This window comes from Kutzneria buriramensis (genome assembly GCF_003387475.1).
Taxonomy (GTDB): domain Bacteria; phylum Actinomycetota; class Actinomycetes; order Mycobacteriales; family Pseudonocardiaceae; genus Kutzneria; species Kutzneria buriramensis.
On the sequence record NZ_QUNO01000006.1, the window covers coordinates 1 to 115,343 of the forward strand.

At 70.3% G+C, this 115,343-nt stretch carries 89 protein-coding genes and 2 pseudogenes (1 of these 91 running past the window's edge); 44 read left to right on the forward strand and 47 right to left on the reverse strand.

The window, feature by feature from the left end; genetic code table 11:
• Positions 1-109 precede the first annotated feature (109 nt).
• Together BCF44_RS18175 and ispH are read right to left on the reverse strand one after the other, a co-directional pair.
• Positions 110-1,915 carry a 1-deoxy-D-xylulose-5-phosphate synthase gene (locus tag BCF44_RS18175; protein WP_116175536.1) on the reverse strand — a complete coding sequence of 602 codons (1,806 nt, stop codon included), beginning with the start codon at positions 1,913-1,915 and terminating at the stop codon, positions 110-112.
• Positions 1,912-2,931, reverse strand: coding sequence for a 4-hydroxy-3-methylbut-2-enyl diphosphate reductase (gene ispH, locus BCF44_RS18180; RefSeq protein WP_116175537.1), 1,020 nt, complete (start codon positions 2,929-2,931; stop codon positions 1,912-1,914). Before ispH ends, BCF44_RS18175 begins: the two co-directional genes overlap by 4 nt.
• A gap of 289 nt (positions 2,932-3,220) precedes the next feature.
• Between ispH and BCF44_RS18185 the strand changes: the two genes are divergently transcribed.
• Genes BCF44_RS18185 through BCF44_RS18195 form a run of 3 tightly spaced genes read left to right on the forward strand, consistent with a single transcriptional unit; the run spans position 3,221 to position 5,166 of the window.
• Positions 3,221-4,333, forward strand: a complete 1,113-nt coding sequence (locus BCF44_RS18185) for a PTS transporter subunit EIIC (RefSeq protein ID WP_116175538.1) — start codon at positions 3,221-3,223, stop codon at positions 4,331-4,333.
• A complete protein-coding gene (locus BCF44_RS18190) occupies positions 4,320-4,628 on the forward strand; it encodes a PTS lactose transporter subunit IIB (protein WP_116175539.1) in 309 nt (102 codons plus the stop codon). The genes BCF44_RS18185 and BCF44_RS18190 overlap by 14 nt, the downstream gene beginning before the upstream one ends.
• On the forward strand, positions 4,618-5,166 hold the full coding sequence (locus tag BCF44_RS18195; protein ID WP_211353082.1) for a PTS mannitol transporter subunit IIA: 549 nt from the start codon (positions 4,618-4,620) through the stop codon (positions 5,164-5,166). The genes BCF44_RS18190 and BCF44_RS18195 overlap by 11 nt, the downstream gene beginning before the upstream one ends.
• Here BCF44_RS18195 and BCF44_RS18200 read toward each other — a convergent pair.
• Entirely contained in the window at positions 5,057-7,783 is a 2,727-nt protein-coding gene (locus tag BCF44_RS18200) for an AAA family ATPase (RefSeq protein ID WP_116175540.1), read from the reverse strand. The genes BCF44_RS18195 and BCF44_RS18200 overlap by 110 nt on opposite strands.
• Positions 7,784-7,966: 183 nt before the next feature.
• Between BCF44_RS18200 and BCF44_RS18205 the strand changes: the two genes are divergently transcribed.
• Positions 7,967-10,672 (forward strand): AAA family ATPase, encoded by a 2,706-nt coding sequence (locus BCF44_RS18205; protein ID WP_116175541.1) that lies wholly within the window; start codon positions 7,967-7,969, stop codon positions 10,670-10,672.
• Here the strand turns inward: BCF44_RS18205 and BCF44_RS18210 are convergent.
• Positions 10,658-11,080: a winged helix-turn-helix transcriptional regulator gene (locus tag BCF44_RS18210; RefSeq protein WP_116175542.1), complete on the reverse strand. Its 423-nt coding sequence runs from the start codon at positions 11,078-11,080 to the stop codon at positions 10,658-10,660. The two genes, BCF44_RS18205 and BCF44_RS18210, sit on opposite strands and share 15 nt — an antisense overlap.
• 100 nt (positions 11,081-11,180) lie before the next feature.
• On the opposite strand from BCF44_RS18210, the gene BCF44_RS18215 reads away from it, so the two are divergent.
• Positions 11,181-12,008: an NAD(P)H-binding protein gene (locus BCF44_RS18215; protein WP_116175543.1), complete on the forward strand. Its 828-nt coding sequence runs from the start codon at positions 11,181-11,183 to the stop codon at positions 12,006-12,008.
• Between the two features lie 3 nt (positions 12,009-12,011).
• Here the strand turns inward: BCF44_RS18215 and BCF44_RS18220 are convergent, their stop codons facing one another.
• Complete coding sequence (locus tag BCF44_RS18220) at positions 12,012-13,991, reverse strand: glycoside hydrolase family 30 protein (RefSeq protein WP_116175544.1); 1,980 nt, start codon at positions 13,989-13,991, stop codon at positions 12,012-12,014.
• Positions 13,992-14,404: 413 nt separating this feature from the next.
• Here BCF44_RS18220 and BCF44_RS18225 point away from each other — a divergent pair, with 413 nt between their 5' ends.
• From BCF44_RS18225 to BCF44_RS18235, 3 genes are all read left to right on the forward strand, one after another.
• Positions 14,405-15,751 (forward strand): carotenoid oxygenase family protein, encoded by a 1,347-nt coding sequence (locus BCF44_RS18225; protein WP_116175545.1) that lies wholly within the window; start codon positions 14,405-14,407, stop codon positions 15,749-15,751.
• Positions 15,752-16,110: 359 nt separating this feature from the next.
• Positions 16,111-17,154 carry a sigma-70 family RNA polymerase sigma factor gene (locus BCF44_RS18230; RefSeq protein WP_116175546.1) on the forward strand — a complete coding sequence of 348 codons (1,044 nt, stop codon included), beginning with the start codon at positions 16,111-16,113 and terminating at the stop codon, positions 17,152-17,154.
• 103 nt (positions 17,155-17,257) lie between these two features.
• Positions 17,258-17,827 (forward strand): dihydrofolate reductase family protein, encoded by a 570-nt coding sequence (locus BCF44_RS18235; protein WP_116175547.1) that lies wholly within the window; start codon positions 17,258-17,260, stop codon positions 17,825-17,827.
• 158 nt (positions 17,828-17,985) lie between these two features.
• On the opposite strand, the gene BCF44_RS18240 is transcribed toward BCF44_RS18235, so the two are convergent.
• From BCF44_RS18240 to BCF44_RS18250, 3 genes are all read right to left on the reverse strand, one after another.
• The gene (locus tag BCF44_RS18240) at positions 17,986-19,008 is read right to left on the reverse strand and encodes a 3-oxoacyl-ACP synthase III family protein (protein WP_116175548.1); all 1,023 of its coding nucleotides are present in this window, start codon (positions 19,006-19,008) and stop codon (positions 17,986-17,988) included.
• Positions 19,005-20,870 (reverse strand): ThiF family adenylyltransferase, encoded by a 1,866-nt coding sequence (locus tag BCF44_RS18245; RefSeq protein WP_246015238.1) that lies wholly within the window; start codon positions 20,868-20,870, stop codon positions 19,005-19,007. The genes BCF44_RS18240 and BCF44_RS18245 overlap by 4 nt, the downstream gene beginning before the upstream one ends.
• Before the next feature lie 538 nt (positions 20,871-21,408).
• Positions 21,409-22,740, reverse strand: a complete 1,332-nt coding sequence (locus BCF44_RS18250; protein WP_116175981.1) for an alkaline phosphatase family protein — start codon at positions 22,738-22,740, stop codon at positions 21,409-21,411.
• Positions 22,741-22,921: 181 nt separating this feature from the next.
• Between BCF44_RS18250 and BCF44_RS59170 the strand changes: the two genes are divergently transcribed.
• Together BCF44_RS59170 and BCF44_RS59175 are read left to right on the forward strand one after the other, a co-directional pair.
• Positions 22,922-23,020: a DUF6002 family protein gene (locus BCF44_RS59170; RefSeq protein WP_379800864.1), complete on the forward strand. Its 99-nt coding sequence runs from the start codon at positions 22,922-22,924 to the stop codon at positions 23,018-23,020.
• Positions 23,017-23,343, forward strand: coding sequence for a DUF6002 family protein (locus tag BCF44_RS59175; protein ID WP_379800754.1), 327 nt, complete (start codon positions 23,017-23,019; stop codon positions 23,341-23,343). Before BCF44_RS59170 ends, BCF44_RS59175 begins: the two co-directional genes overlap by 4 nt.
• On the opposite strand, the gene BCF44_RS18255 is transcribed toward BCF44_RS59175, so the two are convergent.
• The 3 genes from BCF44_RS18255 to BCF44_RS18265 all read right to left on the reverse strand — a co-directional run bounded on the left by BCF44_RS18255 (position 23,250) and on the right by BCF44_RS18265 (position 24,537).
• Positions 23,250-23,642 (reverse strand): hypothetical protein, encoded by a 393-nt coding sequence (locus BCF44_RS18255; protein WP_116175549.1) that lies wholly within the window; start codon positions 23,640-23,642, stop codon positions 23,250-23,252. The genes BCF44_RS59175 and BCF44_RS18255 overlap by 94 nt on opposite strands.
• Positions 23,636-23,860 carry a hypothetical protein gene (locus tag BCF44_RS18260; protein WP_116175550.1) on the reverse strand — a complete coding sequence of 75 codons (225 nt, stop codon included), beginning with the start codon at positions 23,858-23,860 and terminating at the stop codon, positions 23,636-23,638. Before BCF44_RS18260 ends, BCF44_RS18255 begins: the two co-directional genes overlap by 7 nt.
• Before the next feature lie 167 nt (positions 23,861-24,027).
• The gene (locus BCF44_RS18265; RefSeq protein WP_116175551.1) at positions 24,028-24,537 is read right to left on the reverse strand and encodes an RICIN domain-containing protein; all 510 of its coding nucleotides are present in this window, start codon (positions 24,535-24,537) and stop codon (positions 24,028-24,030) included.
• Positions 24,538-24,713: 176 nt separating this feature from the next.
• On the opposite strand from BCF44_RS18265, the gene BCF44_RS18270 reads away from it, so the two are divergent.
• The 4 genes from BCF44_RS18270 to BCF44_RS18285 all read left to right on the forward strand — a co-directional run bounded on the left by BCF44_RS18270 (position 24,714) and on the right by BCF44_RS18285 (position 31,412).
• A complete protein-coding gene (locus tag BCF44_RS18270) occupies positions 24,714-27,383 on the forward strand; it encodes an ATP-binding protein (RefSeq protein ID WP_116175552.1) in 2,670 nt (889 codons plus the stop codon).
• 1,184 nt (positions 27,384-28,567) lie between these two features.
• Positions 28,568-29,119 carry a hypothetical protein gene (locus tag BCF44_RS18275; RefSeq protein WP_116175553.1) on the forward strand — a complete coding sequence of 184 codons (552 nt, stop codon included), beginning with the start codon at positions 28,568-28,570 and terminating at the stop codon, positions 29,117-29,119.
• 461 nt (positions 29,120-29,580) lie between these two features.
• A complete protein-coding gene (locus BCF44_RS55515) occupies positions 29,581-30,117 on the forward strand; it encodes an AfsR/SARP family transcriptional regulator (RefSeq protein ID WP_170217595.1) in 537 nt (178 codons plus the stop codon).
• A gap of 59 nt (positions 30,118-30,176) precedes the next feature.
• Positions 30,177-31,412, forward strand: a complete 1,236-nt coding sequence (locus BCF44_RS18285; RefSeq protein ID WP_170217596.1) for an MFS transporter — start codon at positions 30,177-30,179, stop codon at positions 31,410-31,412.
• Positions 31,413-31,459: 47 nt separating this feature from the next.
• On the opposite strand, the gene BCF44_RS18290 is transcribed toward BCF44_RS18285, so the two are convergent.
• A complete protein-coding gene (locus tag BCF44_RS18290) occupies positions 31,460-32,359 on the reverse strand; it encodes a helix-turn-helix transcriptional regulator (protein ID WP_116175556.1) in 900 nt (299 codons plus the stop codon).
• 3 nt (positions 32,360-32,362) lie between these two features.
• On the reverse strand, positions 32,363-32,521 hold the full coding sequence (locus BCF44_RS55520) for a hypothetical protein (RefSeq protein WP_170217597.1): 159 nt from the start codon (positions 32,519-32,521) through the stop codon (positions 32,363-32,365).
• 1,228 nt (positions 32,522-33,749) lie between these two features.
• Between BCF44_RS55520 and BCF44_RS18295 the strand changes: the two genes are divergently transcribed.
• From BCF44_RS18295 to BCF44_RS18340, 10 genes are all read left to right on the forward strand, one after another.
• Positions 33,750-34,529, forward strand: coding sequence for a class I SAM-dependent methyltransferase (locus BCF44_RS18295; protein WP_116175557.1), 780 nt, complete (start codon positions 33,750-33,752; stop codon positions 34,527-34,529).
• Positions 34,530-34,554: 25 nt separating this feature from the next.
• A complete protein-coding gene (locus BCF44_RS18300) occupies positions 34,555-35,250 on the forward strand; it encodes a 7-carboxy-7-deazaguanine synthase QueE (RefSeq protein WP_246015240.1) in 696 nt (231 codons plus the stop codon).
• A gap of 38 nt (positions 35,251-35,288) precedes the next feature.
• Positions 35,289-35,651 (forward strand): 6-pyruvoyl trahydropterin synthase family protein, encoded by a 363-nt coding sequence (locus tag BCF44_RS18305; protein WP_116175982.1) that lies wholly within the window; start codon positions 35,289-35,291, stop codon positions 35,649-35,651.
• A 38-nt stretch (positions 35,652-35,689) separates the two neighbouring features.
• Positions 35,690-36,280 carry a GTP cyclohydrolase I gene (gene folE / locus BCF44_RS18310; protein WP_116175559.1) on the forward strand — a complete coding sequence of 197 codons (591 nt, stop codon included), beginning with the start codon at positions 35,690-35,692 and terminating at the stop codon, positions 36,278-36,280.
• Positions 36,281-36,331: 51 nt separating this feature from the next.
• Positions 36,332-37,312, forward strand: a complete 981-nt coding sequence (locus BCF44_RS18315; RefSeq protein WP_116175560.1) for an aspartyl/asparaginyl beta-hydroxylase domain-containing protein — start codon at positions 36,332-36,334, stop codon at positions 37,310-37,312.
• Positions 37,313-37,361: 49 nt separating this feature from the next.
• Complete coding sequence (gene queC / locus BCF44_RS18320; RefSeq protein WP_116175561.1) at positions 37,362-38,051, forward strand: 7-cyano-7-deazaguanine synthase QueC; 690 nt, start codon at positions 37,362-37,364, stop codon at positions 38,049-38,051.
• The gene (locus tag BCF44_RS18325) at positions 38,048-39,070 is read left to right on the forward strand and encodes an isopenicillin N synthase family dioxygenase (protein ID WP_116175562.1); all 1,023 of its coding nucleotides are present in this window, start codon (positions 38,048-38,050) and stop codon (positions 39,068-39,070) included. The genes queC and BCF44_RS18325 overlap by 4 nt, the downstream gene beginning before the upstream one ends.
• 20 nt (positions 39,071-39,090) lie before the next feature.
• Entirely contained in the window at positions 39,091-40,914 is a 1,824-nt protein-coding gene (locus BCF44_RS18330; protein ID WP_116175563.1) for an AfsR/SARP family transcriptional regulator, read from the forward strand.
• A gap of 68 nt (positions 40,915-40,982) precedes the next feature.
• Positions 40,983-42,251, forward strand: a complete 1,269-nt coding sequence (locus BCF44_RS18335; protein ID WP_116175564.1) for an ATP-grasp domain-containing protein — start codon at positions 40,983-40,985, stop codon at positions 42,249-42,251.
• Positions 42,252-42,292: 41 nt separating this feature from the next.
• Entirely contained in the window at positions 42,293-43,033 is a 741-nt protein-coding gene (locus tag BCF44_RS18340; protein ID WP_116175565.1) for a 2OG-Fe dioxygenase family protein, read from the forward strand.
• Between the two features lie 73 nt (positions 43,034-43,106).
• Here BCF44_RS18340 and BCF44_RS18345 read toward each other — a convergent pair whose 3' ends face one another.
• Positions 43,107-44,255 carry a GNAT family N-acetyltransferase gene (locus BCF44_RS18345; protein ID WP_116175983.1) on the reverse strand — a complete coding sequence of 383 codons (1,149 nt, stop codon included), beginning with the start codon at positions 44,253-44,255 and terminating at the stop codon, positions 43,107-43,109.
• Positions 44,256-44,419: 164 nt separating this feature from the next.
• On the opposite strand from BCF44_RS18345, the gene BCF44_RS18350 reads away from it, so the two are divergent.
• Both BCF44_RS18350 and BCF44_RS18355 read left to right on the forward strand, forming a co-directional pair.
• Positions 44,420-45,808 (forward strand): hypothetical protein, encoded by a 1,389-nt coding sequence (locus tag BCF44_RS18350; protein WP_116175566.1) that lies wholly within the window; start codon positions 44,420-44,422, stop codon positions 45,806-45,808.
• Positions 45,809-45,820: 12 nt separating this feature from the next.
• Positions 45,821-47,083, forward strand: coding sequence for an MFS transporter (locus BCF44_RS18355; protein WP_170217598.1), 1,263 nt, complete (start codon positions 45,821-45,823; stop codon positions 47,081-47,083).
• A 5-nt stretch (positions 47,084-47,088) separates the two neighbouring features.
• On the opposite strand, the gene BCF44_RS18360 is transcribed toward BCF44_RS18355, so the two are convergent.
• The 15 genes from BCF44_RS18360 to BCF44_RS18435 form a co-directional block, all read right to left on the reverse strand.
• Positions 47,089-48,336 carry a serine hydrolase domain-containing protein gene (locus BCF44_RS18360; protein WP_379800763.1) on the reverse strand — a complete coding sequence of 416 codons (1,248 nt, stop codon included), beginning with the start codon at positions 48,334-48,336 and terminating at the stop codon, positions 47,089-47,091.
• Complete coding sequence (locus BCF44_RS18365) at positions 48,333-53,207, reverse strand: non-ribosomal peptide synthetase (RefSeq protein WP_116175567.1); 4,875 nt, start codon at positions 53,205-53,207, stop codon at positions 48,333-48,335. The genes BCF44_RS18360 and BCF44_RS18365 overlap by 4 nt, the downstream gene beginning before the upstream one ends.
• A 12-nt stretch (positions 53,208-53,219) precedes the next feature.
• The gene (locus BCF44_RS18370; protein ID WP_116175568.1) at positions 53,220-53,957 is read right to left on the reverse strand and encodes a thioesterase II family protein; all 738 of its coding nucleotides are present in this window, start codon (positions 53,955-53,957) and stop codon (positions 53,220-53,222) included.
• Positions 53,954-54,151: an MbtH family protein gene (locus tag BCF44_RS18375; protein ID WP_116175569.1), complete on the reverse strand. Its 198-nt coding sequence runs from the start codon at positions 54,149-54,151 to the stop codon at positions 53,954-53,956. The genes BCF44_RS18370 and BCF44_RS18375 overlap by 4 nt, the downstream gene beginning before the upstream one ends.
• Positions 54,148-55,167, reverse strand: coding sequence for a 2,3-diaminopropionate biosynthesis protein SbnB (gene sbnB / locus BCF44_RS18380; RefSeq protein WP_116175570.1), 1,020 nt, complete (start codon positions 55,165-55,167; stop codon positions 54,148-54,150). The genes BCF44_RS18375 and sbnB overlap by 4 nt, the downstream gene beginning before the upstream one ends.
• Positions 55,168-55,180: 13 nt before the next feature.
• Positions 55,181-56,134 carry a 2,3-diaminopropionate biosynthesis protein SbnA gene (sbnA, locus tag BCF44_RS18385; RefSeq protein WP_116175571.1) on the reverse strand — a complete coding sequence of 318 codons (954 nt, stop codon included), beginning with the start codon at positions 56,132-56,134 and terminating at the stop codon, positions 55,181-55,183.
• A 97-nt stretch (positions 56,135-56,231) separates the two neighbouring features.
• Positions 56,232-57,707 carry a condensation domain-containing protein gene (locus BCF44_RS18390; protein WP_116175572.1) on the reverse strand — a complete coding sequence of 492 codons (1,476 nt, stop codon included), beginning with the start codon at positions 57,705-57,707 and terminating at the stop codon, positions 56,232-56,234.
• Positions 57,704-65,260 carry a non-ribosomal peptide synthetase gene (locus tag BCF44_RS18395; protein ID WP_116175573.1) on the reverse strand — a complete coding sequence of 2,519 codons (7,557 nt, stop codon included), beginning with the start codon at positions 65,258-65,260 and terminating at the stop codon, positions 57,704-57,706. The genes BCF44_RS18390 and BCF44_RS18395 overlap by 4 nt, the downstream gene beginning before the upstream one ends.
• The gene (locus tag BCF44_RS18400; protein WP_211353084.1) at positions 65,196-66,437 is read right to left on the reverse strand and encodes an MFS transporter; all 1,242 of its coding nucleotides are present in this window, start codon (positions 66,435-66,437) and stop codon (positions 65,196-65,198) included. Before BCF44_RS18400 ends, BCF44_RS18395 begins: the two co-directional genes overlap by 65 nt.
• 340 nt (positions 66,438-66,777) lie before the next feature.
• Positions 66,778-66,951, reverse strand: coding sequence for a hypothetical protein (locus tag BCF44_RS58960; protein WP_211353085.1), 174 nt, complete (start codon positions 66,949-66,951; stop codon positions 66,778-66,780).
• Positions 66,952-67,383: 432 nt separating this feature from the next.
• Entirely contained in the window at positions 67,384-68,679 is a 1,296-nt protein-coding gene (locus tag BCF44_RS18415; protein ID WP_116175575.1) for an alpha-L-fucosidase, read from the reverse strand.
• Positions 68,676-69,500 carry a carbohydrate ABC transporter permease gene (locus BCF44_RS18420; RefSeq protein ID WP_116175576.1) on the reverse strand — a complete coding sequence of 275 codons (825 nt, stop codon included), beginning with the start codon at positions 69,498-69,500 and terminating at the stop codon, positions 68,676-68,678. The genes BCF44_RS18415 and BCF44_RS18420 overlap by 4 nt, the downstream gene beginning before the upstream one ends.
• Positions 69,497-70,471, reverse strand: a complete 975-nt coding sequence (locus BCF44_RS18425) for a carbohydrate ABC transporter permease (protein ID WP_211353086.1) — start codon at positions 70,469-70,471, stop codon at positions 69,497-69,499. Before BCF44_RS18425 ends, BCF44_RS18420 begins: the two co-directional genes overlap by 4 nt.
• A 1-nt stretch (position 70,472) precedes the next feature.
• Positions 70,473-71,750, reverse strand: coding sequence for an extracellular solute-binding protein (locus tag BCF44_RS18430; protein WP_116175577.1), 1,278 nt, complete (start codon positions 71,748-71,750; stop codon positions 70,473-70,475).
• Between the two features lie 10 nt (positions 71,751-71,760).
• The gene (locus tag BCF44_RS18435; RefSeq protein ID WP_147328531.1) at positions 71,761-72,732 is read right to left on the reverse strand and encodes a PfkB family carbohydrate kinase; all 972 of its coding nucleotides are present in this window, start codon (positions 72,730-72,732) and stop codon (positions 71,761-71,763) included.
• Positions 72,733-72,839: 107 nt separating this feature from the next.
• Here BCF44_RS18435 and BCF44_RS18440 point away from each other — a divergent pair, with 107 nt between their 5' ends.
• Positions 72,840-73,592 (forward strand): DeoR/GlpR family DNA-binding transcription regulator, encoded by a 753-nt coding sequence (locus BCF44_RS18440; RefSeq protein ID WP_116175579.1) that lies wholly within the window; start codon positions 72,840-72,842, stop codon positions 73,590-73,592.
• Between the two features lie 154 nt (positions 73,593-73,746).
• Here BCF44_RS18440 and BCF44_RS57580 read toward each other — a convergent pair.
• Both BCF44_RS57580 and BCF44_RS56645 read right to left on the reverse strand, forming a co-directional pair.
• A pseudogene (locus BCF44_RS57580) lies at positions 73,747-74,682 on the reverse strand (RNA-guided endonuclease InsQ/TnpB family protein); the annotation flags it as partial.
• 3 nt (positions 74,683-74,685) lie between these two features.
• Complete coding sequence (locus BCF44_RS56645) at positions 74,686-74,820, reverse strand: helix-turn-helix domain-containing protein (RefSeq protein ID WP_211353087.1); 135 nt, start codon at positions 74,818-74,820, stop codon at positions 74,686-74,688.
• 158 nt (positions 74,821-74,978) lie between these two features.
• Between BCF44_RS56645 and BCF44_RS18450 the strand changes: the two genes are divergently transcribed.
• The 3 genes from BCF44_RS18450 to BCF44_RS58965 are packed head-to-tail and all read left to right on the forward strand — an operon-like array spanning position 74,979 to position 79,677.
• A complete protein-coding gene (locus tag BCF44_RS18450; RefSeq protein ID WP_170217599.1) occupies positions 74,979-76,334 on the forward strand; it encodes a 6-phospho-beta-glucosidase in 1,356 nt (451 codons plus the stop codon).
• Positions 76,327-79,425 (forward strand): alpha-mannosidase, encoded by a 3,099-nt coding sequence (locus BCF44_RS18455; protein WP_116175580.1) that lies wholly within the window; start codon positions 76,327-76,329, stop codon positions 79,423-79,425. Before BCF44_RS18450 ends, BCF44_RS18455 begins: the two co-directional genes overlap by 8 nt.
• 45 nt (positions 79,426-79,470) lie before the next feature.
• A complete protein-coding gene (locus BCF44_RS58965) occupies positions 79,471-79,677 on the forward strand; it encodes a hypothetical protein (protein ID WP_116175581.1) in 207 nt (68 codons plus the stop codon).
• Positions 79,678-79,842: 165 nt separating this feature from the next.
• On the opposite strand, the gene BCF44_RS18465 is transcribed toward BCF44_RS58965, so the two are convergent.
• The 5 genes and pseudogenes from BCF44_RS18465 to BCF44_RS18485 form a co-directional block, all read right to left on the reverse strand.
• On the reverse strand, positions 79,843-81,495 hold the full coding sequence (locus BCF44_RS18465) for a DUF7405 family protein (protein WP_211353088.1): 1,653 nt from the start codon (positions 81,493-81,495) through the stop codon (positions 79,843-79,845).
• Between the two features lie 433 nt (positions 81,496-81,928).
• The gene (locus BCF44_RS18470) at positions 81,929-82,108 is read right to left on the reverse strand and encodes a hypothetical protein (protein WP_211353089.1); all 180 of its coding nucleotides are present in this window, start codon (positions 82,106-82,108) and stop codon (positions 81,929-81,931) included.
• Positions 82,109-82,519: 411 nt separating this feature from the next.
• A complete protein-coding gene (locus tag BCF44_RS18475; protein WP_116175582.1) occupies positions 82,520-82,897 on the reverse strand; it encodes a hypothetical protein in 378 nt (125 codons plus the stop codon).
• Positions 82,894-84,063 carry a cation:proton antiporter gene (locus BCF44_RS18480; RefSeq protein ID WP_116175583.1) on the reverse strand — a complete coding sequence of 390 codons (1,170 nt, stop codon included), beginning with the start codon at positions 84,061-84,063 and terminating at the stop codon, positions 82,894-82,896. Before BCF44_RS18480 ends, BCF44_RS18475 begins: the two co-directional genes overlap by 4 nt.
• A 369-nt stretch (positions 84,064-84,432) precedes the next feature.
• A pseudogene (locus BCF44_RS18485) lies at positions 84,433-84,575 on the reverse strand (IS5/IS1182 family transposase); the annotation flags it as partial.
• Between the two features lie 25 nt (positions 84,576-84,600).
• Here BCF44_RS18485 and BCF44_RS18490 point away from each other — a divergent pair.
• Positions 84,601-85,320: a DUF998 domain-containing protein gene (locus BCF44_RS18490; protein WP_116175584.1), complete on the forward strand. Its 720-nt coding sequence runs from the start codon at positions 84,601-84,603 to the stop codon at positions 85,318-85,320.
• 241 nt (positions 85,321-85,561) lie between these two features.
• Here BCF44_RS18490 and BCF44_RS18495 read toward each other — a convergent pair whose 3' ends face one another.
• The 3 genes from BCF44_RS18495 to BCF44_RS18505 form a co-directional block, all read right to left on the reverse strand.
• Positions 85,562-86,335: a maleylpyruvate isomerase N-terminal domain-containing protein gene (locus tag BCF44_RS18495; RefSeq protein WP_116175585.1), complete on the reverse strand. Its 774-nt coding sequence runs from the start codon at positions 86,333-86,335 to the stop codon at positions 85,562-85,564.
• Between the two features lie 101 nt (positions 86,336-86,436).
• Positions 86,437-87,225, reverse strand: a complete 789-nt coding sequence (locus BCF44_RS18500) for an alpha/beta fold hydrolase (protein ID WP_211353090.1) — start codon at positions 87,223-87,225, stop codon at positions 86,437-86,439.
• A gap of 27 nt (positions 87,226-87,252) precedes the next feature.
• Positions 87,253-88,080 carry a DUF4097 family beta strand repeat-containing protein gene (locus tag BCF44_RS18505; protein ID WP_116175586.1) on the reverse strand — a complete coding sequence of 276 codons (828 nt, stop codon included), beginning with the start codon at positions 88,078-88,080 and terminating at the stop codon, positions 87,253-87,255.
• A 200-nt stretch (positions 88,081-88,280) separates the two neighbouring features.
• On the opposite strand from BCF44_RS18505, the gene BCF44_RS18510 reads away from it, so the two are divergent.
• From BCF44_RS18510 to BCF44_RS18540, 7 genes are all read left to right on the forward strand, one after another.
• Positions 88,281-89,393 carry a hypothetical protein gene (locus tag BCF44_RS18510; RefSeq protein ID WP_147328532.1) on the forward strand — a complete coding sequence of 371 codons (1,113 nt, stop codon included), beginning with the start codon at positions 88,281-88,283 and terminating at the stop codon, positions 89,391-89,393.
• Positions 89,390-91,582 carry a serine/threonine-protein kinase gene (locus BCF44_RS18515; RefSeq protein ID WP_116175588.1) on the forward strand — a complete coding sequence of 731 codons (2,193 nt, stop codon included), beginning with the start codon at positions 89,390-89,392 and terminating at the stop codon, positions 91,580-91,582. The genes BCF44_RS18510 and BCF44_RS18515 overlap by 4 nt, the downstream gene beginning before the upstream one ends.
• Positions 91,583-91,584: 2 nt before the next feature.
• Positions 91,585-92,361: a PP2C family protein-serine/threonine phosphatase gene (locus tag BCF44_RS18520; protein ID WP_147328533.1), complete on the forward strand. Its 777-nt coding sequence runs from the start codon at positions 91,585-91,587 to the stop codon at positions 92,359-92,361.
• Complete coding sequence (locus BCF44_RS18525; RefSeq protein WP_116175590.1) at positions 92,358-93,617, forward strand: vWA domain-containing protein; 1,260 nt, start codon at positions 92,358-92,360, stop codon at positions 93,615-93,617. The genes BCF44_RS18520 and BCF44_RS18525 overlap by 4 nt, the downstream gene beginning before the upstream one ends.
• Positions 93,618-93,620: 3 nt before the next feature.
• Entirely contained in the window at positions 93,621-94,181 is a 561-nt protein-coding gene (locus BCF44_RS18530) for an FHA domain-containing protein (RefSeq protein ID WP_116175591.1), read from the forward strand.
• A complete protein-coding gene (locus BCF44_RS18535; RefSeq protein WP_116175592.1) occupies positions 94,178-95,548 on the forward strand; it encodes a hypothetical protein in 1,371 nt (456 codons plus the stop codon). The genes BCF44_RS18530 and BCF44_RS18535 overlap by 4 nt, the downstream gene beginning before the upstream one ends.
• Positions 95,549-95,674: 126 nt before the next feature.
• The gene (locus BCF44_RS18540) at positions 95,675-96,109 is read left to right on the forward strand and encodes a hypothetical protein (RefSeq protein ID WP_147328534.1); all 435 of its coding nucleotides are present in this window, start codon (positions 95,675-95,677) and stop codon (positions 96,107-96,109) included.
• On the opposite strand, the gene phoU is transcribed toward BCF44_RS18540, so the two are convergent.
• Complete coding sequence (gene phoU / locus BCF44_RS18545; RefSeq protein ID WP_116175594.1) at positions 96,058-96,723, reverse strand: phosphate signaling complex protein PhoU; 666 nt, start codon at positions 96,721-96,723, stop codon at positions 96,058-96,060. The two genes, BCF44_RS18540 and phoU, sit on opposite strands and share 52 nt — an antisense overlap.
• Positions 96,724-97,095: 372 nt before the next feature.
• Between phoU and BCF44_RS18550 the strand changes: the two genes are divergently transcribed.
• Positions 97,096-99,642: a sensor histidine kinase gene (locus BCF44_RS18550; protein ID WP_116175595.1), complete on the forward strand. Its 2,547-nt coding sequence runs from the start codon at positions 97,096-97,098 to the stop codon at positions 99,640-99,642.
• A gap of 107 nt (positions 99,643-99,749) precedes the next feature.
• Here the strand turns inward: BCF44_RS18550 and BCF44_RS18555 are convergent, their stop codons facing one another.
• From BCF44_RS18555 to BCF44_RS18565, 3 genes are all read right to left on the reverse strand, one after another.
• A complete protein-coding gene (locus BCF44_RS18555) occupies positions 99,750-100,274 on the reverse strand; it encodes a YlcI/YnfO family protein (RefSeq protein ID WP_116175596.1) in 525 nt (174 codons plus the stop codon).
• 363 nt (positions 100,275-100,637) lie between these two features.
• The gene (locus tag BCF44_RS18560) at positions 100,638-101,195 is read right to left on the reverse strand and encodes an LmbU family transcriptional regulator (protein ID WP_116175597.1); all 558 of its coding nucleotides are present in this window, start codon (positions 101,193-101,195) and stop codon (positions 100,638-100,640) included.
• A 669-nt stretch (positions 101,196-101,864) separates the two neighbouring features.
• On the reverse strand, positions 101,865-102,593 hold the full coding sequence (locus BCF44_RS18565; protein ID WP_116175598.1) for a MerR family transcriptional regulator: 729 nt from the start codon (positions 102,591-102,593) through the stop codon (positions 101,865-101,867).
• Positions 102,594-102,880: 287 nt separating this feature from the next.
• Here BCF44_RS18565 and BCF44_RS18570 point away from each other — a divergent pair, with 287 nt between their 5' ends.
• The 3 genes from BCF44_RS18570 to BCF44_RS18580 are packed head-to-tail and all read left to right on the forward strand — an operon-like array spanning position 102,881 to position 106,252.
• Positions 102,881-104,446 carry a tryptophan halogenase family protein gene (locus tag BCF44_RS18570; RefSeq protein WP_246015243.1) on the forward strand — a complete coding sequence of 522 codons (1,566 nt, stop codon included), beginning with the start codon at positions 102,881-102,883 and terminating at the stop codon, positions 104,444-104,446.
• A complete protein-coding gene (locus BCF44_RS18575; RefSeq protein ID WP_246015245.1) occupies positions 104,443-105,729 on the forward strand; it encodes a cation:proton antiporter in 1,287 nt (428 codons plus the stop codon). Before BCF44_RS18570 ends, BCF44_RS18575 begins: the two co-directional genes overlap by 4 nt.
• Complete coding sequence (locus BCF44_RS18580; RefSeq protein ID WP_116175601.1) at positions 105,722-106,252, forward strand: flavin reductase family protein; 531 nt, start codon at positions 105,722-105,724, stop codon at positions 106,250-106,252. Before BCF44_RS18575 ends, BCF44_RS18580 begins: the two co-directional genes overlap by 8 nt.
• A 5-nt stretch (positions 106,253-106,257) precedes the next feature.
• On the opposite strand, the gene BCF44_RS18585 is transcribed toward BCF44_RS18580, so the two are convergent.
• Genes BCF44_RS18585 through BCF44_RS18595 form a run of 3 tightly spaced genes read right to left on the reverse strand, consistent with a single transcriptional unit; the run spans position 106,258 to position 109,326 of the window.
• Positions 106,258-107,016 (reverse strand): AfsR/SARP family transcriptional regulator, encoded by a 759-nt coding sequence (locus BCF44_RS18585; protein WP_116175602.1) that lies wholly within the window; start codon positions 107,014-107,016, stop codon positions 106,258-106,260.
• Positions 107,017-107,066: 50 nt separating this feature from the next.
• Positions 107,067-108,086: a methyltransferase gene (locus BCF44_RS18590; RefSeq protein WP_116175603.1), complete on the reverse strand. Its 1,020-nt coding sequence runs from the start codon at positions 108,084-108,086 to the stop codon at positions 107,067-107,069.
• Between the two features lie 40 nt (positions 108,087-108,126).
• Positions 108,127-109,326 (reverse strand): cytochrome P450, encoded by a 1,200-nt coding sequence (locus BCF44_RS18595; RefSeq protein ID WP_211353091.1) that lies wholly within the window; start codon positions 109,324-109,326, stop codon positions 108,127-108,129.
• A gap of 371 nt (positions 109,327-109,697) precedes the next feature.
• Here BCF44_RS18595 and ddaH point away from each other — a divergent pair, with 371 nt between their 5' ends.
• Positions 109,698-110,528, forward strand: a complete 831-nt coding sequence (gene ddaH / locus BCF44_RS18600; protein WP_246015247.1) for a dimethylargininase — start codon at positions 109,698-109,700, stop codon at positions 110,526-110,528.
• A 40-nt stretch (positions 110,529-110,568) separates the two neighbouring features.
• Here the strand turns inward: ddaH and BCF44_RS18605 are convergent, their stop codons facing one another.
• Positions 110,569-111,231, reverse strand: a complete 663-nt coding sequence (locus BCF44_RS18605) for an FMN-binding negative transcriptional regulator (protein ID WP_116175604.1) — start codon at positions 111,229-111,231, stop codon at positions 110,569-110,571.
• A 255-nt stretch (positions 111,232-111,486) separates the two neighbouring features.
• On the opposite strand from BCF44_RS18605, the gene BCF44_RS54740 reads away from it, so the two are divergent.
• Positions 111,487-115,343, forward strand: the 5' portion of a protein-coding gene (locus BCF44_RS54740; RefSeq protein ID WP_170217600.1) for a non-ribosomal peptide synthetase. 2,578 nt of this gene lie beyond the right edge of the window; only the first 3,857 of its 6,435 coding nucleotides appear in the window; its start codon is at positions 111,487-111,489; its stop codon lies beyond the right edge, outside the window.

Sequence of the window (115,343 nt, forward strand, 5' to 3'; positions counted from 1 at the left end):
GGGTAGTCACTGCCGACGCCGACCGAGCCGACGCGCAGCTGCCGGGTCCGGCGCCGCTCGCTCAACACCGGCGGCGGAGTCGCAGGCATACCAAGCGCGATCCGGGACATCACCGGGTTCCCTCCCGTTCGGTCGGCTGTCGTGCCGCCAAGCCACGCTGCAGCGTCAGCGTGGTGTCGGCGATGGCGGCGGCCGTGAGGCCGTGATCGGCGAGAATGGCCGATCGATCCCCGTGTGACAGAAAGCTGCGGGGCAGTCCGATGCTCCGCACCGGTGTCCACACCTGTGCGTCGGTGCACGCCTGCGCCAGTGCCGCCCCGACGCCTCCCGTTCGCACGCCGTCCTCGACGGAGATCACCAGGCGGTGCCGGGACGCGAGATGGACCAGGGTCGGATTCACCGGCAGCAGCCAGCGCGGATCGACGACAGTCACCCCGATGTCGTTGTCGCTGAGCGATTCCGCCGCCTGGATCGCGGGGCCGGCGAGCACGCCGGTGGACACGAGCAGGACGTCGAGCGGCCGGGACCGGCTGCGGTACAGGATGTCCAGACCGTCCATCCGGTTGAGCGCGGCGATCGCCGGCCCGGCTTTCGCCTTCGGGAAACGCAGCGCGGTGGGGCCGTCCGTCGTGCGCACCGCCTCTCCCAGCAGCGCGGCGAGTTCGACGGTGTCACGCGGCGCCGCGACGCGCATGCCCGGCACCGCCCCCAGCAGGGCGAGGTCCCACATGCCGTGGTGGCTGGCGCCGTCCGGGCCGGTGATCCCCGCGCGGTCCAGGACGAACGTCACCGGCAGCCGGTGCAGCGCCACGTCCATCATGACCTGGTCGACCGCCCGGTTGAGGAACGTGGCGTACAGGCACACCACCGGATGCAGGCCGCCCATGGCCAGCCCCGCCGCGCTGGTCACCGCGTGCTGCTCGGCGATGCCCACGTCGAAGTGGCGGTCCGGAAACCGCTCGGCGAACCGGCCCAGGCCGACCGGGTGCGACATCGCGGCGGTCAGCGCGACCACCTCGGGGTGCGCCTCGGCGATGTCGACCAGCGCCGCGCCGAACGAGTCGGTCCACGTGGCGGATCCGCCGGCGGGAGGGCGGCCGGTCGCCGGATCGAACGGACCGACGCCGTGCATGTGGTCGGCCCGATCGTTCTCCGCCGGAACGTAGCCGCGTCCCTTCTCCGTGACGCAGTGGACCACCGCCGGTCGGTTCCGTGTCGCGGCCTCGCGGCACGCCTGCTCGACGGCGGCGATGTCATGCCCGTCGACCGGCCCCACATAGTCGAGTCCCAGCGTGGTGAACAGGTTCGTGCCGTGGTGCCGGCCGTGCCGCAGTGCGGCGAGGTGCTCGGCGACGCCGCCGACGGTGGGGTCGTAGGAGCGCCCGTTGTCGTTGAGGACGACGATGACCCGCCCGCCGCCGCCACCCAGATTGTTCATGGCTTCCCAGGCCATGCCGCCGGTCAGCGCGCCGTCGCCGATCACCGAGACCACGCGGCGATCCGGTTCACCGCGCAGCCGCAGGGCCTTGTCCAGTCCGTCCGAATAGGACAGTGAGGTGGAGGCGTGGGAGTTCTCCACGTGGTCGTGCGGCGACTCGACGCGCATCGGGTAGCCGGACAGGCCACCCGCCGCCCGCAAGGTGTCGAACGCGAACCGCCTGCCGGTGAGTACCTTGTGGACATAGGACTGGTGGCCGGTGTCGAACACGATGCGGTCGGCCGGCGAGTCGAACACCCGGTGCAGGGCGATGGTCAGCTCGACGACGCCGAGGTTCGGGCCGAGGTGGCCGCCGGTGGCGCTGACCGTGTCGACGAGGAAGTCTCGGATCTCCGCCGCGAGCGCGGGCAGCTGGTCGGGGTGCAACTCCTTGAGGCGCGCCGGACTCGTGACGCGACTGAGCAAAGTGGACGTCATGCGGGTTCACCTGCCGCGGTGGGCGAGCCGTCGGCCGGTCGGGGCTCGGCGCCGCGAACCGCCGGCGGCAGGTCGAAGTGAACCGTCTCGCGGGTGAGCTCGCGCTCCTCCACGGTCACGGGACCGAGCGTGCGCAACACGGTGATCACCTCCGTGACCAGTTCGGGCGGTGCCGAAGCGCCTGCGGTGAGTCCTATCGTGCGCACGCCTTCGAGCCACTCCGGCCGGATGTCGCTCGCACGGTCGATCAGCTCGGCCGGGGTGCCCTGGCGGCGGGAGAGTTCGACGAGGCGGACCGAGTTGGAGGAGTTCGGGGAGCCGACGACCAGGACGAGGTCGGCGTCGTCGAGGATCGCGTCGAGCGCGTGTTGCCGATTCGTGGTGGCGTAGCAGATGTCCTCCGACGCCGGCTCGTGCAGGAGCGGGAATCTCGCGCGCAGGGCGTCCACCACCTCGGTGGTCTCGTCCACCGCGAGTGTCGTCTGCGTGAGGTAGGAGATGCGACCGGGATCGGCCGGCGACAGGCGCTGGACGTCGTCGGCCGTCTCGACCAGGACGATGGACTCGGGCGCCTCGCCGAGAGTGCCCTCGACCTCCTCGTGTCCGGCGTGACCGATGAGCACGATCGTGTCGGCTCGGGCCGCGTAGCGCCGCGCCTTGGCGTGGACCCTGGCGACCAGCGGGCAGGTGCCGTCGATGACGTCGAGGCCGCGGCGCGCCGCCTCCTGGCGCACGGCAGGGGAGACCCCGTGCGCGGAGAACACCACCGTCGCGCCGGCCGGAACTTCGTTCAACTCCTGGACGAAGACGGCGCCTCGTTGCGACAGATCCTCGACGACGGTGGCGTTGTGCACGATCTGCTTGCGGACGTAGACCGGGGCGCCACGGGACTCGAGAGTCCGCTCGACGATTTCGATGGCCCGCTCGACGCCGGCGCAGAACGACCGCGGACCGGCCAGGAGGACGTGACGGCGGTCGCCCCCCTTCGGATGGTTGTCCGCACTCAGCTTTGTCATGCGTCCATGGTCACGGCGGGGCGGGGACGGCCCAGCCGCGCGCCGGGCGACGGTCCCGTGCGATCACCTGGCTGTGCCCTTTCCGGAGGTTCGAAAGTGGTGCGGAAGCGCGGCACTTCCGGCGACGAGGGGGACTCGCGAGGGTTTCCCCCCTGCCGGACCGCCCGATGGGTGGGACGACTCGCCGCCAGGCGGTGACACTGCAGCATTTTCGGCAGCGAACACACGTGTCCGCCTGCTTTCGGCGATCGGTGCGGCACGCCGTCGGACACCGAGCGAGGGGCGACCAATGACCGCACCACCGGACGTGGCCGACAGAACGGCCGACAGCCGCATCGCCAGGATCCGCGTCGCGGCACAGCGTTTCGGCGGAAGCCTGGCCGCGATGGTGATGCCGAACATCGGCGCCTTCATCGCGTGGGGGCTGCTCACGGCGCTGTTCGCCCCGAACGGCTGGCTGCCGGATCCCACGCTCGCCGCCCTGGTGAAACCGGCGATCACCTATCTGCTGCCGGTGCTGATCGGGGCGAGCGGCGGCCGGCTCGTGCACGGCCACCGAGGCGCGGTCGTCGGTGCGGTGGCGACGATCGGCCTCGCCGTGGGAACCGCCGTGCCGGTGTTCTTCGGGGCCATGATCGTCGGTCCGCTCGCGGCGTACCTGCTCAGGGCGTTCGACCGGACGCTCGGTTCCCGGGTCCGGCCCGGGTTCCGGATGCTGGTGGACAACTACAGCTCCGGCGTGCTGGGCGGCGCGATGGCAGTCGCCGGCATGGTGGTCGTGGGGCCCGCGGTGCAGGCGGTGACCGTGTGGCTGGGCAACGGTGTGCAGCTGCTGCTGGACCACCACGTGCTGCCGCTGGCCTCGGCCGTCATCGAGCCGGCCAAGGTGCTGTTCCTCAACAACGCCGTCAATCACGGCGTGCTGGGGCCGATCGGCGCGGCCCAGGCCGCGGCGCACGGCAAGGCCATCGAGTTCCTGATGGAGACGAACCCGGGCCCCGGCCTGGGCGTGCTGCTGGCCTGCCTCGTGTTCGGGCCGCGGTCGATGCGGCCGACCGTGCCGGGAGCGATCGTGATCCACTTCTTCGGCGGCATCCACGAGATCTACTTCCCGTACGTGCTGGCCCGCCCGCGCCTGCTGCTGGCGGCCATCGCCGGCGGCGCGGTGGGGATACTGACGTTGGTGATCACGGATGCGGGCACCATCGCCACGCCCTCGCCCGGAAGCATCATCGCGGTGCTCGCGGTCACCCCGAAAGGCGGCTACCTCGGCGTGCTGGCCGGCGTGACGGTCGCCGCCGCCACGTCGTTCGCCGTGGGATCGGCGCTGCTGGGATTCGGCCGGGCGGAGCGAAACACCGATGACACCGACCTGCGGGAGTGCCGACGTGCGGACGATTGACGGCGCGAAGGTGCGCAAAGTGGTCGTCGCGTGCGACGCGGGCATGGGCAGCAGCGTGCTGGTGGCGTCGCAATTGTCCGAAACGCTGGCCAGGTACGCGGTTTCTGTCCAGCACGCGTCGATCAACGAGATTCCCGACGACGCGGATGTCGTGGTGTGCCAGGAGGCCCTGGTCGTACGGACCAGGCGGGCCGTCCCGGACAGGGTGGTGCTCGGATTCCGGCTCTTCCTGGGGGATCCGGCGTTCGCCCGGTTGGCGCGGGCGATCAGGGACGGGGTGCTTCTTGCTGGCTGACAACGGCATTCTGACCACCGACACGGTCCGGCTGGGCGTGACCGCGAGGGACAAGGCCGACGCGATCGACCAGTGCGGCGCGGTGCTGGTCGAGGTGGGGGCCGTCGACCTGCCGTATGTCGCGGCGATGCACGAGCGCGAGCGCACGGTGTCGACCTTCGTGGGCCAGGGCACGGCAATTCCGCACGGCAGCGCCGCGGCTCGCCAGCACGTGCGGCGGACGGCCGTCGCCGTGTTGCAGTTCCCCCATGGCGTGGACTGGGACGGCGACCACGTGTCGATCTGCGTCGCGATCGCCGCCGACGGCGACGAGCACAGTCACCTGCTGTCCACGCTGGCCACGATGCTGCTGGACGAGCGGCGGATCACCGAGCTGCGACACGCCCGCGACGCCGCGTCCGTGATCAGCTCGTTCCTGCCCCAGGACGTCAGGTCGGATACGCGCCCGTCAGTATCGCGGTCGCGAGTTCCACCCTGGACCGGTAGCCGGTCCGCTGGAACAGCCGACTCAGCCTGCCTTCCACACCTTTCTCGCTGATCTGCAGCACCGTGGCCAGCTGTCGGTTGCTGAGCCCCTCGGTGACCAACGTGGCGAGCAGCCGCTCGCTCTCGGCCACGGTCGCGTTGCGGTCGCCGACGGTGACCTCGAGCGCGCGCATCACGTGGCGCAGTCGGACGCGCGGCAGCAGCGCGCCCAGTTCGCCGTACAGCTCGTACGCCTCATGGAGCAGTTTCTTGCTCGCCAGTCCCTGGCTGGCGACGTCGACCAAGGTGCCGGCCATCTCGAAGAGCTGTCCTCTTTCCCGCACCAGTCGCACGACCGCCGCGCCGGCGCTCCGATCGTGGTACGCGATCGCCTGCGCCAGCAGGTGGTTGCGGCGCGCGCGATCGGTGCCGAGTCGGTCGGCGATCGGGCCGATCTCGTCCGCGCACCGCCGGGCGGCCGCCACGTCGCCACCGGCCAGCTCCCGCTCGCACAGGTGAAGCCACAACTCGTCGGTGCCGATCACCAACCCCTGCTCGGACGCCGTTGTCAGCCGGTCGACCAACAGCTGCCGCGCGCCGTCGCTCGCGTCGAGAATCTCGGCGAGTTCGGCTTCGGGCACGCCGAGCAGGTGGGTGAGGATCGGCTGCTCCGCCACCGCCTGGTCGATCATCGTGCGTGCCTGCGTGAGCCGGCCCCTCGCGGTGAGAATCGTCGCCAGCTCGCGGACCATGGTCGTGTGCGCGGGAACGTAGCCGAGCGTGGAGCCGGTCGCCAGCGGGAGCCGGGCCAGCTCCAGCGCGTCGTCCCAGCGTCCCGCCAGGCTGGCCTCGATGGCCTGGTCGGCCAGGGGGCGCCGCTCGGTCACGGGCATGTGCGTCGCCAGCAGCCGCTGGGCCCGGCCCAGTTCGCCGAGAACCATCAGAATCCGGGCCAGTTGGAGCAGCAGCCCGAGCAGGTTGCGCTCCCCGTCGAAGAACTGACCGGCGGTCGGATTCGCCACCAGCGCGTCGAATTCGGTCACCCGGCCGAGGAACGCGGCGGTGCACGTGCTGGAGAGCATGCCGAACGCGACGACTGTGCCGCTGCCGGACGACCAGATCCGCCGGGTTGCCGTGAAGGTTTCGTCCGCCTCGCGGAACCGGCCCAGTGCGCACTGCGCGGTGGCCCGGATGAGCACGCGGTGCTGGTCCGAACCGGGTAGCGACGCCCAGTCGTGCGACGCGATCGCTTCCAGCGCCTCGACGTCGCGGGTGCCCAGCAGCGACACGACGTAGATGATCTCCAGTTCCAGCACGGCGTCCGACGACAGATGGCCGACCGGGCCGGCGAAGAGGGTTCTGGCGCTGGCCAACGCGCGGTCGAACATCATGTGCAGGCAACTGGTGGCGGCGTGCAGGAGCAACACCGTGGCCCGTTGGGCGGAATCGGTCACCAGGTCGGCCGCGGCCGCCAGCCAGCGCTCGGCGTGATAGCCGTCGTCGACCATGGCCGCGGCGCCCCGTGCCAGCAGCTCCTTGGCCGATCGTTCGGAATCGACCAGTTTGCCCGCGTTCACCAGCTGCTGCGGCAGGTAGCAGGGGTCCGCGCACGTCGCGTCGCCGGCCCAGAGCGCGGTGACGGCCGACTGGGCGAGCTGGCGTCGTTCGTAGGGGCCGTGGCACGAGGTCAGGCACGTGGCGAGCAGCGGCACCCGGAAACGCCAGCTCCCCGGCGTCGGGCCGGGTCGCACCACACCGTCGGCCCGCAGCGCGCGGAGCACGTCGACGACCTCGCCCTCGCTGACGCCCACTGCCGCGGCGATCAGGCCGGGAGCCGCGGCGCCCAGCGGATACAGCACCGCCAGCGCCTTGACCACCGACCAGCCGGGCTGCGCCAGCCACCGCAGATGGTCGAACACCGGATGGTCGGCGGGTAGCTCCGGCGGTTGGCTCGGGCTCGCCAGACAGGCGTGCCGTTGCGTCACCCGCAGCGAGCCGGCCCGCTGGTAGCCCTGCACGGTCGCGAGCACGGCCGCGGGGACTCCTCGGCTGTGCCGGTGCACAGCCGAGGTCAACTCGGGTGTGGGGGTGGCCCGAAGCAGATCGGTGAGCAGCGCCGCGACCACTGCCCGGCCCAGCGGCCGCAGCCCGACCACCTGCCCGGTACCGGTTTCGCGCATTCGGTCCACAGTGGACCGATCGTCGCCGGTGGGCGACCTGAACGCGCCGACGAATCTGGTCGACGAGCCGGTCAGCGTGCGGACCAAGGACGTCACGACGGCCACCGAACTGTGGTCGGCCCAGTGGAGATCGTCCAGGAAGACCACCAGGTTGTCGCGACCGGCCAGCGCAGCCGCCAGGGCCGTGGTCAGCTGGCCGGCCGTGCCTGCCGCGGGATCGGCGCCGTCGCTGTCACCGCCAGTGGTGGCCAGTTCCGCCGAGAGGCGGGACGCCACCGCGTACGGACGGTGCCGATCGTTCTGCGCCACCCGGAGGCTCAGGGTGGCCATCCCCTGTTCGGCGACCCGCTCGCGAACCCTGGCGAGCACGGCGGTCCGCCCGATGCCGGTCGGTCCGGTGACCAGGATCATCGGCGGCGCCGTCGGCGAACGGACGGTCGCCACGATGTGGTCGACGACGTGGTCCCGGCCGAAAAGCGGTCCGGGCTCGGCGACGTTCGTGGGCGTCACCCCAAATCCTCACGCTCACCAGGAGTCATGGACAACCGCGAAACGATAGCAATCGGCCGGCCCGAACGTGGCGGAGCCACGCTTTCTTGCCCGGGATTACCTGTGATTGCTGCGAAGGCCGACGCGCGTGACTAGTGTTCCGCTTGCGTCACGTTGCACTTCTTGACAACGCTTGGGGGAGCGATGGGGCGACGCCGAACAGCACCCTGCGGTCGAGACCAGGAACTGGCCGTGCTGCGGGAGGCCGCGGCCACCGCCGAGCACGGCCGACTGATCGCGATCCGCGGGCACGCCGGCGTGGGCAAGTCCACCCTGCTGGAGGCGATCGCCCAGGACCTGCCATCGGCCGACATGGTGATCCGAGTGCCGCTCGGCGGCGCCGCGGACGACCGGTTCGGTGTCACCACCGTGCTCGACGCGATACGGGATCGTTTCGAGCAGGTGGGCGATCCTCATCTGGTCCGTTCGATCGGCGCGGTGACCCGGCTGATGTCGGTCCGCGACCACACCTCGGAGTGGTGGACGGCGCGGATGGTCGTCGAACTCGCCGCCCTGTTCGGCGGCATTGCCCAGCACCGTCGCGTGGTGCTGTTGGTCGACGACGCGCACGCCGTTCGGGAGCCCGCACTGGTGCTCGGTGCGGCACGCCGCCCCGGCTGCCTGGTCGTCGCGGCGTTCCGGGACACCGGAGACCTCGCGCCCGGCGTGGCCGAGCTGGTCACGTTGGCCGACGACACCGTCGAACTGGGACCGTTGCCCGACTCCTGCGTCGAGTCCCTGGTGTCCCGGATCGCGGCGGCGCCACCGGACGAGTCGCTGCTCGTCGCCCTGCACGACGCCTTGGGACCGCTGTTCGGCAATCCGGGCACGACGTTGGCCACGGTCGAGGACCTTCAGGAGCGCGGCCTGCTGACCGTTCTGCACGATCGGCTCTGCCTGCGGAATCCGGGCGAGCCGATCGTGCTGCCCAGCACCCATTGGCTGCCGCGAAGGGTCCGCCGGCTGGCCGGCGAGGAGCGCGAACTGGTCACCGCCGTGGCTGTGCTCGGCGAGCTCACCGTCGATGACCTGCCGCTGCTCGCGCGGGTGCTCGACGCGGAACTGCCCGACCTGGGGCGGGCGCTCGATCGGCTGATCCTCGAAGGCGTCCTCTCCGCCGGCCCCGACGGCGACGTTCGCTGCCGCTGTGCCGCGCTGGCCGGCGCGATCGTCGCGGACAGCGGTCCCGAAGCGCCGGACCGGCTACACGCCGCGATCGCCGCCGACCTGCTCGACCGGGCGCGTCGGGGCGAACCGATCGAGGCGACCGTCATGGCCGATCACGTGTCCGGCGCCGGATCGGCGCTCGATGCGGACGACGAGGTCGGCGCCTGGCTCGTGACCCGCGCGGAGGAAGCCGAACGGGACCAGCCCGAACGGGCCGTGCGCTGGTATGCGGCGGCGCTGCGACGGCTCGGCCCGGGCCATCCCGAACACGCGCGGGTGCTGCCGGTCCTGCTTCGCCTGGTGGTGCGAACCGGGCTGTACGACGTGGTCTACGGGTTGTTCGCCGAACCCGAGATGCTCGGATCGCCCTCGCCGACGGCACGTGCCGACCTGCGATCCGTCGCGGTCATGGCCATGCTGCACGTCGGGACACCGCTACCGGGGAGGGCCGTGCGGCGCATTCTCGGTGAGCCACTGCCCGACATGATCGACGGGTACGGGGCGTTGCGCCGCTTGGCCGACAGCCGGTCGGTCGGCATGGTGCTGTCCGCCGCCGACCTCGCGGCGGTGTCCGGCGCGATCGCGGGCGACCGTCGGACGTGTGGGCCGGCGCTGGGGGAATCGCGGTGCACCGACGACCCGGCGGCGCTGCTCGACGACCTGATCGAGGCAATCTCCGTAGGCGACCTGGCCACGGTGTTCGAGGTGGTGCTCGGCGAGCGGTACCGGGCGCCGACGACCGGCGTCCTGTCCGCCTATCAACGGGTGGTGCGCGGCTACGCGCGTGGCGACTGGTCCGCCGCGCTGTCGGCCGCTCGCGAACTACGGCTCACCGGTTCGGCGGACACGCTGGTCCATGGGGCGGGAAGGTTGTTCGCGGCGGAAATCTGTTCCGCGCGTGGCGACGTGCGAGGCGCTGACGAGTGGCTCACCGGTGTGACGGTGGACGACCGATTGGCGCCCTTGCGCGGCTGGGTGGAGACCGGGTTGACGCATCAGGTCGACGGCCCCGCCGAGGCCACGAGACGGGCAGTCTTCGCGATGCGGCGCAACCGTCGCATCGACGGACGAATCGGGCTGGAGCGCTTCCTGTTGCGTGCCTTGGAAATCGCCGCGTGCTCGGGCGAGCGCGCCGCCGCGGTCCAGTTGCTCGGCGAGATCGAGGAGCTGCATCGGCGCGATGCCTCGCACAAGACCATGGAGCTCGTCTTCCTCGCCCGTGGGGCGGCGAACCACGACGCGCTCTACACACGGGTCGGCGCCGACCTGGCCCGCAGGCGCAAGGATCAGCCCGATCTGCTGCGCGCCTGCCTGACGGTGGCGAAGTTCGCCGGCGAACCCAGAAGCTGGCTGTACGAGGCGTACGAACTCGCCAAACTGTGCGACTCGCCGTTGCTGCTCGACTGTGTCCGCTCGGCCAGCCGGGAGCGTGGGGTCGGCGCGCCCCGTGCGCACCGCAGTCGTGATTCTCTTTCCCCGCACGAGCTCCGCATGATCGAGTTGATCAGAGCGGGGTACACCAATCGGCAGATCGCGGCCGACATCCGGGTGCGGGAGAAGACCGTCGAGAACAGCCTCACCAGACTGTTCGCGAAGACCGGTTGCCGTTCTCGCGTCGAGTTGGCCGCCGCGAGCCTGGACGGGCGGATACTGGACGCCGCTGTGCCCTCAGCGGGAGCGTGACGGGGTAGCGGCGCGGACCCGGTTGCGTTGCTCGTCGTCGTAGCGCTGTCGGGCTTGTTCGACCTCCGCGAGGTTCGGCGTCCACTGGGCCAGCGCGGCGAACAGGGGCGCGAGGCTCTGGCCGAGGTCGGTGATCTCGTACTCGACGCGGGGCGGCACCTCGGCGTGGTAGGTGCGGACGATCAGTCCGTCGCGCTCGAGTTGCCGCAGTCGTTGGGTGAGCACCTTGGGGGTGATGGTGGCGATGCGGCGCTCCAGTTCGACGAACCGCATGCGCCCGTGCTGATGCAGCGTCCACAGGATCGGCGTGGTCCACCGGCTGAACACGAGATCGACCACCGGGGAGACCGGGCAGGCGGCCTCGGGGGCGTCGGTGGCGCCGGGCGCCCAGGGTGTGTCCTCGGCCACGATCGCCCCTCTCGTCCAATACTTTCCTCTAGGTACCTACTAGCACCATGACAGTAGCGTCGTCGACGTCCACAACGGAAGTCGACGACGGAGGCGGGAAATGATCGTGGTGACCGGGGCGACGGGGAATGTCGGGCGGCCGCTGGTGGCGGCGCTCGCGGCAGCCGGCGAGCAGGTGACGGCTGTCTCGCGGCGAATCGACGGGTCGGACGTGCCGGCAGGCGTCCGCCGTCATCAGGCGGACCTGGCGGACGCTCGCGGCATCGAGCGTGCGCTGGACGGCGCCGAGGCGCTGTTCCTGCTCACTGCCGGGGACTTCGCCGCGTCCGGCGGTGATCTGGGCGATGTCCTGAAGGTGGCGCGCGCCGCCGGGACGCGGCGGGTGGTTCTGCTGTCCTCGCAGGGTGTGGGCACCGGCCGGCACCCCGCCGACCATGAGGACGCCGTCGTCGGCTCCGGCCTGGAGTGGACGCTGCTGCGACCGGGCGGCTTCCACTCCAACACTCTGCACTGGGCCGGCATGGTCCGCGCCGATCGAACGGTCACGGCGCCGTTCGGGGACGTCGCCCTGCCGACGATCGACCCGCTGGACATCGCCGAGGTCGCCGCCGCGACCCTGCGGACGGGGGGCCACGCCGGCGGCATCTACACGCTGACCGGTCCCGCGCCGGTCTCACCGCGCCAGCAGGCCGCCGCGATCGCCGAGGCGTTGGGCGAGCCGGTGCGGTTTGCCGAGCAGACCCGCGCCGAGGCCAAGGCACAGCTGACGACGTTCATGCCGGAATCGGTCGCGGAGCACACCCTCGACATCCTCGGCGCGCCGACGCCGGCCGAGCAGGAGGTCAGCCCCGACGTCCAGCGCATTCTCGGCCGTTCACCGCGCTCGTACGTCGAGTGGGTGACACGCAACATCGCCGCCTTCCGGTGACGACTAGGGGGTGACCGTGAGGTTGTCGAACTGGTCGGTCCGGTATCCCACCACACCGAAACCGATCTGGCCGGTGGCGTAGGAGGAGTCCGTCACGGTGGCCAGCGCCGTCGACCCGAGCTTCGCGGTGATGGTGCTGCCGCGCAGGTCCAGGCTGAGCCTGTGCCAACTGTTCAAGCCAGGCGCGGTTGTCGTGCCGCTGGCCAGTGTGGTGAGGGTGCCCGTGGTGTCGTTCTTGGCAAGCAGCCACGAGCCGGAATCGGAGAGGCGAAGTTCGTAACCGGCTTGCTTGTTCTGAGGCCGTGCTTGCTTGTTGGCGCGGCCGATCAGCTCGACAGTGCCGGCTTGTTGCAGGTTGACGTCGACGGAGACGGTGTAGTTCTGCCACGTGGTGTCGCCCGCCAGGGCATAGGCGTCGCTGTCACCCTGCCACTCGATCGGCTTCACCGGCGCGACCTGCTGCTCGCACATGCCGGTGCGGCCGTTGCGGCAGGCCCGGATCTCGAACGAGCCCTGCATGTCGGCGACGTACCTGGCTTCCGCGCCTGGGGCGTAGCCGTCGAAGGTGTCGTTGTACGGCAAGGACATCGCACGGTTCTCGGGGCCGGCGGCGGTGCCCTTGCCCTGCCCGCCGACGGTCGACAGCGAGTACACGAAGCCGGGCTTCAGCGTCAGCGAGAACGCGCCGTTGGACGGCGACACGTCGGGCAGCGGGACGAAGTAGTCGCTCGCGTTGGCGGAGTCGAGGTTCGTCGCCCGCACGTGCACCGTGCCGGTGGACAGGCCGCCGGCGACCTTGACGTGGATCGACTGGTCGGCGGTCGCGGACAGCGTTTCGACGATCGTGCTGTAGTCCTTGCCGTTGGGCGAGCGCAGGCTGACGTAGCTGCCGTTGGCGCGGTCGCCGCCGAGGTAGCCGCTGGCGGAGTCGATGAACTTCCAGCCGGGACTGGTGAACTGGGTGAACTGGGCCATCGCCCAGGTCTCCTTGCCCAGTCGGTAGGAACCGGACCACGGTGACGGGGCGACGGCCAGGCCCACGGTGGCGAACGGGAGGTTCGGGGTGATCGCGGCGACCAGCGGCCAGTTCAGGTAGGCGGTCAGCTTCGCGTCGAGGTAGCCACGGGTGATCGAGCGGACCAGGGCGGCGGCCCCGGAGTCCACGTCGAGCGAGCCGTTCTCGCTGGCCCACAAGGGCTTTGCGGTGGCAAGGGCGTTGGCGGTCGAGGTGCAGGTGGTGGCCGCGGACTTGTAGCCGCACGGGTAGTGCGAGCCGGCCACGTCGACCGCGGCGTCGAACGCCGGGTCCGCCACCATGTCATCGGCCACCTTCCAGCCGACGCTGTCGTCACCGACGATCTTGATCTTCCCGTAGCCATCGGCGTCCAGCGTCGAGCGCAGGCTTTCGTACCACGCCTTGTCGTGGCCCTTCTCGTTGCGGCCGCCCAGGTAGGACACGGCGATCCCGTGCGACTTGGCGCAGCCCAGCCAGCTCACGAGGTAGTCGACGGAGTCCTTCGTCCAGTAGTTCGTGCCGCCGCCGATCCAGCCCGGCGCGGCCCACGCCAGCCCGTAGAACTGGATGTGCGGGTTGCGCGCGCGGGCCTGTTCGGCGAGCCAGAACTCGTAGCCGGCCGAGCAGTTCACGGTGCCCTTGACGTGCTCGACGCTGGGCTCGGCGCCGTCGGTGGAGTTGGCGTCGCCACCGATCTCCAGCTTGAGCAGTTGGACGTTCGCGCCGTAGCCCGGCTTGAACAGGTAGTCCAGGATCTGGCTGCGCTGGGGCTCGGGATAGTCGACCAGCAGGCGTGAGTTGCCGCCGCCGCCGCTGATCGCGCCGACCCCGTCGAAGGTCCGGCCGCCCTGCTTGCCGTCGACGGTCACGGACGTGGTGGTGGCGGCCTGTGCCGCCGGGGATTGGCCGACGGTCACGGCCAGCGCGAGCGTGATCACCAGAGCTGCGGGCAGAACGGCACGGTTCATGGGACCCGGTTATACATCGGAGCTTTGCCGCCCCTCAAGGGTGATGTATCGATCCATGTGGCCGATGGATGCGTGACCGGTAAGCGCATTGTCCTGAGCCGTGGGCCGCCGACTGGTCATTACTCCGATGTCTAGACCTATTTGGCGGGTTGTGTTGACCGTGCGCGGATCGGCGTCCGTCGCTGCCGGTTCCGTGACCGACAGCCCTCGGCCTCGACGGCGCGGTCCCGACAGGAGCAGGCACTGCTCAGGCTGCGGTGACGCGGCCGGCGACTCGAGCTCCGGCTCTCCGATCGTGGGGCCGACTGTGGGATCGTCGAGCGGCTGACGGCACCGCCAAGAACAAGACTGTTTCTTCGTCAAGTTTCCCAGCATCCTGGCGCCTGCCCGATCAGCGACAGGAGAACCGGCAGATGACTGCGCCCCAACCCGAAGTGCCCTTGCACCTGGCCGGGAGCAACGCACCGGTCACCGACGAGGTGACGATCGAACCGGCCGAGGTGATCGGCGCCGTTCCCGAGGAGCTCAACGGCCTGTACCTGCGGAACGGCCCCAACCCGCGGACGGGGTGGTCGCCGCACTACTTCGCCGGCGACGGCATGGTCCACGCGGTCGCGTTGGACGGCGGACGAGCCCGCTGGTACCGCAACCGATACGTGCGGACCCCGTTGTACGAGCACCCCGGGCAGTCGCGCTTCGCCCTGGCCTTCGATCCGGCGACCGGGAAGGTGGACTATCGGGTCACGACCGCCAACACCCACTTGGTCGCGCATGCGGGTCGGCTACTCGCGCTGGAGGAGGGAGGGTTCCCGTACGAGATCACACCGGAGCTCGAAACGGTGGGAGCGTTCACCTTCGGTGGCGCGCTGCACACTCCGATGACGGCTCATCCCAAGACGTGTCCGAGGACGGGGGAGTTGGTGTTCTTCGGCACTCGGCTGCGTCCGCCGTATCTGACCTACTACCGAGCCTCGCCGACCGGTGAGCTGCTACAGGCACAGGTGGTGGAGATTCCGCGAGCGACGATGATGCACGACTTCGCCATCACCGAGAACTACGCGGTCTTCATGGATCTCCCGGTTGTCTTCGACGCGGCGGCGGCTGCTGCCGGGATGCCGTGGCGATGGGACGACGGGCACGGCGCCCGGTTCGGAGTGATGCGCCGCACCGGCGGGCCGGTGCGGTGGTTCGACATCCATCCCTGCTACGTGTGGCACACCATGAATGCCTCCGAGGACGACGGCACGATCACCGTCACTGGCTGCCGGGTCCCGACGCTGTGGCGAGAGGGGGCCGATGACCTCGGTGGAGGTCTGCCCCAACTGCACCAGTGGAAGCTGAACCTGGTCACGGGCGCGGTCACCGAGCAGCCGCTGGACGACGCGGCGGTCGAGTATCCGCGGGTCGCCGACACCGAGGTTGGACAGCCGAACCGCTTCGGGTACGTCGCCAGCTTCTCGCTGGAGGCCGAGCCGGAGCGCTCGCGGATCTACAAGTACGACTTCGCCGACGGTGCGTCCCGGCAGGTCCACCAACTGCCCGCCGGTCACACCTGCGGCGAAGCGGTTTTCGTACCACGGCGCGGGTCGGTAGGCGAGGACGACGGATACCTGATGACCTTCGCTCACGACCGCTCACGGAACACCAGCTACCTGGCAATCCTGGACGCCGGTGACCTGACCGCCCCACCGATCGCGCAGGTGCATCTTCCGGTACGCATTCCGTCCGGTTTCCACGGCACGTGGATTTCCGGCCGCTGATCCGCCACGCACGGCCGAGCAGGCGATGGGGCCGCGGTCGCGGCAACCTTGATACCGCCGCCAGGCGGCGGTCCGGGAAACATGGCAGCGAAGCAACCCATGACTTCATCGCGGCCGACAGCGTCGGCGGCGATCTACCTGCCGTCGCCCACTGAGCTGTCTGGTCGGGAGCGCGGATGGCGCGTCCGAGCAATCAGATGAGCGAACAGCGACGCGTGGGAGGCAGTTGCCAACCAGGTCGATCGCCGCATCGGACGTCCAGCCTGTCGCGACGCCGCCCAATTCGCGCGCTCGGCGGCGTCTTCATCATTGAGCGAGCCGAACGCGGCCCGGCGGAGGGAAGAAGGGCGAGGATGTGCATGCCGACGGAGATGGACACGACGGGCCTGATCGCTCGGGCTCGGGCCGGCGACCATACCGCGTTCCGCGACCTGGTCCAGGGCCACTCCCACGAGTTGCAGGTGCACTGCTACCGCATCCTGGGATCCCTACAGGACGCCGAGGACGCACTCCAGGAGACCCTCGTGTCCGCCTGGCGTAGCCTCGCCGAGTTCGGCCAGCGGTCATCGCTGCGGACCTGGCTCTACAAGATCGCGACCAATCGGTGCCTGGACATGGTGCGCGCCGGCAGCCGACGCCCCCGTATCGCCCCGCCGGTGCCCGAGGCCGCCCTGCCCGACCCCACCGGCGCCGGCGACACTCCGCCCTGGTTGGAGCCCTACCCCGACGTCCTGCTCGACCACGTCGTCGACCAACGCCCCGGACCGGAGACCCGTTACGAGACCACCGAGGCCATCTCCCTGGCCTTCGTCACCGCCCTGCAACTGCTGCCCCCACGCCAACGCGCCGCGCTCGTCCTGCGCGACGTCCTGGGGTACCACGCCGCCGAAGTCGCCCAGATGCTCGATGCCACCCAGGAATCGGTTCACAGCGCCCTCAAACGCGCCCGCGCCACCATCGACAGCCACCTGGCCGACTCGAGCGGCACCGGCAGCCGCCGGCCTGCACGCCAACCCGACACCGCCGCCGAGCACCGGCTCGTAGCCCGCTTCACCGACGCCCTGGAACGCGCCGACCTGGACGCCCTGATCGACCTGCTCGTCACCGACGTGAGGCTCTCCATGCCCCCGGCCATGGTGGAATACCGCGGCATCGAATCGGCCCGCCGCGTGTTCGCCGCCGTCACCTTCCGCCCCGGACGCAGCTACCGCGTGGTACCCAGCCGAGCCAACGGCCAGCCCGCCTTCGGCGTGTACCTGGCGGACCCCTACGCCAGCGTCCACCGCGCCTACTGTGTCCTGGTCATCACCACGGCCGGCGACCACATCACCGCCATCACCTGCTTCGGCACCAACGTCATGACGCGGTTCGGACTTCCCAGAACCCATCCCGGAACAGAGTGATCACCGGCTCGTGCCTTGTTCTCGCTGGATCGGTCTGACCGCCCATTCCGCCGCGTCCCCGGCGCCTACCCGAGTGCACGTATCAACCGAGACAGGAGAACCCGTGGGCAAGATCGTGATCACCACCAATGCCACCCTCGACGGCGTGGTCGAAGACCCCGACGGCAAGGAAGGTTTCGACCGCGGCGGCTGGTTCTACCGCTTCGGCGAAGCCGACGTCCCTTCGTGGGACGCCCTCTCGACCCAGCAGGCCATGGATGCCGAGGCGCTCCTGCTGGGCAGGCGAACCGACACCTGGTTCGGCACCCGAGCGCGCCCCGGCGAATGGGCGGACCGCACCTTGGCCATGCCCAAGTTCGTGGTGTCCACCACCAACGACACACCCGCCTGGCACAACTCCACCGTCCTCGACGGCGATGCCGTGGAGCAGATCTCAGAGCTCAAGGCCAGGCTGGACGGCGAAATCCTCGTCTACGGCAGCTACACCCTCGTCCACACCCTGATCGAACACCACCTGGCCGACGAACTCCGCCTGTGCGTCTTCCCCGTCGTGGCGGGCTCGGGTCGCCGCCTTTTCGACGACTTCACCGAGGCCCACCCCATGCGTCTGACCGACCTTCGCCGGGTGGGCGACGGGATCATGTTCTACACCTACGAGTTCGAGAAAGACTAGATCGAGAACGCTGCCCCTGCCATCCAGCGCAGGGGCAGCGCAGCTCTCCCGCGGTGGCGGGACCAGAGCATGACCCTTCCGTCCAGACCGCCGTCGGTCAGCGGCCGGGTGAACAGCGATCCGCGTCAGCCTCCACGCACACCATCGGAGCCCTCAGGTCATCCGTGTCGCAAACACAGGGATCCCCATTGGAATCCCGCGCCGATGGCGGACATGACGTACGTGTCGCCACGCCGCACCCGGCGCTGGCTGAAGGACTGGTGCAGCGCGGTGAACACACCGGCCGACCCGGTGTTGCCGAGCCGGTCGACGGTGATCGGCGCCCGGTGCCCGGGGACACCGAGCTTGTCCATCGTGGCGGTGATGATGTTGAGATTCGCCTGGTGGACGAAGAAGTGGGTGATCTCGCCGACCGGCAGCCCGGCCCGGTCGACCGCGTTGAGGATGCTTTCGGGCAGGCGCCTGGTGGCGGTGTCCCACACGGCCCGGCCGTCCATCTGCAGAAAGTGCTGCCTGTCCGTGACGGTCCGAGCTGTGGCGGGGAGCCGGGAACCGCCGGCCGGGATCTGCACGCCGTAGGACAGTTCCGAACCGAAGTCCCAGCCGAGCAGGCCTGCGCCGGGGGTCGACGACCTGGTCAGCACGACCGCCGCCGCGGCGTCACCGAAGAACACCCGCGTGGTGCGCTCCTGAGGATCCGTCACCCGTGACGCACAGTCCGCGGCGATGACCAGGACCACCTCCGCCGCGGCGGTCTGCAACAGGTGCGCGCCGAACAGCATCGCCTGCACGCCGTTGGCGCACGCGGCCTGAGTGATGTCGAAGGTGAGCGCCCGGTGCGCGCCCAGTGCGTCCTTGACGATCAACGCGGTGGAGGGCAGCGGTTGGTCGTTGGTGTAGGTCGCGACGATGATCACGTCGACGTCCCGGGCGGTCAGCCCGGCCGCGGTCAGCGCGGATCGCGCCGCGGAGCCGCACATGTCCGAGGTGGCCTGGTCCGGCGCGAGCCAGCGGCGCTCGCGGATGCCCGTCCTGCTGACGATCCACTCGTCCGAGGTGTCCACCGTCTCGGCGAGCTGGTGGTTGGTCACGACGGCTTCGGGCAGGTGCAGCCCGGTGCCGGCGACGGTGACGGGCACGGACAGGCCCGAGCCGGCCGGGCGGTCGGTCAGCATGGTCATCGGGTGCTCCCTGCCACGGTGTTGCGTTCCGGCCCGAGTTGCAGTTCCAGGTCGGTGTAGAAACGGCCGGACCCGCAGGGCAGGCCGAGCAGGATGCGGCGGGCCGCCTCGCCGGTCAGCGCGCCGCCCAGGGCGACGCCCGATGCCAGCTGCGGCCAGCTGCTCAGGGTGTGGCCGATCTGCTCGAAGGACGCCGCGAGTTCCGGGCTGATCCGGTCAGCGTCGACCATGGCCAGGATCAGATCGACCTTGTCCTGACGGCTCAGGTCCACCATGTCCACGGACTTGACGTCGCCGAGCAGCCCGTGGAGCAGGGGCCGGTCGGGTTCGTGGTCGAACCGCTCGATGTCGAGCATGCCTCGGTCGTTGCAGTCCATCACGACCGGGACGCCCAGGTCCCGCGCGTGCTCCCTGGCCGCGATCTTCACCCACGGCGTGTCGCACTCCTCGACCAGCAGGTCGATCGGCCCGTTGCCGCCGCGGAAGAACTCGTCGATGTTGTGTTCGGTCAGCCCGTCCCGGTAGATCTCGATGTCCAGGTACGGATCGATCTCGAACATCTGGCGGGCGGAGATCACCGCCTTGTTCACGCCCAGGTGGTGCACGCCCGCCCGCAGCCGGTTGAGGTTGGACAGGCTGAACTCGTCGAAGTCGGCGAGCTTGTACGCGCCGCCGATGCCCTCCAGCGCGAAGGTGACGGCGGCGCTGTTGCCGACCGACAGTCCGATGATCCCGATCCTGTTGCCCAGCAGACGGCGCTGCTCGGGACGCTCGATCTTGCCGCGGTTGCGGTCGGTGCGGACCAGGCGGAACTCCTCGCGGGGCAGCACGTGCACGAGCCGCCGCGACCACGGGTACCAGGCCCAGGCGCCGTACTCCCACGCGTCGAGCCCGGCCAGTTGCTCGTCCTTCTTGCGTTGGATCGCGATCGGGTCGACACAGGCCGGTTCACGGCTGCGGACCAGCTCGGTGAGCTGTTCGTCGATCGTGTCATGGACTTCCCGCACGTCGCCGGAGGCCAGCAGTGCGGTCAGCGCGTCGACATGGGATGCCCGGCAGGGCTCGAACAGCACCGGCTGCCACACGCCGCGGTCGCAGTCCGCGTCGGCGAGGCCCACCGGGGCCGCGCGGCCCGACGACAACCTGGACGCCGGCGGCTTCCGACCGGCGGCCGCGACGGCGGGAAACTCCGCACGAAGCTGGTCGACGAGTTCGGCGTACTGGCCCGCGCCGTCCGCGACACGGTGGAACATCACCACCACGTCCTCGGTGTACTGCTCGACGTACGCGCGGGTGCCCGGCATGCTCCGGAAGCCGAACCGTTCATGGAAGTGGTCCTGGCCGTCCTTGGTGCCCGAGGTGCCGATCATCGCCTTCGCGCCGAGGTGGTGTGCCGCCGCGATCGCCATCGCGTTCAGGTACAGGCCCAGCCCCAGTTTGCGAGCGCGGTGCTCGACGACCAGCCTGCTGTGCTCGAACGTGTCCCTTGCCGCGACGCCCTCGGACCGCAGCAGCGCCTCGTAGCGCGCTGCCCCCAGGTAGGCGCGGGACTGGAAGAGGTCGCCGGTCGCCGGCGTGGACAGCCTGATGTAGCCCAGCGGCGGCCCGTCCGGCTCCCGCTGGGCGATGAAGTGCCAGGCGCCGAAGTCCAGGTTCTGGTCGTCGCCACGCGCGAAAGCCGGTCGGCGGCCGCGGTCGAAAAGGATTCGCGCCCTGAGTTCGCGTATCGAGTCGAGCAGGGCCGGATCGCCGTCGCGCGGCGCGAGACAGGCCGTGACGTGCCATTGCGGCGTTCCGGCTGGTTGCTGTCCGATCGGCGGTGGCATCGATTCCCCGGTGCCACGGTGGTTCTTGTCGGTCACGGATCGCCTTTTCTGATGATGCGATCGCTCGTCGGAAGGCGTCAAAGGGCGACGCGAGGCGACCGGTCGAGCGGCAGGAGTTTCCGATGGGCTGTTGACAACGCAGCCCGAATCGGGTCGATCGGAACGGTATCAGCAGTTGAACGGTGCAACCCCGGAAAAGGCGGCTGGAGGTTGATCTTTCACTCGCACCGGGCAGGGCGGCCCGCCGATGCCCGTGGTGATCAACTCTTGGTGGCGTCTACGCCGGTCGACGGCGATGATGATCACCGTAGTGGGCACTCTGTCGACTGTGACGCACGCCCTTCGGTCACTGCCCGTCATGACGATAGTCTTCGTAGGCGGACATGACGGACGAAGCGCGGTGTACGACGGTGGTGCGGGATTGCGGGATCACCCAATGATCCGATGACCGTCGGCGGTGCTGCGACCGTCGGATCGTCTGAATTTCCCATGCGATTAGCGGTTTGTGTGGCTCGCTGTTCGCTATGCTGGAATTCTCTGCCAACAATCCGATCCGCATTCTCGATCGGAACAGCTACTTCTCCGTCAGTGAGGCGGCCTGAGTTATCAGCGCCTCGTGAATCTGCTGTAGATGTGACGGTTGCGCGGCGAGTGCGGGTGGGATGGTCGTTGCCTTGGGGGCGACGACGCCGGTCATCGGGTCGTCCGTTCGGGGCGTTGTCAGCGTGAATGCGCCGGAGACATCTGGCGCTGCGGCATCTCGTCGGGTGAGTGCGGGCAGTGACCACCGGTGTTCGATGGTCGCGAGGATGCTGGTGTGGTCGAGCGGAACGGATCCCGGCGCGCGGAACACCGTGCCCGCCTCGATCAGCGGGCTCACCAGGACGGTGGGTACCCGTGGTCCGAAGCGGGTGAAGTCGAAGCCGAACTCGCCGGGGGAGGAGTCCGGCGGTGTCGCGCCCCACGGCGGCGGCACGTGGTCGTAGCAGCCGCCGTGCTCGTCGTACGTGATGATCAGCAGCGTGGAGTTCCACGCCGGCCCGCTCCGCACGGCGCGGTAGACGTCGAGGATCAGCTGCTCGCCCAGCGCCACGTCGTAGTTCGGATGCTGGCTGTTGCCGGTCGAGCTCCAGCTCGGTTCCAGGAACGCGTACGCCGGCAGCTTGCCGGCCGCCGCGTCGGCGTGGAAGTCCTTGAGCAGCCCGGAGTTCGCCTTCGGGGCCTTGATGGTGTCCGGGAAGTCCATCTTGGTCAGTGGTGCGCTGGTGTCGCCGTAGATGCGCCAGCTGACGCCGTGCCTGCCGAGCAGGCCGAAGATGCTCGGCACGCTGAACGCCTTGGTCTTGTCGTCGAGGTGGCCCTGGCTGGTGCCGGCGCAGGCGAATGCCCGGTTGGGCATCGTCATCGTCGGCGCGGAGCAGTACCAGTGGTCGCACACCGCGAATCCCCGCGCCAGGCCACTGAGCACCGGCAGCGTCGTCGGCGTGTGGCAGGCCATGATCATGTCCTCGGTGGTGCCCGGGACCACGTACCAGCCCTTGGTCTTGTTGTCGTTGATCGCCGTCGCGTAGTCCGTGACGAACCCGGTCATCGTCGCCACCGCGCCCGCCGCCGGCGCCGACTGCGAGCCGTAGAGCTGGTTGTTGGTCGCCGCGTACCCTTCGCCCGGATCGGCTCCGGGTAACAGGTACGCGTTCGGCGTCGTCGGCGTGATCTGCCGTACCGGCACCGCGACCCCGTTGCCGCCGGGGCAGCTCTCGCGCCCGGTGAGCCCGTCGAACGGGTGGCCGAGCGGCGAGGTGTTGCCGTTGTCGTGGTAGAGGTAGCCCAGCATGTGGTCGAACGACCGGTTCTCGAGCATCAACACCACGATGTGGTCGATCGCGTTCAGCCCTGAGGTGCTCATCGGACCCCCGTCGGCGGCGACACGGTTCGGCTCCACCCTCCCGCTGCGACATCCATGGCGGCAAGGCCGCTGACTCGTACGGCCGCACGGGTACTTCCGGCGAACCGGACGTTCCTTCGGGCGTCGGCCAGCCGTTCCTGTGGCCGACGGTCTTGGACGCGTCGATCTACCAGTGGGGATTGTGGGTGCGACGCATTTTCCCGCCGTCACGCACGATCCCGCCGAGGTGCTCGACCCCACGTTCTACACCCGGCAGGGCCCGCCACGTCCCCGGAGATGAACGCCCTCATCGGGCGCTGCGGCGGTGACGGAATCGTGGTGTCCCCGCACGACTGCGTGCGGCGGTGCCCCGAGATCCGCGCCCGCCTCGCCGGCTACCCGCGCGGGCTGTTCGCCGATTTCCGGACCCAGCGCGAGTGGTCGCTGGTGATGGCGATGACCGGCGTCCTCAACGCCGCACGGCGCGGACGTGGTCGTGCACGGCTCCGGGTGGTACTCGGCCGCCGACTTCAAGCCGCTTCACCATCGGGGCCTGGCCGCCGGTTCCCGGGATCGGTCCCTCCGTGGCGCCCACGACCGCGGCGACGTCCACGTCGGGCGTGACCGCCGCAGGTCGGCCGGAGCACCGTCAGGAGCTCCTGGTTGCCGTGGATGATCGTGTTCCTGGCCTGCTCTGTGTCGAACCCGACGTAGGCGTTCGCGAGCATGTCCACCGGACCGAGGACGTTCAGCGCGAACCCGATCTTGTCGGCGTCGGCCAGGGTGGCGAAGGCCGGGATGTCCTGATCGGCGAGGTTCAGACGGGCGTCGGTGGTCCTGGCGTAGTCCTGCCGCTGGTCCACCGTGCTGCCCGTGAGGTTCTCGAACTGCTTGACCGCGGTGTTGGCGCACGAGGTCACCATCGCCGCCTGGATGCGTCCGCCTCGGCGAGGATGTGGGTCTCCGAGGCCTTGGCCGTGGCCTGCAGCTGGCTGATCGGGCTGGGATCCTGGTTGATCTTGAGGAACTTGTTGACCAGGTCGTTGCCCTTGTTCAGGTAACCGCAAACGGTGACGTAGTCGCCGATGCCGGCGGCGCCGGCCGGCGCCGCCACGGCGGTGGAGACGGCCGAGGACAGCATGATCGCCGCCAGGACGGCACCCAGGTGCCTACTGGAACGCGGTCGTCCCGGCGGTCTTTCCGGATGTCGCGGCAAGACGCACGCTCCCTTTTCCCTTACCAGCAACGGATCGGCGGCGCGGCCCCAAGCGCGACTGGCGAGGGGCCGCCCGGACAGGTCCGCTCCCGTCAGATCAGCCAGCGCTGGTTGGCATCGGCGCCGTTGCACGTACGGACGGACAAGGCGACGCTCACGCCGGACAGGCAGAGGTTGTGGTCACGGCCGCCCACCAGGGTCCGCAGCTGGGCCGCGTTCGGCGGCCTGGTGAAGGAGTTCCACTCGGCATTGCTGACCGCGCCCCCGCCCTGGAGGTCGCATTCGTCCAGCGTCACGGGTGTTCCGTTGCCCGGGTCGTCGAGGACGAACGCGCAGAGCCCGCTGCCCTGGTTCTGGAGCCTGATCAGGTTCGTGCCCTGCGGCGCGGACACCTGCCAGTCCAGGAAGTGGCCCGGGTCGGCCGTCCCGCAGTCCTCCTGGATGATCGGCGCGCCGAAGCTGTCGCTCTGCGGCGCGAAGCACAAGCCGGTGCCGACGTTGGGCATGTGGTGGAACTGGCCGCTGGCCGCCGCGGTGCCCGCGGCCGGGCCGAGGCTCGCCAACGCGAGTGCCGCTCCCAGACACGCGAGCGTTTTTGCCATTCTGAGCACTTTTCCGCCTTCCCAGTGGTGACTGCGGCCCTACGCGGTGATCGCCGGGGCCCTGCCGTCGACTGTCGCGGGCCGGTGCCCCGGGCGGTCGAAACCCGGATGAATCCGGACGGCGGGGCCGGTATCGTGCACTGGCCGGGAAACGCCGGCGTAGGGGGAGGCACGCCGTGCGGTCGTCATGGCATTCGGTCGACGCGTCCGCGGCGCCGCCCGATCCCGGGTCGGCCGAGAAGCTCGACGACCTGGTCGAGCGGCTGCGGTCGCTGAAGGTCTGGGCGGGCGACCCGTCCTACGAGTGGATAACCGGACGGGTGAACTCGGCCTGGAGCGCGGCCGGACGGCTGTCCGGGGAGCTGGCCGGCAAGAGCACCGTGGCCGACTGTTTCCGGCTGGGCCGACGCCGGGTGAACGTCGACCTGGTCGTGGCGATCGTGCAGACCCTGCATCCCAACGCCGGCTATGTGGCCCAGTGGCGGCAGAAACTCCGTGTCCTCACCGGAGAGATCCGGGCGGCGGCGCAGGTGCGGGTCCAGGACGCCCTCCCGCGGGAGCTGCCCGGTTTCACCGGCCGGGCCGCCGAGCTGGGCCGGTTGTGGGCGGCGTTGCAGCACACGGCCGTCACGGGCGGTGCCGTGGTGGTCTCCGCGATCGCCGGCGCCGGCAAGACACAGCTCGCCGTACGGGCCGGACACCTGCTCGTCCGGGACGGGCTGGTCGACCGGGTGCTGTTCGTCGACCTGCGCGGGTTCCACCCGAGCCCGGCTCAGCCGGCGGCCGATCCGTCCGCTGTCCTGGACGGATTCCTTCAGCTGCTGGGCTTGTCCGGCCAACAGATCCCTCACGATCTGCCCGCCCGCAGCGCGGCCTACCGGGCCCGACTGGCCGGCACGCAAACCCTGGTGGTGCTGGACAACGCCGCCGACGCCGATCAGATCCTGCCGCTGCTGCCCCGGACGCCGGGCTGCCCGGCGCTGATCACCAGCCGACGTGCTCTTGCCGAGCTGGATGCCGCCACCCACCTGGCAGTGGACGTCTTCGCGCCCGAGGAATCCACGGTTTTCCTCACGCGGGCCACGATAGGCGTCCCCGCCGGCAGCGACCCCCGGGCCGTCGACCGGATCGCCCGGCGCTGCGGTCACCTGCCCCTAGCGCTCGGACTGGTCGCCGGACACATCCGAGGTACGCCTGGCTGGACTCTCACCGACCACGCCGACCGGCTCGACGAACGCCACCGCCAGCGGCGCCTGGACACCGGCGTCGAGCTGGCGTTCGATCTGTCCTACCAGGACCTACCCGCCCACGGGCAACGTTTGCTGCGGCTCACGGCGCTGCATCCGGGCCAGGACCTTGATGACCACGCAGCTGCGGCCGTCACCGGCAGCGATCTGCCCACCACCCAGGCAGTCCTGAGCCACCTGTGTCGAGACCACCTGCTGCAGGAAGACACCCCTGGCCGGTACACCATGCACGACCTGGTCCGCACCTACGCCACCGGCCGGGCCGACGACGAGGACCCGCCACGCGAGCGCCATGCCGCGCTGACCCGGCTGTTCGACTACTACCTGGCCACCGCCGCCACGGCCATGGACACCATTTACCCGGCCGAGGCACACCGCCGACCCCGGATTCCCGCACCGGCCACGCCCGCACCGGATCTGAGCGAGCCGGGCCCCGCCCGCGCCTGGCTGGACACCGAACGTCCCACCCTCGTCGCGGTCGCCGCACACACCGCCACCCAGGGCTGGCCCGCGCACACAACCCGACTGTCGGCCACCCTGTTCCCCTACCTGGCCACTCAGTTCCTCACCGACTCCCTGGCCGTGCACGGCCACGCCCTGCACGCCGCCTCCCGCGCCGGCGACCCGACCGGGCAGGCCCGCGCACTGACCAGCCTCGGCTTCGCGCAGGGATTGCTCAGCAGGTACGGGCTGGCCGCCGAACACCTCCAGCAGTCGCTGCGCCTGTTCCGGCAGGCCGGCGACCCGACCGACCAGGCCCGCACCCTGGCCAGCCTCGGCGCCGTCGAGGAGCGGCTCGGCCGCTACCAGTCGGCCACCGAGCACCTCCGGCAGGCCCTGACGCTTCACCGGAACGTCCGCGACCGCACCGGCAAAGCGTTCGCACTCAACTGTCTCGGCGTGGTCGAGGCGTGCCTGGGCCGGTACCGTGCGGCCGCCGACAGCCACGAGCAGGCCCTGGCCCTGTGCAGGGAGGAAGGCGACCACACCGGTGAAGCCGGTGCGCTGCGCGGCCTCGGCATTGTCGAGGTTCGGCTGGGCCGGTACCAGCCGGCCGGCGACCACCTGCAGCAGGCCCTGGTCCTGTACCGGCGATTCGGCTCCCGCCTCGGCGAAGCCAGGACGTTGGACTGCCTCGGCATCTTGCACACCCGCCTCGGGCAGCCTGCCCAGGCGACCGAGCACCACCTGCGGGCTTTGGCCGTCTTCGGCGTGACCGGCGACCGGGACGGGGAAGCATGGGCGCTCAACGGCCTGGGCGAAGCCGCGCACGCCGCCGGCCGTCATGCCGACGCAACTTCCCACCACACCACTGCCCACGTCATCGCCGCCGATACCGGCGACCGTGACCAGCAGGCCCGCGCCCACGCCGGCCTCGGCCACGCCCACCGCGCCCTCGGTAACCCCGCAAAGGCCCGGCATCACTACCAGCACGCCCTGGCCTTATACGTGGCTCTCGGGACTCCCGCGGCCGACGAGGTCCGCATTCACCTCGCCACCATCGACAACAACCTCTCCGCACGGCGTGGCCAGACGACGGTCGACTTCGAAGAGAGCCCTTCGTGTGAAGGAACCGGTGATTGCGGCGTGGTCACGTAGGCCACCGGGAGCGCGCTCGGCCACTACACCCGCGGATCTCTCCTGCGCCACCTCGTGAGGGTGTCGCCGCCAACGTACATCTGCGCGTGCGTATCGGGGCGGCTGGTGCGGTTGGTCGCGCAACACGCGGCTACTGCCTCGGCGATCCCCGGCCGGAACACCGGAGCGTGTGCGCGCCCGGATCGGGTTTCGATCCAGGCTGGAACAGCTCGTCGGCATGAGCAAGCATTGCGGTGCACGCTAACTACACGCCGTTTCCAGGGTGTAGGCGTACGGGAGAAAGCCGTCCGACGGCGACGTCGTGGCGCCCCGGAGTATCCGGACGAACGACTGCGAGACAGGCTGACGGACTCCAGGACCGGTGTCGTTCTTGTCGACGGGGCCTTGACCGACCGGCTCGTACGGCTGGCGCCACCCGCCACGGAGTACCAGACCGAGCGCGACAAGGGCCGGTTCGGAACACCATGAGGTCATCCAGCCCATGGACCGGATGACCCCACTCCACGATTGTCGGGACGTTCTCAGCTGAACTCTGGTGGAATGCCGGCAATCTGCCGGTCGGCGTGCACTTCCTCGGCCGCTACGGAGCCGAGGCCACCCTGTTCCAGCTCGCCGGCCAACTGGAACGCGCCAGGCGCTGGCCACACCGCCGCCCACCGACACACGCGGTCGGCGTGGGGGTCAGGCCGGACACCGGCACGAGGATGCCGAGCCGCTAGCGGAGGACCGCAGGGGCGGCGGCGACAGGGCGGCGGATATTCCCTGATCGTCCCGAGTGGACGCATCGATGCCGTGCTGAACGTCCTGAGCGAACAGGTCGTGCCACGACGACCCCGCCGTGGTCCTCCTCGCGGGCGTGCTCGGCAAGGCAGCCGGGGGAGTCCGGCAGGTGATCATCGTCTCTCGGGATGATGTTTCCACCGGTCCCGAACGGCGTGTCGGCAACGCGACACGGAACCGGCGTTGAACAACCGTCGAATCCGAACCCACGCGACCGTGTCCGTGACCGGTGGTAGGTGACATAGCCGCCATTTGGGACCTTCTCATTCACAGTTCCGTTGACGTTCTGTCAATTTCGCTCGGTTTCGCCGGCTTCGGAACCTGTTTACGGTGCATTCCGATCACGCCGGGATCCGGTGTGGTTTCCCTGTCGGAGCGACATCGTCACCACGAGGAGTCCTCGAATGTCCCGACCTTCCCTGCGCGGCGGATCGGCGCTCATTGTGTTGATCAGCATGAGCGCGGCGGCCCTTGTCGCCGCGACGCCCGCCGGAGCCTCGCCGTCGGTCGCGCATGCGGCGGCCGCGTCCTGCTCCACGTCGTACCTGCCGCTGCCGGACTCGTCCTGTACCCCCGGAGCCACCAACCCCGACGTCAGCCAGGACACGATCGACCAGACGATCTGCGTGTCGGGCTGGACCGGCACGGTCCGGCCGCCCGCGTCCTACACCAATGCCCTGAAGGTGCAGCAGATCGGCGAGTACGGCTACGACGACACGAGCACCGCCGACTACGAGGAGGACCACCTCATCCCGCTGGAGCTCGGGGGCGCGCCGCGTGACCCGAACAACCTCTGGCCCGAGCCGCGCTACGGCGACCAGACCTCCGCCAACAAGGATTCCGTGGAGAACGCGCTGAAGAAGGCCGTGTGCGACGGCCAGGTCAACCTCGTCGACGCGCAGAACGCGATCGCGACGGATTGGACGACCGCCGAATCCGTGGTGGGCATCGGCTGACCATCGCGTCCCGAACATCGGACCTCGACCACACGCCCGTGCCGCCCGTATGACGAGGCGGCACGGGCGTTGTTCGATTCTCCACTGTGGACCGTAGCTGAACGGTACGCACTGATGCCGCAGGCACCAGGTCGCCCGGCGCCCCCGCGGACAAGTGCGGGACGCCGTCGGTCCGGGCGATCCCACAGATCGCAGTGACCCGGCCGTTCCGGAACCGCGGCCACGTGCCGGCGAGGCTGTCGGGCGAGCCGGTACGAAACGCGTCCTGGTGTATGAGTTCGTATTCAGGCACGGGAATCGTGGCTGCCCTCCCTCCGGGACCGGATCTTGTCGGATCCGGCCACATCAGACTCGTGATTCATGCTCGACCACCACGCTGTGGACACCCGTCCTCGAAACGGTCTAGATTTGTCCCGGGCGACGTATGCGGGGCGTCAGTGCGATCCGGGGGGATTGGGGCGATGCGTTTCGGGATTCTCGGGCCGTTGCTGGCCCGGGTGGGCGGTCGCGACGTGCGGTTCGACGGTCCGCGCCAGGCCGAGATGCTGGCCGCTCTGCTGATCGAGGCCAACCAGATCGTCCTGATTCCGCGGCTGGTGGCCGTGATGTGGGACCGTGAGGGGCCCGCCACGGCCGCCCGGCAGGTTCAGGAAGCGGTGTCGGGTGTCCGTGGAATCCTGGCCGGCCACGGCGCGCCACCGCCACCGTTCGAACATTTCGTAAAGCCTATGATCGTGTGGTCGTCGCGCTTGCCGCCCAGCCCGCTGCCTCGATCATGTCGAGGCTGTCCTGGACCGACATGCGACCACGGAGTCTGCGCAAGGACGTGCGGCGGCAGGCCGAACCTGATCCTCGTCGTGCGGGCCGACCAGGAAGGGCATCGCCTGGCCGCTCAACGGTCGGCGCGCCGAATCCCTCGCTGCTGCCGCTCGCTCGCCGAGGCACGCGAATACGCAGACACCTCGTGGGCGGCCGTCTCCAAGGGTACGCGCGCGTGACGACGGGCCCACGCCGTGTCGCGGGCACGGCCCTGACCGCTGGAGAGCCTGCCGTCCGCTTGCTGGCTCCACTGCGGGAACGACGCTTCGCGCTGTACCTCATCGGCCAGATGCTCTCCCAGGTTGGCGACGGCATCTATCTCGTCACACTGCCATTCGTCATGCTCAACCAGGGCGGTGGCCCCGCGAACCTCGGCGTGGTGCTGGCCTGCTACGGAGCGGCCAGGCTGGCCTTCTTCCCGGTCGGCGGAACGCTTGTCGACCGCCTGGGCGCCCGGCCGGTGATGCTTGCCGCGGACGCGCTCCGCGCCCTCGTCGTGCTCGGTTTCGTCGTGCTCGCCGCCGAAGGCCGCATCCCCCTGTGGGCCATGATCGCGGTCGCGGTCCCGTTCGGCATCCTCGGCGGGATATTCATGCCGGCCTCGTTCGCCGTATTGCCGCAAATCGTACGTCCCGAGTCGCTCGCTCCGGGCAACTCCCTGATCCAGATCATGCAGAGCACGTCGAGGATCGTCGGGCCCGGGCTAGGCGGAGCGCTCGTCGGGTCGCTGAACAGCGGTGTGGGGCTGCTGATCGACGCGTTCACCTTCCTGGTGTCCAGCCTGACCCTGATGGCGATCCGCCCGTCGAGGCCGGCGGTCGAGACAGCCGACGAAACGGCGGCGCGGCACGCCGACGGCGGCGTCCAGGACGGCGACCAACTGCGGACCTGGCGATCGGTGCTGCGGTATGCCGCCAGCTCTCCCCTGGTGAGGATGAACCTGCTGACCACGCTCGTGTTCAACCTCGCCGCTGTCGGCTTGATCGACGTCGCGCTGCCGAGCTTCGCCCAGGGTCCGCTGGGCCGTGGAGCCCTCGGATTCGGGGTCATGATGACCGGCCTCGGCGCCGGCTCGGTCATCGGGGCACTGCTGGGCCCGGCACTCCTTCGCCTGCGCCGTCGCGGGCTGATCGCGCTCTGCCTCGGCATCGCCGAGGGACTTGCCCTGATGGGTATCCCGGTGGGCTCCTCGCTGGTGGTGGCAACCGCGGCGCTGTTCACCGCCGCGTCCTTGCAAGCCGTGGTGAACGTCTTCTACATGACGATGCTCCAGAAGTCGGTGCCTGCCCGAGCGCTGGGTAGGGTCATGAGCCTGCTGGTCACCTGTGCCGGTCTCGCCTACCCCGCCTCCGCGTTACTCACCGGGTCCGTCCTGGGCACGGTCGACCCGGAGGTCGTGATCATCGTCGCCGGACTGGGCGTGTCGGCGGCCTTCTCGGTCGGATTCCTCAGCAGGCCGTACCGGAACCTCTAGGTCACCAGAACACGCCGCCGCCCGCGAGCTGCGGCGCGCACGAACGATCAACGAAGCGCCGAGACCTCGGCGAGATTCTCGGCACTGTGGAATTTGTCGAGCGCCCACAGTGTGGTGAGCCGCTGTCTGGTAGGCGTGTCGGGGATCGCGTGAAGCGAGTGGAGGCGCTGGCGGGAGCGCGGATCGACGGTCAGAGCGTGGTCGAAGTCGAGGCGGCCGACCCGGTCGTCCTGCATGCTCACGATCAGCGAGGTGGAGTTGGAAACCTCGTGTTCGTGCCACATCCGGGAGAATTCCGCGCTGGCCGCGTGCAGGTCGGTGACGAGCGCGACCGTCGTCGCGTCGTAGCCACGCTCCGCCACGACCACCCGCAGACCGGCGACGTAGGCGCGGCCGATGGCCTCCTGCTGGTCCGGCGAGTTCAGCATGGACCGCCGCCCGTGATGCGAGACGAACCACCACCAGAACAGGTTCCCCTCCCAGCCCGGCATGTTCGTGGCCGGACCGAACAGCATGGTGTGCAACTCGTTCTGGGCCAGGATCGTCGCGAGATCGTCGGCGACGAACGCCGGCGACGCGGCGGCCTCCACCGCCTCCATGACCGACAGCAGACTGGTGTCGACGGCGCCGTCCGGTGCCGCCGCTACGGGTTCGGCGTGTCCGGCCAGCAGGTACAGGTAGGCGCGTTCGTTCGCGTCCAGCTGCAGCGCGCGCGCCAGCCCGGCGACGATGGCGGCCGAGGGCTGCGGGCCACGCCCCTGCTCCAGCCGTTCGTAGTAGGTCGTGGACATGTTCGCCAGGCGCGCCACCTCGTCGCGGCGCAGCCCCGGCGTCCGTCGCCGCTGGCCGATCCGCAACCCCACCACCTGCGGTGACAACGCGTCGCGTCGCCGACGCAGGAAATCGGCCAACGCATCCCGCATGGCCATCTCGCTGTTCTCCCGCATCGGCTACACCACCTCGCCGCGGCGACCGGAGGCCGCCCGTGCTGAGCTCTGCTCGGACACGTGCTTGCCGCGGCGACGCGACAGCCTGCGGTGGTCGCAGCAGCGGGCGACTGCCTCGACTTCCCCGCCGCCGCCGGTCTCTTCGGCGCCGAACGGTGACATGCGACTGCTACACATCTTATCCCCAGTGGTGGTTGCCGGTGTGCCAAGCAGCACCTGACCCGGTCCGACTTCTCCGGCAGCCCGGACGAGGTCGAGAGCCGGCCGTCAGGTGACGCGTTCGTCCCGGCGTGTCAGATCAGGAACGCGGTGTCGACGAGCGCGAAGGGTGTCCCGAGGCAGATCACCGCCCCTCGTTCGAGCGCCGACGCGCCTGTCCGGGCCACCTCCGCGGTGCGCCACGCGTCGTCCCCGAGACGGTCGTCAGGCGGGTCATCAGCCGGCGCAGCGCTCGCGCGAGGGTTCCTCGTGAACCACTCCGCCGGAAAAACGCCACAACGGGCGTAGTGGACATGATGGACATGCGTTTCCCCAGCTTTCGACGCATTCCAGCGCGCATCGCGGCGACTCGGCACGAGATTCGTCTCGCGCGCGACACGGCCCCGGGTGAGTGCCAATGAGTGCGACCGGGCCGTCGCAAACGCGGGCGCCATCCTCGAGTGGAAGTCTGACAAAAACTCGAGAACCGGACAGGTTTGCGTGCGGTGCTTGACAGACTGGCTGTCGCGACACCTTCGTCATGTCACACGGAGGCGCACCTCACAGTTCGTCGACTGATAGGTCCGGCTGAATGTCGGCCCCGTTTCCCTGTTGGAGTACCGCGTTGGGCGGAATGGTTCAGTATCCAGTCAGGCAATCGGGGGTCCACCTTGGGCTGTTGGACGGGTCATCTCGAGGCTAGCAGCGATGACGCCGCCTGTCATTATCGGTCGTGACGGGCCGATTACTCGGGGACAACCCGACCGGTCCGGCTGGAAAGCAGCGAGATTGGCGTGATACGCGCGGATCGTGCCGGTGTGTTGTCCGAACGTGCAGGTATTCGCGGACAGACGTGCTATCGGTGTATCCAGCGGCGACATCATCTGATCTATGACGCCCTTGGTTCGTCGAAGTGGAACGGGAGCTCATCCACGTATTGACAGTACGTGGCTCGGTCCGCCGGCCGACCGTAGCGTTTCGGGTGGAACACAGGTAACACTGAAGAAGCGAACGGAAGTATGAAGTCTGCTCCTCCGGTTCGGCGTCCCGGAAACCGAATCGAAGTGCGGGACAAAAACCCCGCGATAGCAGCGGTAGACCTAGTTGGGGAGTTCTTACGGAAGAGGGGGGTGCCGGTGCACGCGCGCCAGGACCTCTTCTCGACCGTCACCCAGGGGAAGGTGCACGGCCGATGACGATGGACGCGGAGTTCTACTCCCGAGTGGCCGAGCGGTTCGGCGGCTACTTCAGCGACGCGCGGAGCACCGACGTTTTTGTCGACGGCCGCCCGGACGCCGTCTTCGATGAAATGGTGGTCGAACTCGGTGCGCCGCAGGCCCGATTGCTGGATGTCGGCTGCGCCGATGGGCGTAGTTTGTTGCGCACCGCTCATGCATACGGCGACGTGACCGGCGTGGACCTGTCGTCCGCGATGCTGGAATGCGCGGCGCGCTATCGAGCGGAGGCGGGCCTGTCCCACGTCACGTTCGAACTGCGCGACGCCGCCCGCACCGGGCTGCCCGATGGACACGTCGACGTGGTCACCTCCCGCCGCGGGCCACTGATCGCCGACGAGTTCGAGCGAGTGCTCCGACCCGGTGGGGCCCTGGTGTACATGGGGATCGGCGAGCAGGACGCGCGGGAACTGAAGGAGACGTTCGGCCGCGGCCAGGACTTCGGCAGCTGGCACGGCGAGCCGTTGGCGGACGGGATCGCGCGGGAACTGACCGACGCGGGGCTCGTGGTGACGGTCAACCGGGCGTTCCGGTTCGAGGAGTTCTACCACTCGGCGCGCGATCTGGACGTCTTCCTGCACCAGGTGCCGATTCTCGACGGCTACGACTCCGCGGCGGACAAGGAGCCGTTCGACCGCTATGTCGCGGAGGCGGCCGTCGATCAGGGGATTCGGCTGGGTCGGCACTGGTTCGTCGTGCAGGCGCGGAAGCCGGTCGTCGAGACGTCGCACTCCTAGGAAACGGTGCGCCATGGATCTCGTAGTGAACGAAATCTTCGGCCCGACGGTCCAGGGCGAGGGTCGGTCCCTGGGACGCAGGTGCGCGTTCCTGCGACTCGGCGGGTGCAACCTGTCGTGCTCGTGGTGTGACACGCCCTATACGTGGGACTGGACCGGGGCCGGCGACAGCGGCGTCGCCCACGATCCGCGCAAGGAGCTGCACCGCCGCTCGGTGGAGGACGTCCTCGCGGAACTGGTGGAATTCGACACCGACCTGATCGTGATTTCCGGCGGCGAGCCCCTCGGGCAGCAGGAGCGGCTGATTCCGCTGGTGACGGCGCTGGTGGGGCGCGGCAAGGAAATCGAGATCGAGACCAACGGGACGCACGCCGCGCACCCCGAACTCGTCGCCGCCGGTGTCCGGTTCAACGTCTCGCCGAAACTGTCGCACTCGGGCGACACCCGCAAGCGCCGGATCGTGCCGGCCGCTCTCACCAGCCTGTCCGCGGTGTCGGGCAGCACGTTCAAGTTCGTCTGCCGGAACACCCGCGATCTCGACGAGGTGGCCGAGCTGGTGTCCGAATTCGGCCTGCGTTCGGTGTGGATCATGCCGATCGGGCGCACCGCCGACGATGTCACCAAGCACATGACCGAACTGGCCGACGCGGTGGTCGAGCGTGGCTGGAATCTGACGACCAGGCTGCACACGTTGTTGTGGGACGACAAACGCGCCGTGTGAGCGACGGCTCACGCGACCGAGAGGGGAAACGCGGCACGATGACGTTTCGAATCACGAAGAAATTCGAGTTCTCGGCCAGTCACCAGCTCGCCGGACTGGCCCCCGAACACCAATGCGCCCGAATGCACGGGCACAACTACGTGATCGAGCTGGAGCTCGGCGCCGAGGACGCGGCGCTGTCGCCGGTCGGCTTCGTCCGGGACTACGGAGAACTGTCGACGATCAAGGCCTGGATCGACAAACAGCTCGACCACCGGCATCTGAACGACGTGATGGACAACAACCCGACGGCCGAGAACATGGCGGCCTGGGTCTACCGGACCTGGTCGATGGAGTTTCCCGAGCTGACCTGTGTGCGCGTTTCCGAAACTCCCAAGACCTGGGCCGAGTACCGGCCGTGACGGCAGTGCCCGGCGCAGCCCCGACGAAAGGTGACCGCATGTCGGTGACGGACTTGGACCTCGACGGCGACCCAGCGGTGTCGAGGACCGCGGAGGACCCGTTGGTCGACCTCGCCCGCCAGCTGTTGAAGGAGATCGGCGAGGACCCGAATCGCGACGGACTGCGCGACACGCCCGCGCGGTTCGCCCGCTGGTGGCGAGAGTTCATCAACTACGACACCGGTTCGCTGGGCACGCTGTTCGAGTCCGTCGGCACGAGTCAGCTGGTGGTCGTCTCCGACATCCAGGTGTGGTCGCTGTGCGAGCACCACCTCCTGCCGTTCAACTGCTCCATCACGATCGCCTACCGCCCGACGGGCCAACTGCTCGGCCTCTCCAAATTCGCGCGGGTGGCCCATCAGTACGCGCACAAGCTTCAGGTCCAGGAGCGCCTCGTGGACCAGATCGCGCTCGAGATCAGCACGCTGAGCGGCGCCTCGGACGTCGCGGTCATCGCGAAGGGCGAGCACCTCTGCATGACGATGCGCGGCATCAAGGCCGCCGCGCAGATGACGTCGACCGCGTACCGAGGAGCGTTCGGCACCGACTCCGGGCTCCGCGGCGAGCTGTTCGACCTGCTCCGGGCGTGACGTGCCAGCCGGGGCCGAATGCGATGGCCCGGTCGATAGGAATGGACAACGATGAACACCAACAACTCCACGACGCCGGCGGAAGCGGTGCGGCTGCTTCCCGAGCTGGACGCGGACCGGCTGGTGGCCGACCTCATGACCGCGCGCGGCCACCTGTGGGATGAGCAGAGCTCATTCGTGAACGGGAGGGTGTCGCGGTGGGCCGAACAGGACTGGCGCTGCCTCCCGGTGCGCAGCCCCGGCGGCGACAAGGCCCGCACCGACCCGGGCGGCCCGGGCAGCGCGGAGTTCGCCGACACCGAGTGGCTGGACCACATGCCTTACGTTCGTGAGGTCCTGCGCTCGATTCCCGGGACCCTCTACGCGGTCCGCTTCATGGATCTCGGGCCCGACACCATCGGATACCCCCACACCGATCCGAAGTTCGCCCCGGACTGGGGCATGGCCCGGCTGCACATCCCGGTCATCACCCACGAGAAGGCCTCGCTGGACCTCGACGGCGTGATTCACCGGTGGCAGCCCGGGGAGTTCTGGTTCGGCGACTTCAGCCGCAAGCACCAGATCCAGAACCTCGGTCCCGAACACCGGGTGCACCTCGTGGTGGACGTGCTCGTCACACCGGAACTGGCGCAGCTGTTCCCGGCCGACTGGGCCGACTACTTCGCCGGCCCCGAGGTGCTCTACAACCGCCCGGCGGTGGCCGTGACCGACGACGAGCGGCGCGCCGCGCGGTGTTCCTTCGACGCGCCGGCGCACCTGCTGGAGATCGAGGTGTTCGGGTCGCTGACCGGCGAGCAGCCGCAGGCCACCTTCACCGTGGTCGACACCGGCACGGGGCTCGCCGTGCGATCTCCCGAGGACCACCTCTTCCCGCTGACAGCCCTCGGCGGACACGAGTACCGCCTGGTCGGGTGGAGCGAGGAGCGGACCATCGCCCTGCGGCTGGACGGTGCGCGGCCCGAAGCCGAGGTGACCTACCGCAAGGGCCGCCGGTCGTCGCGGCTGTCCGTCCCGGCCACGCCGGCGGCGTGACGCAACCTCCTGGTCCTCCGTCCCCCATCTGCCTGCGGGAAGGCGACGCATGCCGAAAACTGTCGCAATCGTGTCCGGCGGTCTGGACTCGGTCACCATGGCCTACCACCTCCAGGCGCAAGGACACACGCTCCACCTGCTGTCCGTGAACTACGGCCAGCGCCACCTCGTCGAGCACGAGTTCGCCGAGAAGACGGCCCGTACGCTCGGGGTGCCGCACGACGTCGTCGACCTCAGCACCGTCGGCAAGTTCCTGAGCGGTTCCTCACTCACCGATGCGACCGTCGACGTGCCGGATCACCAGGACGGGTCGTCCGGCACGAGCCCGAACGTCGTGCCCAACCGCAATGCCCTGCTGTTGTCCGTCGCCTTCGCGGTGGCCGTCGCCGAGACGGCGGAGGCGGTGGCCGTCGGCGTCGTCGACGACCTGAACGCCGCGCCGGACAGCAATGCCGCGTTCATCGATTCCTTCATCGCCATGGAGCGGATCGCCACCCGCGGCTACGCCCATCCCGACCTGGCCCTGATCGCGCCGCTGGTCAGGCTGCGCAAGAGCGAGGTCGTGTCGCTGGGCGAGGAACTCGGCGTCCCGTGGGCCGAGACCTGGAGCTGTTTCCGCGGCGACGCCCTGCAGTGCGGGCGGTGCGCCGCCTGCCGGGAGCGGCAGGCGGCGTTCCGGGACGCCGGCGTGACCGACCCGACGACCTACCAGACGAGCGACTCGAAGGAGCTGGCATGACCGACCGCTTTCCCGTGCTCGACCTCCGGGACGCCGACGGTTCGGCCGAGGCCCGGGCGGAGTTCCTGGACCGGTTGCGCACGGCCATCCACGAGATCGGTTTCTTCCAGCTCGTCGGCCACGGCATCGAGGACGCCGACGACATGCTGGAGCTGGCCCGCCGGTTCTTCGCGCTGCCCGAGGCCGACCGGCTCGCGCTGAACATCCTGGACTCGCCGCTGTTCCGCGGCTATTCCGAACTCGGTCGCGAACACACCAAGGGCATTCCCGACCAGCGCCAGCAGCTGGACATCGGGCCGGAGCAGCCGGCGCGGACCGCCGCGCCCGGCGAGCCCGCCTACCGGTGCCTGATCGGCCCGAACGAGTGGCCCGCGGCGATGCCGGAGCTGCGCCCGGCCATCGAGTCGTGGATCACCCGGCTGACCGACCTGTCGCACCGGCTGCTGCGGCTGATGCTCGAGTCGCTCGACGCCCCCGCCGGGTTCCTCGACGACGTGGTCGACCCGGACCCGCAGATCCACCTGAAGCTCCTGCACTACCCGGGCCCCGCGCAGCCGCTCCCGGACGCGGACGCCGGCCAGGGGACCGGCATCCACAACGACCTCGGGCTGCTCACCCTGCTCGTGCAGGACGACAACGGCGGCCTCCAGGTCGCGGTGGAGGACGACCAGTTCGCCGACGTGCCGGTGGTCCCCGGGGCGTTCGTGGTCAACCTGGGGGAACTGCTGGAGGTGGCCACGCGGGGCTATGTGCGCGCCACCCTGCACCGGGTGGTCCGGCCCGCCCCGGGCGTCGACCGCTACTCGATCCCGTTCTTCTTCAACCCCCGGCTGGACGCCACCATGCAGCCGCTGCCCAGCCCGTACGTCGCGGGCGCCGACGGGGCCACCGACGACGCCGACAACCCGCTGTTCGCCCTCTACGGCGACAACGTCATGAAGGGGCTGATCCGCTCCTTCCCCGACATCGTCGCCCGCCACCACCCCGCCCTGGCCGCCGGCGCCGCGTCCAGGGGCTGACCCGAGGCAGAGCAGATCTCATGAGAGTCAACCTTCTCGGGCCGCTCCAGGCCTTCGGCGACGACCCCCGCGTCGACCTGGCGCCGGCCGCCCAGAAAGTGCGTCAGACACTGGCGTTGCTCGTGCTCAGGGCGGGCCAGGTGGTGCGGTTCGAACACCTCATGGACGAGCTGTGGGACGGCGACTCGCCGGCCAGCGCGCTCACCGCGATGCAGACCTACGTGTACCAGCTCAGGAAGCGGTTCTCGCTGGGGAATCCGAGGAGCGGCGGCGCGGTGCGGCCGGCGGGGCCGCAGCTGGTCACGGTGGACAGCGGATACCAGCTGTCGCTGCCGGCCGAGCACGTGGACGGCCTACGGTGCGAGCCGCTGCTTGCGCGGGCCCGGGCGGAGTTCGGTGACGGGGACTTCGCCCGGGCCCGCGACACGGCCGCCGAGGCGCTGCGGTTGTGGCGGGACGACGCCCTGGTGGACGTCCGGAAGGGACCCGTGCTGACCGCGGAGGCGGCTCGTCTGAAGGAGCTGCGGGCCGGTGCGCAGCACCTGCGTATCGAATCCGACCTCCATCTCGGCCGGCACCACGAGGTGCTCGACGAACTCGCGTCGATGGCCGGGCGGGAGCCGACGGACGAACGGGCCCAGGGCAACCTGATGACGGCTCTCTACCGCATGGATCGGCGGGCGGAGGCGCTCCAGGTCTACCGGCGGGCCCGCGAGCGGATCGCCTCCGAGCTGGGGCTCGATCCGTCGCCCCAACTCCAGGCCCTGCACACGGCCGTGCTCACGTCGGACGAGGCGCTGCTGCGTCCCGCCGGGCGACTCACGGCCGTGAGGGCGGCGACCAGGGCGCCCCGCCACCTGCCCGCGCCGCGTGAGCGTCTGGTCGGACGCGCCGACCAGCTCGCGCGCCTCACCGCGGCGCTGGCCGGCCGGTCGCGGGCGGATCGGCCGGTCGCGGTCGTGGGCGGCGGCCCTGGCACCGGCAAAAGCGAGCTGTGCTTGCACGCCGCGCACCAGGTCAGCGGTCACTACCCGGACGGGCGGCTCTACGCGCGGCTGCGTGACGGCGCCGGCCAGCGGGTGCCGTCCGCCGAGATCCTCCGCTCGTTCCTGCGTGGACTCGGCGCGACCGAGGAGCAGCTGCGCCTGGGCACGACCGATCTGAGCCTGCTGTTCCGCACCTGGACCGCAGACCAGCGCGTCCTGGTGGTACTCGACGACGTGTGCGACGCCCGGGACCTGACACCGCTGCTGCCGTCGGGCGCCGGCTGCGGCGTGATCATCGGCAGCCGGCGGCGGCTGTTCGTGTCCTCCTCGGCGGTCCATGTCGAATTGGGCGGGCTGTCCTTCGAGGACTGCCTGCGCCTGTTGGCATCCTCGGTGCCGACACATCGGATCACCATGAATCCGGACGGGCTGCAACGGCTGGTCCGGTTGTGCTGGGGGCTGCCCGGCGCGCTCTTCGCGGTCGCCTCGCAGCTGCGTCGCCGTCCACATTGGACTGCTCGGCAGGCCACCGCCTGGGTTCTCGCGTCCGACAGCGATCCGCTGGGCGTGCGGGCCGGCTTCGACCGGACGCTGGCGACGCTGCCCGCCGAGTCGCGGCCCCTGGCGTACGCGTTGCTGTCTCCCGGAGCTGCCGACCGGCTCACGCCGGCGCTGGTCGCGGCGGCCCTGCGAATCGGCGACCAGCAGGCCGAGGACCTGTTGGAGGAGCTGGCGGAGAGCTACTTGGTGCGCGCGCAGCAGCCGTGCGTGGACGGCCGGTTCTCCTACGAATGGGAGCCGGGCGTGCGCTCGTTCGCGGCGCGGCCGGACAGCCCGCCGGTCATGCGCTCCGCCTGACGGTGACAGTGCCGCAACGACGTAGCGAATCGAGGTCGAATGCATTGCCCGATCCAGGGAGAACTGTGATGCTGCAGCGCCCGAAACTCGTCCTCGTGGGTTTGTTGTCCGTGTTCCCGTGGGTGTTCGAGGCCGCCGAGCGGGCCGGCGTCGATCTGATCCTGGTTCCCCGGGGAGACGACAAACGAGAGCGCGCCGAGCAGGCGAAGGCAGTGGTCGAGCTGCTGCCGCTGGACATCGAGGGGGACCCGGACGGCGCGTTGGCCGCGCTGATCGAGCGCTATCGGCGGGAACCCTTCGACGGCATCATGGCGGGCAACGAGAAGGTCATCCCGTTCGTGGCGCGCGCCGCCCGGGAGTTCGGCCTCGCCGGGTTGACCGAACCGACGGCGGAGGTGGTGCGCGACAAGCGCGTCATGCGCCAACGGCTGCTGGAGGCCGGTCTGGGCGTGCCCGGCTTCGTGGTCATCAAGGATCCCGCCAACTGGGCCGACGCGCTGACCCTGCGGTTCCCGGTGGTGGTCAAACCGGCGGACGGCCACTCCAGCTTCGGGGTGATCCGCGCGGATGACCGGGACAGCCTCGAAGAGGTCGTGGCCCGCACCTGGAAGCTCGTCGAAGCCCACCTCGGCGCCCCGGACGGGACGGCCTCGGACGCCGCCGTGCTGGTCGAGGAGTACCTGGACGGGCCGGAGATCTCCGCCGAATCCCTGGTGCACCAGGGGCAGGTGCGGGTCTGCGCCGTCAGCTGGAAGGGCGAGCTGACGGGGCCCTACTTCGAGGAGAGCACACTGCGGGCCCCGGCCCAGCTGCCGGCCGAGATCCTCGCCGCGATCGAGGCGGAGGTGATCGGCGCGCACCGCGCCTTCGGTGTCACGCAAGGCTCGATGCACACCGAGCTCCGACTGGTCGGCGGGGTGCGGCCGGTGCTGCTGGAGATGGCCGCGCGCCTGGGCGGCGGGGGCAACATGCACCATCTCGTCCACGTCGGCAGCGGCATCGACCTGGCCGCCGAGGCGTTGCGCGTCCACCTCGGCCAGGAGCCGGTCTGCTGGCGGGAGGAGCCGGTTCCGACCGGCCATGCGGCGGTCTATCTGGTGCCGATCGGCGGCGGCGGGCGGGTCAAGCGGATCCACGGCCTGGACGAGGTGCGTGCCGACCCGAGGGTGGACTACGTGGTGCAGACCGCGGGCCCCGGCTCGGTGCTGCGGGCCTATCCGGACTGGTCCGGAAATCCGGCCGTCGTGCTGTCCCATCACGACTCGGACGCGGAAGCGGCGGCCTACCTCGACCACCTCGCCCGGACCCTGCGCGTCGAGTACGAGGCCCAGGACTGAGCACACACGAACCGGGGACACCCGTGCAAAGGGGAAACACCATGACCGACAGCACCATCACCACGCCGACCACCAGCCGGCGTGACGGCGTGCCCACCTTCTCCGGCCAGGTACGCCGCGACGGCTTCGTCATCATGCGCCGGCACGAGCTGGCCGGGCTGGTCGGGAGCGCCGACCTGGAGGAACTCCGCGGCGCGTTCGAGAACCTGCCGGTCGATACCCAGGTCGACGGCGTCGACGTCTACCGCGAGCGCCGCTACGGCCGGCTGCGGGTCGACGTCGACGGCGAGGCCGTCGGCTTCGAGGTCCTGCCCAACGCCGTCTTCCGTCAGGACTCCATCCCGCTGTGGAAGGGCAAGGACCGGGTCTTCGAGCCGGTCGCCGAGGAGGTCCTGCTCAGCCCCGGCCTGCGCGCCCTGGTCAGCTTCGACGCCCGGATGGCCACCGCGATCAACGGCAACACCTCGTGGCGGGTCGGGATTCACCTGGTCCGGGTCGTCGCGCGCGCCGGCAGCGACGGCCTGCCCACCCCCGAGGGCCGCCACCGCGACGGCCACACCTGTGTGGGCCTGCACCTGATGCGCCGCGAAGGCGTCACCGGAGGCGTGTCCACCGTGCACCCCAACGACGGCAGCCCCGCGGTGCGGACCACTCTGCTGGAGCCGCTCGACTCGATGTTCTTCGACGACAACATGATCACCCACGAGGTCTCGCCGGCGGTTGCCGAGGGATCATCGGGTGTGCGGGACATGCTCCAGGTCGACTTCAACCCGATGGCCTGAGCACTCGGCGTGGTGGCAGCCACGAACCCGGGCCGGCTCCCGTGGAATTTCACGGGAGCCGGCCCGGTCGGCGTCAGCAGTGTGGCGACCAGAGCTCGTGGTCCAGGGCCTCTGCGACGGCAGGGGAGGAGTCGCGGAGGCTGGTGAGCAAGGCGCGGTTGTGCTCGCGGATCTCCTGGTCGTACCCGGTCAGTGGGCTGTCCTCGGACAGGTCCAGCAGCCACAGCGGCCTGAGTTTCGCGCCGCGCAGTGCCTTTGCGTCCGCGGTGTCGATGCCCCCGTGGATCCAGCGCACTCCCGGGAGCCGCGCCGCCATGTAGTAGGTGATGTTGAAGTACTCGGCGGCCGAGATGAGCCGCTCGTAGTCGAGGCCCAGCCCCCGCAGGTACACGGTGTCGCCGCAGCGGTAGTACAGGCAGAAGCCGACGGGCGGCTCGCCGTGGCGGGAGCACAGCACGACCTCGGCGTTCGGACCGGCGATCTCGCCCTGCTGGCGGAAGGACTCGGCCATCGGGGCCTCGTCGACGACCCGGCCGAAGCGCTGCAGCGTGCGGGCCAGCAGCCGGGCGACCTCGGCCCAGCATTCGGTGAGCGTCCGGTGCTCCAGCTCGTAACCGGCGTTCTCGAACTTCCTCATCTCGCTGCGGATCCGGCGGACCCGATGGCCCGACAGCGATTCCAGCCAGGCGGGGAAGCCGCCGGGCGGGATCTCGATCCAGGCGTCGGTGTTCAGCGCGACCGGGGTGGTCCGCACGCCCGCCGCGCGCAGCGTCCCCACGTCCTCGGTGGTCAGGTACATCGCCACGCGGGCGATCTTCGATTCCTCGTGCAGGGGGGAGCGCAGCGCGCGGACCGCGTCGAGCACGGCGGCGGCGGCCTCGGTCCGGTCGGTTCCCTTGGCGGTCAACAGGTGCGCCAGGTAGCCGCGGCGCTGGCCGATGAGCAGGCCGCCCGGTTCAGGCGCCGGCAGGCCGCGCGCGGCGAGCAGGTCGTGCCACCGCAGGCCGGGTGTGGGCTCGTCGGTCACCGCCGCCACCGGGACGGCGGCCCGGCCGCCGGCCGCGGTCTTCACGTGCAGTCCGCCGGAGACCGACCCGGGGTCGACTGCGCACACCCGCAGCCACAGCGCCGACGAGTAGAACCGGCCGTCGGCGAGACTGTCCCACTCGGTGTCCTCGAGACCGCCGATGGCGTCAGCGAAAGTGTCTGTCGTGGCGATCATCGCGCCTCCCATGGTGAAAGCATTCCAGTCGTAACACAGATTTCCGGTGCACGGCGGACCGTCGGACGGGAATTGAGTCGCGGTTGAGTCGTGCCGGGGACCGGGGTGGAACAGTGGCCTCGCGGGCCGACGGCCGGCCATCATCGAGCAGGAGCGGAGACCGCATGTCGGCGGATCGGGTAGCGGCTCAGTACAACGAGGAGTTCCGCACGCCGGGCAGCGACCTGCCCACGGTCGCCCGGCACGTCAAGGACTTCCCGACGCTCACGCCGTGGCGCGGCGGTTATCTGGAACGGCCGCTCTTCGTCGCCGAGCGCGAGATCCGCGAGTTCGCCGACGACCTGCGGCGCCTCGTGGACATCCTCTGTTCGTTGCCGGACCGGATGTTCGGCGGCGATCTGGAGGCATTCCGGTCGCAGCTCGGCATCAACGACAGCCACTGGGCGGTGATGCGGCAGTTCGGCGTCGACGTGGCGCCGCCCCCGTTCGGCCGGGCCGACCTGTACCACGACGGCACCTCCTTCAAGCTCCTGGAGACCAATCTGGGGAGCGAGGCCGGCGGCTGGGCGCTGGCGAGCGAGATCTCCCGGGCGACGATGGAGGTCGCCGGCTTCGCCGACTTCGCGCGCCGCAACCGGCTCGGCTATGTGCATCCCATTCGCGCCGTGGCCGAAGCGCTGCGCCGCTTCGGCGCCCCGGTGGCGTCCGGGCGCGACCCGGTCGTGGCCATGCTGGAATGGCGCGGCGGTCTGAAGGACTACGGGGAGCTCGCACTCAACTTCCAGTCCGCTCTGCGCTCGGCGGGCCTGGACATCCTGGTGGCCGAGATCGGCGACGTGCACGAACGCGGCGGCGCGCTCCACCTCGGGGACACGAAGATCGACGTGGTCTTTCGCACCTTCGTGCCCGACCAGATCGCCGAGGAACCCGACGGCTGGGACCTGGCCGCGCCACTGCTGCGCGCGTACCGGGCGGGTGGCACGCTGCTGTGGACCCCGTTCTCCAGCAACATGTTCGCCAACAAGGCCGGCATGGCGCTGCTGTCGGACCCGGCGCGGCGGCGTGGCTTCGACGAGGACGAGTGCCGGCTTATCGACCGGATCCTGCCGTGGACCCGGCTGCTCGACGCCGATGTGCTGGCGACCGACACCGATCTCGTCGACGAATGCCTTGCGCGGCGCGAGGAGTTGGTCCTCAAGGTCAATGCGCGCGGCGGCGGAGTCGGCGTCGTGGTGGGCTGGGAGACGGACGACGCCACCTGGCGGCGGGCCCTGGAGAACACCGCCGCTGAGGGATGTGTCGTGCAGCAGCGAGTGAAGCCCAGGCCTGAGCTCGTGATAGACCCGGTGACCGGGAAAACCGAGGAATGGCATGCGGCGTACGGCTTGTTCTACACCCCGGAGGGGTGGGCGGGAGGCTACGCCAAGGTGGTGCCGGCCGACACGGGCGGCGTCATCTCCGTCGCCGCGCACGCCAAAGCCTGCAGTGCGGCCGTCTTCCACCAGAGCGACCTGCCGGTGTGGGGCGAAGTGCCGGCCGTCCGTACGAACTGACGAGAAGTCGTGATGCCGCAGCATGCCCCCGCGCCGTCCGCGTGGCGGCGGATCCAGACGGCGTGGGGCCTGCCGGGCCTCGCGGGCAAGGGCCGGTTCGTCGCGGCCAATCTGATCGACAGCCTGGGCAACGGGCTGGTGATGGCGGTGACCGTCGTCTTCTTCGTGCGGACGACGTCGCTGCCGCTGGTCGCCGTAGGCGCCGCGCTGACCGTCGGCCAGCTGCTCGCCCTGCCCGTGCCGCCGTTCATCGGACCGCTGCTGGACAGGTACGGTCCGCGCGTCGTGGTGGCGGTGGGCAACTGGATCTCGGTGGTCGGATTCCTCGGTTTCCTGTTCTCGCAAGCGGTCTGGCAGATCGTGCTGTGGCAGTCCGTGGTGCAGCTGGGGTCCACCGCCTTCTGGATGGGCAGCAGTCCGCTCACCATGCTGGTCGCCCGGGGCGCCGAGCGCGCCCGCTGGTTCGGCTTCGTCCGGGCCCTGCGCAATGTCGGCGTCGGTTTCGGCGGCGCCGCGTCGGCGGTGGCCCTGAGCATCGGAACCGTCGCGGGGTTGCAGGCGGTCATGGTGGTCAACGTGGTCACCTTCGCCGTCGCCGGCTGGCTCGTGATGACGTTCCGGGGCGCCGACGCCGGCGAGGCGGCCGCAACCACCCGACCGGCCTCGGGCGGTTATCGCACCGTGCTGACGGACACCCGGTATCTGCGGCTGGTCGCGACGAGTGTCTGCTTTGCCTTCGCCCCAACGGTGATCAGGGTGCTGCTCGCCGTCTACGCCGCGGACGACCTCGGTGTCGGCTCGTGGATCGTCGGCGTGCTCGTCGTGCTGAACACGGGCATGGTCGTGGTGTTCCAGACACTCGCCAGCCGGTGGATCGAGGCCCATCGGCCGGCCACCGTGCTGGTGCTGGCCCTGCTGGTCAACGCGGCGGCGTTTGCCGTCCTCGGTGCACTGCTCGTGCTGCCCGGCTGGGGGGCGATCGCCGGGCTGCTGACCGCGATGGTGCTCTACACCGTGGCCGAGATCCTCAGCTCGCCGCCGACCAGCGAACTCAGCGTGGTACTGGCGCCCGAGCACCTGCGGGGCCGCTACCTCGGCGTCTACCAGATGTCCTGGTCGGTGGGCAGTGCCGTGTCACCGGCGCTGCTCACGGCGCTGTTGGCGGCCGGCCCGGCGCTGCCCTGGGTGTTCCTCGCCGCGATCAACGTGTTGTCCGTGCCGCTGGTGCTCGGGCTCGACCGTCCTGCCGCGTCCACGAGCGAGAGCGTCGGCTGAGCCGGTCAGTCCACCAACGCCTGGTGGACGAGTTGGCGGAACTGCGTACGGATCGGATACGCGCTGGAGGGCACCAGCTGGGTGAAGAACAACGCCGTCACCTGCTCGACGGGGTCGACCCAGAACACGGTGCTGGCCACCCCGCCCCACGCGTATGCGCCGACGCTGGCGGCGGTGCGAAACGCCACCGGGTCGAGCACCACCGAGAGCCCCAGGCCGAAGCCGATGCCGCGGTAGGGCATCTCGCCGAATGCGGGGCGTCCGAACTCCGTCAGGTCGACGCCGCCCGGCAGGTGGTTGCGCACCATGTAGGACACAGTGCGGGGACCGAGGATTCGCGCGCCGTCGAGCTCACCGCCGCGGGCAAGCATCTGCACGAAGCGGTGATAGTCGCCGGCGGTGCCGACCAGGCCGCCACCACCCGAGAGCGCGGTGGGCGGCGTGAGCCCCGCGCGCCCCATCGCGTCGTGCTGCACCCGGCGTCCCGACATCGGGTCGATGGCGTAGACGCGGGCCAGCAGCTCGGGATCGTCGGCGACAAAACCGGTGGCGCGCATGCCCAGCGGCCCGAAGACCTCCTCGTCGAAGAACCGGTCGAGCGGACGGCCCGACACGATCTCCACGATCCGGCCGAGCACGTCGGTGGCGTGCCCGTAGTTCCATTCCGCGCCGGGCTGGTGCATCAGCGGCAAGGACGCCCACACGTCGACGCAGCCGGCGAGGTCGAGGCCCGGCGGCCCGGTGTACTCGAAACCGGCGCGGCGGTAGAGCTCGTCGACCGGGTGCGCGTGGTGGAAACCGTAGGTCAGCCCGGCGGTGTGGGTGAGCAGGTGCCAGACCCGGATCGGCTCGGCCTGGGGGACCACTACCGGGTCGGTGGCCGATCCCTCGGCGAACACCCTGGTGTCGGCAAACGCCGGGATCCACCGGCTGATCGGATCGGTGAGCTCCAGCTCGCCGCGCTCCCACAGGATCATCGCCGCGACCGAGGTGACCGGCTTGGTCATGGACATCAGCCGCCACCGGGTGTCGGACGTGACCGGAAGCCCCGCGGCCTCGTCGCGCTGCCCGTACGTCGTCGAGTGCACGACGCGCCCGCGTCGGGCCACGACGGCGTGCCAGCCGGCCAGCCGCCCGTCGTCGACGTAGCGGGCGAAGTGGCGGTCGATCCGGGCCAGCCGGTCGGCGTCCATGCCAACCTCGGCGGGATCGACCTCGACGGTGGCCATCGGCCCGGCCTGGGTGGTGGTCATCGCTGTGCCTCCAGGGCCTCGGCGAGGCCCGCGACGGTGGGGTTCCGGAACAGCAGGACCGGCGGGACCCGCCGCCCCAGCCGCTCGCCGAGCCGGCCCGCGACCGTGGTGATGGTCAGCGACGTGCCGCCGACGGCGAAGAAGTCGTCCTCCGGTGCGAAGTCGTCCTCGACGCCCAGGCACTCCCGCCACACCTCGGCGACGAGGAGCTCGTGCTTGGTGACGGCCGGGCGGGTGGCGGGGGCCGGGGTGGCCGCCGGGCGGGGATCGGGCAGGGCGTCCCGGTCGACCTTGCCGTTCGGGGTGAGGGGGATTTCGTCGATGACGGTGTAGCTCTGCGGCAGCATGTACGGCGGCAGCTGTTCCGCCAGGTGGGCGCGCAGCGCCACCGGATCCGGGTCGGGGCGCTCGGGGATCAGGTACGCCGCCAGCTGGTCCACCCCGGTGCGGGTGCGGCGCACGGCCACCACGCAGTCGACGACGTCGGGGTGGCGCTGCAGCGCGGACTCGATCTCGCCGAGCTCGATGCGGAAGCCGCGCACCTTGACCTGGTGGTCGTTGCGGCCGAGGAAAACCAGGTTTCCGTCGGGCAGTAGCCGGACCACGTCGCCCGTGGCGTACATCCGGGCGCCGGGCTCGGCGGCGTACGGGTCGGGCAGGTACGCCGCGGCCGTGCGGGCCGGCTTGCCGAGATAGCCGCGGCCGACCGCGTCGCCGCCGACATACAGCTCGCCGCGACAGCCCGGGGGGACCGGCCGCAGCCGCGGGTCCAGCACGTAGAGGCGCGCGTTGTCGGTCGACTGGCCGAACGGAACGCTCGGGAGGTGGCCGTGCCGGTCGAGCAGCTCCTCGGTGATCGGGCAGAACGCCGAGGTGACGGTCGCCTCGGTCGGCCCGTACTCGTTGAAGACCTGGCATCCCGGTGCGGTGGCGGACAGGATGCGGCGGGCCACCTCGTGCGGCACGGCCTCGGCGCCGGTGAACACCAGTCGCACGGAGGCGAGTCGCGCGGCGGGATCCGTGTCGGACTCCAGCAGGATCCGCATCTGCGAGGGCGTCGCGTTGAGCGTGGTGATGCCGCGCTCGGCGACCTCGCGCAGGAACTCCTCGGGGTCGTAGGCGGCGGTGGGGCCGGCCAGGTGCAGCTCGGCGCCGGACGTCAGGCACTGGAAGATCTCCCAGACCGAGTTGTCGAACGCCACCGAGTGGTTGAGCAGGGCCCGGTCCTGCCCGGCGAGCCGGCACAGCCGCTGGTTCCACGCCAGGAACCCGGTGATGTTGGCGTGGGTGATCGCGACGCCCTTGGGGTTGCCGGTCGAGCCGGACGTGTAGATCACGTAGGCGAGGTGGTGCGGCTGGGCCTGCTCGGCCGGTCCGGGCTCAGTCCCGGGTTCCTGGTCCACCGCCACGACCCGAACACCGTCGCCGAACAGGGCCGAGACGGGGTGCGCCGGGTCCGCGACGACCAGCCGCACGCCGGAGTCGGCCAGCAGGTAGCGCAGCCGGTCCGCCGGATAGCCGGGGTCGAGCGGGACGTAGGCGCCGCCCGCCTTCAGCACGCCCAACAGGGCGATCACGAGCTCCACCGAGCGTTCCAGGCAGACACCGACCAGGCTTTCCGGGCGCACGCCGCCGGCCCGCAGCACCTGGGCCAGGGCCGAGGCCCGTGCGTCGGTCTCGGCGAACGTCAGCGACCGGCCGTCACCCACCACACAGATCGCGTCCGGGGTGGTCCGCACCTGGTGATCCCACAGCCGAACCAGCGTCGTCGGCTCCGCCCGGTCTCCGCCGGACAGCGCGCGCAGTTCATCGGCCGAGACGATCTCAAGCTCGGACAGTCGGGCGGTGACGTCGGAGACCATCTGGTCGATCACCCGGACGAAGTGCTGGCCGAGGCCTCGGACGAAGTCCGCGTCGAAAAGATCGGTGGCGTACTCGACGGAGACACTGAGGTCACCGGCGGCGTGGTCCGTCACGTCGACGGCGAGGTCGAAGCGTGCGGTGCCGAGCCGTCCCTCCAGCTCCTTGCGGTCGTACAGCTCGGTGACGCGACCGGCGCTCGGCTCCTCGTGCAGGGCCAACAGCACCTGGAAGAGCGGGTTGCGGCTCAGGTCGCGCTCCAGGCTCAGCTCCGCCACCAGCCGCTCGAAGGGCAGGTCCTGGTGTGCGTAGGCCTGCCGCGCGACGTCGTGCACCCGCCCCAGCAGTTCGCGCCAGGTCGGGTCGCCGGACAGGTCCGTTCGCAGGACGACGGTGTTCACGAAGTAGCCGACGACGTCGTCCAGCTCGGGGCGCGGCCGGCCGCCGGTCAGGGTGCCGACGGCGACGTCGCTCTCGTCGGCGTATCGGCCCAGCAGCACCTGCAACGGGGCCAGCAGCCCCATGAACAGGGTGATCCCCTCGTTCCGGCACATCGCGCGCAGCCGCTGCGCCAGGTCGGCGGGGATGCGCAGCAGCTCGCGACGGCCGCGGTGGCTCGCGACGGCCGGCCGGGGCCGGCTGGTCGGCAGCTCCAGGGTGGGCACGCCGGACAGGCGGTAACACCAGTGGTCGAGCAGCCGCTCCAGCTCGGCGCCGGTGAGCCGCTCGCGCTGCCAGGCCGCGTAGTCGGCGTACGTCACGGACAGCGCGGCTAGGCGGGGGCGGCGGCCGGCGGCGAGCGCCGTGTAAAGCTCACCCAGTTCCCGCACCATGATGTCCACCGACGCGCCATCGCAGGCGATGTGATGAATCGTCAGCACCGTGATGTCACGGCTCGGGGTGGACAGCACGTCCGCGCGTAGCAACGGTGTCTGGTCGAGGGCGAAAGGGGCGCGGACCCGTTCGGTGAGTAGCGCGTCCAGGTCCTCCTCGGCGACCTCGATGCGGCGCAGCGGCACCGGTCCCGGCTCGCGCAGTTCGGGACGGCCCCGGCCACCGACGAGGGCCGTGCGCAGCGCCGGATGCCGCCGCACCAGCGCGGACAGGCAGTCCTGCAGCAGCGCCAGATCGACGCGGCCGCCGGGAAAGCCCAGGGCGACCGGCAGGTGGTAGGCGGGCACCGAGTCGTTCAGCTGCTCGAAGAACCAGATTCGCTCCTGGCCGAAGGAGAGTTCGGCGGTCGCGGCTGCGGGGATCGGCTCGTCGTCCGCGGGCGCAACGCCGTCCAGGGCGGCGGCGAGCGTCGCGGGTGTCGGATGGGCGAAGACAGACTGGGCGTCGACCGGCAGGCCCAGCTCCGCCCGCAGCCGGGCGACGGCCCGTACGGCGGTGAGGGACTGGCCGCCCAGACCGAAGAAATCGTCGTACGGGGACACGTCGTCGAGCCCGAGCACCTCGGCCCACACCCGGCGCACCGCCGTGGTGTGTGGCGGCAGGGAGGCGTCGTCCGCCGCCGGTCCGGTCGCGCGGACCGGACCGTACGGGATCCGTTGCACGGCAACGCGATCGGCCTTGCCGGCGGGAGTGCGGGGCAGGGCGTCGAGCACCGCGTAACCCTGGGCCACCATGTGGGCGGGCAGCCGCTGCGCCAGGTGGTCGCGAACCTGGCGCGGCAGATCCTCGGCCGCGTTCTGCGCCACGAGGTACGCCACCAACTGGTCGCCGCCGGCCGCCTCGCGGTCGACGACCACCACCGCGTCCGTGACGAGGGGGTGGCTGCGCAGACAGGCCTCGATCTCGCCGAGCTCGATGCGGAAGCCACGCACCTTGACCTGGAGGTCGTTGCGCCCCAACACCTCCAGGCTGCCGTCGGCGGACCACCGGGCGAGATCACCGGTCCGGTACAGACGCCCCGAGCCGTCGCCGAACGGGTCGGGCACGAACCGGTCGGCGGTCAGCGCGGGGCGGTTGAGGTAGCCGCGCGCCAGGCCCGCGCCGCCGATCCACAGCTCGCCGGTGACTCCTGGGCTGGCTTCCCGGCCGTCCTCGTCGACAACGTGCAGCCGGGTGTTGGACAGGGCCGTGCCCACCGTGACCCGGTCGGACACGGTGTCGACACGGGCGGCGGTGGCCCACACCGTCGCCTCCGTCGGCCCGTACAGGTTCCACAGGGTGCCGCCAGTGGCGAGCAGGTCGCGGGCCAGCCGCGGATCGAGCGGCTCGCCACCCGACAGCAGCGTCCGTCCCTGCCCGTCCGTCCACCCGGACGCCAGCAGCATCCGCCACGTGGTCGGGGTCGCCTGGACGACGCTGACGTCCGCCTCGGCGATGGTGGCGGCCAGCAACTCGGGGTCGGTGTTGGCGGCGCGCGGGGCCATCACCACCGTCGCTCCCCGGATCAACGGCAGGAACAGCTCCAGGATCGAGATGTCGAACGACAGTGGGGTCAGCGCCAGCACCCGGTCGCCAGCCGTCAAGCCCGGGCGCTCGGCAACGCTGCGCAGAAACGACGCCAGCGCCGCATGGTCGACGGCCACCCCCTTGGGCAGGCCGGTCGAACCGGACGTGTAGATGACGTACGCCAGGTGGTGTGGATGAACCACCGGGGTCACCGGCGCGGCCGGTTCCACCGGGAGGTCCTCGACCAGCAGCACGTCCGCTACGACGGCCTGCGCGCGGTGCTCCGCGTCGCACAGCCACAGCCCGGCCGCCGAGTCGGTGGTCATGTGCCGCAGCCGGTCGGCCGGGTAGCTCGGGTCGAGGGGCAGGTAGGCGGCGCCGGACTTCAGGATGCCGAGCAGTGCCACGACCATCTCGACGGAGCGGCCGAGGCAGACGCCGACCAGGTCCTCCGGCCCGACGCCGCGAGCCTGGAGCTCGGCGGCGAGCGCCATGGCCCGGCGGTCCACGTCGGCGTAGGTGGCACGGCGTTCACCCGCGACGACGGCGATCGCGTCGGGTGTCGCGGCTGCCTGCTGTTCCCACAGTGCGACGAGGGTGGTCGGCGTCATGACGATCCTTTCTCAGCCCCGGGCGGGGAAAGCGCGTGTGATCATCTCCGCCAGGTGTCGTTCCGCGCCGCGCACGTACAGATGGGGGGCGTCTGGAACCAGGTGCAGTTCGAAGGCGGCCGAGGTGTGCCCGCGCCAGTCGGCGAGTTCCGTGCTGTCGACGGTGTGATCGTCCGAGCCGGCCAGCACGGTCAGGGGACAGGGCAGGGGCGGCTCGGGCCGATACGTGTACGTCTCGCACAGGGTCAGGTCCGCCCGCAGCAGCGGCAGCAGCAGCTCCTGCAGCTCCTCGTCCACGCCGGCGAATTCGGCCGTGGCCAGCAGCTTGTCGTCTGGAAGTGTGTGCCGGGGGTCTCGGTCCGGCAGGTGCGGTGCGCGCATGCCCGACAGGAACAGGCGGTCGGGCAGTCGGGTGCCGAGCGCCCGTAGCCACCGGGTCGTTTCGAAGGCGATCAGGGAACCCATGCTGTGCCCGAAGAAGGCGTACGGCAGGTCCGTGTGCTCCGCGATGAGCGGCGCGAGCGCGGCCACCGCCTCGCTCATCGACGTCAGCGCCGGTTCGGCGAACCTGTTCTCCCGGCCGGGCAACTGGACCGCACAGACCTCGACGGTGTCCGGCAGACACGTCGCCAGCTGGTAGGCGGAGGCGCCGGCTCCGGCGTGCGGGAAGACGAACAGGCGTCGCTGCGCGGTGCGTTCACGGCTGCCGAGTCCGCGCAGCCAAGCCGCCGCGACGTCAGCGGCCGTCATCGTGACGCTCGTACGGAACGCGGGGTCATGTCGGTCCACACCTGCTCGATGTGGTCCAGGCACTCCTGCCGGCTGCCGTGGGCGGCGGTGGCGGTCCACCCGGCAGGCAGGGCACGGTCGGCGAACCAGATCGAGTACTGCTCCTCGTGGTTCACCACGACCACGTACCGGTCCTCGGCGTGCGCGGTGCTCACGCGTCGATCCCGGTGAAGAAGTCGTTCTCGCGGCGGCCCCGGCCCGCGGCGACGACGCGGTCGTGCACCCACTTGCCGACGGCGAGGTCGAGCACGCCGAGTCCGAACGGCGAGAAGACCGCCGGGCGTCCGGGGTCCCGGGCCAACCGTCCGCGTAGCAGGTCGCCGAGGGTGCCGTCGATGAAGTCGCGGTTGCCGGTGCGCTGTTCGGTCAGGTGCAACGAGGTCTGCTCGCGTACGGCGTGGTCCACGTCGTCGGTGACGTTCTGGGCGGCGAGGATCAGCTCGGGGGCGAGGTCGCGCAGGGACAGGTGCAGGACGACCGGGTTGTGCGCCAGTAGCGACGGGTCGTGCAGATGCGGTTCGCCGGCCACCGTGGTCAGCACCACGAGGTCGCAGTCGGTGAACGCCTTGTCCACCGTGTCGGCGATGACGATCTCGGCCTCGGTGTGCTCGGCCATGACGGCGCCGAAGCGGCGTGCCGCCGCCGGGTCGAGGTCGAAGAGCCGGAAGCCGTCGATCTCCCAGCCGAGATCACGCAGGAACCGCCACACGTGCTGGGCGATCAGACCCGTGCCCACGATGCCGACTCGGCGGGCACGGCGCGCGCCGACCAACGTCTGCGCGCCGAGCACCGCCGAGGCGGCGGTCCGCGTCGCCGAGATGATGGAGGATTCCATGCAGGCGAACGGGTAGCCGGTCGCGCAGTCGTTGAGGATCAGCGTGGCCGAGGCGCGGGGGAGCCCGTGCCCGGTGTTCTCCGGAAAGCTGGCGATCCACTTGTTGCCGGCGACCTCGAACTCGCCGCCCAGATAGGCGGGCAGCGAGATGATGCGCGACCGGCTCCGGTGCGGGAAGCGCAGGAACGAGCTGTGCGGGTTCGAGCTCTGCCCGGCGTCGTGCACGAGGTAGGCGGCGCGGACCACCTCCACGAGCTCGGGACGGTGACGGTCCGTCTCGGCGGCGATGTCGCCCGCGCCGATCACGGTCATGGGCGGTGGGGCCAGCGTGGACACGGCTGAGTCTCCTTCAGTTGACGGCCAGGGCTTCGACGTCGGCGGGCTGTGCCGCTTCCGCGCGCAGCCGCTGGACCCACGCGGGGTCGTAGACGGTCTGGGCGTAGGCATGGCCGCGGTCGGCCGCGATGAAGGCGACCCGGGGGCGGTGCGCGCCGGGACGGTGGCGGGCGAAGTAGTCCTGGACGGCGGCGTAGGTGCTGCCGGTCGAACCGCCCGCGTACAGGCCGAACCTGGCGGCCAGGTCGGCGCAGGCCTCGACGGCTCGCGTCTCGGAGACGATCTCGACGTGGTCGATCAGCGCCTGGTCGCACAGCGGCGGCACGATGCTGGAGCCGATGCCGGGGATCCGCCGCTTCTTCGGCGGGCCGCCGAAGATCACCGATCCTTCGGTGTCCACCGCGACGACCACGCAGCGCGGGTACGTCTCCTTGATCCGGTGGGAGAGCCCGGCGATCGTGCCACCCGTGCCCACGCCGACGAACAGGTAGTCGATCGGCCCGGCCTGCGCGATCAACTCACCACCGGTGAAGCGGTAGTGCGCGTCGCGGGCATCCGGATTGGCGTACTGGTTGGGCCAGTACGCCGAGTCGAGTTCGACCAGCAGTTCCCGCACCCGGGCCAGACGTGTCTTGAGATAGCCGCCCGTCGAGTCGCGGATGGACACCTTCTCCACCCGGTCGCACAGCAGCCGGAGCTGCGTCTCGGTGGCCTCGTTGCAGTTCGGGTCTATGACCGGCACGAACGAGATGCCGAGCAGCCGGCAGTAGAAGGCCAGGGCCAGCGCGAAATTGCCGGACGACGACTCGACCACCGTCGTGTCGCGCGCTATCTCGCCGCGCCCGATCGCCTGCTCCAGGATCCACAGCGCCGAGCGGTCCTTGCTGCTTCCGGCGGGATTGCAGAACTCCAGCTTGGCGACGAGGTCGCACTGCTCGTCCGCCAGCGGAATCAGGGGGGTTCCCATGAGGCCCCTGCGGATCTGCTTCGTCCGTTCGATCAGGAATTGATCAGCGGGCCTGGGCACCATGATCCGAGTCTGGCACGGGGCCGGTCGAGGCGGCTCAACCGCGACTCAAGCGCGCCGGCTCTGCCGCCAACTCGTTGAGGGCGCGGACATAGCCGGCGAGCACCGCGTCCGCGGACGCCGGATCCCACCGGTCCGCGGAGTACTCCAGCCACGCCTGGTAGCCCTCCGCCGGGTCGGCGCACGGCACGATGCCGAAGACCAGTTCCACCCGGGCCGCGGCGGCGGCCACGTCGCGCACCGTGCTGACCAGATCCGGGAAGTCGAGCGCGGCCGGCTGGAAGTTCTGGAACGCGATCCCGTAGGAAAGACCAGCGGGCACGTCGGTCCGACCGGACTCGCGCAGCGCCCGCAGCACCTCGGTCATCGGCACCGGATTGTCCAGCACGGTCCGGATCTCGACGGTGGTGCGGTCCACCAACTCGCCGAAGCTCTCCCGTCCGTCCACAGTCACCGCCAGGCCGACGCCCAGACGCGTGCAGCTGACCAGGCTTTCGAACTCGGCGCGTTCCCGGTTGGCGTAGGACACGCTGAGGACGACGGTGCCACCGGCTGTGCCGGTCAAGTAGGCGCCCAGCGTGGCGGCGGCCACCGCGAACGGCGTGGTGTCACGCCGGCGGGCGAAGGCTTCCACTGCGGCGCGAGTCGTTGCCGGCACAGTCAATCGTGCGGTGCCGCCGTCGCCGCTCGGCCGTTCCGGTCGCGGCCGGTCGGCCCGCACCACCAACCCGAACGGCACCTGCGCGAACCGGGCGCGCCAGAACTCGATCGCGCGGGCCTCACGGACCGGGTCCCGATGTTGCTCCAGCCACCGGGCGTAGCCGGTGGCCTGCGCGCCCGGCGGCTTCAGCCTGGACGGACCGCCGGTGGCTGCGGCGCGGTACAACTCGGCCAGCTCGGTGAGCACCACGTTCAAGGCCCAGCCGTCGACGCTGATGTGGTGCAACACCAGCATCAGTGCCCACTCCTGGTCGGCCAGCCGCAGCAACCGGCACACCGGCTCGGTGCTGACCGCCAGGTCGAACGGGGTGTCCGCGAGGCTCCGGCAGATCTGCTCGTCTCGGTCGGAGGGCTCCGGGAGGTCACGCAGGTCGTCGACGGAGAGCGGGCATGGCTTGGGCGGCAACACTTGTTGCCGGTATCGACCGTCCGAATCGGACACGAACCGGCAGCGCAGGCTCTCGTGCCGCGCGGTCAGCTCGGCGAGCGCGGTGCCGAGTGCGGTGACGTCCAGCTTGCCGCGCAGCCCGATCCGGGTCGGCACGTTCCACACCTGCGGCCGGCCGGCCTGTGCGACCGCCGCCAACATGGCTTCCTGCTGCGCCGAGGCCGGCGCCTCGTCGACCACGCCGCTCAGCCGGGCCAGCAGCGCGGGCTTGTGCGCGCGCAGTTCGTCGAGCAGGCGTGGAGTGAGGACCCCGGCCGGCGCGTCGTAGCGCAGCACATCGCCGGCGGCGGTGAGCCGGACGTCGTCCTCCGCCAGCCGCGCCAGCAGCAGGTCCAGCCCGGTCACAGCTCGCCCCGGACCCGGCCCGACAGCCGCGCCACCATGCCGGCGACCGTGGGGGCGTCGAAGAACTCGCCGAGCGGGTAGTCGGTGTCGAACCGGGTGCGGATCCGGTTGAGGAGCGTGATGGCGTTGACCGAGTGACCACCCAGGTCGAAGAACCGGGTGTCGTCGGCGAACTCCCGGTTGCCCAGCACGGCGGCCCACTCCGCCCGCACCGCGCTCCTGGTGTCGAGGTCGGCGGGCGCGTGGTGGTCCCATTTTCCGTTGCCGTTCAACGGGAATTCCCGCACCACCCGCCAGTGCAGCGGCACCATCGGGCGGGGCAGCACCTCGGCGAGCTGCGCCCGCCAGCGTGCGGACTGCTCGGCCAGCGGCTCGTCGCTGCGGATGTAGCAGATCAGCTCGCCGTCGGCGGCGACCACCCGAGCGTCCGGGATGCCGGGCAGCTTGCGGACCGCCGCCGTCACCTCGGCCGGTTCCACCCGGAAGCCCCGGATCTTCACCTGGTCGTCCACGCGGCCGGCGAAGTCCAGCTCCCCGTCCGGACGCAACCGGGCCAGGTCGCCGGTTCGATACCAGCGGCGGTCCTCCGCGTCCGTGCTGAACCGGGCCGCCGTCAGCACCGGGTCGGCGTGATACCCGCGCGCCACCTGGGGACCGCTGACGTGCAGTTCCCCAACCGCTCCCGGCGGCAGCACCCGGCCCGACGCGTCCCGGATCTCCAGGCGCATGCCGGGATTGGCCGTGCCGATGGAAGGCATGCCCGACCCGTCCGGCGTCACCGGCCCCCAGGAGCAGAACACGCAGCACTCGGTGGGGCCGTAGATGTTGTACACGGTGAACGGGACGTCCGGGCGCGGGCGCGTGGTGAGGCGCTCCCCGCCGGTGCACAGCACCCGGAGCGCCGCGTCGGCCGGCCACGGCTCGCGCAGCACGGCTTCGGCGATCACGGTGGGCAGGAACGCGACCGTGATGCGAGTCCGGACGAACCAGGCGACCAGTTCGGCGGGATCGAGCCGCGTGTCCTCCGGCACCACGTGCAGTTCCGCGCCGGTCTGCAGCGCCGGCCACACCTCGACCAGGCTGGCGTCGAAACCGGTGCTGCTGTACCAGGACAGCCGGTCCTGTGCGGTGATTCCCAGCCGGTCCCGGTACACCTTCAGCACAGCCGCGACGTTGCCGTGTTCGACGGCCACGCCCTTGGGTCGCCCGGTCGACCCTGAGGTGTAGAGCAGGCACAGCAGGTCCACCGGCTTTGCGTTGATCGCCAGGCGGGTGTCGGCTCGGCCGCCGGGGTGAACGCGGGGCAGGCCGAGATCGGGCTGGAAGTCCGGCGCACACACGATGGCGGCTGGGGCGGCGTCGGCGAGCATCGCCGCGCATCGGGGCCACGGCTGTCCGATGTCCAGCGGCAGATAGGCGGCGCCGGTGGCCAGCGTGCCGAGCATCGCGGCGAGAAAGTCCGCGCCTCGGGGCAGCGCCAGCGCCACCACGTCGCCCGGGCCGACCCGCAGTGCGGCCAGCCGGTCGGCGATCGCCGCGGCGGCGGAGGAAAGCTGCGCGCCCGGAACGCGGGCGTCCGCCGCGACCACAGTGGTGCGCAATACTTCCGGCAGGGCCAGGTCGAGAACGGCGTCGTCCGAGGCCGGATCCTCGTCGACGACACCGGTGCGCAGCTCGCCGATCCGGGTGGTGGAGGTCGCGTCGGCCATACCCGCCAACACCAGTTCCAGCTGGGCCAGATAGCCGCGTGCGGTGGACTCGGCGTACAGGTCGCTGTCGTAACGCAGCCGCAGCCGCAGCCCGGAATCGGTGCGAACGGCCATCAGGGACAGTTCCAGCGGCGCGGACTCGGTGCCAGCGGTCACCGGTTCCGCCCGCAGGCCGGGCAGGTCGATGCCGGCCAGCGGCTCGTCGTCCAGGTCGACCGACACCGGGATGAGCGGCCGGGCAGCGCCGGGATCGGGGTTGACCGAGGACAGCAGCGTGTCCAGGTCGACGTGACTGCGCCGACTGGCCTGGAGGACCAGGTCGCGGGTGGCGCGCACGGCCGACCGTAGCGACAGGTCGTCGGTCAGCCGTGCGCGCAGCGGCAACAATGCGGCGAAGAAGCCGATGGTGTTCCTTGCCGCCGTGGGCCGGGCGTTGAAGGTGGCGCCGAGCAGGAACTCGTCCTGGCCGCTGAACCGGCGCAGCACGATCCGCCAGGCGGTGTGCAAGGTCGCCAGCAAGGTGACGCCCTGCTCGCCGCTCCACCGTCGCAGCGTCTCGGTGCGCTCGGCGCTGAGCACCGTGCCGACCGAGCCGCCCCGGCCGGCGACGGTGCGGGTGCGTGGCCGGTCGGTCGGCAGGTCGAGCACCGGCGGCTCGGCGCCGAGGTGCGCGCGCCACCAGTCCAGGTCGGCCGGTTCCGGCATGGCGGCGGGCAGGTCGAGGGTAGATCCTGGCGGGCCGGCCCAGCGCGGCGGCCGTGCCTCGGCGGCGGCGCGGTAGTGCTCGGTGAGGTCGGCGGCCAGCACACCGGCGGAGTGGCCGTCGGTGATGATGTGGTGGCTGTTCAGGATCAACACGTGGTCGTCGGCCGCCAGACGCAGCAGGCGCGGGGTGAACAACGGCCCCTCGGCCAGGTCGCGGTGGCGGTGGCTCTCCGCCCGGATCGCCGCGGCGATGTCAGCGTCCGGATCACCGGTGCCGAGCTCGACGGTGAGCGGTACCTCGAGTTGGTCGAGCACGACCTGGTGGAGGGTGTCGTCCGCGGGCCGGAAGACCGTACGCAAACCCGGATGCCGCTCGACCAGTCCGCGCAGGGCGGTGCGCAGCACGGACTCGTCAAGTCGACCGTGCAGCCGGACGGCCTGGATCTCGTTGTAGGCGTTGGGCCGGATCAATTGGCAGGCCAACCAGATCCGGCGTTGCGCCGGTGTCGCCGGCGCTTCCGTCCTGGCGGGCGCGGCGTCGTGGAAGCGGCGGCGCAGGCGATCGAGAGCGATCAGGCCGGTCGACACCTTCTCGGCGGGCAGGCCGAAGTCGACCAGCGCGGCGATCTCGGTGACGCCGGCGTCCCGCAGCGCGTCGACCGTGGCCGCGCAGCTTTCCGGCGTGCCGATCAGCGCCCGCCGGTCGCAGTACCGGTCGTAGGCGCGGCGGAACAGCCGTTCCAGGTCCTCCTCGCTCGCCGCCGCCAACTCTGCGGGACCGGGGCCGGCCGCGCTGGCCGCCGAGCGCATCAGCAGGGATGACCGCAGGTAGCGGATCATCGGTTCGGCGGCGTCCGCCCGGGCCGTCGCGTGGTCGTCGGTGACGTAGGTGTGCAACAGCACGGTGACCCGGCCGGCGTCCGGGTCGAGGCCCGCGTCCGCCCTGGCCCGCCGGTACACCCCGATGTTCTCGGCGAGCTGCTCGACGGTCTGGCTCATCAGGTTGGTCACGACGCCGAGGTCGAGCCGGCCGGCCTGCGCGTAGGACTCCGGACGTCCCGATGTGGCCAGGAACATCGGGGGCTGGTCCTGGACCGGCCGCGGGTACACCCGGACGTCGACCGGCTGCCCGTCGCCGGACCGGCGGGACACCGCCTCGCCCCGCCAGAGCCGCCGTACCTCGTCGAGGCCGTCGAAGGCGATGTCCCGGCGCCGGTCGAACCGCTCCGGGTGCAGCGCGAAGTCCTCGGCGTGCCAGCCGGTGCCGAAACCGAGACCGACGCGGCCGGCGGAGAGGTTGTCCACCACGGACCACTCCTCGGCGACCCGGATCGGGTCGTGCAGCGGCAGCACCACGGACCCGGCGTTGAGCCGGACCCGGCTGGTGTGCCGGGCCAGCGCGGCGGCCAGCACCGAGGGGTTCGGGAACAGGCCGCCGAAGGAGTGGAAGTGCCGCTCCGGCAGCCACACCGCGTGGAAGTCGTGCTCGTCGGCGAACCGGGCGGTGTCGAAGATCAGGTCGTAGTGGCGTTGCTGGTCGCCTTCGGCCGAGTCGCCGAAGAAGTAGACGCTGAAATCCGGCGCCGGTCGCGGCCTCACGACCGGCGCCGGCCGTGAGGCCGGGCGCGGGTCCGGGAAGTAGCCGGCGCGGCGCAACTCGCCCAGCGAGTCCTGCACGGCGTCCACGATGTGGTCGATGTCGGCGTCGGTGTGCGCGGTGGACAGGTAGCAGCTGCGCCATTCCCAGACGTAGACGCCACGCAGCAGCAGGTGGTGGTAGAGCAGCTCCAGGTCGGCGCGGTGGGTGAACCGGAACATCGAGCCGAACCAGTCCATCCGCAGCGGGAACGCCTCGTCGGCGAAGAACGTGTTCAGGCGCTCGCCCAGCCGCGCGGTGCGGGCGTTCACCGACTCCTGCACTTCCGGCCCCTGGTCGCGCAGGTGGGTCAGCACGGCGCGAGCCGCGGCCATCGACACCGGGTGCTGGATGTAGGTGCCGCCGTAGAACACGGTGTCCCGGGTGGGACGGGAATCGTCGCCGTAACGCCAGAATCCGCCGTCCACACCGTCCAGGATGTCGGCCCGGCCGGCAATCGCGCCGATCGGGAAGCCGCTGCCCAGCGCCTTGCCGTAGGTGGCGAGGTCGGCGGTCACGCCGTAGTGGTGCTGGGCGCCGCGCTGGTGCGGGCGCAGGCCGGTCAGCATCTCGTCGAAGATCAACACGATGCCGTGGCGCCGGGTCAGCTCACGCAGCGCGCGGACGAACTCGACCGGACGCAGCGCGGGATTGCGGCACTGCACGGGTTCCACCAGCACGGCGGCGATCTGCCCGGCCTGGGCCGCGATGACGTCGAGGCTTTCCGCGCTGCCGTACTCCAGCACGATCACCTCGGCGACCGCGCTGTCCGGGATGCCGGCCGAGGCCGGCACGGTGCGCAGCTGGCCGCCGGGGCGGCCGAGCAGCGAGTCGATGTGGCCGTGGTAGGCGCCGCGGAAGGTGACGATCCTGGTGCGGCCGGTCGCGGCTCGGGCCAGCCGGATCGCGGCCGAGTTGGCCTCGGTGCCGGAGTTGGCGAAGGCGACCCGCTCGGCGCCGGTCAGTTCGGCCAGCAGCTGCGCGGCCTCGCCGGTGTCGGCACTGCGCGGCCCGAGGCGCAGCCCGTGCGCCAGGTGCTCGCGCACCGCCTCGGTGACGAACTCGGGCTCGTGGCCGAACAGCAGCGCGCCGAACCCCATCGTGATGTCGACATAGCTGTTGCCGTCGACGTCCTCCAGCCGGGAGCCCCGCGCCGCGCGGCTGACGATCGGGTAGAGCATTTCCTTGGTGGCGCTGCGGAATCCGACCACGGCGCGACTGTCTGCGAGCACGCCGCGATACCGCGCTGCCTGCTCCTTGGAGCCCTTCGTGCGTTCGGTCAGCCGCCGGACCAGTTCGTCGGCATGCGCCCGCTGCCGGTCGCCGGCCGCCGCGACCATTCCCGAGTCGACGGGGACGCTGACCCTCGGGCCGTCCACCAGCGGCGCGGGCGGTTCCACCGGTTCCATCGGCTCGACCGGCACCGGCTCATCGTGCCGGGCCTGGATCGGCTCGGGTTCGACCGGTTCGGGTCGGGGTGGTTCGGTTGCGGTGCGGCGGGTGCCGATGAGCTCGGCGACCATGTTCGGGTTGGGGGCGGCATCGAGCAGCTCCGCCATGTCGATCTCGACGCCGTACTCGCCCTCCAGCGCGACCATGATGCCGACCAGCTGCAGCGAGTCGGCGCCGAGGTCCACAAAGGATCGATCCGGGTCGATCTCGCCGGGCTCGTAGCCGAGATGACGCGCCGTCAGCTCGATCACCCGGGTCACCGTTTCCGCCGCCACGCTTCCTCCCTTGTGCTGCTGATCGGGCCGCTCGCCGCCCAGCGGCGGTCCCACCCAGTGCCTGGTGGGCCGGAACGGGTAGTGCGGCAACGAGATCCGGCCGCCGCCGCTACCGGCCAGCTCGGCCGCCCAGTCGATGTCCGCGCCCAGGCAGTAGGACCGGGCCAGTTCGCCGTCCGGCCCCGAACCGATGCCCCGGTCGGGCGAGGCCGAGTCCGGGCCGGCGTTCGGGCGGTCCAGGGCGTCGGCGAGTTCGGCCGGTGTGCGGCCCAGCGCGACCAGGCGGTGGGTGAAGTGCCGTCGGCCCAGCGCCGCGGTGGTGAGCAGGTCCGTCGGGCTGGTGTCGGGATGGCGGCGCAGGTGATCGCGGTAGGCGGCGGCCAGGTCGGCCAGGGCCTGCGGATCGCGTGCCGACAAAGGCAACACGCCCGGCACCGGCCGGCGATGCCGGGCCGGGGCGGCCGGTGGCGCCTCCAGGATCACGTGTGCGTTGGTGCCGCCCATGCCGACCGAGTGCACGCCGGCCCGGCGCGGATGGTCGCCGTCGGGCCAGGCGCGGGCGTCGGTGTCGATGGTGAACGGGCTGGCGGCCAGGTCTATCGCCGGATTCGGCTCGCGGAAGTTCACCAGCGGCGGCAGCACGCCATGACGCAGCACCAGCACGGCCTTGATCAGTCCGGCCAGCCCGGCGCAGCTGTCCAGGTGGCCGATCGCGGGCTTGACGGTGCCCAGCGAGCAGAAGCCGGTCCGGTCGGTGTGCCGCGCGAACGCCGAACGCAGCGCCTCGAACTCGATCGGGTCGCCCTTGCGGGTGCCCGTGCCGTGCGCCTCCAGGTAGCCGATGGAGGTGGCCGGCACGGCGGCGGTCTCCAGCGCACGCAGCACGGCGTCGCGTTGGCCGGAGACGCTGGGCGCGGGGAACCCGGCCTTGTCGGCGCCGTCGTTGGTGACCCCCGAGCCGAGGATGACCGCGTGCACGGTGTCGCCGTCGGCCAGCGCTCGGTCGAGCCGTTTGAGCAGCACCGCTGCCACCCCGTTGCCGCCGACGGTGCCGTCGGCGGCCGCGTCGAACGGGCGGATGACACCGGTGCGGGAGATGGTGGAGCCCTTGACGTGCCGGTGGCCGGTGACCTGCGGCAGGTGCAGCGCGGAACCGCCGGCGATGGCCAGGTCGGCGTCGCCGAGGCGGACCGCCTGCGCGGCCAGGTGCACGGCCACCAGCGCGCCGGAGCAGGCCGTCGCCACGTTGATCGCGGGCCCGGTGAGGCCGAGCCGGAACGCGGCACGGGTCGCGGTGAAGTCCGCGTAGTTGCCCACCTGCACCTGCTTGACCGACATCCAGTCCGGTTCCCAGCCGGCCGCGGCCAGGTTGTGGTCGAGGTAGCTGTGCAGCGAGTAGAGCCGGTAGCCGGTGCTCGCGTAGACGCCGACCCGGGCGTCGGCGCCCGCGTAGCCGCCGTCCTCGAGCGCGTGGTGGCAGCACTCCAGGAACAGTCGCTGCTGCGGGTCGGTGATCGCGGCCTCGCGCGCCGTCATGCCGAAGAACTCGGCGTCGAACCGGTCGATCCCGGTGATCAGGCCGCTCGCGCCGGTGAAGTCCGGCGACCGGTAGTCGCGTTCCGGGACTCCGGCGGCGGCCAGTTCGGCCCGGGTGAAGCGATGGACGCGGCTGACGCCCGCGCTGATGTCGCGCCAGAACGCCGCCGGTGAATCAGCCCCGGGGAACCGGAACGCCATCCCGATGATCGCGACCCGTTCCGACGGTGGTGCTGGCATCTCGTCCCCTGTGCCATCCGAGGTAGGTGAGCAAGGACAGTCCGACGGCGATCGCGATCCCGTGCGACCCGGCCACCACGGACAGCGGCGAGAGCCGGTCCAGCAGGCCCGCGTTGACGATCATGCCGACGCCGAAACCGGTGTTCTCCACCGTCGCGGACAACGCGAAGGCGTGATCGCGCCGCGCGCTCGGCAGCCGCTGCAGAAAGGTGGTGTAGGAGACCTCGGTGAACCCGTCGGCCTGTCCCGCCAGGAACGCGAACACGAGCGTCGGCGCCAGCGGCAGGCCGGCGAAGCCGAGCACGAACGCGGCCGACATCAGCACGGTGCCGATCGCGAAGCCGCGCATTCCCGCGCTGCGACCGTAGCGCCGTACGACCTGTTGCACCACGACGTTGCCGATCGCCCAGCAGCACCAGAATTCGCTGACGAAGGTCGCCGGCTCGTGCGGGTCGAGCAGTGTGGAGTACACCGGCAGGGCCACGTTGTGCGAGGAGGAGCCGAACGCGTCCACCGCGCGCAACGCGATCATGGCCAGCACGGCGCCACCCAGCGCGGCCCACGCCCGGCGCGCCGGCGCCGCGGTCGGTTCCGGTGCCGGCTCGGTGTGGGTGTCGACGCCCGCGATCCGCACGCAGGCGACGATGACGCCGCAGCTGACGAAGGTCGCGGCATCGACCAGCATCGCGGCCGAATACCCCCACCAGGAGACGACCAGCCCCGCCGACGCGAAGCCGGCGACCATGGCCAGCGAGCGGCCGGTGATGACCAGCGAGTTCGCCCAGGTCAACCGGTCCGCGGGGACCATCTCCGGCACCGAGCTGCGTTGCGCCACCAGGAACAGCGTCGCCCCCACGCCGCTGATCAGCGCGGTCGTGAACAACATGGCCAGCCGCAGCGCGACCGGGCAGCCCACCAACGCCACCAGCGCGGCGGCCGGGGCCGCGTTGGCCCAGACCATGATCCGCCGGCGGCCGAGCCGCGCGATCAGCCGGCGCGCGACGGCGCCGGCCACCACGCCGGAGGTCAGTCGGACCGCCATGAACGCGCCCATACCGAGGACGCTTCCGGTGACCTGGTAGACGAACAGATTGAGCGCGACCATGTTGAGGTAGCTGCCGTACGCGCTGAACGAGTACGCACCCGCCAGCACCCGGAATCTCGCGCGCCAGGACACGGTGGTCACCCTCGTCCGGGCTTTTGCCGCATTGTCGCCACGAGCCCCGGGCAACAACCGCCCAAACGGCGGAGGATGCCGATCGACGAATCGGGGAGTGTCACTGCTCGACCAGCCTGAAAAGGCACACCGTCGCGACGACGTCATCCTTCTCGTCGGCCGGGGGCATCAACGGGGTCCTCGTGAGGTTCCCGCGGATTTGCCTCGTCCATTCGATCAGCAACCGATCGCCAGGCCTGCGGAGCATGGGCCCGAGTGTGGCACGAAGCCCGTCGAAGCGGCTCAACCGCGACTCAAGCGCGTCGTCTGTCGTGGACACAGCTTGTTGCTGACCAATATGTCAAGGGTATCCCGCCCGTCCTCGGAAGCGCAGATCGTCCGCCAGCAGATTCGCAACCTCGTGATGGGCCTCGGTGGCCGAGTCGACGAGTTCAGGTTTCTCATCCGCGAACGGGCCGGCCCGTTCGCGGCCTCCTTCGATGCCGTTCTGGCTGACGGGCATCACGACGGTCAAGATCCCGCCACGCTGCCCACGGGCGAACTGCTACGCCGAACGGTTCGTGCTCACAGCCAGAACCGAGCTCACCGACCGCATGCTGGCCCGGGGCCAGCGGCATCTCAACGCCGTGCTGTTGGTGAGATGGGGAGCAGCCGCCTATGCGGACAAGTCGAGAAGCAGCTGCTGCTGTACGCCGCCGGGGGCGCGGTGGCGGCGTGCTGGTCTGGTGGATGGTGAGGCACGGTGCCCGGTGGTCGCCGCTGACTGGCATGCGGCGCGCCGGCACGATGCCGGCTCGCTGCTCGGATGCATGCGGTCGAGGTTCCACCCGCTGATGCTGATACGGCACGCGGGCACAAGAATCGGGACGCCGCCAATCCCACTCCGCGTCGACGACCGCATGCACGGTGTGGCTGTCCGATGGTGCAGCGTAGGCGCGACCAGGTGTCAGCCGAGGACGTCGAAGCGGACGACGACCGGCAGCTCGCCGACCTCGCCGATGTGCAGGAGCGTCCCGTCGGGAACGGTGTGGGCGGCAACGGGACCGCCGTAGAGCCGGACGGCGGTGGTGGGGTCGAGCAGGCCGGAGCGGTGAGCGAGGGTGACGTCGCCGGCCGCGTCGGCGATGAGCGCATACGCGTGATCGCCGTGTCGGGTCCAGCGGAGCCACGGGGCGTCGCCGGGTGATACGCCGCCGAGGGGCTGGCTGCCGTGGATGGCCGAGGAGTTGACGGCCATCCAGTCCGCCATGCCTTCCAGCACTTCGCGCTGCGTCCGGGGAAGGGTGCCGTCGGCGCGTGGACCTACGTTCAGCAGCAGATTGCCGCCGCGGGAGACGACGTCCGCCAGCAGCCGGACGGCTCCGGCGACCGAGAGGGAGTGCTGCGGACCCTCGGCCTGGTTGTAGCCGAAGGAGAACCCGATGCCGCGGCAGTTCTCCCAGGCGCCGTCGCCCTCGTTCTGGCGGTTGGCCTGGTACTCGCTGGTCCGGAAGTCGGGCCGGACCGACGGTCGGCGCGAATGCGTGCCGTCCCAACGGTCGTTGACCACTCCCTCCGGCACCACCTCGCGGTACTCGGCGAACAGCGCCGGCAGGTCGTCCAGCCCGAGGTCCGGCCAGCCGATGTCGTTCCACAGCACGTCGGGTCGGTAGCGCTGGATCAGGTCGCGGACCTGCCGCAGCGCATACGCGGCGTAGGCGGACTCGTTGGCCCGGCCGTGGTCGTCGATCTCGTCCTCGTGCCGGATGACGGCACGGCGACCGGCATGCCAGTCGATGCCGCCGGAGTAGTAGACACCGAAGCGCAGGCCGTGGGCGCGGGCGGCGCGGGCCAGGTCGGCGACGAGGTCCCGCTGCGGCCCGCGGTGCACGGTGTTGCGGGAACCGGTGCCGGGCGCGTCCCAGAGCGTGATGCCGTCATGGTGCTTGGTGGTCGGCACGACGTAGCGGGCGCCGGCCCGAGCGAACAACTGGGCCAGGTCATCGGGGTCGAAGCGCTCGGCCCACCACTCGTCGAGGAAGTCGTCGTACGGCCGTCCACCATGGACGGCGCGGTGGTGCTCGAACGCCGGGCTGCCGGGGATCTGGCTGGAGTTCCAGTACCACTCGGCGTACGGGCAGTGGGCGAACCAGAACTCCGAGTCGAACGTGCCCAGCTCGCCGATCGGCTCCGCCCACGCCGGCACGGAGAAGGCGCCCCAGTGCATGAAGATGCCGAGCTTGGCCTCCTGGAACCAGGTCATCCGCGCAACGCCCCCTCGGCCGCGCCGGCGATGAAGCCTCGGGCGAACAGCGCGAACACCGCCACCATCGGCACCGACGCCATCAGCACGCCGGCCATCACCATGCTGTAGTCGGTGTTGTGGCCGACGTTGAGCTGGGCCAGGGCCACCTGCAGGGTCAGGCGGCTCGGGTCGGTCAGCACGATCAGTGGCCAGATGTAGTCGTTCCACGCGTTGACGAAGGCGTAGATGGACAGGAACGACAGGGCCGGCCGCATCAGCGGGACGGCGACGTTCCAGTACTGGCGGAAGAAGCCGCAGCCGTCGATGCGAGCGGCGTCGAGCAACTCGTCGGGCACGCCGCCGCTGATGTACTGCCGCATCCAGAAGATGCCGAACGCGTTGGCCAGCGCCGGCGGGATCAGCGCCTGCAGCGTGCCGACCCAGCCGATCTGGGACATGATGACGAACTGCGGCAGCGTGCCCAGCTGCAGCGGCAGCATCATGAACACCAGCAGCAGTCCGAACAGGACCCGGCGGCCGGGGAAGTCGAACTTGGCGAAGGCGAAGGCCGCCAGCGAGTCGATGAACACCACCAGCGCGGTGGTGACGGTCGCGACGATCAGGGTGTTGAGCATCGAGCCGAAGAAGTCGATGTTCGCCAGCACGTTGCCGATGTTCTCGAACAGGTGCGAGCCCGGGGTGAGCTTGGGCGGGCTGTGGTAGATGTCGGTGGTGGTGTTGGTCGCCATCACGATCGTCCACGCGAACGGGAACACCGAGATCGCCACGGCGGCCACCAGGACGACGTGCGGGCCGAGGCCGCGCCAGCGGCGGGTCATGGCTTCCTCCCGCGTTGCACCAGCCGCCAGTTGACCAGCACCAGCACGATGATCAGCACCAGGAACGCCCACACGATCGCCGCGCCGTAGCCGTAGTCGTTGTTCATGAAGGCTTCCTGATAGAAGTACAGCAGCGTGGTCAGGCCGGCCTGGCCGGGGCCGCCGAGGCTGGCGTTGGCCGCGTTGGTGCCGAACAGGACCTGCGGCTCGCTGAAGCTCTGCAGCCCGTTGATCGTGGAGATCACCACGGTGAACAGGATGATCGGCCGCAGCATCGGCAGCGTGATCCCGAAGAAGGCGCGCACCGGCCCGGCGCCGTCGATCCGGGCCGCCTCGTGCACCTCGGGCGGGATGGCCTGCATGCCGGCCAGGTAGATGATCATGTTGTAGCCGGTCCACATCCACGTCATCAGCGCGGCGATGACCACCTTGATCAGCCACGGGTTGCTCAGCCACGGCAGCGGCGCGATGCCCACCGCGCCCAGGATCGCGTTGACCAGGCCGAAGTTGTTGCTGAACACCGCCCCGAAGAAGAGGGTGACGGCCACGATGGAGGTGACGTTGGGCAGGAACAGCGCGATCCGGTAGAAGCCCTTGAACCGCCGCACCGAGTGCACCAGCGCGGCGAGCACCAGCGCGCCGAACAGCGTCGGCACGGTGGACAGCACCCAGATCACCAGCGTGTTGCGCACGGACAGCCAGAACACCGGGTCCCGCAGCAGGAACTGGAACTGTTGCAGGCCGACGTACTTCATCTCGCTCAGGCCGTCCCAGTGCTGGAAGGCCAGGAACAGCGAGAAGAACACCGGGAACAGCGAGAAGACGGCGAACACCAGGTAGAACGGGGAGATCGCGAGGTACTGCCGCCAGTAGGAGAGCACGCCGCGCCGTGGCGGCCGGGCCGACGCCGGCGGGGTCCGGCGCGGCCGGAACCGGGCCGGCGCCGGCCGGGTGGCGGGCGGTGACGCCAAGTCAGCTCACCCCTTGCCGCTGGGCTATCTGCTTGGCCTTGCTGACGGCGTCGTTCCAGGCGGCGTCCGGGGACTTGCCGCTGGCCTCGATGTTGCCGAGTTCGGTGCTGTACGGCGCCATCACGGCCGCGTCGGCCGGGGCCTCGTAGCTGATCGGCATGGCCTCGGCCGCGGGGCCGAACACGTCGATGATCTTCTGCCCGCCGAAGTACGGGTCGCCCGCGGTCATCGCCGGCAGCTTGTACGCGGCCGGTGCGGCCGGGAAGATCGCCGCGTCGGTGAAGCCGCGGGCGTCGTTCTCGGGGTTGAGGATCCAGCTGACGATCTTGAAGGCCTGCTCGGGGTTGCGGCACTGCTTGGGCAGCGCCAGGTACGAGCCGCCGTCGTTGGCTGGGCCGCCGGGCATCGGGGCGACTCGCCACTGGCCCTTGAGGTCGGGGGCGGCCTGCTCGATGTCCAGCGCGTGCCAGGCGGCGCCGAGTTCGATGCCGAGCGTGCCGGTGGAGATGGCGGCGTTCCAGCTGTTGTCGTCCACCTTGCCGTCCAGGCCGGCGGTGAAGCCCTTCACGGCGGTGTTCCAGGCGTTGCGGATGTGGCTCTGGTCGCCGATGAAGTGGTTGCTCTCGTCGATGAAGCGCTTGGTGCCCTGGTCGACGACCAGGCTGAACAGCTCCGGCAGGTTGCGCATCGGGTACGACTTGGGGTTGGCGCCGTGCAGTTGGGCGCCGGCGGCCCAGAAGTCGTCCCAGGTCTTGATCTGCGCGGCCAGCTTGTCCGGGTCGGTCGGCAGGCCGGCCTTCTCCAGCAGGTCCACGCGGTAGTACATGGCGGTCGGGCCGATGTCGATCGGGAAGCCGATCTGCTTGCCGTCGGTGGTCTGCGCGCGCTTGGTCTTCCAGGCCAGGTACTGCGAGGAAATGTCCTTGAAGCCGAGCTCGTTGAGGTCGAGGAATTTGCTCGCGCTGGGCAGGAACGAGGCCATGTCCTCGCCCTTGATGCCGGTGATGTCGGGCACCGACGTCCCGCCCGCGGCGAGCGTGGTGACGAGCTTCTGCTTGAAGTCGCCGCCGACGGAGCTGGCGGTGAGCGTGACGTCCTTGGCGAACTGGGCCTTTGCGTCGGCCACGACCTTGTCGCTCAGGCCGCCGCCCCAGTACCACAGGGTGAGGTCCTTGCCGTGCGCGCTGGTCGTGCCGGAACTGCCGCAGGCGGCGGTGAATCCGGCCGCGGCGGCGGTCATCGCGGATGCCTGGAGGAATCGTCTGCGGGAGAGTTCCATGGGATCGCTCCTACTGGTGCATGTGGCGGCGTACGAGATCGTCGACGAAGGCGTGGTCGGGCCGGTGGTCGGTGCCGCGCCAGCGGGCCAGGTCCGACCACCGCGGCGCCGAGGCCGCGCCGCCGATTCGCTGGACGGAAAGCGCGGCGGCCAGGGCGGCGAAGCGCAGCCGGTCGGCCAGCGGCAGGCCGGCCAGGGTGGCGAAGACGAGGGCGGCGCCGAAGATGTCGCCGGCGCCGGTTGAATCCACCGCCTCTACGGCGACGGCGGGCACGGCGGCGGTTTCGCCGGTGGTGCCGTCGATGCCGAGGGCACCGTCGGGCCCGCAGGTCACGACGGCCAGCGGCACCAGGTCGGCGAGTTTCGCCAGCGCGGCGGCGGGGGAGTCGGTGCGGGTGTAGGCCATGGCCTCGCGGTCGTTGGGCAGGAACGCGTGGCAGCCCGGCAACTGCGCGAGGATCTCCGAGCGGTGCCGTGAGGCCTCCTCCCAGCCGGCGTCGGCGAAGACCAGGGTGTCCTGGGCGACCGCCTTGCCGATCCACGCCTGCGGCTCCGGGCCGAGGTGGGCGACGGCGGCGCGGGTGGGCGGCGGGTTGGCGATGAGGTCGTCGGGGTGCAGCGGCGGGGTGGAGCCGTGGGTGATCAGCGCGCGGTCGCCGTCGTACGCGAGGGCGACGGTGAGCGGCATCGGCCAGTCGGGGATCCGTTGGGACAGCGAGAGGTCGATGCCCTCACCGGCGGCGAGCTCCTCCCAGCAGAGCGTTCCGGTGACGTCGTCGCCGAACGCGGCGGCCAGCGAGGTCCGCAGGCCGAGCCGGCCCAGCGCGACGGCGAAGTTGGCGATACCACCGGGGCTGGCGCCGCGCTCGCGGGCCCAGACCTCGGTGCCGACGGCCGGGGCGGCGGGCAGGCCGGCGAAACCGATGTCGTAGAAGAGCAGGCCCGACAGGAGCACGTCGGGGACCGTCGGTGGTGTTGCCACTCCGCAACCTTCTGTTCTGCTCGAAGTTGAGCTAGAGACTGCACCGCGTGCACGAGAATGGCAATAGCTGCGTGACTTTGAGCGAGTTTGAAGAGTAGGGTCCAGCTGTGCTTCCCGCCCGACGACACGAGCTGATCCTGCGCGCACTGCGCTCGGACGGCCCCAGCACGGTCACCGCGCTGGCGGAACTGCTGGACACCAGCCAGGCGACGATCCGCCGCGACCTGCTCCAGCTGGAGGACGAGGGCCTGCTGCGGCGGGTGTTCGGCGGCGCGGTGCCGGTCAACGGCCACGACGACCCGTTCGTCGAGGTGGCGACCGTGCGCGTGGAGGCAAAGGACGCCGTCGCGGCCCACTGCGCGTCGATGGTGCGGGACGGCCAGACCGCGCTGCTGGACATCGGCACCACCGCGCACCGGATCGCCCGGCACCTGCGCGGGCGGTCGCTGACGGTCATCACCAGCAGCCTCGCCGTCTACGAGGAGTTGGTGGAGGAGAAGGATATCCAGCTCATCCTGCTCGGAGGTGTGGTCCGCCGCGACTACCGCTCGCTGGTCGGATTCCTCACCGAGGACAACCTGCGCCAGGTGCACGCCGATGTGTTGTTCCTCGGCACCAGCGGGATCCGGCCCGACGGCCACGTGCTCGACACGACGGCCGTCGAGGTGCCGGTGAAGCGGGGGATGATCGCGGCCGCGGAGAAGGTGGTGCTGGCCGCCGACGCCGGGAAGTTCCCCGGCACCGGCATGGCCCGCGTGTGCGGGCCGGAGGATCTCGACGTCGTGGTGACGAACGGGCCCGCGGACGCGGCGACCCGGGACGCGCTGCGCGAGGCTGGGGTGGAGGTCGTGGAGATTTGACTTCTTGTCCGCTCGTGAACGAGAGGGACTCCTGCGGCTTGCGCCGTAGGGCTTCCTGCTTCGCCGCCGACCGCCCCAGCCGGGGGGACTCCCGTTGAGGTCTTGCATCGGCTCCACAGGCCGACACCGCCAGTCCGGCGGTCAGAAGATTCGTCGCCGCGTTCACGTCCCGGTCATGGGTCGAACCACAGCCACACCTCCAACTGCGGATGTGCAGCGGCATCCTGTCCCGGAGCGCGCCGCAGATCGAGCAAAGCTTGGACGAGGGAAACCAGCGGTTCACGACCACCAGGTCCCGTCCATACCAGGCGGCCTTGTACTCCAGCATGCTGCGGAACTCTCGCCACGCGACGTCGCTGATCGCGCGGGCCAGGCTGCGGTTCTTGACCATATTCCGCACGGTCAGGTCCTCGATCACGAGCGTTTGGTTCTCACGCACGAGTCGAGTGCTCAGTTTGTGCAGATGGTCCCGACGCCGAGCTGTGATCTGCGCGTGCACACGGGCCACCCTGAGGCGGGCCTTGTCTCGATTGTTGGAACCTGGGGACTTACGGGCCAGGGCACGCTGTGCGGCTGCCAGACGCTGCCGGTCCCGCCGCTCGTGTCGGGGATTGGCGATCTTTTCCCCCGTGGACAGGGTCAGCAGGTGGTTCAGGCCGACGTTGATGCCCACCGCGGAGCTGGCAGTGGGCAGTGGCCGGACGTCGGGGTCCTCACAGAGCGAAGACACGAACCAGCGCCCTGCGCTGTCTCGGGTCACTGTCACCGTGCTCGGCGACACCCCCTGCGGAAGCGGTCGGGACCACACAATGGGCAGGGGCTTGCTCATCTTGGCCAGGGTCAGCTGGCCATCGTGGAACCGGAACGCGGATCTGGTGTACTCCGCCGAGGCGCGGGACTTCTTCTTGGACTTGAATCGCGGATACTTCCCACGCTGGGCGAAGAAGTCTGTGAAGGCGGTTTGCAAGTGGCGCGAAGTCTGTTGGAGAGGAACCGAGGAGACATCACTCAGATGGGCCAGCCCCTCGGTTTTCTTCCACGCGGTCAGCAGCGCAGAGGTGGCGTTGTACGTGATCCGTTCCTGCCGCAGCGCCTACGCCTCGGTGCGAGCTCGCAGGGCGAGGTTGTAGACCGTGCGCACGCATCCGAACGTGCGGGACAACTCGGCCGCCTGCGCGTCAGTTGGATGGAAGCGGTACTTGAACGCCCGCTTCACGTTCGTGGTCACGGCAAACAACCTACCGCGTCGGCCGATGAGCCCCCACGGGCGGTCTGTGGCATGTGGACGGTGATTCGTGCTGGTGACGGACCGCTCTTGCCTGTCTGGCTGCGCAGTGGTCAGTTTCGACTCCAGGCTGATGCCGATGGTCTCCAAGGAGGTTCCCTATGAGGCTGACGATCCTGGGCGGGGGCGGTTTCCGCGTCCCGCTGGTCTACCGGGCGCTGCTGGCCGACCGGGGCCCGGGACGGGTCACCCACGTCACCCTGCACGACCTGGATCCGCGGCGGCTGGACGCCATCGTGAAGGTGTTGCGGGAGCAGGCTTCCGGCCACGACGACGCGCCCACTGTGGACGTCACGACCGATCTGGACGTGGCGGTGGCCGGCGCGGACTTCGTCTTCTCGGCGATCCGGGTCGGTGGCCTGGCCGGTCGGGCCGCCGACGAGCGGGTGGCGCTGGAGCTGGGGGTGCTCGGCCAGGAGACGGTCGGCGCCGGCGGCATCGCGTACGGGCTGCGCACGATCCCGGTCGCGGTGGACATCGCCCGCCGTATCGCCCGGCTGGCCCCCGAGGCCTGGGTCATCAACTTCACCAACCCGGCCGGCGTGGTCACCGAGGCGATGAGCCACCACCTCGGCGACCGGGTCATCGGCATCTGCGACTCGCCGGTCGGCCTCGGCCGCCGGGCCTGCGGCGCACTGGGCGTGGACCCGGGCCAGACGTGGTTCGACTACGCCGGCCTCAACCACCTGGGCTGGCTCCGGGCGATCCGGGTCGGCGGCGTGGACATGCTGCCGCGGCTGCTCGCCGACGAGGACGCGCTCACGTCGTTCGAGGAGGGCAAGCTCTTCGGCGCCGACTGGCTGCGCTCGCTGGGCGCGCTGCCCAACGAATACCTGCACTACTACTACTTCAACCGTGAGGCGGTCGCCGGCGCGCGGGCCGCCGAGCAGACCCGTGGCGCGTTCCTGCTCGACCAGCAGTCCCGTTTCTACGAACGGATGGAGACGCCCGGCGCCCCCGCGTTCGCGACCTGGGACGCCACCCGGCTGGAGCGCGAAGTCACGTACATGGCCGAGAACCGCGAGGCCGTGGACGCCGGCGAGCGCAACTCGTGCGACCTGGACTCCGGCGGTTACGAGAAGGTCGCCCTGGCCTTGATGCGGGCCATCGCGCTGGACGAGCGGGCCACGCTCATCCTCAACGTCCGCGGCCGGGGAGCGCTGCGGCCGTTGGACGACGACGCCGTGGTGGAGACCAACTGCCACGTGGACGCCAACGGCGCCCGGCCGATCATCGGCGAGCCGCTGCCCGATCACGCCGTCGGCCTGGTGACTGCCGTGAAGGCCGTGGAGCGGGACACCATTCGGGCCGCCACCACCGGCGACCGGGCGGCCGCGCTGCGCGCCTTCGCCCTGCATCCGCTGGTCGACTCCGTCGCCGTCGCGCGGCGGCTGCTCGACGGCTACCTCGCCGACGTTCCCGGCCTCGACTACCTTCAGGGGGCGGCCCGTGTTTGACGACCGCAGGCAGGTGGAGGCGCGCCTCGACCGCGTCATGGAGCAGCGGATCCGGCCCGCCGTGTACGGCGCGACGGTCCCGTTGACCCTGACCGCGTGGCACGTGCCCGACGAGCCGGTGCCAGTGTCCGAGGCGCTGGCGGCGAAGTACGAGCCGTTCGCCGTCGGGCAGCGCTGGGGCCGGCCATGGTCCACAAGCTGGATTCGCGCGGTCGGCACCGTGCCCGCGGAGTGGACCGGCAAGCGCGTGGAGGCCGTCTTCGACCTCGGCTTCATCGGCGACTGGCCCGGCGGCCAGGCCGAGGCGCTGGTGTACGACGCGACCGGCCAGCCGGTGAAGGGCATCGAACCGCGCAACCAGTACGTGCCGGTATCCCACCCGGCGGTGGGCGGCGAGCCGGTGGAGCTGCTGCTGGAGGCGGCCGGCAATCCCGACATCCTCGCCAACGGCTTCCTCCCCACGCAGCTGGGGGACAAGCTCACCGCGCCGCCGGATCCGCTGTACACCTTCGCCCGCGCCGACCTCGCCGTGCTCGACGAGGACGTCTGGCATCTCGTGCTGGACATCGAGGTCGCCGCCGAGCTCATGCGGCAGCTCAGCGAGCACGACACCCGCCGGCACGAACTGTTGCGCGCCTTGGAAAGGATGCTCGACGCCCTCGACATCGCCGACGTGTCGGCGACCGCCGCCGAAGCCCGGGCCGAACTGGCCTGGGTGCTGTCCCGGCCGGCGCACGCCAGCGCGCACACCCTGTCCTCGGTGGGCCACGCGCACATCGACAGCGCCTGGCTGTGGCCGCTGCGGGAGACGGTCCGCAAGACTGGGCGCACCTTCGCCAACGTCACCGCGCTGGCCAAGGACTACCCCGAGTTCGTCTTCGCCTGCTCCCAGGCGCAGCAGTACGCGTGGGCCAAGGCGCACCATCCCGCCGTGTACGCCCGGATGCAGGAGGCGGCCAAGGCCGGCAACTGGGTTCCGGTCGGCGGCATGTGGGTGGAGGCCGACGGCAACCTGCCCGGCGGCGAGGCGCTGGCCCGGCAGTTGGTGCACGGCAAGAGGTTCTTCCTCGACGAGTTCGGCACGGAGTGCGAGGGCGTGTGGCTGCCGGACTCCTTCGGCTACACGGCGGCGTACCCGCAGTTGGCGAAGCTGGCCGGGATGCGGTGGTTCCTCACCCAGAAGATCTCGTGGAACCAGACCAACAAGATGCCGCACCACACCTTCTGGTGGGAGGGCATCGACGGCAGCCGGGTCTTCACCCACTTCCCGCCCGTGGACACCTACAACGCGGTGTTCTCCGGCGAGGAGCTGGCCCACGCCGTCCGCAACTATGCCGACAAGGGCGGCGGCACGCGGTCGCTGGTGCCGTTCGGCCACGGCGACGGTGGTGGCGGCCCCACCCGGGAGATGATGGAGAAGGCCCGGCGGCTGCGTGACCTGGAGGGCTCGCCGAAGGTGGTCGTGCAGGACCCCAACGTCTTCTTCCGCGAGGCGCAGGCGGAGTACCCCGATGCGCCGGTGTGGTCGGGGGAGCTGTACCTGGAGCTGCACCGCGCCACGTACACCAGCCAGCACCGCACCAAGTCCGGCAACCGACGCAGCGAGCACCTGCTGCGGGAGGCCGAGCTGTGGGCGGCCACCGCGGCTCTCCGTACGGGCTTCCCCTATCCGTACGAAGAGTTGGACCGGCTGTGGAAGACGGTGCTGCTGCACCAGTTCCACGACATCCTGCCCGGCAGCTCGATCGCGTGGGTGCACCGCGAGGCCGAGGCCACCTACGCCGCGATTGCCGCCGAGTTGCAGGACATCGTCGCCGACGCCGCGGCGGCGCTGGCCGGTGCTGCGGGCGACGTGCCGTGGGTGCTCAACGCCGGCCCTCGCTCTCGTACCGAAGTCGTTGCGGTGCCGAAGGAATTGGCCGCCAACGGGCAGGATTTGTCCGACGGAACGGTAGCGGTGTTTGTCGCGGCGGAAGGTTCCAGCGCGGGGCCGTTGGTCGCGGCTGAACCGCAGGCGACGGTCGTCGTCAGCGACCGGGTGCTGGAGAACGGCCTGGTGCGGGTCGAGTTCGACGACGACGGCCTGTTCACCTCGGTGCGGGACCTGGTCGCCGACCGTGAGGTGCTGGCCCCCGGCGAGCGCGGCAACCTGCTGCGCCTGCACACCGACCTGCCGAACCAGTGGGACGCCTGGGACATCGACAAGCACTACCGGCACCAGTACGTGGACCTGACCGCCGCGGAGTCGATCACGGTGGTGGAGCGTGGGCCGCTCGTCGGCGCGATCCGGGTCGAGCGGCGGTTCGGCGACTCGACGCTCGTGCAGACGATCCGGCTGCGCGCGGGCTCGCCGCGGATCGACATCGAGACGGAGATCGACTGGCACGAGCGGGAGAAGATCATCAAGGCGGCGTTCCCGCTGGACGTGCACGCCGACCGCTCCGCCGCCGAGATCCAGTTCGGCCACGTCTTCCGGCCCACCCACACCAACACCAGCTGGGAGGCCGCGCGGTTCGAGGTCTTCTGCCACCGCTGGGTGCACGTGGCCGAGCCCGACTACGGCGTCGCCGTGCTCAACGACTCCACCTACGGCCACGACGTCGGGCGCACCGCCCGTGACGACGGCGGCACCACGACCACCCTCCGCCTCAGCCTCGTCCGCGCGCCACGCAGCCCCGATCCGCAGGCCGACCAGGGCCCGCACCGGATGACCTACTCCCTGCTGCCCGGCGCTTCCGTCGCCGATGCCGTCGACGGCGGCTACGCCCTCAACCTGCCGCTGCGGGTCGTTCCCGGCTCCGCCGGTTCGCCGCCGGCGCCACTGGTGGCCGTCGACGGCCGCAAGGTCGCCGTGGAGTCCGTCAAGCTGGCCGACGACCGTTCCGGCGATGTCGTGGTGCGCCTCTACGAGGCCCTGGGCACCCGGGCGTCGACCGTGCTGCGGCCCGGCTTCGCCGTCTCCCGCGTCCAGGTCACCGACCTGCTGGAGCGCCCGCTCGGCGAGGACGTGCCGGTGGGGCCGGACGGGACGGTGCCCCTGCGGCTGCGCCCGTTCCAGGTTCTCACGCTGCGGCTCACATCTGCACGCTGAGGTTCCCCGACCGCGGATGTTGAGCTTGCGGTAGACGCCGGTGAGGTGCTGCTCGACGGTGCTGTAGGGCTTGCTGGCGATCTCGCGGTTGACGTGGCCGGAGCGGGCCAGCATGGCGACGCGGCGCTCGGTGTCGCTGAGGGCGTTGGCTTCCTCGACGGCGTTGGTGCGCATCTCGGGCACGTCGGGGCCGGGTTCGGCCTCGCCGCGATTCGTCGGCGCGAGGCTCCCCAGCCTGGCGTGCTCGACTGAAGCAAGGCGGAAGTTTCTGCCGCAGCCGGCTGGTCAGACCCGGTCGGTGCCGGCCGTGGGCCGCTGCCGGGAGACACATCGGCCGGCCCGGGTTGCCCCGGACCGGCCGACGCCATCTCGCGGTGTGCCCTCCAGCGGCGCCCTAGCCGTTGGAGCCAGGCCGGTTCACGTGAACTCGGTGAGGGGGAATGACCGGACACACCGCGGCGGGACGAGGAAGTTCTGCCGGCGGGTCGCGGTGATGAACCGTTCCAGGCCGTTGTCGTCCGGGTCGACCTTGAACTGGACCTGGAGGTCCTGCGCGGCCACGGCGACGCGCATCCGGCGGAACGATTCCGCGGTCGGCATGAACGCGCTGAACTCGAGCTTCGGTTGCATGCTCCCGGCGGCGACGGTGGTGCCGCCGGGGAACGTCTGGAAGGCGGGCACGTCCAGGCTGGACAGTCCGGGGCCGTCGACCCGGATGTGCAGGGGTGTGCCGTCGGCCGCCCGGGAGTTGCGTTGCAGGGCCGACTCGTGGCCGATGCGGCCGAGGCCGGTGAAGGACTGGGTCTGCTGCACGCTGGCCGGCGAGTTCGGGTTGAACTGGCCGCCGGCGTTCTGCGCGTTCAGACGGGCGTCGTTGGGGCCCTGGAACTTGTTGGTGACGTAGGCGGGGCAGCCGCCGTTGGTGAAGGGGTCGTTGGCGTTGAAGGGCGCCGGCAGGCCGTTGGCGGTGGCGATCTGGTTGGAGCGGAACATGTACATCTGCCGTTCCTGGGCGTCCTCGCCGTCGGCATGACGAGGATCCTGGTTGGGCAACGCGTAGAACTGGAACAGGTCCTCGATGTCGTGGGAGAGGTGCTGGATGCCGCCGTCGTCGAAGTAGTCGCCGGAGGAGGCGTCGGTCAGCTGCGCGGAGTCGTTGCCGGCGAAGGTGCAGATCTGCGCCGGCCCGGCGGAGTCGGTCTGCTGGTCCAGGAAACCCATCCACATCGGCGAGTCGGGGTTGATCCGCGACGCGTACTCGAAGTGGTGCGAGTCGGCCATCTGCCGGGGCAGGCCGCGTTGGACGAACTGCACCCTGGTGGTCTGAAATGAGATCAGCCCTCGGAAGTGGGGCGAGGGCACAGAGGAGCCGGCCAGGCTGTTGCTGCCCTTGAGCCAGGCGAGCACGTCGTTGAGGTTGCTCACCGAGTCGCTGCGCATGTGGAACAGCATGTGGTTCTGCTCGATGGCGACGTTGACGTTGAAGCGGTCCTTGGTGACGTTGGGCACGGGGGCGTGCGGGCCGCCGACCAGGCCGCCGATCACGTCGGTGGGCATCGGCACCGCTTCGGCCAGCGCGTTGGTGGTGCCGTCGGGATTCTGTCCGGAACGCAGTTGGGGCATGAAGGTCTGGACCAGGTCGCCGTTGATGCCGCCGGGCAAGAGGTTGAAGTACGGCACGCCGTAGGAGACGAACACGAAGATGCCGCTGGGGCTGAAGTCGTAGCAGCTCTCGATGGTGTCGAGCGCGTCGGACAGCACCTGTTGGTCGTTCGACGTCGGGGTGCGGGTCAACACGGCCGGCACGAAATAGGTGAACACCGGTCCGAATTGGGCGGTCACCTTGCCGGCGCCGTCGTTGAGGGTGAGCGGTGGTGCGATGAAATCGCCGATGTCGAACTGGATGTTCGGGAACGAGGATGAGCCGCCGGCGGTGGCCGCCGCGGCCCGCACCGGTGTGACGGCGACCTGCTCGATCATCGCGAGCTGGGTCGCCACGGCGAGCCCGAAGCCGGCCCTGAGCGCTCCTCGTCTGCTGAGGCGCGGGCCCTTGAAGTCGTTGAGCGGCATGGATGTCCCTTCTCACGCCGGCGAGGAACAGCCCCACCTGCCATCCGTACCTGACCCAGTAAAGGCGTCCGCACCGGCGGCCGGAATTGGCAAGAAATCCCTAGGTATGACAACAACTACTTAGGTGTCCGCGATCTGGGCCCGACATGGTGTGGTCCTGCGGCCACGTGCTTGATCGTGGCGACCAGCCAAGGAACACTGAGCGGCACACAGAATCGTGCGACCGATACCGAGCGTGCCTCGTTGTGGGGTGTCGTCAACAATTGCCAAATATCAGCGTGGCCGGCACGCGCGAGAGACATCGCCGGAATCGGGCCGGCATGCTCGCGCCGGCCTGGCGGCCCGATCGACCTGCACCCCCAGCCGGCGCGACGGCCGAGCTGACGACAATCATCGGCTGTCCTTCACTGCACAGTGGTTTCCTGGCCCAGAGTCAGAAACCGCCGGACACCTCGATGTTCTGCGCGATGACCCACCGGCCGGCCTCGCTCACCAGCGACGCGATCGCCAGCCCGATGGCGTCCGGCTCGCCGACGCGGCCGAGCGCGGTCCTGGCCGCGAGGCCGAGGGGACCGCGTTGGACGGCGGCCGCTCTGCACGTGGCCGCGATCATGGATGACCCCAGAACCCTCAAGCCGGCCATCGCGACGCTCTCGGGTTCGCCGTCACCTCTGCGGTTCGAGTTGCAGGAGTGGCTGGGGGCTGTTGCCGCTGAAGTGGACGACGAGGCGATGGAGATCAGACGCCGTCATGGTCTGGGTGTCGGGCGAGGGGGTCAGCACTTGCAGCGTGTCCGGCCTGTCCTGTTCCGCTCTGTGTCGCGATGTCTTGACGACCCTGATCGGCAGGTGCGGGAGGCGGCGCTGGCCGCCTGCGTGCCGTTGTTGGATGATCCGCCTTCGGGGTCGTCGTGCCGCGTTGGCGCCGCTGACACGTGACGTGGTGGCCACCATAGTGGAGTGGCATCACCGGCTGTGGGCGATCCGCGGCCCGCTTGGTGCTGGCCGTCGACCGTGGCCGCCGCTCAGACGAGTTTGCACGGAATGTCGGCGTTCTCGTCCAGGTGATAGGACGCGCACACCCGGTGGTAGCCGTCCGCGATCACCAGGTCGTCGTTGACCCGGAGGTTCTCGCGGGTGTGCCCGCGGACCAGCAGCACCGGCGACAGCAGCTCGCCGCGTTTGACCTTGCCCAGGTCCTTGGCCACGTGCGCGTTGTCCGCCGGCAGTAGTGCCAACCGGCTGGCGCGCAGGATGTCCTTGGCCTTGCGGTGGACGAGTGTGGCGGCTCGGAGCAGGTCGACCATGCTGTCGGCGACTGCCTCGTCGGTGACGAGCGTCAGGTAGTCGTGCGCCGCCGGGTAGTCGTGCTCGTCGGGCTCGCTCTTCCAGTGTTCCTTCACGACGTGTCCCTCCTCGTATCGCCACCGGTAGACGGTGCCGGGCCTGGGCTGCCCGCTGCGCGCGTCGCCGCCCACGCCGTCACCGCGACGCTGACCATCGCGGCGGCCAGGATCGCGCCGCCTTCCCCGCTCTCGAGCAGATTGGCGCGGGTGCCGATGGTGACCGCGGCGACGGGCACGCCCATCTGCGCCCCAGCCAGCAGCGCCAGCGGCAGTGGCTGACCCAGTAGCCGGGCCGCTGCGTGCACCATGACTGTCGCCACGGCCAGCAGCAAGGCAAGGATGATCATTCGGGGTTGGCTGGCCAGCGCACGCAGGTCCAATGACGCGCCGAGCCACACGAAGAACACCGGCCCGAGGAATCCGTCGGCCACCGCGAACAGCTGCCGGGCCAAGCGTCGCGGCTCGCCCTCGGCGGCCAGCGCCAGGCCGATCACAAAGCCGGCCAGCATCACCGACACGCCCACGAGCTGTGCCAACCCTGCCAGGCCGAACACCGAGATCAACGCGATCCGTAGCTCGATGCCGAAATGCCGACGCTTGCTCAGCTTGTGCACCCGCTCGGTCACGCCCCGCGCGCGCAGCCAGCGCATGGCCGCGAACCACGCCGCGCCGACGCCGATCACCGCGAGCGCGCCCAGTCCGGCCCGGCCGGCGCGCGAGGGATCCTCCGCCAGCGGCAGCAGGACGATGCAGGCGGTGTCGGCGATCGCGACGTGCACGATGGTGGCGATCGCTGCCGGCGTGTCCAAGCCCTTCTCGTCGATCACCGGCATGACCAGTGCCGCCGAGCTGGAGGCCAGGAGCACCGCGTACAGCAGACCGTGGCCGGTGCCGGTCAGTGCCGCCACGCCGAGCCCGGCGGGCACGGCCAACACGCCCACCAGCCCGGCCAGCAGCGCCCCTCGCCGCAGCGCCACCCGCAGCGCGGCGTTGCGCAGCGGCACGTGACTGCCGGCCACCAGCATCACCAGGGCGAAACCGGCCGAGGCCAGGAAGGACAGCGCGGGCTCGTCCGCGTCGACCCAACCGAGGCCGGTGCGCCCCAGCACCACTCCGAACGCGATCTCACCGACCACCACCGGCACCCGGAACCGCTTCGGGGTGGCCAGTAGCGGCCCGGCGAGCCCGACCGCCAACACCAGCGCCAACGTGAACAGACTCATGGCCGCTCCTCCTTCCACCCAGATCGGAGCATTGTGCGGGCTCACGTGCCGGGTGTCACCGCCGGCACGCGGCCACGGGGGCATGACGCGGGGTGGGTCCTCGCGATCACCGCGAACTCGGCATGACGATCACCACGGGTCGGGCGTAGTTGATCGCGTGCCTGACTCGGTGAGCGTCGCCTGGGGGCCTGCCGCCCTGCGGGTCTTTCGGGGCCTGCGGCCTGGATGTTCGGCTGTGGATGGGGACCATCCTGGCGGCCTTTGGTGGACGCCTCGGCGTACCTCACCGACGCCGGCCAGGTGACGCAGTTCTTCACCGCGCTGGTCGGGGTGGCCTTCACCGCGACGGTCATGGGCCGCACCCTGGACTGTGGGTACCAGGGTGCCGTCCACGATCAGCGCCGCGTCCTTTGCGAACCGCTTGCGCGGCTTGACACGAGCTTCGGGCCGAGGTGGCCTATGAGGCGACTGACCGCGGATTTCGACACGCCGAACGGTAGTGCCAGTTGCCGCTAACGGACTAGCTACCGTCAGCTCATGGCCTCTGACCGGCACTCAAACAAAGTCGCGGTGGCAGCTGTCGTCGCACTCGTGGTCGGTGCCGCCCTCGTCCTGCTATTGCAGGTGATACCGCCGACCGACGAAATCAGCGCGCTGGACACCACGCTCAGCGAGTACGGTACGGGGAGGAACAAATGGATCTTCAATCTCGCGCTGATCCTGCTGGCCACGGGTTCGGTGGCCGGTCTGGCCATGCTCCTACGTGAAGGCAGGCTACCGGTGCCGGCAGCCGCACTGGGCGCGGTCTGGTCGGTTGGGCTGCTGGTGATCGTGGCGTTCGCCAAACACGACTGGCGGATCGACCCGACCATGGACGCCGCCGGGATGGCGCACCGAGCCGCAAGCATCGTCGCGTTCGTCTGCCTTCCGCTGGCCGTGCTCGCTTCGGTGCGGCGGGCGTTTCCGTATGCACCACGACGGCGACTGACTGCGCGGCTGCTGGCCATCGCCTCGTTCGCCTGGATTACGGTGATCGTCGGTGCGATCGTGGTCGCGATCCGCACGGGCCATGACTGGTGGCTGAGTACCCCGTACGGCCTCGAGGAACGGGGCTTGGCCCTGACCGAACTGCTCGCCCTCGCCGTACTGATCCTTCCTGTGTGTGATCGGGTGGCCCGGGTACGTCCCGCCGCACGCACACGAGGTGGCCCGCGCCCACACCAGCTGGGAACGCGAGAAGGCCGTTCGGCTCACTGAGGCCGGCTGCCGGTCACGGTGCTCGACGGTGATCCAGCCAACTGAATCTCGGCCGCCGTCGTCCAGGCCCGGCTGTGGCACGCCGGTGACTGCGCGGATCTGCTGCCCGAGGCAGTTGTCTCCGTGCCGGCCGACCTGCTGGCGGCCAGGCGCAGGTGCGGCCGCGCTCCGTCCGCAACCCCAGGCGCGGTAGCGCCCGCAGGAGCACGCGCACAACGGACAGATGCGTCACAAGTGCGCGTTACGCGTTCGGATCCCAGTCTGCGAGCTGCTCCATCGGCTCGGTGTCGCCGGTGATCTCCAGACCGTCGAGCGGGGCGCGCTCGTAGAAGTAGAGGACAAGTTCGCTCGCTGCGCCCCGCATCACCATGTCGCCAGGCTCCGCGTCGGCGGCGAGGTCGTCGCAGCGGACGCCGTCGGCGTTGAGGGTCAGGCGCCAGGAGCGGCCCTCGGTCGTGTGCAGGTCGATGGTCGCCGGCTTGAACGGCCAGGGGACGGTCGTCGCCGAGACGGTCGTCAGGAACTCGTCGACGCCTTCGACCGCGACGTCCGTCGGCAGCGGCTGTGCGGCCCCCTGGGAGAGTTGGGCGTCGTAGGTGTGGACGGCGATCTCCTGGATCTGGTGCCGGGCCACGGCTCCGCTGGTCTCCGGGGCCTGCGAGCGGCCCCACCAGGTCCAGCAGCCGCGGTTCGGGCCGGCCTCGCGCATCGCGTCGAGCATGAGCTCGGTCGACTCGGCGAGCCAGGCATCCAGAGCTTCGCGGTCACGGGGCGCGGTCGGGGCGCCCTTTGGGTCCGTCTTCGCTGGGGGCTCAGCGCCCGGACCCGCCGCGACGATGGCGGCCTGGCGGCGGCGGCCGTCGCCGAGGTGCTGTGCCAGTTCGCGCAGCGTCCAGTTCGGGCAGGTCGGGACCGGGACGTCGAGGTCGGGGGCGGACGCGATCGCGGCGCGGAACGCGGCCGAGCGGTCTTCGATCAGCCGCAGGAGCTCGGGGAACTCCACAGTGTTGTGCACCTCAGTGGTGTATCACGGCGCTCCAGCCGCCGGTAGCGAATTTGTCGGACGAAGCGTCGACGGCCGGGCGGAGCGCAGCGTGAATCTCGGGACGCTGTCCGTCAAGGCTCGATCGATCGCGTGGTGGCGGCGAGTTCCCGCACGGCGTCGGCAACGGCGGGGGAGTCGTTGCGCAGGATCTTGCTGTGGTTGCTGGGGACCTTCGCGCTCACCTTCACGTTCGGGTTGTGGGCGACGATCGGGTCAAGCACTTTGCGGCCCTCGTCCATCTCGCCGTCCTTGCTGCCGAGGCTGTCGCCGGTGGCCAGCACGAACCGCACCGGGCAGGTGAGGCGCTCGATGACGGGCCCGCTGGCGGCGGAGATCTCGTTGCACTCGATGTTGACGTCGGCGTGCTGGTCGGCGGTCATCTTCGCGGCCAGGCCCAGGCGGCTGGCGATGGGGAACGCCCACCGCATCCGGCGGAACAGCCTGCGGATCCGCTCCCGGCCGGCCTCGCCGGTCAGGCCGATCGGAAAGGCGTCCACGGTGACCAGACCCTGGACGCGGTCGGGGTTCCGGTCGGCCCAGTGCCAGCCGAGGATGCCTCCGTAGGACCAGCCGACCAGCAGCGGCCGTTCCACGTCCCGCGCCGTGAGCACGGCGTCCAGGTCGCGTAGGCACGCCTCGAACGAGTAGTCGGCCGAGCGTCGCGACTTGCCGCGGGCGCGCTGGTCGTAGGTGATGTGCCGGTAGCCGGTGCCGAGGTCGGCGATCACGCGCTTCCAGTGCGACTGGTCGGCGTAGGCGCCGTTGAGGTAGACCACGGGACGGCCGGGGCCGCCGGTGTCGCTGACGTACAGGGCGGTGTCGTCGACCGGGAGCATGCCGGTCCAGGCGGTGCTGGTCATGGGACTTTCCTTTTCTAGAGGCGGACGTCAGGCGGCGGGGTGGATGACGATGTCGTCGAGCCGGGCGCGGGCGTAGACCTTGACGGTGGTGTCGGCGTTGTCCTGCGCGGGTACCGAGTTGCGGACGGGTCCCTTGGTGCTGTTGGCGTCCACGTCGGCTGCGGTTCCCTCGGCGATGCCGACCTGGATGCCGCCGGCGGCGTTGCGGAGGTCGGCGTGGCCATGCGTGATCCGTCCGATCCGGATGGGACAGGTGGCGGCCTCGGCGGTGACGCTGCCCTCGGCCACGTCGATGTCGAAGCTGCCGCCACTGGCCGCCTTGAGGTCGACATCGGACCGGGCGCGGCCGATCCAGACCCCGCCGGATGTGCCGTGGTACCGCACGGGGCCCTCGACCTCGTCGATCCGCACGCCGGCGGAGACACCGTCGATCTCGACGGAACCGGCGACATGGCCGATCGAGACTCTGCCGGCGGCGAGGGTTCCCCGCAGCGCGGCGACCCGGTCGAGTTGAATTTGTCCCGAGGCCACCTCCACCTGGCAGTTGCCGAACACCCCGTCGGCCCGCGTCTCGGAGAAGGCGCTGCTCAGGACCAGGCGGGAGCCGGCCGGCAATCCGACCGTGATGGCGACCGAACCGCTCTTGTCGCCGGCCTTGACCGTCTCGACCGACAGCTTCCCGTCGGCGAAGTTGACCTTGGTCTTCTCGGCCACCTTCACGTGGGACTGGTTCGCGCGGTTGACCGGTTCGACCGTCACCACAGTGTCCGGGCGCTCGCTGGCGGTGACCCGGACCCGGGCACCTGCGGTGGACAGCCTGGCGGTGATCGGCTGAGGTGTCTCGAAGGTTGGCATGGCTGTACCTTCGCCGGCCGTCCTGACACGGCGCAGTCACCGCGCTGACACGGGCCCGACCAGAGCTGAGGTCGACCCTTACGCGATCTTTGCGGTCCGGCCCGACTTCTTGACGTCGTTCGAGCGGCGAGACCGTGATCATCCCGTGGTACAACGACTTCGGGGATCAACAGGGTTGTTCAGAGGGGGAAGTGACATCGGTGGGCGCTGCCGCCACACCGGTGACCAATCACCGGGAGGCCGAGCTCGCGCTGCGCGAGCTGAGATCGGCCGGGGAAGGGATCGCGGCCGAGCTGCTCGCGGTCGAGGACAGTCCGGGGCGGAGATTTCTCGACGGGGCGAGCCTGTCGGGGGTCACGCTGGACCGATGGACCGCGGCGAAGGCGGACCTGGGTGCGTTGTGGGCGCACTATGCGCTGTTTCAGCAGGTGCTCGCGACGGCCGAGAGCACGAGGGACCTTGCCCGGCTGACCACGCTGCTGCGTGGGCCGGCGGTGGAGCTGCCCGACCTGCGTCAGGTCACGATGGCGGAGCTGCTCGAGATCATGACGGGGTCCTGCCGCGAGGTGCGGGAAGTCGTGTCGGCGGCCGACACCCTGTGGTCTCAGGTCGCGACGCTGGACCGTTTGGACGAGCGGCTGCGCGAGGCCGCCACGACGGCCGACGAGCTCGGCGTCGCCGGCCCGAGCACGGACACGCTGGCGGCGATCCGCGCGCAGGTGCTGTCGGACCCACTTTCATTGTCGGGGAACGACAATCGACTGGCCGAAGTGGACGCGCAGCTCGCCGAGGCGACCGTCGAACTGACCGCTTTGCGCCGATTACGTGACGAGGCCGAGCCCCGCATCGCAGCGCTGCGGGAATCCGTGCACGACCTCGGTGCCGACTTCGACACCACCGGACAGCTCGTCGTGACTGCCCGGGGCAAGATCGCCGGCTCGCTCGCCCAGCCCGCCGATCCCGTGCCCTCACTGCGACTCCGCATCGACGCCCTCGCCCAGACCCGCGATCTGGCCCGCCTGGCCCGCGGCATCGAGGACCTGGCCCGAGCCATCACCACGGCTGCCGGCCAGTTGGCGAAAGCGGCCGCCAATGCTCAGGAACTGCTGGACCGCCGCGCCGAGCTGCGCGGACGACTGGACGCGTATCGGATCAAGGCCGCTCGGCTGGGCCACAGCGAGGACCCGGCACTCACGGATCTGCACCGCGAGGCCCGCGACCTGTTGTGGCACGCCCCGTGCGACCTGGCGGCGTCGACCAGGGCGCTCAACGCCTACCAACGAGCGATCAGCGACAAGGAGGCGGCCCGATGACCGCGTGCACCAGGGCCGGCTGCGCCGGCACTCTCCAGGACGGCTTCTGCGACGAATGCGGCCTCGCTCCCGTAGGCGGCGCGCACGGCCCGGTCAGCACGCCGGTCACCGCCGGCGGCCCGGTCAGCACCCGCAGCACGGCGTCGCGGCGCGGGTCCACCCGGTCGGGCCGCAGCCGACGCGGGCGACTCGGGGCGGGACTGATCGAGGTGCCGGTGGTGCCCTACCGCGATCCGGCCACCGCCGTGCTGGCCAACCCGGAAGTCGCCGAGCACCGCCGGTTCTGCGGCAACTGCGAGGCGCCGGTCGGCCGCGGCCGGGACGGCAAACCCGGCCGCACCGAGGGATTCTGCACCAAGTGCGGGTCCACCTACTCGTTCTCGCCGAAGCTGGCCAAGGGCGATGTCGTGGCCGGCCAGTACGAGGTGCTGGGCTGCCTCGCGCACGGTGGCCTCGGCTGGCTCTACCTGGCCCAGGACCGCAACGTCAACGGCCGCTGGGTTGTCCTCAAGGGCCTGCTGGACACCGGCGACGCGGAGGCGATGGCCGCCGCGGTGGCCGAGCGGCGGTTCCTGGCCGAGGTGGAGCACCCGAATATCGTCAAGATCTACAACTTCGTCGAGCACCCGGATCCGCGCACCGGCTCGCTGGTCGGCTACATCGTCATGGAGTACGTCGGCGGCCAGTCCCTCAAGCAGTTGCGGTCCGAGCGGGACGAGCGGGGCCGGCTGCGACCGATGCCGGTCGGCCAGGCCATCGCGTACGCGATCGAGGTGCTGCCGGCGCTGGGCTACCTGCACGGGCAGGGCCTGCTGTACTGCGACTTCAAGCCGGACAACGTCATCCAGAGCGAGGAGCAGCTCAAGCTGATCGACCTCGGCGCGGTGCGCCGGATCGACGACGAGGACAGCGCCGTCTACAAGACCGACGGCTACTGCGCGCCGGAGCTGTCCGAGCAGGGCCCGTCGATCGACGCCGACCTCTACACGGTCGGCCGGACGCTGGCTGTGCTGACCTTCAACTTCGACTACGTCGGCGCCCACCGGGACAGCCTGCCTGGCCCGGCCGACGTGCCGGTGCTGGCGCGGCACGACTCGTTCCACCGGTTCCTGGTCCGGGCCACCGACCGCGAGCCGGACCGCCGGTTCGTGTCGGCGGAGGAGATGGGGGAGCAGCTGACCGGCGTGCTGCGGGAAGTGATGGCCGCAGAGGACGGCGTGCCGCGGCCCGGCTTCTCCACGCTGTTCACGCCGGAGCGCAGGGTTTTCGGCGCGCACGACTGGCCGTCGCTGCTGAACCCGGCGGAGCTGGTGACCGCGCTCCCGGTACCGCAGGTGGACACCGGCGACCCGGCCGCCGGTCTGCTGGCGACCGTGGCCACCGACGATCCGGCCGGGCTGTTGGCGGCCCTGTCCGGGGCGCGACTGTCCACTGTGGAGGTCAAACTGCGGATCGCCCGCGCGCACATCGAGCTCGGCGACCTGGCCAGCGCCGAGGCGCTGCTGGTCGAGGTGCACGGCGAGGACGAGTGGGACTGGCGCGTCGACTGGTACCGGGGCCTGGCGGCACTTGCGGCCAGCGATCCGGCCGAGGCGTATGCGCGGTTCAACGCCGTCTACGACGTGGTGCCCGGCGAAGCCGCGCCGAAGCTGGCCATGGCCGCCGCCTTGGAATGCCGAGGCGACTACGTCACCGCCGGCCGCTACTACGAGACGGTCTGGCGCACCGACCACAGCCACCTGAGCGCCGCCTTCGGCCTGGCTCGAACCAGGCTGCGCAGCGCCGACCGGGCCGGCGCGATCGAGGCCCTCGACTCCGTGCCGGCCAGCTCCAGCCACCACCTGGTGGCGCAGCTGGCGGCGATCCGGGCCTGCACGTGCGACCGGGTGCCGGCCGAGGTCGTCGAGGACGAGCTGATCGCCGCGGCGAACCGGCTGGAGGCGGTGGAACTCGACGCCGAGCGCCGCGCACTGGTCTCCGTCGAGGTGCTGACCTGCGCCCGTGACCGGGCGGTCGCCGGAGCTGTCGGGTCCGGGCGAACCCTGCTCGGGGCGGCGCTGACCGAGCCGGACCTGAGCCGGGGCCTGGAGCGCTGCTACCGGGAACTGGCCCGGCTCGCGCCGACCAAGAGCCAGCGGATCGCCCTGGTGGACCAGGCGAACGCGGTCCGACCGCTCACGTGGGTGTGATCATGACCTGCACCGGCTGCGGCTCGGCGGTGGCGCCGAGCGACAACTTCTGCGAGACGTGCGGACTCGGCCAGCCGACCGGCCGGGACCATGTCGAGATCGACCTCGGCGTGGCCGCGGGCGTCAGCGACCGGGGTCTCGTGCACCACCGCAACGAGGACGCGCTGGCCTTGCGCGCCGCCGACAACGCCGTGTTCGCGGTCGTGTCGGACGGAGTGTCCACCGCCGACCTGGCGGACGAGGCGTCGCTGGCCGCGGTGGACGCCGCCATCGACGTGCTCGTCGCCGGCGGGCCGACCGTGAAGGCCGTGGCCGCCGCCAACTCGGCCGTCGCCGAGCTGCCGATTCGCTACGACGACACCGCGCCGTCGTGCACCTACGTCTCGGCCGCGATCACTGCGGACGAGGTCACGATCGGCTGGGTCGGCGACAGTCGCGCCTACTGGATCGGCGCCGAGGAGGCGCTGGTCCTGACCGTCGACGACGCGCACGGCCATGCCCTCACGGCCTGGCTCGGCGCGGACGCCGGCGAGGTCGAGCCGCACATCACCACCTACTACCCGGCCGGGCCGGGGGTGGTCGTGCTGTGCAGCGACGGCCTGTGGAACTACCTGGGCAGCGCCGACGAACTCGCCGACCGCGTGCGCCCGCTCGCCTCGCAGCCGAGAACGGCCGCGACCGAGCTGGTGCGTTTCGCGATCGGCCGGGGCGGCCACGACAACGTGACGGTCGTCGTCGCGCCGCTGCCATCGACCAGCACGAGGAGCGACAGGCCATGAGTTTCCAGGTCGACGTCTACCAGAACGAGTATCTGCCGGCCGGGGCCCGCGAGGTGAACGCCATCGTCACGGTCACCGCGTCCGGCGTCACGTCGACCCCCACGGCGGCCGCCGAGGTGATCATCATCGACTGCTCCGGCTCCATGGAGTACCCACGGGCCAAGCTGGTCGCCGCCCAGCAGGCCACCTGCGCCGCCATCGACGCGCTGCGCGACGGCGTCGCCTTCGCGGTCGTCGCCGGCACCGACACGGCCTCGACGGTGTATCCGTCAGGCGGACTGGTCGCCGCTTCCCAGCGGACTCGTCGCGAGGCCAAGGCCGCCGTGCAGCGGCTGCGGGCCGGTGGCGGCACCGCGATCGGCAGCTGGCTGTCGCTGGCGTCGACCCTGTTCCGCGGGCACGAGGACGCGCTGCGGCACGCCATCCTGCTCACCGATGGCCGCAACGAGCACGAGAAGCCGGCACACCTGGACCAGGTGCTGGCCGAGTGCGAGGGCCGGTTCGTGTGCGACTGCCGCGGTGTCGGCACCGACTGGGAGGTCGCCGAGCTGCGCAAGGTGTCCACCGCGCTGCTCGGCACCGTCGACATCGTGGCCGACCCGGCCGGCCTGGAGGCCGACTTCCGGGCGATGACCGCGGAGGCGATGGGCAAGGCCGTCGCCGACGTCCAGCTGCGGCTGTGGACGCCGCAGGGTGCGAAGGTCAAGTTCGTCAAGCAGGTGGCGCCGTCGATGGTCGACCTCACGGACAAGCGCGCCGACACCGGGCCGCGGCACGGCGACTACCCGACCGGCTCGTGGGGCTCGGAGAGCCGCGACTACCACGTGTGCGTCGAGGTCAATCCGGCGTCGATCGGCGATGTGATGCTGGCCGGCCGGGTCAGCCTCCTCGCCGGCGACGAGGTGTTCGGGCCGGGCATGATCAAGGCGGTCTGGACCGACGACGAGGCGCTGTCCACCCGGATGAGCAAGGAGGTCGCCCACTACACCGGGCAGGCCGAGCTCGCCGGCGTGATCCAGGAAGGCATGCTGGCCCGCCGGGACGGCGACCTGGAGCGGGCAACCGCCAAGCTCGGCCGGGCCGTCAAGCTGGCCGCCGAGTCCGGCAACGCGGACACCGCCGCGCTGCTGGCCAAGGTCGTGGACGTGGTCGACCCGGTCACCGGCACCGTGCGGCTCAAGGCGAAGGTCGCCGAGGCCGACGCCATGACGCTGGACACCCGGTCCACCAAGACCTCTCGCGTGCGCCGGGGCTGAGCGATGGCGACCTGTCCCGACGGCCACGACTCGGCCACCGACGACTTCTGCGACGTGTGCGGCCGCCAGATCGGCGCTGTGCCGGCGGTTTCGGCCGAGGCACCCTGTCCGGTCTGTGGTGAGCCGGTAGCGGGCCGGTTCTGCGAGGGCTGCGGCCATGACATGACCGTCTCCGTCACCACCTGGACGGCGGTGGTCGCGGCCGACCGCGTGCACTTCGACTCCGTGAGCTCCGCGGACGAGGAACTGGTCTTTCCGCTGGCGCAACGGGAACGGGTGGTCTTACTGGTCGCCGGCGAGGTCCACATCGGACGGTGGGGCGGCGGCGTCGCACCGGACATCGACCTCACCGGCGACCCCGGCGTGTCCCACCGGCACGCGCTGCTCCGAGGCGACCCGGCCGGTGGATGGACGCTGACCGATCCCGGCTCCACCAACGGAACCACCCTCAACGACAACCCCGAAGCCATCGCCGTCGGCGTGCCCGTGCCGCTGCGCGACGGCGACCGCATCCACGTCGGGGCGTGGACCACGATCACGATCAGGGCAGGCGAGCACGCATGAAATGGACGACACCCCAGTGGATCCGGACCCTCGCCGCAGCGTCCGTGCTGGCGGCGGTTGTGTTGGCCGTGGTGCTCGGCAGCGTGTTCGCGACCGTCCGCAACGGTCTGGCCGTCATCGGCGACCGCGCTGCGCCGCAGGTCAGCGCGGCTACCGACCTGTACTTCGCGCTGAGCGACATGGATGCCCAGCTGGCCAACGTTTTGCTCGCCGGCGACGACGCTTCCCTCGCGGCGGACCGGAAGGCGGCACTCGGCACGTTCGCGCAGCGGCGCAGTCAGGCCGACGCCGACCTCCAGCAGATCGCCACGGACGCCTCCACGCAGAAGTCGGTGCGGTCGGTGCTCGACGGTGTCGGTCAGTACGAATCCCTGGCCTCGCAGGTGATCCTGCTCGACCAGAACGACGCCGCTGGTCGACCCGCCGCCAACGTGCTGGATCTGCACCGGCAGGCCACCGACCTCATGCGGACCACCCTGCACACGGTGGACGGCATCACCACCTCGAATCATGACCTGCTCAACGCCACCTACCAGAGCGATGTCGACGGCACCGTGACCGCTCGGGTATGGGTGATCGTCATCGGCGCGGCGACCGTGGGCTTGCTCGTGGCCGCGCAGGTGCATCTGCGGCGACGGCTGCGGCGGCGGCTCAATCCCGCGCTGCTGCTGGCGACGCTGGTCACCGCCGGCTTCACCATCACCGGCGTCGCCCTGCTGGCCCAGGAGTCGGGTCAGCTGACGGTGGCCAAGTCCAACGCGTTCGACTCGATCGTCGCGCTGTCGCAGGCGCGGGCGATCAGCTACGACGCGAACGCCGACGAGAGCCGCTACCTGGTCGACCCCGGCCGGGCCGCGCAGTACCAGGACGCGTTCCTCGCCAAGACCCAGTCACTGGCCGGTTTGAGCGGCGCCACCATCGACAGCTACGACGCCGGGCTGGACAGCGCGTTCAAGGCGTACCAGGAGAACAACTCCGACGTGAAGCTCACCGGGTTCTTCGGCACCGAGCTGAACAACATCACCTTCGCCGGGGAGCGCGGCGCCGCCGAGCAGACCGTGGCCGCCTTCCAGGCCTACGAGCGCGACGACCGCCGGATCCGAGCGCTCGACACCGCCGGCGACCTGCACGGCGCCATCGCGTTCGACGTCGGCACGGCCGCCGGCCAGTCCAACGCCGACTTCGCCCGGTACGACGCCGCGCTCAAGTCGGTGATCGACATCAACCAGCGCGCCTTCGACGCGGCCATCGGCGACGGCGACGGCCGGCTGACCGGCTGGACCTGGCAGCTCCCGGCCCTCGCCGCGCTGCTCGTGGCCGGGCTCGTCGTCGCCGGCTGCTGGCCGCGACTGGCCGAGTACCGCTGACCGCCCGTCAAGACGTCGTGCGGATCGGCCGTCGGCCCGTCAAGACGTCGTGCAGATCGGCCGTCGGCCCGTCAAGATTTCGTCAGGGCCGGCGTTCCGGTGCGGCGCGGGCCATGAACTTGCCGCGTGTCCCCGTCGACGATGTTTCCCTGGCACGTGCCCGGCCTCGCGGTCCGACGCCGACTGCCCGCCGCGGCGGCCGGCGCGCTGGGCATGGCCGGCTACTCGGTCGTGGCCGTTTCCGTCGCATTGACGCCGCACGACGTGCCGGTCGACGTCCTGTTGACGCTTGCCGCGGCCGGTTTGACGGGATGGTGGACGACTGTGCCCGGCGCGCTCTGGATCGGCGTGCTGGGCTGGTTCTTCTACTCCGGCTTTGTCACCCACGCGGATGGGCAGCTCGGTGTCGTGGGCGTCTCCGACGCCCTCATGGCCGGGGCGTTGCTCGTCGTGGCCGTAGGGGCCGCGGCGGTCCGGCCGCTGTTGCTGCGCCGGCGTGCGCGCGCCGCTCAGGCCGCGTTGTCGAGCCGTGGCGGTCGCCGTCGGCCCGTCGTCACGTAGACCATGCGGCGGGCCAGCGACACGGCGTGGTCGGCGTAGCGCTCGTAGAACCGGCTCAGCTGCGACACGTCGACCGCGGTCGCGACGCCGTGGGGCCAGTCCTGGCTCATCAGCAGGGTGAACACCTGTTGGTGCTGGACGTTGACGACCTCGTCGCCGTGTTCCACCGTGTCGGCCAGGGCGAGGTCATGGTCGCGGATGACCGTGCCGGCGCTGTCGGCCAACGTGATCGCCGTCTGAGCCATGGTCGCCACCGTCGGGCGGAGCTGATCGGGGAGGACCGGGTCGGGATGACGCCGGCGCGCCGTCGCGGCGACGTGCGCGGCCAGGTCGCCCATCCGCTCGATGGTGTCGGCCGCGTGCACGGCGGCGAGCACGACACGCAGGTCGCCGGCCACCGGCGCCTGCCGGGCCAGCAACGAATAAGCCCTGTCCTCACAACGGGATCGAGCGCGATCCAGCTGCACGTCGTCGGCGATCACCCGCTCGGCGGTCCGGAGATCCCCGGTCAGCAACGCCTGGGTGGCGCCCCGCATCGCGGCGACGGCCAGGTCGCACATCGCCGCGAGATCGTGCACGCACTGGTCGAGCTGGGCCCGAAACACGGTACGCATGCCGCCGAGCCTACGAGATCCGTTGTGCCACAGGGGGTTTGTTTACGCCGATGCTACGTGGGCCGGCCGACCGTAACCTCGGCCGAGCGTTCGGATTCCGTCAAGAACGGGCGCGTGGTGGCTCAGGGGAGCCGGGACGCCTGGTCGGCGTCGTCATGGCGGCGTGCTGACCGATGGAGGCGGCTTCCACAGGGCAGCTCGGTGTTGGCATGGCTGTCCGACCAGCCGTGGTTCCCGGGCACGGTGACGGCGCGGACCGCGATCCGAGCCGTCAAGATCGTGTAAATGCCGGCGGATGTGGGCGTCAGGACGCAGCACCCTGTCAGCCGAGGCGGTCCAGCGGAGGACCGCGACCGAGCGAGGGCTGACGACATGGAGTCGGACAGACTGACCACCCGCCGTCGTGGGGAGCTGCGGATCTACCTGGGCGCGGCGCCCGGAGTCGGCAAGACGTTCGCGATGCTCGGGGAGGCGCGTCGGCGCGTCGAGCGTGGCACCGAGGTGGTCGTCGCCCTGGTGGAGACCCATGGCCGCGAAAAGACCGCTGAGCTGCTCGACGGCCTGGAGATCGTGCCGCGCGCGACGTTGCGCCACCGCGGCATCGAGGTCCAGGAGATGGACATCGACGCGGTGCTGGCGCGCAGGCCGGAGGTGGCGCTGGTCGACGAGCTGGCGCACACCAACGTGGCCGGCTCGCGCAACGAGAAGCGCTGGCAGGACGTCGAGGAGCTGCTGGACGCGGGTACAGACGTGCTGTCCACGGTCAACGTGCAGCACCTGGAGAGCTTCAACGACGTCGTGGAGCGGATCACCGGGGTTCGACAGCAGGAGACCGTGCCCGACGAGATGGTGCGCAAGGCAGAACAGGTCGAGCTGGTCGACATCACCCCGGAGGCGCTGCGCCGCAGGCTCGCCCACGGCAACGTCTACAAGGCGAACAAGATCGACGCGGCGTTGGGCAACTACTTCCGGGTCGGCAACCTGACCGCGTTACGGGAGCTGGCGCTGCTGTGGGTCGCCGACCAGGTGGACGTTGCCCTCCAGCGGTACCGATCCGAGCAGCAGATCACCGAGACCTGGGAGACCCGGGAACGGGTGGTGGCGGCGATCACCGGCGGACCCGAGAGCGAGACCCTGCTCCGCCGAGCGCGCCGGATCGCCACCAGGGCCGGCGCGGACCTGCTGGTGCTGCACATCCTGCGCGGCGACGGCCTGGCCGGAGTGCCCGCCGACACGATCGCGAAGTATCGGCGGTTGGCCGAGGACGTCGGCGCGACCTTCCACACCGTTGTCGGCGACGACGTGCCGACCGCGCTGCTGGACTTCGCCCGTGGCGTGAACGCCACCCAGCTGGTGCTCGGCACCTCCCGGAGATCGAGGTTCGCGCGGCTGTTCGAGGAGGGCATCGGCGCGACCACCGTGCAGGAATCCGGTCCGATCGACGTGCACATGGTCACCCACAGCGAGGCGCGCCGGGGTGTGCGGTGGCGGCTGGGCCGCAGCCCGCTGCCGGCGCCTCGCCTGCTGCTCGGGTGGGGGCTCGCGGTCCTGCTGCCGGCCGCCGCCACCCTTGTCGGGCTGCTGCTGCGGTCGACGCTGATCCTGTCCACCAACGTGATCGACTACCTGTTGGCCACGATGTTGGTGGCGGTGGTCGGCGGGCTGGGGCCGGCCGTGTTCGCCGCGATCCTGGGCGGCCTGCTGCTGGACTTCTTCTTCACCGAGCCGTTCTACACGCTCACGGTCGACGCCCAGACCAACGTGATCACCCTGGTGGCGATGACGGTGGTCGGCGTGACCGTCGCGTTGGTGGTGGACAACGCGACCCGACGGGCGACCCAGGCGGCGCGGGCCCAAACCGAGGCGGCCCTGCTCGCCTCGTACACCGGCATCGTGCTCACCGGCTCGTCGGCGCTGGTGCGGTTGCTGGAGAAGGTGCGCGAGAACTTCGGGCTCAGCTCCGTAGCGCTGTTGGAGAAACGGCACGGCGACTGGGAGCGGGTCGCCTGCGTCGGCCCTCGACCGTGCGATGAGCCCGACGACGCAGATGCGGACATTCCCGTGACACCGGAGGTTCATCTGGCGCTGCGCGGGCGGGCTCTGCCGGCGGCGGACCGACGTGTGCTGGAGGCAGCGGCGGGCCAGGCGTTGCTGGCCCTGAGGCAGCAGCGCCTGGCGGCGCAGACGACCGAGGCCGAACGCCGCGCGAACGCCACCGAGCTGCGCACCGCTCTGCTCTCGGCGGTCGGGCATGACCTGCGGACGCCACTGACGTCGATCAGGGCCGCGATCGACGGCCTGCGGGAGCCGCAGCTGCATCTGTCCATGGAGGACACCGAAGAGCTGCTGGCCACCGCCGCGGAATCGACCGATCGGCTGTCGGGCCTCGTCGACAACCTGCTCGATTCATCGCGGCTGGCCGCTGGCGCGGTGCGCCCCCGGCTCACGCCCGTCGGCTACGACGAGGTCGTCGCCCGCGCCCTGTCCAGTGTGGATGACCGCCACCGGGTCGAGGTCGACGTGGACGAGCAGTTGCCGCCTGTTCTCGCCGATGTCGGACTGCTGGAACGGGTGATCGCCAACGTGGTCGACAACGCGTTGCGCCACGGCAAGGCGGTGCGGAAGAAGGGGCTGCCGGGCAGCCCCGGCGAACCCGAGGTCGCCGTTCGGGCCAGCGCCGACCGGGGACGGGTCGAACTCCGCGTCGTCGATCACGGACAGGGGCTGCCCAGGGGAACGGCCGACGCGGCGTTCGCGCCCTTCCAACGACTTGGCGACCGGGAGACGACCACCGGCATCGGACTAGGTCTCAGCGTTGCCAGAGGGTTCGCCGAAGCCATGGGCGGCGCCGTCAGCGCCGAAGACACACCCGGTGGTGGGCTGACCATCGTCATTTCCCTGCCCGCTCACGGCGGCTGAGCGCGCAGCGGCCGGTCGACCCCACTGTGCACGGTCACCCGGACGGTAGCCGCGGTGAAGGTCTTGGCGGAGGCGATGCTGTGCAGGGTGGCCAGCCGCACCGGACGTCATCTCTGACGTACCCAGCCGGTGTGGTGTTGGGGACCGTACTGGTTGTGGCGATCGGCGGTGCGCCCGCGTGCCGGGCCGTGCAGGGCGCTCGAGGCCGCCCGGACCAGCCATGCGTTGAGCGACCGGCCTTCCTTGGCAGCCGCCTCCTCGGCGGCGGCCTTGAGCTGTTCCGGAAGACGGACGTTGATCCGCACGGAAGGACCTTCCTCGAAGCTTGCCGCAGTCTCGTCGGCCGGCCTCGCGTCGCGAGCCGGTGGGTCGTCGGGCTCCTGGGGCACATGAGGAGCCGTCACGACAAAGTCCGGATCACGTCCGCGCAGGCGCACCTGGACCGAGCCGGGCGCCAGATCATGCGTGATCTCGTCCGCGGCGGCCGACAGCGCCTCCAACAAGGTGAGCCGGATCGCCGGCTCCATTGTCGCGGTCAACCGCTCGATCACGGTGGTGGCGTCGGCGGCACCGGTCTCGACGGCGTCCAACAGCTCGCGACCGAGAGCACCCACGTACGGCGTCAAGTCCATGACATCACCTCGCCTTGTGTGTTGAGTACAGCTCGCGTCTTCGCGGGTCTTGCCCCTGACCCTGCGTCAGGCGTGCACCATGGGGTCATGCGGACGCGACTTGAGATCGGAACCGGGCGACGAGACTCGTCGCAAGGCCACGGTCGCGCTGGCTCGGTTGCCTGCGAAGCGTCCCGTGGACGGGAGGTCATGAGTGAGTCCGTCGTGGACGGACGGCCTCCGGTGCCGCTCGCTCCCTCCGTGCAGCGGTACTGGAGGCCGTCCTTCTCTGCGGTTGTGGGAGCTGTCACCTGTGCGTTGGAGTTTCTATGGTGCGTGAAGCGTATTCTGGAAAAGAGTTGTAGGGTCCTACTCGTGGACGCGTCAGGATCCGGTCATGGCGTCTTCCTGAAGTACGTCTTCGGCGGCGCGGTCGAGCGTTTCCAGTACCCAGTTCTGGAACTCCACGCCCGAGTGGTTTGCCGCACGCTGCCAGATTTTCATTCTGTTGTTCGGTACCTCGATGCGCCCGTCGATGGATGTCGGCGGCTTGGAATCCTCCGTTTCGCCGTTGCGCACGTTCTGTATGGCGTTGCGGAGCTGTTTGGTCGTCCACTTGGCTCGCTCGGCCTTGTCGAGGAGCCATTCCTGGTCGGTGAGCGGTAACGAGGCGACCTCGGCGTGGTGCTGAAAACTCAGTTTGGGTCGACGTCGCTTCAGGTCGAACCGTCGGGCGACCCAGGCGTAGTTGCGCAGCGTCTGGTATCGAAGGCCGACCGCTCGGATCGCCCGTTCGTAGCGGTCCGAGTAGTTCTTCTTCCCGAACACCAGCCAGTCGCCGAGCCACCAGGCCGACGAGTCGACGATGTGTGCGAGTTGACGTCCGGTGCGTTCCCAGTCCTCGAAGCTGAGGCCGTTGGGGATCTGGAGGCCCACGCCCATGATGAGGACCTTCCCTCGACCCTGTGCGGTTTGATCAGTTTCTGTTGATGAACTATTTTGTGCCAAGTTGTCGCCCTGGGGCCTGGTAGTGCTCTTGATTAATCCGTGCAATTCAATCAAAAGAACCCCCCAATGGTGATAGCTCCCCCCGTTGCCGAGTGTTGCAGCTCACTAACTTCAGGTTAAGCGGCCAAATGGGGGAACTTTGACAGTGTTCAAGTACTCACGGTAGCGGCGTATGGGTTGCGTAAAAACGTGTCTACACCTCTTGACTCGCCGTGTCGCAGCCTCCGGTGAAGATCGTGGATCGAGAGTGATGTCGGTGTCGAATTGGATCGTCGGTGTGATGTGCCAGCCGCCGTTCGCCGTCCTATTTCGGCGGTGAGTCGCAGGTCAGTTCGGGTGCGGCGGAGGATTGCTCGAGGTGGCGCATGGCCGCGGCCGGCGGCGCTGCGCGGGTGTCGTGCGGGTGGCGCTGTCAGTGGCACGGCGGGCTGCCTGCTGGCGCTCATTGCGAAAAACCGTACGGGCCGGTCCCCTGAGTGCGCCTCAGGTCGCTACTGAACGTGATGTCCGTATCGCGTGCTTGATCGATACGGAAGCGTGACCATTGGTGACCTGTCCGGTCGACCGGACAGCGTCTCATCGCATGGGTCCCGAACGGTGGCGTCAGGCCGGCCGGATCCGGTCGGCGCACAGCTGATGCAGCCGTCGCCAGGGCGCGGGCGAGTCGTCGAGCTGCCTGTCCAGCAGCGCGGTGATCGAATGCCGCTTCGCATCCGCGGCGGGCGTCCGCCGCCCCCGATCGCCGTACGCGACGCAGCTGTCGGCGAGGTCGGTGAGCCGCTCGTCGTTCGGATCCCACTCGCTCGACCGGTCCACCTCGAGGTAGAGCGATTGCAGCTCCGGGTCGTCCAGGGCCGACCGCTTCTCGCGTATCCATGTCGGCATGTCGTCGGGGAAGAGCGTCGCCAGCAGGATGCAGATGTCTCGCTCCGCCTGTACCAGCTTGTCGCTGACACCGATGTCGCGCAGTCGGTCGAGGCAGCGCAGGGCTCCGTCCGGCAGCACGAGCCGGTCGCCGGGGGCGAGGCCGGCGATGCGGCGCCGACGGCGTTCCAGTTCGCCGATTTGCGCCGAGAGATCCTCGTCGATCTGTGTGACTATCCGCGCGAATTCCACGGGCTCGGCGCCGAGTAGATCGTCAATTCGGGCGAGGGGAACGCCGGCGTCGGACAGCGCCCGGATGCGTTTCAGGGCGATGATCGACCGTGCGTCGTAACGTCGATGGCCCAATGCGTCGCGGTCCGGCTCCGGTAACAGGCCGCGCTTGAGGTAATACAAGACGGTGCGCACGGTCACACCTGTGGATGCGGCGAGTTGACCTGTCGTGAGCATGTGCCTTCTCCTTCTCGGAGACCGGGAACGCGCCGGCGGCAACGCCTCGTGAAGCGGCAAGGCGAACGTCAAGTCGATCTTACCGCCGGGCGTGCGGCCGCGGGTACCTGCTCGCCGTCACATCACACCGGCGCCCGCGGCGCGTGCATACGACGGTGTGCTGCGTGACCGCAAGGTGTGACCGGGATCCCGGTCTTTTATAGGCGCCTTATGGGAGTCGGATGGGGCCGAATGCCAGGGTCGGTGTCTCAGTCGTGGCCACTGGCCGTAAGAACCGAGGTGCTGACGTGGGTGCTCAGGGTCCAGATCAGGTCGTCATCGTCGGCGGCGGCACCGCCGGGTGGATGACCGCGTCGTATCTGAAGGCAGCGTTCGAGGACCGGATATCAATCACACTTGTCGAATCTGGCAAGATCGGAACCATCGGGGTCGGCGAGGCGACCTTCAGCGACATCCGGCACTTCTTCGAGTTCCTGAATCTCCGCGAAGAGGATTGGATGCCGGCCTGCAACGCGACCTACAAGCTGGCCGTGCGATTCCAGGACTGGCGTCGGCCGGGGCATCACTTCTATCACCCGTTCGAACAGTTGCGATCGGTCAACGGCTTTCCCCTGACCGACTGGTGGCTGAACGGTGGGCCGGGGGAGCGGTTCGATCAGGACTGCTTCGTCATGGCGTCGCTGTGCGACGCCGGGCGCAGTCCCCGCTACCTGGACGGCACGCTGCTCGACCAGGAAGCCCGCGCGGTCACCGACGAGCCCTCGGGGCTGACCATGTCGGAGCACCAGGGCAAGACCCAGTTCCCGTACGCCTACCACTTCGAGGCGGCGCTGCTGGCCAAGTACCTGGCCGCGTACGCCGTGGACCGCGGCGTACGGCACATCGTCGACGAGGTCCAGGACGTGCGCCTGGACTCCCGGGGCTGGATCGACCACATCGTCACCAAGGAGCACGGCGAGATCCGCGGCGACCTCTACATCGACTGCACCGGGTTCCGCGGCGTGCTGCTGAACAAGGCACTCGAGGTGCCGTTCATGTCCTATCAGGACACGCTGCCCAACGACAGCGCGGTCGCCCTCCAGGTCCCGCTGGACATGAAGAAGCTGGGCGTCCGTCCGTACACGACCGCGACCGCGCAGCGGGCCGGCTGGATCTGGACGATCCCGCTGTTCGGCCGGATCGGCACGGGTTACGTGTACGCCAAGGACTACTGCACGCCGGAGGAGGCCGAGCGCACGCTGCGCGAGTTCGTCGGCCCGGAGGCGGAGTCGGTGGAAGCGAACCACATCCGGATGCGGATCGGCCGCAGCGCGCAGTCCTGGAAGAACAACTGTGTCGCCGTCGGGCTGTCGAGCGGCTTCGTCGAGCCGCTGGAGTCGACCGGCATCTTCTTCATCCACCACGCGATCGAGCAACTCGTGAAGTACTTCCCGGCCGCCGACTGGAACCCGAAGACGCGCGACATGTACAACGCCGCGGTCGCGCACGTGATGGACGGGGTCCGGGAGTTCCTGGCGGTGCACTACCGGAGCGCGGCCCGTGACGACACGCAGTACTGGAAGGACGCCAAGACCCGGCCGGTGCCGGACGCGCTCGAGGAGCGCCTCGAGCGGTGGAAGGCGCAACTGCCGGACAGCGAGAACATCTTTCCCTACTACCACGGGCTGCCGCCCTACTCGTACATGTGCATCCTGCTCGGCATGGGCGGCATCCCGCTGCGGTCGTCGCCGGCGGTCGGCCTCTCCGACGACACCGCCGCGCAGAAGGAGTTCCAGGCGATCCGGGGCAAGGCACAGCATCTCGTCGACGCGCTGCCCACCCACTATGACTACTTCGCCGAGATGAGGTCGTGACAGTGCTCAACCTGCTCGCCACGGGCGCACATGTGGCGGCGGCGCTGGTCGTCGTGCTCGCGATCGCCTGGCTGGGCGCGATCGCGGCGCGGCGGCTGCGCCAGCCGGAGGTGATCGGGGAGATCATCGCCGGCCTGCTGGCCGGGCCGGCCGCGCTGGCACTGCTCGGGCACGCCACGTTCACCGTGGTGCTGCCGGCCGAGATCATCGACATCCTGAAGACATGCTCCGAGGTTGGCCTGATCCTGTTCCTGGTCGGCCTGGCGCACAAGCTCCGCATCGGCGCGCGGCAGGTGCCGAGGGGGACGGCCGCGTGGGTCGTCGTCGGCGGCATCGTGCCGGCCCTGGCGTCGGGTGTGGTGTTCGCGTGCTGGATCATCTTCGCGGGAGAGCCCGGCGAGCGAGGCGGCGCGCCGCTGCCGGCGTTCCTCATGATGTGTGCGGTGGTGCTCTCGATCACGGCGGTGCCGGTGCTGGCCCGGATCCTCGCCGATCGCGGCATCGCCGACACGCGCGAGGGACGGTTGTCGATGACGGCGGCCGTCGTCATCGACACGGTCGGCTGGCTGCTGCTGTCCGTCGCGGTCGCGCTCGGGGCCGGCCGGCCGGACGGTGTCCTCCGGGCCTTCGCCGTGCTGGTCGGCGGACTGCTGGTCGCGCTGGCAGTGCGGTGGGCGTTGCGCACCAAGGCGGCGAACGCCCTGTGCGGACGGTGGCCAGCGGTCACCGCGGTGCTCCTGGCCGCGATCGCGCTGACGGTCGCATTCTCAGTGGAGAAGGCGGGTCTGACCGACATCTTCGGCGCGGTTCTGGTCGGACTCGCCGTGCCACCCGACGGGCCGTGGCGGAAGATCGTCTCGGGTGTGAGTCGGGTGGGCCGGGCACTGGTTCCGGTGTTCTTCGTGGTGACCGGGCTGACCGTGTTCGCGACCGGCCTCGGCTCGCTGCCGTGGGTGCTGATGCTCGTCGCGATCCCGTTGGCGGTCCTGGGAAAGGGCGGTGGCAGCTATCTCGGGACTCGCTTGGCCGGAGAGCCCCGGATCACCGCGGCGAAGGTCGGAGCGCTCATGAACACGAGGGGGCTGACCGAGCTGATCGTCCTCAAAGTCGGCTACAGCGCGGGAATTCTCACGCTGCCGGTGTTCGTCGCGCTTGTCTTGACGGCAGTCGTGACAACCGTGATGACCGGCCCCCTGCTGTTGTTCCTCGACCGCGGCGCGGGACGTGCACAGCCGGCCCCCGTGCCGGTCACCGTCGAATCCCTGGACGGGGCTCATGACTGACTCGATCGACGCGACACCCCGGGGCGGTGTCGAGGCGCCCGACCGGTTCCGGACGATGATGCGCGGGTTCCCCACCGGCGTCGCCGTCGTGACAGCCACGGACCTCGCCGGACAGCCGTGGGGCATGACATGTTCGTCGGTGTGCAGCGTGACACTGGATCCGCCGACGCTGCTGATCAGCCTGCGCTCGGCGAGCCCGACGCTCGCGGCGATACTCGGCTGCGGCCGCTTCACAGTGAACCTGTTGCACGACAGGGCATGGCGCACCGCGGAGCTGTTCGCCTCCGGCAACCCGGGCCGTTTCGACCTGGTCGATTGGGACCTGGACGCCGACTCCGCCGGCCCGCACCTGGGCTCGGACGCCCACGCCGCCGCCGACTGTCGAGTGGGGACCACCGTGCCGGCCGGCGACCACACGGTGGTCTTCGGCGAGGCGTACCGGATCACCCTGCGGCCGGGGCATCCGCTGCTGTACGGGCTGCGCGGCTACCGGAGGTGGCCGAGCGCCGAACCGACGAACTGAGCGGCTCAGCCGACGAGCAGCAGGCGGTCCAGGACCGGGTCGGCGGTCAGGATCGCCTGGTGCACCTGGCGCAGCAGCGGCCCGGGCTCGATGCCGAGCTCCTCGGCGAGCATCCGCCGGCGCCGGTCGTACAGCGCCAGGGCCTCGGCTTGCCGGTCGCCCCGGTACAGCGCGGTCATCAACTGGGCGCAGAAGCGTTCCCGCAGCGGGTACTGCCCGACCAGGCGGGTGAGTTCGGGCAGCACCCGCCCGTGCATGCCGACCACGAGATCTGCCTCGATACGGCTCTCCAGGACGGACAGCCGCGCCTCCTCGATCGCCGGGCCCTCGGCCGCCGCCAGGTGCTCGCTGACGTCGGCGAGCGCCGGCCCGCGCCACAGGGCCAGGCCGGCCCGCAGCAGCCGGCCGGCTTCGTCGAACCGGCCGGCCAGCTGCGCCGCGCGTCCACGCGCCGCCAGGTTCTCGAACTCCAGGAGGTCCAACCGCGCGCCCTCGAGCCGCATCAGGTAGCCCGACGAGTGCCGGATGATGCTCGCCCGCCCGCCGAGTGCTTTGCGCAGCCGGGAGACCTGGGTGTAGAGCTGCGCGCTGAGCGTCGCCGGGGGGCGGTCGCCCCACAGCGCGGCGCTCAGTTTCGGGTCGGCCAGCAGCGAGTCCCCGGAGATGAGCAGGGCGGCCAGCACAGTGCGCTGTTTCGTGCCGTCCAACGTGACGCCGGCACCGCCGTCCAGCACCTCGACCGGACCCAGGATTCGGTACTCCATCCAACGACCTCACAGACCCCGTACGGACTAGCGCGGCTGGCCGGACCGGGTCATGCGATCGGCGTGGCCTCGATGGCGTGCACTCCGGACGGCTCGCCGCCGACCAGCACGTCGCTGACCGACGTGAGCGTGAACCCCGCGGCGGCGAACAGAACCCGGTACTCGTCCTCGGTGCGCTCGGCGCCGCCGCATCCCACCAGGACACCGAGGTCGTCGTCGGCCCACGGATGGCCCGCGGTCATGATCGGCGGCATCACGGTCTCCACGATGAACAGCCGGCCGCTGTCCGGGATCACGGCACGGCAGTGCCCGAGGATCGTGATGACCTGGTCGTCGTTCCAGTCGTGCACGATGTACTTGAGGACGTAGGCGTCAGCACCGGACGGCACCGACGTGAAGAAGTCGCCACCGAGGACGTCGCATCGATCCGCGACGCCGGCGGCGGTCAGCGTCGGCGGCGCGGTCGCGACGGCGGTGGGCAGGTCGTACAGGATGCCGTGTAGGCCTGGCGTCGCCGTCAGGATGCCGGCGATCAACGTGCCGTCGCCGCCGCCGATGTCCGCCACCGTGCCGAACCGAGCGACGTCGCACGCCTCGGCGATGCCGGGGGCGAGCGCGCGGGTCTGGTCGCCGCCCAGGCGGTGCATCTTCACCGAGCCCTCGGGGTCCTGCAACAGCCACTCGAGCGGCGTCCACCCGGTCACCGGTTGCCGAGACGGTTCGCCGGTGCGCACGATCGTCGCCAGGTCACCCCAGGCGCGCCAGAGCTCCGGCGCGGCCGACAGCAGCACCGCGTCCCGCATGGAATCGGGTCGGTCCGCACACAGCTGACCGCCCTCCTCGGTCAGCTCGTACGTCTCGGTGTCCAGCTGGGTGGCCAGGCCGAGACCGACCAGGGAACGCAGCAGCTTGCGCAGTGCGCCCGGGTCGGTGCCCGTCTCCTTGGCGATGTCCGCGCAGGCGCGCGGGCCCGCGGCCAGCGCCTCCGCGATACCGAGCTCCACCGTGACATAGAGAGTCTTGGCGTGCATGTAGCCGGCCGCCATGTGCACCAGCGATGGCCGTTCCATCGTCGGTTCCCCTTTCGTGGTTGTGGGGCAAGGGATGTCGTCAGCCGATGCGGACCGGCAGCCGGCGCGCCCCCGTCATGTCCATGACCGGGAAGAACGACGGCTGGTCGTCCGGATCGAGCCGGAGCGTCGGGAACCGGTCCAGCAGGATGTTCAGGGCGACGCGGCCCTCCAGCCGAGCCAGCGGCGACCCGACGCAGTAGTGGCTGCCGCGGCTGAAACCGATGTGCGGGTTGGGATCGCGGGTGAGGTCGAACTCGTCGGGCCGCTTGAACTGGCGCTCGTCCCGGTTCGCCGCGCCGAGCCACACCACCAGCATCTGGTCCTTGGGCACCGGGAAGTCGCCGAGCTTGACATCGGTGGTGGTGGCCCGTGAGGTTGCGGGGAAGGGGCTCAGGAATCGCAGCGACTCCTCGATCGCCGACGGCACCAGCGCGCGGTCGGCGCGGACGCGGGCCTCCTGCTCCGGGTTGGCGTCCAGGCACAGCACCGTGTTGCCCAGCAGCAGCGTGGTGGTGATGTGGCCGGCGAACAGCACGATGGACGAGAAGCCGGCCACTTCCTCGTCGGACAGCCGCTGGCCGTCGACCTCGGCCTGGACCAGCTTGGTGAGCAGGTCCTCGCGCGGGTGCTTGCGGCGGTCCCGGAGGTGGTCGAGCAGGTAGCTGTTGAGCTGCCTGGCCTGCTCGGCCAGGATCTGCATGTTGGTGGCGCCGTCGTCGTCGCCGCTGTCCTGGATGGTGAACGGGCTCTTGGTCTCGGTGATCTTGTACGTCCAGTCCTTGAGCAGCGTGCGGTCGCTGCGGGGCAGGCCGAGCAGCTCGGCGATCACGATCACCGGCAGCGGGAACGCCACCGCGTCCACGAAGTCGAACCCGGGCTTGCCCTCGACCGCGTCGATCAGCTCGTGGGTGATCTCGGCGATCTGCGGCTCGAGGTCGGCGACCACCCGGGGCGTGAACGCGCTCGCGATCAGCTTGCGCATGTTGGTGTGCTCCGGCGGATCCATGTGCGTGACGTCGCCGTGGTTCATCGACTCGTCGACCTCGTACGGGTAGAGCCGTGCGGTGTCGGAGGAGAAGACCGCCGGATCGCTGAGGACCTCGGCCGACTCCGGATATCCGTAGATGTGCCAGATGCCCCGGTTCTCGTCGAACACGACGGGACGCTCCGGCTGGATCCCGCGCAGCCAGATGAGATCCGGGTGGACACCCCAGGCGTCGGGGATGGTCATGGCCATCGATATTTCTCCTTAATACCGGCATGCGGTGGGAACCTGTGCACGGTTTGCTACGGTGACCCGGGCCATTTCCGGTTTCCCGGGCCGGCGGAATCGCCGAGCCGCGGCCGCCGTCGACGATACCCCGTGCCAGGCCTGATCTATTGGGTCACGGTCACCGGTGGCGGGCTCGCGTCAGCGCGGATAATCCTGCTCGGTGGGCCGGTTGTCCTGTCGACAGGACAACGCGGGGCCACCCGTCACGGGACGTGACGATATCGGCCAGCATCGACGGCGGGCGTGGAATTGCCCGACATTCCCTCGGATCTCGCGTTCCCCGGCGGCAGCGGAAACACCGGAACGGCTATCGCACCCGACTCGTGAGGACTGACATGAACGACGCGACCAGGACGATGAGACGCCGCACCTACCTGATGTGCCGGCCGCTCCACTTCGACGTCACCTACTCGATCAACCCGTGGATGGATCCCGGCCGGCCGACCTCGCCGGACGTCGGGTTGACCCAGTGGAAGTGGCTGCACGACCAGCTGGTGGACCTCGGGCATCGGGTCGTGCTGATCGAGCCGGAGCCGGGTCTGCCGGACATGGTGTTCGCCGCGAACGGCGCGATCACCGTCGACGGCCGGGCGCTGGTCGCGCGGTTCCGGCACGACTGCCGGACCGGGGAGTCGCGGGCCTATCTCGAGTGGTTCCGCCGCAACGGCTGGGCCGAGGTCGCGCAGGCGCGGCACGTCAACGAGGGCGAGGGGGACTTCCTCCTGGTGGGCGACCAGTTCCTGGCGGGATCCGGGTTCCGCACCGAACCCCGCGCGCACGAGGAGGTGGCGACCTTCTTCGGCCGGGACGTGGTCGGCCTGACGCTGATCGACCCGCGGTTCTACCACCTCGACACCGCGCTCGCCGTGCTCGACGACGACGAGGTCATGTACTACCCGCCGGCCTTCTCGCCGGAGAGCCGCGAGCGGCTCGCCGCGGACTTTCCCGACGCCGTCCTGGTGGGTGAGGCCGAGGCTGAGGCGTTCGGGGTCAACGCGGTGTCCGACGGCGTGCACGTCCTGCTTCCCGAGCACGGCGGCCGGCTCGCGGGCCAGCTTGCCGAGCGCGGCTACGTGCCGATCGGCGTCGACATGTCGGAGCTGCTCAAGGCCGGTGGCGCGGTGAAGTGCTGCGCCAACGAGCTGCGCGGCGGTCCGGACGACTGACCATCGGCTGGCTGCCGGCAACCCGGCAGCCAGCGCGCCGTCACTCCGCGTCCGCGAGCCTGCCCATCATGGCCGCGATCGCCTTGTGGTTGCTGGATTCCCGCTCGGCGAAGGACTCCCGCACCCGCGCGCGGACGTCGGCGTCCTGCTCCTGGCTGAGCTTGAACATGCCGTCGACGTGGGAGACCGTGACGCGGAACGCGCCGACCGCCGGCACGATGCGACGGAAGTACTCGACCGACTCGGACATCGCCCAGCCGGCGCCGAAGCGGGCCTCGAACGCGCGCACGGTGGCCATCACCGTCTCAAGGGTCTCGTCGCCGGCCGCCTCGGCGTCCACTCGGCGCAGCAAGCCGCGCGCGTGCACCGCAGTGAAGTTCCAGGTCGGGGCGGCCGGGGTGCGCTGGTAGAGCGTCGGCGACACGTAGGCGTGCGGGCCGGTGAAGACGATCACCACCGGCGTCTCCGACTCCAGCGCCGCCCAGTGCGGATTCGACCGGTTCATGTGGCCCCACAGGGTGGCCCCGACGATCTCGCCGGGCGGCCGGTCCGGGTCGTGCGGGTCGGGAATGACCGGCACATGGGTCGCAAAGGGGCCGGCCGGTCCGTTACCGTTGCTCACCAGCTCGGCCAGCGGGTTCTCGCGGATCAGGTCGGTCATCCACGATTCGTTCGGTTCATGGTAATGGTGTGGAACGAACATGCGGATTCCTCTCTCGGTATTCAGAACACCGTGGGATCGCCCGCAAATACTAAGGATGCCCGGTTGTCCTGTCGACGGGACGGCCGATGCGTGACCGATCGGGAGCGGACCCGAAACCGGGTTGACCGGACCGCCTCCGGAGTATGACGGTATTGGGCGTCGGGCTCGGGCCGGCGTTCGGAGTCCCTGATACGCGACTGTCGCAGCGAACGTCAACGAATTGTCCGCTCTATGAGTTCGGATGGTGTTGTGCAGATGGACGTGTTGTCTGGCGCCGAGTGGGAACGCGTCGTCGTGGGGTGGAACGAGACGTCGTACGGAGTTCGTGACGCGACCCTGGGCGCGGTCTTCGAGCGGCAGGTGGCCCGCGGCGCGGACCGTCCGGCCGTGGTCTTCGAAGGCCGGACATTGACCTACGGCGAGTTCGACACCCGGGTGAATCGGGTCGCCCACTGGCTGCTGGACAACGGTGTGGAGCCGGGTTCGGTGGTGGGAGTGCGCCTACCCCGGTCCTTCGACCTGGTGGTCGCGATCTACGCGATCGTGCGGGCAGGCGCGGTGTTTCTGCCGATGGAGACCGATCTGCCCGCCGAGCGCGTGGCCTGGATGGTCGCCGACGCGGAGCCCGCGCTGGTGATCGAGGAGATGCCGGACGCGGCGGGGTACCCCGCCGAGAACCCCGGCGTCCGCGTGTCGGCCGACCACGCCGCCTACGTGATCTACACGTCCGGATCGACCGGTCGGCCCAAAGGCGTGGTGGTGTCGCACCGGTCGATCGTGAACCGGATCGTGTGGGGCCACGCCGAGTACGGCATCGGCCGCGAGGTCCGGATGGTGCTGAAGACGTCCGTCGGGTTCGACGTGTCCGTGCCCGAGCTGTTCTGGCCGCTGCTGGTAGGCGGCGTGCTGGTGATTGCGCGTCCGGACGGCCACAAGGATCCCGAGTACCTCGCCGGCCTGATCCGCGAGCAGAACGTCACGGACATCGACTTCGTCCCGTCCATGCTGGCGGCCTTCGTGGCCGAGCCGGCGGCGGCGCAGTGCCGGAGCCTGCGCCGGATCGAGGCGGCCGGCGAGGCGCTTACCACGGAGCTGGCCCAGCGGTGCGCCGCCGTGCTGCCGTGGGTGGAGCTGCACAACCTTTACGGGCCGACCGAGGCTGCCGTCGAGGTCACCGCATGGCAGTACCAACCGGCGTCCGACGCCGGGGCGGGCGTGCCGATCGGTCGGCCGGTGTGGAACACCCGGGTGTACGTGCTGGACTCCGCGTTACGGCCGGTGGCCCCCGGGGTTCGCGGCGAGCTGTATCTGGCCGGCGTGCAGCTGGCGTCGGGGTACCTGAACCGCACGGCGCTGACGGCGGAGCGGTTCGTGGCCAACCCGTTCACGCCTGGCGAGCGGATGTACCGGACCGGGGACGTGGTGAGCTGGCGTGACGACGGCGCCCTGGAGTACGTCGGCCGGGCCGATTTCCAGGTGAAGGTGCGCGGTTTCCGGATCGAGCCCGCGGAGATCGAAGCGGCGCTGCTGGCCCATCCCCGGATCGCCGGGGCCACCGTCGTCGCCCGCGCCGACCGCGGCCGCACCCAGCTGGTCGGCTACGTCGTGCCGGCTGCCACCGAGGCCGCGGACTTCGCCTTCCGCACCGGTCCCAGCGCGGCCGAGCTGCGCGACTTCCTCCGCCGACGCCTGCCGGAGTTCATGGTCCCCGCCACATTCGTGGCACTGGAACGGTTTCCGCTGACGCCGAGCGGGAAGGTGGACCGGGGCGCGTTGCCGGCACCGGTCTTCGCGGACCAGACCTACCGCGCACCCGGCACTCCCAGGGAGGAGATCCTGGCGGCCGCGTTCGCGGAGGTGCTCGGACGGCCCCAGGTGGGCGTCGACGACGACTTCTTCCTCGTGGGCGGCGACAGCATCCAGGCCATCCAGGTCGTGGCGCGCGCACGGGCACACGGCGTCGTGGTGAGCGCGGGCGAGATCTTCCGGCACCGAACCGTCGCCGAACTCGCGGCAGTGGCGACCGATGGGCACGGCGCCGGAACCGCGCCGGCCGCGCACGACGACGGCGTCGGGTGGATGCCGCAGTTGCCGGTCGCCCGGTGGTACCGCGAACTCGGGCGGGGATTCGAGCGGTTCCTCCAGGCCGTGCTGCTCAAGCTGCCGGAGGGCGTCGACGCGGCCGGCCTCACGCGCACGCTCACCGCGGTGCTGGATCGGCACGACGTGCTGCGGTCGCGGCTGGTGGCCGACGGCATGGTGGTGGACCCGCCGGGTTCCGTCGCCGTCGACCAGCTCATCCACCGTGTCGAGTGCGACGGGCGATGGGACGGCGAGGCCTGGCGTGGGCTCGCGCTGCGCGAGCTGGAGGCGGCGGCCGGCCGGCTGGATCCGTCGGCCGGGATCGTCGCCCAGTTCGTGTGGTTCGCCCCGACCGAGCCGGGGCCGGGGCGGCTGCTGATGGCCCTGCACCACCTCGTGGTCGACGGCGTGTCCTGGCGCATCCTGATGCCCGACCTCGCGATGGCCTGGAAGCAGGCGCGGGCCGGTCGGGAGCCGTCCCTGTCTCCGGTGCCGACGTCGATGCGCCGGTGGGCGCAGGACCTGATGACCGAGGCGCACACAGCCCGCCGGTCGGCGGAGCTCCCGTTATGGCGGTCCATCGTGGATGGACCTGACCCGGCGCTGGGTGTCCGCCGGCTCGACCGGGCCACGGACGTGATGTCCACGGTGCACAGGGTTTCCGTGGAGTTGCCGGTGTCCGTGACCGAGGCGGTGCTGACGACGGTGCCGGCGGCGTTTCACGGTCGGGTCGACGACGGGTTGCTGGCGGGGTTGGCGCTGGCGGTCACGAAGTGGCGTCGCGCCAGGGGAGTGGACGAGCCAACCACGCTGCTGCGGCTGGAAGGGCACGGGCGCGAGGAGGAGACGGTGGCCGGCGCGGACCTGTCCCGCACCGTGGGGTGGTTCACGAGCGTCTTCCCCGTCCGGCTCGACCTGTCCGGGATCGACCTCGACGACGCGTTCGCCGGCGGCACCGCCGCCGGGACGGCGCTCAAGACGGTCAAGGAGCAGATGCTGGCGGTGCCCGACCGGGGCATCGGCTACGGACTGCTGCGGCACCTGAATCCCGAGACCGCCGCGGTGCTGCGGGAGTTCCCACTGGGACAGATCGGATTCAACTACCTGGGGCGGTTCTCCGCTGCCGACATGCCCGAGAGCCTGCGCGGGCTCGGCTGGACGCGGACGGACGAACTGGTCGAACTCGCCGAGCTCGACGCGGCGCACGGCCCGGACATGCCCGCACCCTGCGAGATCGACATCAACGCCACCGTCACCGACTCTGCCGACGGCCCCCGGCTCCGCGCGGTGTTCGCCGCGCCGACCGGTGTGCTGTCCCCGACCGACGTCGAGGAGCTCGCCGACCTCTGGTGCGCGGCCCTGCACGGGCTGGTGAGGCATGCCGCCGAGCCCGGCGCCGGCGGGTTGACCCCGTCGGACGTGTTGCTGGACAGGGTGAGCCAGGGCGAGATCGACACGTGGGAGGAGCGCTTTCCGGTACTGGCCGACGTGTGGCCGCTGACGCCGCTCCAGAACGGTTTGCTGTTCGAGTCCCTTGTGGACGATCCGAGTCGGGACGCCTACCGGGTGCAGTACACGCTGCGGCTGTCCGGGCCGGTCGACGCGCGCCGGCTGCGCGCGGCCGGCCAGGCGCTGCTCGACCGGCACGCCAGCCTGCGCGCGGCGTTCGTGCCCAACACCGCAGGCGATCTCGTGCAACTCGTCGTCGACGGCGTCGTCCTGCCATGGCGGGAAGTCGATCTGAGCGGCGAGGAGCGCCAGGCTGAGGCGCTGCGGCGAGTTCTGGCCGAGGAGCTGTCCACGCCCTTCGATCTGACGGCGCCGCCGGTGCTGCGGCTGGCCCTCGTCCGCATGGCGGAGGACCGGTGGGAGCTCGTGCTGACGTCGCATCACGTGCTGTTCGACGGCTGGTCGATTCCGGTCATGATGCGGGACCTGCTGCGGCTCTACGCTCGCGACGGAGACGGTTCGGAACTGCCGCCGGCGCGCGGCTACCGGGACTTTCTGGCGTGGCTGCGACGGCAGAACCG

Coding starts and splice junctions, on each gene's coding strand:
- BCF44_RS18175 (WP_116175536.1), bottom strand. CDS start 1,915: ATGACGTCCACTTTGCTCAGTCGCGTCACGAGTCCGGCGCGCCTCAAG.
- ispH (WP_116175537.1), bottom strand. CDS start 2,931: ATGACAAAGCTGAGTGCGGACAACCATCCGAAGGGGGGCGACCGCCGT.
- BCF44_RS18185 (WP_116175538.1), top strand. CDS start 3,221: ATGACCGCACCACCGGACGTGGCCGACAGAACGGCCGACAGCCGCATC.
- BCF44_RS18205 (WP_116175541.1), top strand. CDS start 7,967: ATGGGGCGACGCCGAACAGCACCCTGCGGTCGAGACCAGGAACTGGCC.
- BCF44_RS18215 (WP_116175543.1), top strand. CDS start 11,181: ATGATCGTGGTGACCGGGGCGACGGGGAATGTCGGGCGGCCGCTGGTG.
- BCF44_RS18220 (WP_116175544.1), bottom strand. CDS start 13,991: ATGAACCGTGCCGTTCTGCCCGCAGCTCTGGTGATCACGCTCGCGCTG.
- BCF44_RS18225 (WP_116175545.1), top strand. CDS start 14,405: ATGACTGCGCCCCAACCCGAAGTGCCCTTGCACCTGGCCGGGAGCAAC.
- BCF44_RS18230 (WP_116175546.1), top strand. CDS start 16,111: ATGCCGACGGAGATGGACACGACGGGCCTGATCGCTCGGGCTCGGGCC.
- BCF44_RS18240 (WP_116175548.1), bottom strand. CDS start 19,008: ATGACCATGCTGACCGACCGCCCGGCCGGCTCGGGCCTGTCCGTGCCC.
- BCF44_RS18250 (WP_116175981.1), bottom strand. CDS start 22,740: ATGAGCACCTCAGGGCTGAACGCGATCGACCACATCGTGGTGTTGATG.
- BCF44_RS59175 (WP_379800754.1), top strand. CDS start 23,017: ATGAACGCCCTCATCGGGCGCTGCGGCGGTGACGGAATCGTGGTGTCC.
- BCF44_RS18255 (WP_116175549.1), bottom strand. CDS start 23,642: ATGGTGACCTCGTGCGCCAACACCGCGGTCAAGCAGTTCGAGAACCTC.
- BCF44_RS18260 (WP_116175550.1), bottom strand. CDS start 23,860: ATGCTGTCCTCGGCCGTCTCCACCGCCGTGGCGGCGCCGGCCGGCGCC.
- BCF44_RS18265 (WP_116175551.1), bottom strand. CDS start 24,537: ATGGCAAAAACGCTCGCGTGTCTGGGAGCGGCACTCGCGTTGGCGAGC.
- BCF44_RS18275 (WP_116175553.1), top strand. CDS start 28,568: ATGTCCCGACCTTCCCTGCGCGGCGGATCGGCGCTCATTGTGTTGATC.
- BCF44_RS55515 (WP_170217595.1), top strand. CDS start 29,581: ATGCGTTTCGGGATTCTCGGGCCGTTGCTGGCCCGGGTGGGCGGTCGC.
- BCF44_RS18290 (WP_116175556.1), bottom strand. CDS start 32,359: ATGCGGGAGAACAGCGAGATGGCCATGCGGGATGCGTTGGCCGATTTC.
- BCF44_RS55520 (WP_170217597.1), bottom strand. CDS start 32,521: ATGTCACCGTTCGGCGCCGAAGAGACCGGCGGCGGCGGGGAAGTCGAG.
- BCF44_RS18295 (WP_116175557.1), top strand. CDS start 33,750: ATGACGATGGACGCGGAGTTCTACTCCCGAGTGGCCGAGCGGTTCGGC.
- BCF44_RS18305 (WP_116175982.1), top strand. CDS start 35,289: ATGACGTTTCGAATCACGAAGAAATTCGAGTTCTCGGCCAGTCACCAG.
- folE (WP_116175559.1), top strand. CDS start 35,690: ATGTCGGTGACGGACTTGGACCTCGACGGCGACCCAGCGGTGTCGAGG.
- BCF44_RS18315 (WP_116175560.1), top strand. CDS start 36,332: ATGAACACCAACAACTCCACGACGCCGGCGGAAGCGGTGCGGCTGCTT.
- queC (WP_116175561.1), top strand. CDS start 37,362: ATGCCGAAAACTGTCGCAATCGTGTCCGGCGGTCTGGACTCGGTCACC.
- BCF44_RS18325 (WP_116175562.1), top strand. CDS start 38,048: ATGACCGACCGCTTTCCCGTGCTCGACCTCCGGGACGCCGACGGTTCG.
- BCF44_RS18330 (WP_116175563.1), top strand. CDS start 39,091: ATGAGAGTCAACCTTCTCGGGCCGCTCCAGGCCTTCGGCGACGACCCC.
- BCF44_RS18335 (WP_116175564.1), top strand. CDS start 40,983: ATGCTGCAGCGCCCGAAACTCGTCCTCGTGGGTTTGTTGTCCGTGTTC.
- BCF44_RS18340 (WP_116175565.1), top strand. CDS start 42,293: ATGACCGACAGCACCATCACCACGCCGACCACCAGCCGGCGTGACGGC.
- BCF44_RS18345 (WP_116175983.1), bottom strand. CDS start 44,255: ATGATCGCCACGACAGACACTTTCGCTGACGCCATCGGCGGTCTCGAG.
- BCF44_RS18350 (WP_116175566.1), top strand. CDS start 44,420: ATGTCGGCGGATCGGGTAGCGGCTCAGTACAACGAGGAGTTCCGCACG.
- BCF44_RS18355 (WP_170217598.1), top strand. CDS start 45,821: ATGCCGCAGCATGCCCCCGCGCCGTCCGCGTGGCGGCGGATCCAGACG.
- BCF44_RS18360 (WP_379800763.1), bottom strand. CDS start 48,336: ATGACCACCACCCAGGCCGGGCCGATGGCCACCGTCGAGGTCGATCCC.
- BCF44_RS18365 (WP_116175567.1), bottom strand. CDS start 53,207: ATGACGCCGACCACCCTCGTCGCACTGTGGGAACAGCAGGCAGCCGCG.
- BCF44_RS18370 (WP_116175568.1), bottom strand. CDS start 53,957: ATGACGGCCGCTGACGTCGCGGCGGCTTGGCTGCGCGGACTCGGCAGC.
- sbnA (WP_116175571.1), bottom strand. CDS start 56,134: ATGGGAACCCCCCTGATTCCGCTGGCGGACGAGCAGTGCGACCTCGTC.
- BCF44_RS18395 (WP_116175573.1), bottom strand. CDS start 65,260: ATGCCAGCACCACCGTCGGAACGGGTCGCGATCATCGGGATGGCGTTC.
- BCF44_RS18415 (WP_116175575.1), bottom strand. CDS start 68,679: ATGACCTGGTTCCAGGAGGCCAAGCTCGGCATCTTCATGCACTGGGGC.
- BCF44_RS18420 (WP_116175576.1), bottom strand. CDS start 69,500: ATGACCCGCCGCTGGCGCGGCCTCGGCCCGCACGTCGTCCTGGTGGCC.
- BCF44_RS18430 (WP_116175577.1), bottom strand. CDS start 71,750: ATGGAACTCTCCCGCAGACGATTCCTCCAGGCATCCGCGATGACCGCC.
- BCF44_RS18450 (WP_170217599.1), top strand. CDS start 74,979: ATGAGGCTGACGATCCTGGGCGGGGGCGGTTTCCGCGTCCCGCTGGTC.
- BCF44_RS18465 (WP_211353088.1), bottom strand. CDS start 81,495: ATGCCGCTCAACGACTTCAAGGGCCCGCGCCTCAGCAGACGAGGAGCG.
- BCF44_RS18470 (WP_211353089.1), bottom strand. CDS start 82,108: ATGATCGCGGCCACGTGCAGAGCGGCCGCCGTCCAACGCGGTCCCCTC.
- BCF44_RS18480 (WP_116175583.1), bottom strand. CDS start 84,063: ATGAGTCTGTTCACGTTGGCGCTGGTGTTGGCGGTCGGGCTCGCCGGG.
- BCF44_RS18490 (WP_116175584.1), top strand. CDS start 84,601: ATGGCCTCTGACCGGCACTCAAACAAAGTCGCGGTGGCAGCTGTCGTC.
- BCF44_RS18500 (WP_211353090.1), bottom strand. CDS start 87,225: ATGACCAGCACCGCCTGGACCGGCATGCTCCCGGTCGACGACACCGCC.
- BCF44_RS18505 (WP_116175586.1), bottom strand. CDS start 88,080: ATGCCAACCTTCGAGACACCTCAGCCGATCACCGCCAGGCTGTCCACC.
- BCF44_RS18515 (WP_116175588.1), top strand. CDS start 89,390: ATGACCGCGTGCACCAGGGCCGGCTGCGCCGGCACTCTCCAGGACGGC.
- BCF44_RS18520 (WP_147328533.1), top strand. CDS start 91,585: ATGACCTGCACCGGCTGCGGCTCGGCGGTGGCGCCGAGCGACAACTTC.
- BCF44_RS18525 (WP_116175590.1), top strand. CDS start 92,358: ATGAGTTTCCAGGTCGACGTCTACCAGAACGAGTATCTGCCGGCCGGG.
- BCF44_RS18530 (WP_116175591.1), top strand. CDS start 93,621: ATGGCGACCTGTCCCGACGGCCACGACTCGGCCACCGACGACTTCTGC.
- BCF44_RS18535 (WP_116175592.1), top strand. CDS start 94,178: ATGAAATGGACGACACCCCAGTGGATCCGGACCCTCGCCGCAGCGTCC.
- phoU (WP_116175594.1), bottom strand. CDS start 96,723: ATGCGTACCGTGTTTCGGGCCCAGCTCGACCAGTGCGTGCACGATCTC.
- BCF44_RS18550 (WP_116175595.1), top strand. CDS start 97,096: ATGGAGTCGGACAGACTGACCACCCGCCGTCGTGGGGAGCTGCGGATC.
- BCF44_RS18555 (WP_116175596.1), bottom strand. CDS start 100,274: ATGGACTTGACGCCGTACGTGGGTGCTCTCGGTCGCGAGCTGTTGGAC.
- BCF44_RS18560 (WP_116175597.1), bottom strand. CDS start 101,195: ATGGGCGTGGGCCTCCAGATCCCCAACGGCCTCAGCTTCGAGGACTGG.
- BCF44_RS18565 (WP_116175598.1), bottom strand. CDS start 102,593: ATGCTCACGACAGGTCAACTCGCCGCATCCACAGGTGTGACCGTGCGC.
- BCF44_RS18580 (WP_116175601.1), top strand. CDS start 105,722: ATGACTGACTCGATCGACGCGACACCCCGGGGCGGTGTCGAGGCGCCC.
- BCF44_RS18585 (WP_116175602.1), bottom strand. CDS start 107,016: ATGGAGTACCGAATCCTGGGTCCGGTCGAGGTGCTGGACGGCGGTGCC.
- BCF44_RS18590 (WP_116175603.1), bottom strand. CDS start 108,086: ATGGAACGGCCATCGCTGGTGCACATGGCGGCCGGCTACATGCACGCC.
- BCF44_RS18595 (WP_211353091.1), bottom strand. CDS start 109,326: ATGGCCATGACCATCCCCGACGCCTGGGGTGTCCACCCGGATCTCATC.
- ddaH (WP_246015247.1), top strand. CDS start 109,698: ATGAACGACGCGACCAGGACGATGAGACGCCGCACCTACCTGATGTGC.
- BCF44_RS18605 (WP_116175604.1), bottom strand. CDS start 111,231: ATGTTCGTTCCACACCATTACCATGAACCGAACGAATCGTGGATGACC.